This window comes from Roseibium aggregatum IAM 12614, assembly GCF_000168975.1.
GTDB classification, from domain to species: domain Bacteria; phylum Pseudomonadota; class Alphaproteobacteria; order Rhizobiales; family Stappiaceae; genus Roseibium; species Roseibium aggregatum.
Genome location: NZ_AAUW01000014.1, coordinates 1 through 110,000, shown reverse-complemented (window position 1 = coordinate 110,000; position 110,000 = coordinate 1). Strand labels below are relative to the sequence as shown.

At 61.2% G+C, this 110,000-nt stretch carries 98 protein-coding genes (1 of these 98 running past the window's edge); 42 read left to right on the top strand and 56 right to left on the bottom strand.

Going from position 1 to position 110,000, the window contains the following annotated elements; translation table 11 throughout:
* From SIAM614_RS19030 to SIAM614_RS19005, 6 genes are all read right to left on the bottom strand, one after another.
* On the bottom strand, window positions 1–382 hold the beginning of the coding sequence (locus SIAM614_RS19030) for a thiolase family protein (RefSeq protein ID WP_006937037.1). Its footprint begins 806 nt before the window's first position; only the first 382 of its 1,188 coding nucleotides appear in the window; it begins with the start codon at window positions 380–382; its stop codon lies beyond the left edge, outside the window.
* A complete protein-coding gene (locus SIAM614_RS19025; RefSeq protein ID WP_006937036.1) occupies window positions 379–1,821 on the bottom strand; it encodes an AMP-binding protein in 1,443 nt (480 codons plus the stop codon). The genes SIAM614_RS19030 and SIAM614_RS19025 overlap by 4 nt, the downstream gene beginning before the upstream one ends.
* 26 nt (window positions 1,822–1,847) lie before the next feature.
* Window positions 1,848–2,402 carry a biotin transporter BioY gene (locus SIAM614_RS19020; protein WP_040440615.1) on the bottom strand — a complete coding sequence of 185 codons (555 nt, stop codon included), beginning with the start codon at window positions 2,400–2,402 and terminating at the stop codon, window positions 1,848–1,850.
* A 145-nt stretch (window positions 2,403–2,547) separates the two neighbouring features.
* A complete protein-coding gene (locus SIAM614_RS19015; RefSeq protein ID WP_229597982.1) occupies window positions 2,548–3,153 on the bottom strand; it encodes an energy-coupling factor transporter transmembrane component T family protein in 606 nt (201 codons plus the stop codon).
* Window positions 3,153–3,932, bottom strand: coding sequence for an energy-coupling factor ABC transporter ATP-binding protein (locus SIAM614_RS19010; RefSeq protein ID WP_006937033.1), 780 nt, complete (start codon window positions 3,930–3,932; stop codon window positions 3,153–3,155). Before SIAM614_RS19010 ends, SIAM614_RS19015 begins: the two co-directional genes overlap by 1 nt.
* A gap of 127 nt (window positions 3,933–4,059) precedes the next feature.
* Window positions 4,060–5,469: an aminotransferase-like domain-containing protein gene (locus tag SIAM614_RS19005; protein WP_208984041.1), complete on the bottom strand. Its 1,410-nt coding sequence runs from the start codon at window positions 5,467–5,469 to the stop codon at window positions 4,060–4,062.
* Window positions 5,470–5,575: 106 nt separating this feature from the next.
* Between SIAM614_RS19005 and SIAM614_RS19000 the strand changes: the two genes are divergently transcribed.
* Complete coding sequence (locus SIAM614_RS19000) at window positions 5,576–6,172, top strand: LysE family translocator (protein ID WP_006937031.1); 597 nt, start codon at window positions 5,576–5,578, stop codon at window positions 6,170–6,172.
* A gap of 31 nt (window positions 6,173–6,203) precedes the next feature.
* Here SIAM614_RS19000 and SIAM614_RS18995 read toward each other — a convergent pair whose 3' ends face one another.
* Window positions 6,204–6,917: a methyltransferase family protein gene (locus SIAM614_RS18995; protein ID WP_006937030.1), complete on the bottom strand. Its 714-nt coding sequence runs from the start codon at window positions 6,915–6,917 to the stop codon at window positions 6,204–6,206.
* Between the two features lie 135 nt (window positions 6,918–7,052).
* Here SIAM614_RS18995 and SIAM614_RS18990 point away from each other — a divergent pair, with 135 nt between their 5' ends.
* On the top strand, window positions 7,053–7,610 hold the full coding sequence (locus SIAM614_RS18990; protein WP_040440613.1) for a TetR/AcrR family transcriptional regulator: 558 nt from the start codon (window positions 7,053–7,055) through the stop codon (window positions 7,608–7,610).
* Between the two features lie 305 nt (window positions 7,611–7,915).
* On the opposite strand, the gene SIAM614_RS18985 is transcribed toward SIAM614_RS18990, so the two are convergent.
* Window positions 7,916–8,152, bottom strand: coding sequence for a hypothetical protein (locus SIAM614_RS18985; RefSeq protein WP_157139954.1), 237 nt, complete (start codon window positions 8,150–8,152; stop codon window positions 7,916–7,918).
* 95 nt (window positions 8,153–8,247) lie between these two features.
* On the opposite strand from SIAM614_RS18985, the gene SIAM614_RS18980 reads away from it, so the two are divergent.
* Entirely contained in the window at window positions 8,248–9,174 is a 927-nt protein-coding gene (locus SIAM614_RS18980) for a LysR family transcriptional regulator (protein WP_040440595.1), read from the top strand.
* 98 nt (window positions 9,175–9,272) lie between these two features.
* On the opposite strand, the gene purU is transcribed toward SIAM614_RS18980, so the two are convergent.
* From purU to SIAM614_RS18965, 3 genes are all read right to left on the bottom strand, one after another.
* Complete coding sequence (purU, locus tag SIAM614_RS18975; RefSeq protein ID WP_006937026.1) at window positions 9,273–10,130, bottom strand: formyltetrahydrofolate deformylase; 858 nt, start codon at window positions 10,128–10,130, stop codon at window positions 9,273–9,275.
* A 72-nt stretch (window positions 10,131–10,202) separates the two neighbouring features.
* A complete protein-coding gene (locus SIAM614_RS18970; protein WP_006937025.1) occupies window positions 10,203–11,012 on the bottom strand; it encodes a BKACE family enzyme in 810 nt (269 codons plus the stop codon).
* A gap of 2 nt (window positions 11,013–11,014) precedes the next feature.
* Entirely contained in the window at window positions 11,015–12,331 is a 1,317-nt protein-coding gene (locus tag SIAM614_RS18965; protein ID WP_006937023.1) for an aspartate aminotransferase family protein, read from the bottom strand.
* Between the two features lie 189 nt (window positions 12,332–12,520).
* Here SIAM614_RS18965 and SIAM614_RS18960 point away from each other — a divergent pair, with 189 nt between their 5' ends.
* Complete coding sequence (locus tag SIAM614_RS18960) at window positions 12,521–12,937, top strand: YcbK family protein (RefSeq protein ID WP_006937021.1); 417 nt, start codon at window positions 12,521–12,523, stop codon at window positions 12,935–12,937.
* Window positions 12,938–13,067: 130 nt separating this feature from the next.
* Here the strand turns inward: SIAM614_RS18960 and SIAM614_RS18955 are convergent, their stop codons facing one another.
* On the bottom strand, window positions 13,068–13,427 hold the full coding sequence (locus SIAM614_RS18955; protein ID WP_006937020.1) for an ArsC family reductase: 360 nt from the start codon (window positions 13,425–13,427) through the stop codon (window positions 13,068–13,070).
* A gap of 390 nt (window positions 13,428–13,817) precedes the next feature.
* Here SIAM614_RS18955 and SIAM614_RS18950 point away from each other — a divergent pair, with 390 nt between their 5' ends.
* The 9 genes from SIAM614_RS18950 to SIAM614_RS18910 all read left to right on the top strand — a co-directional run bounded on the left by SIAM614_RS18950 (window position 13,818) and on the right by SIAM614_RS18910 (window position 26,816).
* Window positions 13,818–15,485, top strand: a complete 1,668-nt coding sequence (locus SIAM614_RS18950; RefSeq protein WP_157139953.1) for an adenylate/guanylate cyclase domain-containing protein — start codon at window positions 13,818–13,820, stop codon at window positions 15,483–15,485.
* A gap of 38 nt (window positions 15,486–15,523) precedes the next feature.
* Entirely contained in the window at window positions 15,524–16,693 is a 1,170-nt protein-coding gene (gene argE / locus SIAM614_RS18945; RefSeq protein WP_157139952.1) for an acetylornithine deacetylase, read from the top strand.
* A 113-nt stretch (window positions 16,694–16,806) separates the two neighbouring features.
* A complete protein-coding gene (locus tag SIAM614_RS18940) occupies window positions 16,807–18,390 on the top strand; it encodes an ABC transporter substrate-binding protein (protein WP_050789427.1) in 1,584 nt (527 codons plus the stop codon).
* Between the two features lie 77 nt (window positions 18,391–18,467).
* Window positions 18,468–19,442 (top strand): ABC transporter permease, encoded by a 975-nt coding sequence (locus SIAM614_RS18935; protein ID WP_006937012.1) that lies wholly within the window; start codon window positions 18,468–18,470, stop codon window positions 19,440–19,442.
* 14 nt (window positions 19,443–19,456) lie between these two features.
* Window positions 19,457–20,434 (top strand): ABC transporter permease, encoded by a 978-nt coding sequence (locus SIAM614_RS18930; RefSeq protein WP_006937011.1) that lies wholly within the window; start codon window positions 19,457–19,459, stop codon window positions 20,432–20,434.
* A gap of 7 nt (window positions 20,435–20,441) precedes the next feature.
* Window positions 20,442–22,163, top strand: coding sequence for an ABC transporter ATP-binding protein (locus tag SIAM614_RS18925; RefSeq protein ID WP_006937010.1), 1,722 nt, complete (start codon window positions 20,442–20,444; stop codon window positions 22,161–22,163).
* Between the two features lie 773 nt (window positions 22,164–22,936).
* Entirely contained in the window at window positions 22,937–24,340 is a 1,404-nt protein-coding gene (locus SIAM614_RS18920) for an HAD family hydrolase (protein WP_006937009.1), read from the top strand.
* 115 nt (window positions 24,341–24,455) lie between these two features.
* Window positions 24,456–26,255 carry an IlvD/Edd family dehydratase gene (locus tag SIAM614_RS18915; protein WP_006937007.1) on the top strand — a complete coding sequence of 600 codons (1,800 nt, stop codon included), beginning with the start codon at window positions 24,456–24,458 and terminating at the stop codon, window positions 26,253–26,255.
* Window positions 26,256–26,534: 279 nt separating this feature from the next.
* Window positions 26,535–26,816 (top strand): SCP2 sterol-binding domain-containing protein, encoded by a 282-nt coding sequence (locus tag SIAM614_RS18910; RefSeq protein WP_006937005.1) that lies wholly within the window; start codon window positions 26,535–26,537, stop codon window positions 26,814–26,816.
* Window positions 26,817–27,059: 243 nt separating this feature from the next.
* On the opposite strand, the gene SIAM614_RS18905 is transcribed toward SIAM614_RS18910, so the two are convergent.
* From SIAM614_RS18905 to modB, 9 genes are all read right to left on the bottom strand, one after another.
* On the bottom strand, window positions 27,060–28,664 hold the full coding sequence (locus tag SIAM614_RS18905; protein ID WP_006937003.1) for a TRAP transporter large permease: 1,605 nt from the start codon (window positions 28,662–28,664) through the stop codon (window positions 27,060–27,062).
* A gap of 10 nt (window positions 28,665–28,674) precedes the next feature.
* Complete coding sequence (locus tag SIAM614_RS18900; protein WP_006937001.1) at window positions 28,675–29,295, bottom strand: TRAP transporter small permease; 621 nt, start codon at window positions 29,293–29,295, stop codon at window positions 28,675–28,677.
* Window positions 29,296–29,420: 125 nt separating this feature from the next.
* Complete coding sequence (locus tag SIAM614_RS18895) at window positions 29,421–30,428, bottom strand: DctP family TRAP transporter solute-binding subunit (protein WP_006936999.1); 1,008 nt, start codon at window positions 30,426–30,428, stop codon at window positions 29,421–29,423.
* Between the two features lie 272 nt (window positions 30,429–30,700).
* A complete protein-coding gene (sigJ, locus tag SIAM614_RS18890; protein ID WP_006936997.1) occupies window positions 30,701–31,615 on the bottom strand; it encodes an RNA polymerase sigma factor SigJ in 915 nt (304 codons plus the stop codon).
* 1 nt (window position 31,616) lies between these two features.
* Window positions 31,617–32,048: a carboxymuconolactone decarboxylase family protein gene (locus SIAM614_RS18885; protein ID WP_006936995.1), complete on the bottom strand. Its 432-nt coding sequence runs from the start codon at window positions 32,046–32,048 to the stop codon at window positions 31,617–31,619.
* Between the two features lie 167 nt (window positions 32,049–32,215).
* Window positions 32,216–33,550: a sigma-54-dependent transcriptional regulator gene (locus SIAM614_RS18880; protein ID WP_006936994.1), complete on the bottom strand. Its 1,335-nt coding sequence runs from the start codon at window positions 33,548–33,550 to the stop codon at window positions 32,216–32,218.
* A gap of 16 nt (window positions 33,551–33,566) precedes the next feature.
* The gene (locus SIAM614_RS18875; protein ID WP_006936993.1) at window positions 33,567–35,363 is read right to left on the bottom strand and encodes a sensor histidine kinase; all 1,797 of its coding nucleotides are present in this window, start codon (window positions 35,361–35,363) and stop codon (window positions 33,567–33,569) included.
* A gap of 43 nt (window positions 35,364–35,406) precedes the next feature.
* Window positions 35,407–36,528: a molybdenum ABC transporter ATP-binding protein gene (gene modC, locus SIAM614_RS18870; RefSeq protein ID WP_006936992.1), complete on the bottom strand. Its 1,122-nt coding sequence runs from the start codon at window positions 36,526–36,528 to the stop codon at window positions 35,407–35,409.
* Window positions 36,521–37,228, bottom strand: coding sequence for a molybdate ABC transporter permease subunit (gene modB / locus SIAM614_RS18865; protein WP_006936991.1), 708 nt, complete (start codon window positions 37,226–37,228; stop codon window positions 36,521–36,523). Before modB ends, modC begins: the two co-directional genes overlap by 8 nt.
* A 235-nt stretch (window positions 37,229–37,463) precedes the next feature.
* On the opposite strand from modB, the gene SIAM614_RS18860 reads away from it, so the two are divergent.
* Both SIAM614_RS18860 and SIAM614_RS18855 read left to right on the top strand, forming a co-directional pair.
* On the top strand, window positions 37,464–37,886 hold the full coding sequence (locus SIAM614_RS18860) for a GNAT family N-acetyltransferase (protein ID WP_006936990.1): 423 nt from the start codon (window positions 37,464–37,466) through the stop codon (window positions 37,884–37,886).
* Window positions 37,887–37,984: 98 nt separating this feature from the next.
* Window positions 37,985–38,452 carry a DUF1203 domain-containing protein gene (locus tag SIAM614_RS18855; RefSeq protein ID WP_006936989.1) on the top strand — a complete coding sequence of 156 codons (468 nt, stop codon included), beginning with the start codon at window positions 37,985–37,987 and terminating at the stop codon, window positions 38,450–38,452.
* On the opposite strand, the gene SIAM614_RS18850 is transcribed toward SIAM614_RS18855, so the two are convergent.
* On the bottom strand, window positions 38,453–39,100 hold the full coding sequence (locus SIAM614_RS18850) for a pyridoxamine 5'-phosphate oxidase family protein (RefSeq protein ID WP_040440594.1): 648 nt from the start codon (window positions 39,098–39,100) through the stop codon (window positions 38,453–38,455).
* Window positions 39,101–39,326: 226 nt separating this feature from the next.
* On the opposite strand from SIAM614_RS18850, the gene SIAM614_RS18845 reads away from it, so the two are divergent.
* Together SIAM614_RS18845 and SIAM614_RS18840 are read left to right on the top strand one after the other, a co-directional pair.
* Window positions 39,327–40,172, top strand: a complete 846-nt coding sequence (locus SIAM614_RS18845; protein ID WP_006936987.1) for an isocitrate lyase/PEP mutase family protein — start codon at window positions 39,327–39,329, stop codon at window positions 40,170–40,172.
* Window positions 40,173–40,238: 66 nt separating this feature from the next.
* A complete protein-coding gene (locus SIAM614_RS18840) occupies window positions 40,239–40,643 on the top strand; it encodes a GNAT family N-acetyltransferase (RefSeq protein WP_157139951.1) in 405 nt (134 codons plus the stop codon).
* A 106-nt stretch (window positions 40,644–40,749) separates the two neighbouring features.
* On the opposite strand, the gene rsgA is transcribed toward SIAM614_RS18840, so the two are convergent.
* Together rsgA and SIAM614_RS18830 are read right to left on the bottom strand one after the other, a co-directional pair.
* Window positions 40,750–41,844, bottom strand: a complete 1,095-nt coding sequence (rsgA, locus tag SIAM614_RS18835; protein ID WP_006936985.1) for a ribosome small subunit-dependent GTPase A — start codon at window positions 41,842–41,844, stop codon at window positions 40,750–40,752.
* Between the two features lie 201 nt (window positions 41,845–42,045).
* Window positions 42,046–43,215 (bottom strand): citrate/2-methylcitrate synthase, encoded by a 1,170-nt coding sequence (locus tag SIAM614_RS18830; protein WP_006936984.1) that lies wholly within the window; start codon window positions 43,213–43,215, stop codon window positions 42,046–42,048.
* A 76-nt stretch (window positions 43,216–43,291) separates the two neighbouring features.
* Between SIAM614_RS18830 and SIAM614_RS18825 the strand changes: the two genes are divergently transcribed.
* On the top strand, window positions 43,292–44,395 hold the full coding sequence (locus tag SIAM614_RS18825) for a citrate synthase/methylcitrate synthase (protein WP_040440609.1): 1,104 nt from the start codon (window positions 43,292–43,294) through the stop codon (window positions 44,393–44,395).
* 21 nt (window positions 44,396–44,416) lie between these two features.
* Here the strand turns inward: SIAM614_RS18825 and SIAM614_RS18820 are convergent, their stop codons facing one another.
* Window positions 44,417–45,355 carry a LysR family transcriptional regulator gene (locus tag SIAM614_RS18820; protein WP_006936982.1) on the bottom strand — a complete coding sequence of 313 codons (939 nt, stop codon included), beginning with the start codon at window positions 45,353–45,355 and terminating at the stop codon, window positions 44,417–44,419.
* Between the two features lie 145 nt (window positions 45,356–45,500).
* Between SIAM614_RS18820 and SIAM614_RS18815 the strand changes: the two genes are divergently transcribed.
* Genes SIAM614_RS18815 through SIAM614_RS18805 form a run of 3 tightly spaced genes read left to right on the top strand, consistent with a single transcriptional unit; the run spans window position 45,501 to window position 48,147 of the window.
* Window positions 45,501–46,676: a cytochrome P450 gene (locus SIAM614_RS18815; RefSeq protein WP_006936981.1), complete on the top strand. Its 1,176-nt coding sequence runs from the start codon at window positions 45,501–45,503 to the stop codon at window positions 46,674–46,676.
* A 50-nt stretch (window positions 46,677–46,726) separates the two neighbouring features.
* A complete protein-coding gene (locus SIAM614_RS18810) occupies window positions 46,727–47,050 on the top strand; it encodes a 2Fe-2S iron-sulfur cluster-binding protein (RefSeq protein WP_006936979.1) in 324 nt (107 codons plus the stop codon).
* A 29-nt stretch (window positions 47,051–47,079) separates the two neighbouring features.
* The gene (locus tag SIAM614_RS18805; protein ID WP_157139950.1) at window positions 47,080–48,147 is read left to right on the top strand and encodes a TRAP transporter substrate-binding protein; all 1,068 of its coding nucleotides are present in this window, start codon (window positions 47,080–47,082) and stop codon (window positions 48,145–48,147) included.
* Window positions 48,148–48,306: 159 nt separating this feature from the next.
* Here SIAM614_RS18805 and SIAM614_RS18800 read toward each other — a convergent pair whose 3' ends face one another.
* A complete protein-coding gene (locus tag SIAM614_RS18800; protein ID WP_006936975.1) occupies window positions 48,307–49,050 on the bottom strand; it encodes a tellurite resistance TerB family protein in 744 nt (247 codons plus the stop codon).
* 226 nt (window positions 49,051–49,276) lie between these two features.
* Between SIAM614_RS18800 and SIAM614_RS18795 the strand changes: the two genes are divergently transcribed.
* The gene (locus SIAM614_RS18795) at window positions 49,277–49,741 is read left to right on the top strand and encodes a hypothetical protein (RefSeq protein WP_157139949.1); all 465 of its coding nucleotides are present in this window, start codon (window positions 49,277–49,279) and stop codon (window positions 49,739–49,741) included.
* Between the two features lie 4 nt (window positions 49,742–49,745).
* On the opposite strand, the gene SIAM614_RS18790 is transcribed toward SIAM614_RS18795, so the two are convergent.
* Window positions 49,746–50,213: an Lrp/AsnC family transcriptional regulator gene (locus SIAM614_RS18790; protein ID WP_006936973.1), complete on the bottom strand. Its 468-nt coding sequence runs from the start codon at window positions 50,211–50,213 to the stop codon at window positions 49,746–49,748.
* A 127-nt stretch (window positions 50,214–50,340) separates the two neighbouring features.
* On the opposite strand from SIAM614_RS18790, the gene hppD reads away from it, so the two are divergent.
* Window positions 50,341–51,453: a 4-hydroxyphenylpyruvate dioxygenase gene (gene hppD / locus SIAM614_RS18785; protein ID WP_006936972.1), complete on the top strand. Its 1,113-nt coding sequence runs from the start codon at window positions 50,341–50,343 to the stop codon at window positions 51,451–51,453.
* A gap of 533 nt (window positions 51,454–51,986) precedes the next feature.
* On the opposite strand, the gene SIAM614_RS18780 is transcribed toward hppD, so the two are convergent.
* From SIAM614_RS18780 to rsmI, 4 genes are all read right to left on the bottom strand, one after another.
* Window positions 51,987–52,316, bottom strand: coding sequence for an antibiotic biosynthesis monooxygenase family protein (locus SIAM614_RS18780; RefSeq protein WP_006936965.1), 330 nt, complete (start codon window positions 52,314–52,316; stop codon window positions 51,987–51,989).
* Between the two features lie 99 nt (window positions 52,317–52,415).
* The gene (gene gshB / locus SIAM614_RS18775; RefSeq protein WP_006936964.1) at window positions 52,416–53,360 is read right to left on the bottom strand and encodes a glutathione synthase; all 945 of its coding nucleotides are present in this window, start codon (window positions 53,358–53,360) and stop codon (window positions 52,416–52,418) included.
* Between the two features lie 400 nt (window positions 53,361–53,760).
* Window positions 53,761–54,165, bottom strand: a complete 405-nt coding sequence (locus tag SIAM614_RS18770) for a YraN family protein (protein ID WP_006936962.1) — start codon at window positions 54,163–54,165, stop codon at window positions 53,761–53,763.
* Entirely contained in the window at window positions 54,165–55,079 is a 915-nt protein-coding gene (gene rsmI, locus SIAM614_RS18765) for a 16S rRNA (cytidine(1402)-2'-O)-methyltransferase (RefSeq protein WP_006936960.1), read from the bottom strand. The genes SIAM614_RS18770 and rsmI overlap by 1 nt, the downstream gene beginning before the upstream one ends.
* A 189-nt stretch (window positions 55,080–55,268) precedes the next feature.
* Between rsmI and SIAM614_RS18760 the strand changes: the two genes are divergently transcribed.
* Both SIAM614_RS18760 and coaBC read left to right on the top strand, forming a co-directional pair.
* Window positions 55,269–56,492, top strand: a complete 1,224-nt coding sequence (locus SIAM614_RS18760) for a penicillin-binding protein activator (protein WP_006936958.1) — start codon at window positions 55,269–55,271, stop codon at window positions 56,490–56,492.
* 306 nt (window positions 56,493–56,798) lie between these two features.
* Window positions 56,799–58,025 carry a bifunctional phosphopantothenoylcysteine decarboxylase/phosphopantothenate--cysteine ligase CoaBC gene (gene coaBC, locus SIAM614_RS18755; protein WP_006936957.1) on the top strand — a complete coding sequence of 409 codons (1,227 nt, stop codon included), beginning with the start codon at window positions 56,799–56,801 and terminating at the stop codon, window positions 58,023–58,025.
* 135 nt (window positions 58,026–58,160) lie between these two features.
* Here the strand turns inward: coaBC and SIAM614_RS18750 are convergent, their stop codons facing one another.
* The 3 genes from SIAM614_RS18750 to SIAM614_RS18740 form a co-directional block, all read right to left on the bottom strand.
* Entirely contained in the window at window positions 58,161–58,949 is a 789-nt protein-coding gene (locus tag SIAM614_RS18750) for a DODA-type extradiol aromatic ring-opening family dioxygenase (protein WP_006936956.1), read from the bottom strand.
* A gap of 237 nt (window positions 58,950–59,186) precedes the next feature.
* A complete protein-coding gene (locus SIAM614_RS18745) occupies window positions 59,187–59,768 on the bottom strand; it encodes an OmpA family protein (protein WP_006936955.1) in 582 nt (193 codons plus the stop codon).
* A 22-nt stretch (window positions 59,769–59,790) separates the two neighbouring features.
* Window positions 59,791–60,210, bottom strand: a complete 420-nt coding sequence (locus SIAM614_RS18740; RefSeq protein ID WP_208984037.1) for a hypothetical protein — start codon at window positions 60,208–60,210, stop codon at window positions 59,791–59,793.
* A 175-nt stretch (window positions 60,211–60,385) separates the two neighbouring features.
* Between SIAM614_RS18740 and dut the strand changes: the two genes are divergently transcribed.
* From dut to cysK, 3 genes are all read left to right on the top strand, one after another.
* Window positions 60,386–60,835: a dUTP diphosphatase gene (gene dut, locus SIAM614_RS18735; RefSeq protein WP_006936953.1), complete on the top strand. Its 450-nt coding sequence runs from the start codon at window positions 60,386–60,388 to the stop codon at window positions 60,833–60,835.
* Complete coding sequence (locus SIAM614_RS18730; RefSeq protein ID WP_006936952.1) at window positions 60,832–61,491, top strand: HAD family hydrolase; 660 nt, start codon at window positions 60,832–60,834, stop codon at window positions 61,489–61,491. Before dut ends, SIAM614_RS18730 begins: the two co-directional genes overlap by 4 nt.
* Window positions 61,492–61,635: 144 nt before the next feature.
* Complete coding sequence (gene cysK / locus SIAM614_RS18725; RefSeq protein ID WP_006936951.1) at window positions 61,636–62,595, top strand: cysteine synthase A; 960 nt, start codon at window positions 61,636–61,638, stop codon at window positions 62,593–62,595.
* Window positions 62,596–62,652: 57 nt separating this feature from the next.
* Here cysK and speB read toward each other — a convergent pair whose 3' ends face one another.
* The 14 genes from speB to SIAM614_RS18655 all read right to left on the bottom strand — a co-directional run bounded on the left by speB (window position 62,653) and on the right by SIAM614_RS18655 (window position 81,445).
* Window positions 62,653–63,612, bottom strand: coding sequence for an agmatinase (gene speB, locus SIAM614_RS18720; protein ID WP_040440593.1), 960 nt, complete (start codon window positions 63,610–63,612; stop codon window positions 62,653–62,655).
* A gap of 309 nt (window positions 63,613–63,921) precedes the next feature.
* Complete coding sequence (locus SIAM614_RS18715; protein ID WP_006936949.1) at window positions 63,922–64,512, bottom strand: GNAT family N-acetyltransferase; 591 nt, start codon at window positions 64,510–64,512, stop codon at window positions 63,922–63,924.
* A gap of 7 nt (window positions 64,513–64,519) precedes the next feature.
* Entirely contained in the window at window positions 64,520–64,837 is a 318-nt protein-coding gene (locus tag SIAM614_RS18710) for a heavy metal-binding domain-containing protein (RefSeq protein WP_006936948.1), read from the bottom strand.
* A gap of 81 nt (window positions 64,838–64,918) precedes the next feature.
* Window positions 64,919–65,980: a histidinol-phosphate transaminase gene (hisC, locus tag SIAM614_RS18705; protein WP_006936947.1), complete on the bottom strand. Its 1,062-nt coding sequence runs from the start codon at window positions 65,978–65,980 to the stop codon at window positions 64,919–64,921.
* A 494-nt stretch (window positions 65,981–66,474) separates the two neighbouring features.
* Window positions 66,475–68,274 (bottom strand): NAD(P)/FAD-dependent oxidoreductase, encoded by a 1,800-nt coding sequence (locus SIAM614_RS18700; protein ID WP_006936946.1) that lies wholly within the window; start codon window positions 68,272–68,274, stop codon window positions 66,475–66,477.
* A gap of 135 nt (window positions 68,275–68,409) precedes the next feature.
* Window positions 68,410–70,170, bottom strand: coding sequence for a sigma-54-dependent Fis family transcriptional regulator (locus tag SIAM614_RS18695; RefSeq protein ID WP_040440592.1), 1,761 nt, complete (start codon window positions 70,168–70,170; stop codon window positions 68,410–68,412).
* A gap of 114 nt (window positions 70,171–70,284) precedes the next feature.
* Complete coding sequence (locus SIAM614_RS18690; protein WP_006936944.1) at window positions 70,285–72,369, bottom strand: peroxidase family protein; 2,085 nt, start codon at window positions 72,367–72,369, stop codon at window positions 70,285–70,287.
* Window positions 72,366–74,825, bottom strand: a complete 2,460-nt coding sequence (locus SIAM614_RS30695; protein WP_006936943.1) for a c-type cytochrome — start codon at window positions 74,823–74,825, stop codon at window positions 72,366–72,368. The genes SIAM614_RS18690 and SIAM614_RS30695 overlap by 4 nt, the downstream gene beginning before the upstream one ends.
* A 279-nt stretch (window positions 74,826–75,104) precedes the next feature.
* Window positions 75,105–76,028, bottom strand: a complete 924-nt coding sequence (locus SIAM614_RS18680; protein WP_198137351.1) for an ABC transporter substrate-binding protein — start codon at window positions 76,026–76,028, stop codon at window positions 75,105–75,107.
* Between the two features lie 98 nt (window positions 76,029–76,126).
* On the bottom strand, window positions 76,127–77,251 hold the full coding sequence (locus tag SIAM614_RS18675; RefSeq protein ID WP_006936941.1) for an NAD(P)/FAD-dependent oxidoreductase: 1,125 nt from the start codon (window positions 77,249–77,251) through the stop codon (window positions 76,127–76,129).
* A 39-nt stretch (window positions 77,252–77,290) separates the two neighbouring features.
* Complete coding sequence (locus SIAM614_RS18670; RefSeq protein ID WP_006936940.1) at window positions 77,291–78,817, bottom strand: YifB family Mg chelatase-like AAA ATPase; 1,527 nt, start codon at window positions 78,815–78,817, stop codon at window positions 77,291–77,293.
* Window positions 78,818–78,905: 88 nt separating this feature from the next.
* Entirely contained in the window at window positions 78,906–79,136 is a 231-nt protein-coding gene (locus tag SIAM614_RS18665) for a hypothetical protein (protein WP_157139948.1), read from the bottom strand.
* A 112-nt stretch (window positions 79,137–79,248) separates the two neighbouring features.
* Window positions 79,249–80,397, bottom strand: coding sequence for an MFS transporter (locus SIAM614_RS18660; protein ID WP_157139947.1), 1,149 nt, complete (start codon window positions 80,395–80,397; stop codon window positions 79,249–79,251).
* A gap of 7 nt (window positions 80,398–80,404) precedes the next feature.
* Window positions 80,405–81,445, bottom strand: coding sequence for a hypothetical protein (locus tag SIAM614_RS18655; RefSeq protein ID WP_006936937.1), 1,041 nt, complete (start codon window positions 81,443–81,445; stop codon window positions 80,405–80,407).
* A gap of 162 nt (window positions 81,446–81,607) precedes the next feature.
* On the opposite strand from SIAM614_RS18655, the gene SIAM614_RS18650 reads away from it, so the two are divergent.
* Window positions 81,608–82,516 (top strand): LysR family transcriptional regulator, encoded by a 909-nt coding sequence (locus tag SIAM614_RS18650; RefSeq protein WP_006936936.1) that lies wholly within the window; start codon window positions 81,608–81,610, stop codon window positions 82,514–82,516.
* Between the two features lie 12 nt (window positions 82,517–82,528).
* Here SIAM614_RS18650 and SIAM614_RS18645 read toward each other — a convergent pair whose 3' ends face one another.
* Window positions 82,529–83,353: a LysR family transcriptional regulator gene (locus tag SIAM614_RS18645; protein WP_198137350.1), complete on the bottom strand. Its 825-nt coding sequence runs from the start codon at window positions 83,351–83,353 to the stop codon at window positions 82,529–82,531.
* Between the two features lie 90 nt (window positions 83,354–83,443).
* Between SIAM614_RS18645 and SIAM614_RS18640 the strand changes: the two genes are divergently transcribed.
* Together SIAM614_RS18640 and SIAM614_RS18635 are read left to right on the top strand one after the other, a co-directional pair.
* Window positions 83,444–84,415, top strand: a complete 972-nt coding sequence (locus SIAM614_RS18640; protein ID WP_006936934.1) for an NAD(P)H-dependent flavin oxidoreductase — start codon at window positions 83,444–83,446, stop codon at window positions 84,413–84,415.
* 345 nt (window positions 84,416–84,760) lie between these two features.
* Window positions 84,761–85,900, top strand: a complete 1,140-nt coding sequence (locus SIAM614_RS18635; RefSeq protein ID WP_006936933.1) for a PepSY-associated TM helix domain-containing protein — start codon at window positions 84,761–84,763, stop codon at window positions 85,898–85,900.
* A gap of 130 nt (window positions 85,901–86,030) precedes the next feature.
* Here SIAM614_RS18635 and polA read toward each other — a convergent pair whose 3' ends face one another.
* The 3 genes from polA to SIAM614_RS18620 all read right to left on the bottom strand — a co-directional run bounded on the left by polA (window position 86,031) and on the right by SIAM614_RS18620 (window position 90,763).
* Complete coding sequence (gene polA, locus SIAM614_RS18630; protein ID WP_006936932.1) at window positions 86,031–89,021, bottom strand: DNA polymerase I; 2,991 nt, start codon at window positions 89,019–89,021, stop codon at window positions 86,031–86,033.
* Window positions 89,022–89,076: 55 nt separating this feature from the next.
* The gene (locus tag SIAM614_RS18625) at window positions 89,077–90,108 is read right to left on the bottom strand and encodes an acyltransferase family protein (RefSeq protein WP_040440590.1); all 1,032 of its coding nucleotides are present in this window, start codon (window positions 90,106–90,108) and stop codon (window positions 89,077–89,079) included.
* 142 nt (window positions 90,109–90,250) lie between these two features.
* Window positions 90,251–90,763 carry an FxsA family protein gene (locus SIAM614_RS18620; protein WP_006936930.1) on the bottom strand — a complete coding sequence of 171 codons (513 nt, stop codon included), beginning with the start codon at window positions 90,761–90,763 and terminating at the stop codon, window positions 90,251–90,253.
* 238 nt (window positions 90,764–91,001) lie between these two features.
* Between SIAM614_RS18620 and SIAM614_RS18615 the strand changes: the two genes are divergently transcribed.
* The 7 genes from SIAM614_RS18615 to trpS all read left to right on the top strand — a co-directional run bounded on the left by SIAM614_RS18615 (window position 91,002) and on the right by trpS (window position 99,780).
* Entirely contained in the window at window positions 91,002–91,730 is a 729-nt protein-coding gene (locus SIAM614_RS18615; protein ID WP_050789426.1) for a Tim44/TimA family putative adaptor protein, read from the top strand.
* Between the two features lie 113 nt (window positions 91,731–91,843).
* Window positions 91,844–92,962, top strand: coding sequence for a murein transglycosylase A (gene mltA / locus SIAM614_RS18610; RefSeq protein WP_157139946.1), 1,119 nt, complete (start codon window positions 91,844–91,846; stop codon window positions 92,960–92,962).
* A 3-nt stretch (window positions 92,963–92,965) separates the two neighbouring features.
* The gene (locus tag SIAM614_RS18605; protein ID WP_006936927.1) at window positions 92,966–93,535 is read left to right on the top strand and encodes a Smr/MutS family protein; all 570 of its coding nucleotides are present in this window, start codon (window positions 92,966–92,968) and stop codon (window positions 93,533–93,535) included.
* A gap of 4 nt (window positions 93,536–93,539) precedes the next feature.
* Window positions 93,540–93,911 (top strand): helix-turn-helix domain-containing protein, encoded by a 372-nt coding sequence (locus SIAM614_RS18600; protein WP_006936926.1) that lies wholly within the window; start codon window positions 93,540–93,542, stop codon window positions 93,909–93,911.
* 239 nt (window positions 93,912–94,150) lie between these two features.
* Window positions 94,151–96,985 (top strand): [protein-PII] uridylyltransferase, encoded by a 2,835-nt coding sequence (locus tag SIAM614_RS18595; protein ID WP_006936925.1) that lies wholly within the window; start codon window positions 94,151–94,153, stop codon window positions 96,983–96,985.
* 32 nt (window positions 96,986–97,017) lie between these two features.
* The gene (gene murJ / locus SIAM614_RS18590) at window positions 97,018–98,580 is read left to right on the top strand and encodes a murein biosynthesis integral membrane protein MurJ (RefSeq protein ID WP_006936924.1); all 1,563 of its coding nucleotides are present in this window, start codon (window positions 97,018–97,020) and stop codon (window positions 98,578–98,580) included.
* A gap of 120 nt (window positions 98,581–98,700) precedes the next feature.
* Window positions 98,701–99,780: a tryptophan--tRNA ligase gene (gene trpS, locus SIAM614_RS18585; RefSeq protein WP_006936923.1), complete on the top strand. Its 1,080-nt coding sequence runs from the start codon at window positions 98,701–98,703 to the stop codon at window positions 99,778–99,780.
* Between the two features lie 966 nt (window positions 99,781–100,746).
* Here trpS and SIAM614_RS18580 read toward each other — a convergent pair.
* Window positions 100,747–101,061: an AraC family ligand binding domain-containing protein gene (locus SIAM614_RS18580; protein ID WP_006936922.1), complete on the bottom strand. Its 315-nt coding sequence runs from the start codon at window positions 101,059–101,061 to the stop codon at window positions 100,747–100,749.
* 138 nt (window positions 101,062–101,199) lie between these two features.
* Between SIAM614_RS18580 and SIAM614_RS18575 the strand changes: the two genes are divergently transcribed.
* From SIAM614_RS18575 to SIAM614_RS18560, 4 genes are all read left to right on the top strand, one after another.
* Window positions 101,200–101,616, top strand: coding sequence for an Lrp/AsnC family transcriptional regulator (locus SIAM614_RS18575; RefSeq protein WP_006936921.1), 417 nt, complete (start codon window positions 101,200–101,202; stop codon window positions 101,614–101,616).
* Window positions 101,617–101,721: 105 nt separating this feature from the next.
* Complete coding sequence (locus SIAM614_RS18570) at window positions 101,722–104,148, top strand: hybrid sensor histidine kinase/response regulator (RefSeq protein ID WP_006936920.1); 2,427 nt, start codon at window positions 101,722–101,724, stop codon at window positions 104,146–104,148.
* Window positions 104,149–104,439: 291 nt separating this feature from the next.
* Window positions 104,440–105,378 carry a GNAT family N-acetyltransferase gene (locus SIAM614_RS18565; protein WP_006936919.1) on the top strand — a complete coding sequence of 313 codons (939 nt, stop codon included), beginning with the start codon at window positions 104,440–104,442 and terminating at the stop codon, window positions 105,376–105,378.
* Between the two features lie 279 nt (window positions 105,379–105,657).
* A complete protein-coding gene (locus SIAM614_RS18560; RefSeq protein WP_006936918.1) occupies window positions 105,658–107,916 on the top strand; it encodes a transglycosylase domain-containing protein in 2,259 nt (752 codons plus the stop codon).
* 543 nt (window positions 107,917–108,459) lie between these two features.
* On the opposite strand, the gene SIAM614_RS18555 is transcribed toward SIAM614_RS18560, so the two are convergent.
* The 3 genes from SIAM614_RS18555 to SIAM614_RS32770 form a co-directional block, all read right to left on the bottom strand.
* The gene (locus SIAM614_RS18555; RefSeq protein ID WP_006936916.1) at window positions 108,460–108,897 is read right to left on the bottom strand and encodes a hypothetical protein; all 438 of its coding nucleotides are present in this window, start codon (window positions 108,895–108,897) and stop codon (window positions 108,460–108,462) included.
* Window positions 108,898–109,021: 124 nt separating this feature from the next.
* Window positions 109,022–109,759, bottom strand: coding sequence for a M48 family metallopeptidase (locus SIAM614_RS18550; protein ID WP_006936915.1), 738 nt, complete (start codon window positions 109,757–109,759; stop codon window positions 109,022–109,024).
* Window positions 109,759–110,000, bottom strand: a 242-nt coding sequence (locus tag SIAM614_RS32770) for a hypothetical protein (protein WP_006936914.1), incomplete at its 5' end; no start/stop codon positions are given. The genes SIAM614_RS18550 and SIAM614_RS32770, both read right to left, overlap by 1 nt.

The following is a 110,000-nucleotide window of genomic DNA, read 5'->3' as shown; positions in this document are numbered from 1 at the left end:
TGGTCATCCGGATCGGTGACCGGCTGAAGCTCTCCGTGCCGCCCGCCAGAACGATCTCGGCCGCACCGGCTTCAATCATGCGTGCGCCCATGAGGATCGCATCAAGGCCTGAGCAGCATTGTGTGTCTATGGTCAGAGCGGGGACCGTTTGCGACAACCCTGCCCGAAGCGCCGCGAGACGGGCCGGATTGCCGCCACCGTAAAGGGCGTTGCCCAGAAAGACGAAATCGACGTCTCCCGGTTCAATACCGGCATCGACAATAAGCTGCGCGAGAACGGGTGCGGCAAGCTCGTCAGCCTGAAACTTGGCAAGTGCACCGCCGCGCGGGCAAACCGCCGTGCGCCGCGCTGCTGCAATCACTGCCTTGCATCCGTGTTTCACCCGCTGCCTCCCTCTTTCGCCAAATCGGCCATGACTTTCTGAATATCCGGCTTGCCCCCCGGCGTCAGCGGCATCTTTGCCCGGATGTGAATATGCTTCGGCACCTTGCCAGCTATGAGCCGGGCACGGCAATGGCGCAGCAATATCTGTTTTGCGTCTGCCAACGGCGCCTTCAGTTCAACCACCGCCTCCAGCCGGTGACCGCGCACATGGTCGGGCACCCCCGCGACGACGGCCAGAGCGACAGACGGATGCTCGATCAGTACGGCCTCAACCTCTTCCGGGTAGACATTCAGACCGGAGGTGACGACCATCCGGTTTTCACGGCCGGTCAGAAACAGGAACCCCCGATCATCAAGAAAACCGTGATCGCCAACGGTGAGCCAGCCGTCCTGCCAGAGCGTTTCCGGAGCAGTGCCGCAGATATAGTGCGAAAACAGCAGCCCACTCCGAACCCAGATGAGGCCAGCTTGGCCAGGGCTGGCAGGTGCCGACGGATCCCCAATCACGATCTCCACCCCATCAGGGGCCTTTCCGACCGACCCCGAGGGGATATTGTCTTCAGGTAAGGCCAGCGTGATGAAGCTGGTTTCCGAAGCCCCATAGAATTCGAAAAGGCATGCTTCGGGGAAAACCGACTTCAATGCCTGCCGGTCCGCCTCGCGCCATTTGGCGCCGCTGGCCAGAACCTGTTTCACCGCCGCAACGGACCCGTTGCGCCGGGCTGTTTCCGCCAGATAGTGCAACTGGGTTGGTGTTGCATAAAGGACCGAGCCGCCAGTAGCTCTGCCAAGTTCTCTCAGCACCACGCGTGGATCGAACCGCGGCAAAAGCACCACGTGCTGGCCGCAGGCAAGTCCGCAGACTGCGCCATAAAGATGAAGCGAATGGGTGAGTTGACCCGGCAGGACGACGCGGCTGTCTTCCGAAATTCCGAAGGCACGAGCGGACAGTCTGAAGCTTTCGAGCCACGATCCATGGGACCGGACATAGCCCTTGGGAACACCGCTGGAACCGGACGTGAAACCTGCATAGAAAAGGTCGCCTTCATCCGGCGGCGTTTCCGGCGCAATCAGCTCCGCCGAGAGTTCGGGGCTGTCTGCACGCAGGGTCGGAAAGACTTCATCATCGATGACGAGATCCGGTGCAATCTCTTGAAGAACCGTTGCGGCCTGTGCTGCGGGCCAATCCGGATCCATGATTGTGGCAATGCGGCCGGTGCGGGCGCAGGCCAGGAAACAGGCAATCAGCGCTGCCGGATCCCGGAGCCGCAAAACCACGTATCCCCCGCGGCCGGAACGCGTTGAAAGCGCGTTCTCGATTTGGCCAACACTCCCAGCCAGTTCCTGCCAGGAAAACGAATGCGCACCGCAGGTCAGTGCGGGCGCAGACGCTTTTTGACTGGCAAACCGGCCGAGACTGTCGCCGACGAAAGCCATGAGGCGGCTTCGCTCGATATTCGCGATTACGACCGGGACAGAACGGCGCCCGGCAGACCGCGTGCGACGGTCTGAACGATGATTGCCGTCAGCGCGACCTTGAGCAGATCTCCGGGAACGAAAACGGCACTGCCGAGCGCGGCTTTCGGTAGCGACAGACCGGCCATGATGGCAACGCATGGAATGCCGATGGCATAGACCACCAGAATGCCGCCAACCGCAGCGGAGATTGCGGCGGCAAGCAGGATGTTCAGCTCTCGGGTCGACTGCATGATCCAGCCGGCCACAAGCGCTCCGACCGGCCAGCCGATCAGGAAGCCGACAGAGGGGCCCATGAAGACGCCCAGGCCACCGCGGCCGCCGGACAGGAACGGCAAACCGAGCGCGACGAGAAACAGGAACAGCAGCACAGCGAGCGCGCCCCGGATCGGACCAAGCATGACGCCGGCCAACATGACGCCGAGGGTCTGTGCCGTGATCGGCACGCCGCCGAGGAACGCAATCGCAACCGGCGGAACGAGCCCCAGGGCCGCGATCAGCGCGGCATAGAAAGCAACATGCACAAGCGATCTGTCAGCCATGATGAATTCGACCTTCTTTTCAAGAACAACAGGACGGCCACTCACCCACGGACCGAACGGATCCGTTGAGGGGTGGAAATCGTCATCTGTGGGCGGGATAGCCCAGTTTTCTGCCGAAAGCCAGTCATCACCGGCTTCTTTTCGGTCATCTTGACAGGCCTTGCGACCCGCCGCGCGCCTTGAGCGCTTCGGCAACATGGTCCGACATGCTCAAGGACTGAATGGCGAAAGGTGCCAGCAGACGCCACGAATTGCGTGTGCCGGTTCGCGCCTGCCAGGCTTCGCGAAGCTGAGCGAAGACAACAAGCATATAGGGCGCAAACCGCAGCACCAGCGCAACGCCCAGCGCCGGCTTACGTGGAGAAAACCCGAAAATCTCAAGCGGTTTGAACAGCGGCTGAACTGCGTTCAGCATATCGTCCATGCGGGTGGTCACCGAAACGAAATTTGCAGCCAGGATCATGATTGCGAGCCGCAGAATGATCGTCACGCCCTCCAGAAGACTTCCGGAGATCCAGTGCAGCGCCAGCAACGCGGCAAGCAGAAGCGACATTGCCCGCAAAAGCTTCAGTTGCGCCAGGCCATCGCGCCCGAGGGAGGCATAACACAGGAGAACAGCGGCAAGAGCGGGAAGCAGGACCCGGAAGGACGTGTACTGCAGCAACAGCAGGCTGGCGACGGCGATAGCCAGAAGCTTCAGCCCGGCGGGCAGGCGGTGGGCCCAGCTATTGCCCTGGAGATAGACCGACATCATAGCTCGGCAATCTCCACATCTAAGCCCTTTCGCGTAAGAACGTCTTCCTGAAAGGCGGTGCGCACGGCATCGGGCGCACCATCCATGCGCAAACGCCCATCCTCCAGCCAAAGCAGTCTGTCGAAGCCGTCGAACTGGCCGAGATCATGGCTGACCAGAACGATCTTCTGCGGCAGAGATAGGATCTTGCGACGAATACGAGCCGTGGTGAGGGCATCGAGGCTGGACATGGGCTCATCCAGCACCAGAAGGCGGGGCTCCATCACCAGAACCGCCAGGATGCAGATGAGCTGTTTTTGCCCGCCGGAAAGTTCGGTGATCGGCTTGCCGGCCAGACCCTCACAGCCATGCAGGGCAAGGAACGCACGCGCACGGCTGCGGCTTTCTTCCTTGCCGGCCCCAAGCTGTGTGAGGCCAAAGGCGATCTCTTCCTCGACGGTCGGGAAAATGGCCTGATGATCCGGGTTCTGAAACACGAAGCCGACATGGCGCGGCAATTCCAGTTCCGCCTTGTCCGAGGGAGCTTCAAAAAGGGTGAGATTGCCGCTCGTCGGCGCGCGCAAGCCGTTCAGCAGGCGCACAAAGGAACTCTTTCCCGATCCGTTCAGGCCGATTATCCCGATCCGGTCCTCTACAAGCTGCAAAGTGAGATCTTCCAGAATAGGCGTGCCGCCAGCGTTCAGGCCAACCCTGTCAAACACAGCATAGGGACTGGCATCGGGATTGCAGACCCGCTGCTCCGCGCTGGGTTTTCTGATTTTGGGCCAGAATGCCATGTCACCTCGTCGCGGGCGGCGCTTCCTGCAACGGCCGGTCCCTGTTTGCGCGCAGCTTATCGGTTGGATCTGCCGCCTTGTCAAAGACTGTCGGTCTTCCGGCAAAATCATTCATTGCCGCAAAGCTTTACCCTACCGGGCGTGTCAGATCCGGCAATTCGGCCAATTGGCCAATGGTCGATCTGATGCGCTCCAGCGCCCAGCGGAAGCGGTCGTCGGACTGTTCGGACCCGAAGGTCAGGCGCAGATACGGCGCGGGCCGATGGTCTTTCGCCTGGAAATATCGGGACGACAGCACGGAGATGCCCTGATGGCCGAGCGCGTTCTGCAGGGTGTCTGGATCGACGGTTTCCGGCAAACGCAGCCAACCGAACACCTTGTTGACGTCGCTTTGCAGGAAATGAGGAGCGAGCAGTTCACGGGCGGCCAGGAATCTCGTGCGGTTTGCCTTGCGTTTCAGACGCAGGGTCTTGAAGAGATGCCCCTCGCGCACCCAACCAGCGATCAGTTCCGCCGTGATGGGCGAGGCCATCCAGGTGCTTTCGCCGATCTTGTTGCGGATGCTGTCGCCAAAAGGCCCGGGCACATGGACAAAGCCGATCCGGCTGCCGGGCGAGCAGACCTTGGAGATACTGGCGATGGAGGCCGTGCGCTCGGGCGCCAGTGCGCCGAAGGCGGGCAGGGCCTCTGGCAGAAAGGGCGTATAGGGATCATCCTCGACGATCTTCAGGCCGTATTGCCGAGCCACCGCAACCAGATCCTGCCGCTCTTCGACGGACATTGTGTGGGTGGTCGGGTTCTGCATGTTCGGCATCAGAAAGACGCCTTTGACACCATGCGTCTTGGCGGCCTGGGCGAGGGCCGCAGGGTCCATGGCGCCGAAACCGCCGTCGGCGCGCGTCAGCGCGGGCAGGGGCACCGGCTTCAGACCGATGCTGGCGAAGGAACTGAAGATCGAGGGATAGGTGAACCGGTCGACGGCAACCGCGTCGCCCTGGCGGAACAGCGCCTGACAGGTGACCTGAATTCCGTGCTGCGCCCCACAGGTCACCGCCACCCTGTCCGGGTCGGCTTCCAGACCGTAGTCCTTGAAGACGAGCGCACCGGTTTCGCGATGGGCCTTGAGGCCTTCCGAGGGCACGAAGCCGTTCAGCCGGTCGATCCCCACCGTATGCGCCATCCGCGTCAGCCCGTCGGACAGACTGGGGTTGAGATGCGGATAGGCGAAATTGCGTGCCAGGTCGCAGGTTTCCGGCTCGTCTTCCTTTGGAATGAGAGGTGAAACCTTCTGGGTTTCGGACGCAATATAGGTGCCTCGACCGGTTTCTCCCTTCACCAGCCTGCGCCGCTCCGCTTCGCCATAGGCCCGTGTGATCGTGCCGAGGGTCACGCCAAGCTGATAGGCGAGCTCGCGCTGCGGCGGCAGCCTGTCTCCCTGGGCCAGCGCACCGGTCTTGATGTCGGCTTCCAGCGCATCGGCGATCGCCAGATAGATCGGACCGGAGGCCGCTTCAATGTTCGGAATCCACATTGTCATGAGAACAATGTTATCATTGACTGATACAATACCTCAAGACAATTAGTATCTCCGCTGCTTTGTATCGATTGTATCGAAGCACTCGATGCCATCTCTGGAGATACTCATGGATTACGCAACGTTTCTGGCCTTCGCGGTGTTCGTCATCGTCATGACCGGCACGCCCGGCCCAGGCAATCTGACCTTTCTGGCCATCGGCGCGTCCGCCGGGTACCGCACTGCCTTTCCCGTGATTGTCGCATCGCAGATCGGTTCCCTGCCGCTCAAGCTGAGTGTTGCCTATGGCCTTGGTCATGTGATGGCCGGCGGCGGTCCGGTGGTGACCGTCTTCAAGGTGCTGAGCATGGCCTATATGACGTATCTTGCCTGGCGGATCGTTTGCCTCAGCGTCAAACCGAAAGGCGAAGTCGCCCTGCCCAGTTTTTGGGAAGGGCTGCTGATACATCCGCTCAGCCCAAAGACCTGGGCAATGAACCTCGTCGCCTTTTCAACCTTTCTGGCCGGCAACGGTCTCGGCATCCACGAAAACGCAATGATTCTTGTGGCGGGCTTCACCCTTGGCGGGATGGTGTTCCATTCCCTCTGGGCTCTGGCCGGTGTCTCCATTCTTGCCCTGATCGGGGACGGCCCCGAAATGCGGGTCATCACGGTTTCCATGGCAATTGCCATGCTCGCGGCAACGGTCTGGGCGCTGCTTATATGATGCCGGAAAAGGGTGGGCGGCAGAGTGCCGTTTAATAAATGAAAGGGATGAATTTGCGTGTCCGCGCCGCGTAGGCATCGAATTGCGCGCCATATTTCTGCGAAAGATAGGCATCGAGCGCCGGGATATGAAAGGCGACGAAAGAAACGGCCATGAACGCGGGCACCGAAAGCGCCACAAGGCTGTGTGTCAGCAGGGCCCAACCGGTGAACAGCACGGTGTCGCCGAAATAGTTGATGTGCATGGAATAAGAGAACAGGCCACCGGTGTAGCACTGGCCGCGGTTTGCCGGGTCGCGCTTCCACCATTTGCGCTGCAGTTCCGACCAACTGTTGAGAAACGATCCGGCCAACACCATCGCCAGCGCCGCACCGTCGATGAGCGAGAACGGAGCCGCGGTCTGCCGGAACGCGCCGCTGCCTAGCACGAGAAAGCCGATTTCGAAGAAAGCGATGAAAGCGCCCAGTCCGAACACTTCCGAAAACGCCACCCTCCGGGCGAGCAGATAGAACAGCGTCAGCAGGTGACGGGCAAAATAAAGCAGGGTGCAGGCAAGCAGAAGCAACCCGCGCTGCGGATCGGTCACAACCACCTCCTGGCCAAACCAGGACGCGACCAACTCCAATCCGCCGCCCAGAAGCAGCCAGAGGCTGACGAGAACACTCGTCAGATGAAGAGCCACGAAGACAAATTTCTGACCGAGCGACGTATCGTGCTGGCGGCGGACGCCTCCGGACTGTGCCATGACTTCTCCTTCGCCCCAATGACGGGACCGGTCCCATCAAACCGCAGCTTCTTTTTCGACCGACTGGACGAAAAAGAGATCTAGACGGAGCGCTGCGAACTGGTCAATGTGTTTATCGACCACCTGGACGAAAAAATGCCGAAACAGATCGACCACGCAGCCTACCGGCTTGAACTTGCCCGAAAGGCAGCGCCGCTATTTTCCGAACGGGGGTATTCTGGCCTCGGCATGCGGCAGATTGCCGACGCCCTGGGCCTGTCGAAAAGCGCGCTCTATCACTACTTCCCGACCAAGAAGAGCCTGTTCCTGGCCTGCACGGAAACAGTGATGAGCGAGATGACGGCGGGCGGCGAGACGGGCCCCAGTTCACAGGCCCCCAAATCAAAGGATTCCACGTTACAGGATCCAGCTACGGCCCTGATCGATTTCGCCAAAAGCCTGGAACCGGGCTTTGCCAGCGAAATGTCGCTTCTGTTCGACTATCTGCGGGGAAAGACCGCCACGGAGATCGCCGCCGATCCGGCCATGCAACTGGCCAATGACCATCTTCGACGGCACGTGGAGAGCCTTGTGGGGAACGAGTCTGCCGACAGCACCCTGTGCCTTTTGATGGGCACCTTGCTGATGCGCCATTTTACCGGTGGCACGCTGGACTATGAAACCATTCGCCCGGCCCTCAGGAAACGGAGCTGAGGGAACAGTATTCGGGAAAGAGACAGATCCGGCAGCAGACATCCGCCGGATCTGTCGAACCGGCTACAGGGGAGACCGCAGCCGGAAACAGGGTCGGCCTCGGTCAGCCCCCTAGGGTGTGAACTTATAAATGAAGACGAAATGGCATGAGAAATGGCGAAACCGCGTCAGGAAGGGTGCGCGGAGCGGGCTTTCTGCCCGGTCAAGCACGCTGACGACACGCGGTGAAGCCATTTTCATGTCCTTCGGATTTGACCGGATTGGTCCGCCTCAAACCATTTCACCTTCATTTATAAGTTCACACCCTAGCGCTGCAGGTCCTTCAATTCCTTCTGCCAGCGCGCTTCGAAGGACGATTCCTGCCGGTCTGAGCCAAAGCCAATGTCCCGGCGCAGATCATCCGGCAGATCAGCCACGTTGATACGTTTGCGGCGAGGCATCGCCGCTCGTGTGAACAGGGAACCGATCAGATTTCTGAATGAGAAGCCCAAGTCTTGTTGATGAGTCACACAACCGGATTTCGTTGGGATGCGCCTGAACATGTCGAAAACTCCTGATATCTGAGAGCTACATATCGAGACGTCCACCTTGTCTTACCAACGAAATCTCAATAGATATGCATAAGGGAGATTTATGCATGTCATCACATTTGCCACCGTTGTCCGCGATCCGGGCCTTCGAAGCTGCAAGCCGGCACCTGAGTTTCACCAAGGCCGGCGACGAACTGGGCATGACCCAGGCAGCCGTCAGCTATCAGATCAAGATCCTGGAAGACCGCCTCGGCTTTCAGTTGTTCACGCGCAAGACCCGCAAGATCGAGCTGACCGATGCCGGGGGACAGTTGGCGACGCGGGTGGTTGATGCGTTCTCGTCGCTTCGCAGCGCTTTCGAGGATATTTCCGAAAAGAACGCCAGTCAGCTTGTCGTCTCCAGCAACACCACCTTTGCGGTCAACTGGCTGGCCTATCGCCTGTTCGAATTCCAGATGAAGAACCCGGATGTCGGTGTTCGCATTGTGCCCTATGGCCCGAATGCGGAGCCGGATTTCAACGAGTCCGACATCGTGATTTCAGCCTGCAAGGCACCGCCAAAAAACTGGCTCTCCCATGAAGTCGTGCGTGCAGACTTCACGCCGATGCTGAGCCCGAAGCTTGCCGAAAGAATCGGCGGCATCAGCAAACCCGAAGACCTCCTCAAATTGCCGCTGGTCGATCCGCAGGACCCCTGGTGGCAGATGTGGTTCGAGGCGGCAGGACTGCCGAATGTCGACCTGAGTGGCCATCCGAGTTCGCGCATGGGGTCACAGGCGCTCGAGGCAAACCGGGCCATCGCAGGCCAGGGCGTTGCCATCCTGACACCCTACTTCTGCAGAGCGGCTCTTGAGAGCGGCCAACTGATCCAGCCCTTCGAAATGACCTGCCGGGCGGACGACGAAAGCTGGTATCTGAGCTACCCGCCAGCCCTGCGCTCCAGCCGCAAGGTCCGGCTGTTCCGCGACTGGGTTCACGCGGAACTGAAATGCGACGGCATGCCCATCTCCGCCCCGATGGCTGTGGCGAGCTGACGCCATCGCGGCACCAGCCAGACCTTACAGTCCATGCGAAAACCCCGGCCGTCCATCAGACGACCGGGGTCAGATCTTTTCCGGCAATAAGCCTTGCCTTACGGCGTGAACACGATCGTCTTGTTGCCGACGATCATGACCCGGTTTTCCAGGTGGTATTTGACGGCGCGGGCGAGGACGCGGGATTCGATGTCGCGGCCGCGGGCGACGAAGTCGTCGGCGGAAAGCGCATGGCTTACGCGTTCGGCGTCCTGCTCGATGATCGGACCTTCGTCGAGATCCGGCGTCACGTAGTGAGCGGTGGCACCGATCATCTTGACGCCGCGGGTGTGCGCCTGGTGATAGGGTTTTGCACCCTTGAAGCTCGGCAGGAAGGAGTGGTGGATGTTGATGATCTTGCCGAAAAGCCGCTTGGAAAGGTTGTCGGACAGGACTTGCATATAACGGGCCAGCACCACCAGATCGGCTCCGGTTTCCTTGACCAGTTTCAGCAGCTTTTCTTCCTGCTCGGCCTTGTTTTCCTTGTTCACCGGCCAGTGGTGATAGGCAATGCCCTCATGCTCGGCCGTGCGCTGGCTGTCGGTGTGGTTGGAAACGATGGCCACAACTTCGGCATCCATCCAGCCAACCCGGATCTGGTAGAGAAGGTGCAGCATGGCGTGGTCGAACTTGGACACCATGACGATGACCTTCGGCCGTTTGGCCGTGTCGACCAGTTTCGCCTTCATGTCGAAGCGGCTGATGACCGGGTCGAGCGCCTTCTGGACGCTTTCCAGGGTCACCCCTTCGGGGGCCAGCATGGCAATGCGTAGGAAGAACTGGTTGGTCACCCGGTCCCAGAACTGGTCGCTTTCGGCAATATTGGCGCCGAAATCCGCCAGTTCCGTCGTGACCGCCGCCACAATGCCAGGCTTGTCCGCGCAGGACAGCGTCAGAACGTAAAGGCTATCCGCCATAGTATTCCAGTCTCCAACCTTGAGGGCCGCAGCCCGCTGATTTTGGTTCGTGCCGAACGCCGGCCCGAACGATCAGGCAGGCATCAGACTGTGTTCCGTCAGGGCCGATACCAGATCGCGGACCCGGTCGGCATTGTCTTTCGCGCGTTCTCCGGACCTGTTCCACAGGCCGTTCTCAAACCCGATCCTGGTCTTGCCGCCCCGCCGGACCGCCTCGACCAGACAGTCCGTCTCCCGGTGCCCGAAGGCGCAGACCGCCCAGTCCAGCACTTGTCCGCCGCCGCGTTCCGCGAGCTTCTCCAGAAACGGCACCAGATCTTCCGGTGCGCTTTCCTGGCCGGCCGCATAGCGCCCCAGAACGAACAGCAACTGATGACTGTCCCCTGTCAGGGTGCCGGCTGCCGCCAGATTGAAAAACCGGTCCAGATCGTCTGCGCTGTAGACGATGTGCTGGACCGCACATTCATGGCTGAAAGCCCATTCGTAAAAAGCCTTTGCCTGATTCTCGCCGCCATCGGGAACCATTTCCCGAACCGCGACGGAGACCAATGCCGGCTGTACGTTATAGACCAGTTCGCGTTGCTGTTCCGGGGTGTATTTTCCAACAGCTTCTGTCGTGATTTGAACCTGCATTTGCGGCACCGCAACACGCATTTCCGACAAGAGCTCCCGATAAAGCCCCGCATCGAGCACATGGGCACCGGAGGGATCGCGCACATGGGCATGAAGTGCGCCAGCGCCGGCATGGAAACAGGCCTTTGCCGCCGCGACCGTCTCACTGATGGTCATCGGCAGGCAGGGGTGGTCGGATTTGGTCCGGCGCGCGCCATTCGGGGCCGCCATGATCAGTGGCAGCGGCGGAGGAGCGAAGAGGGCGGCCATGGTCAGAAGACCGCCTTGAAAGCTTTAGCGAGCTTGTCGGTGATCTCGCCGATGTGGCTGTCTTCCAGAATGAACGGCGGCGCCAGCAGGATGTGGTCGCCCTGCACGCCATCGATTGTCCCGCCCATCGGGTAACAGATGAGCCCTGCCTCGAAGGCCGCTTTCTTGAAGGCCTTGCTGATGCCCCTCTTGGGATCGAACGAGGCCTTGGACGCCCGGTCTTCCACCAGTTCGATACCCCGGAAAAGCCCGCGTCCGCGAATGTCGCCGACATGGGGATGCTGGCCGAAGGCATCGGTGAGGGCAGCGTTAAGTTTTTCGCCCATCGGCATTACCCGGTCGGCGACGCCGCCGGTCAGCTTTTTGAACACGGCCAGCGCCGCGGCGCAGGCGACGGGATGGCCGATGTAGGTATGGCCGTGCTGAAAAAAGCCCGAGCCGGTCTCGATGGCTTCATAAATGGCAGCGGTACACAACATGGCGCCGACAGGCTGATAGCCAGCGCCAAGGCCTTTCGCGATGCAGAGAATATCCGGGGCGACGCCATCCTGCTCGCAGGCGAACAGCGTTCCGGTGCGGCCCATGCCGCACATCACCTCATCCAGGATCAGAAGCACGCCATAGCTGTCGCAGATCTCGCGGATCCGCTTGAAATAGCCCTCGACCGGCGGCAAGGCGCCCGCCGTCGCGCCGACAACCGGTTCGGCGACGAAAGCCATGACATTTTCCGGCCCGAGCCGCAGGATCTCCGCTTCCAGTTCGTTGGCGACCCGCTGGCCGTAGTCGAAGGCGGTTTCCCCCTCGCGGCGGTCCCGGTACTCGTAACAGGGGGCGATGTGGGTGGTGTCGATCATCAGCGGCGCGAAGGGCTCCCGCCGCCACTGGTTGCCGCCGACCGCCAGCGCGCCCAGCGTGTTGCCGTGATAACTCTGCCGGCGGGCGATCACCCTGTGCCGGGACGCTTCGCCCTTTTCCAGAAAATACTGCCGCGCCAGCTTCAGCGCCGCTTCCATGGCTTCCGATCCGCCTGAGACGAAATAGACGCGGTCCAGATTGCCGGGTGCCTTTTCGATCAGCAGATCCGCCAGCTCCTCGGCCGGTTCGCTGGTGAAGAAGCCTGTGTGGGCAAAGGCGATCCTGTCGACCTGGGCCTTGATGGCGGCGGTCACATCCGGGTCGCTGTGGCCGAGACAGGAGACCGCGGCACCGCCGGACCCGTCGAAATACCTCTTTCCGGACCGGTCGAGGATGTAGCACCCGTCGCCGGTTACTGCGACGGGAAGTTCGGCTTTGGTGTGGCGGGGAAATACGTGAGACATGGCAGATTTTCCGGCAACTGACGGCTGTGCCCGGACTGGGCTGGCGCATTTGTATCAGAAAATATCCATTCCTGAAACATTTGTTTCGATCGATCGTTAACCATGTTTTTCATTAGAATTTTAATAAAATTCAATCAGCCTGCGCACGGGGGACGAGATTGTAATTAAGTAACCAAAAGGCTGCCCGTCATGCGTCAGCGCCTCATCGCCTGGATCGTATTCCTAGGATTGACCGCCACACTTGCCGGCTGCGGAACCGTCGCCGGTGTCACCGGCATGGGCTGGATGACGGCGTCCCACAATTCCATCGACTATAACGACAGCTCGTGGTGCGTCCCGCGTAAACTGAAAAAGGTCCTGAACCGGGTTGCGTCCCGGTATGGCAAGGTGACCGTCAGTTCCACCAAGCGCTGGTGGCTTGAAAACTGGTGGAAGGGCGGCGCGAAGGATTCCTACCATCTCAACTGCCGCGCGGTCGATTTCTCCGTTCGCGGCAACCCGTCGTCGGTCATCGCCTTTTTGAAGGCGCAGCCGGAAGTGGGCGGATACAAGCACTATTCTTCCGGCCATTACCACATCGACATCGGCCCGCGTCGAACCTGGTAGGAACTGGCCCCGGTCTACGCTGGCCCCGGTCTACGCTGGCCCCGGTCTACGCTGGCCCCGGTCTACGCTGGCACTGGTGAACACTGGCACTCGTATGTGGCGGAGCCCGCTCACCCGGCAAGGGCGTGCGTTATTTCAGCTCGCCCAGCTCCAGAGCCATTTCCCAGGCGACAGGGTCAAAGCCGACAAAATTCTTGGTTTCGCCTGCCACGATCGGCCGTTTGATCACCGACGGGTTCTCGATCATCACATCGAGCGCACTTTTCGCGTCGACGACACTGTCCTGGGTCGCCTCGTCGAGGCGCCGCCACGTGGTGCCGCGTTTGTTCAGGATCGTTTCCCAGCCGAATTCGCCGACGAAGCCGGCCAGCCGGTCGGCATCGACACCGTCCTTCTTGTAATCGTGGAACTCATACGGCACGCCAGCCTCCTCCAGAAACTTCCGCGCCTTCTTGACGGTGTCGCAATTCTTGATGCCGTAGACCTTCATCGCCTCTTCCCGGTTGCTGATTAGTGATTGTTTGGCCGGAATGTGCCGACTGGAGCCGGGGATGCAAGGCCGCAGTCGGAGAAAACCCGGAAATTCGAAAAAAATGACCGCACAAGGGCTTTCCAATCCAGAGTTTTCCACGTTGCGGCCACCTTCACGGGCAGTTCAGCGCATTTTCCTTTTGTCTTCTTGACCTCGGCTTCCGCCCGCGCTTGAAGTGACACTTGAAACGGCGGACCGGCAGCAGACCGGTGCAGCAAGACCGGAGACAGGAAATTAATGCAGGAAGAGGACCCCGGCACAGTCCGGCCCCAACCGTCCGGGACGGCCGCCAAATCTTCTGAAAGAGCCGGCCCGGCTCTCAAAAAGGGCAAAAGATCCGGCGATATCATGGTTGGACGTGGCAACTGGCGTCAGCGGCTTCGGCTGTGGAGCGGCCTGATCCTGTTCACATTCTGCCTCAGCCATTTTTCGAACCACGCTCTCGGCATCATTTCCTTTGAGGCCATGGACCGGGCTTCGATCTGGCACTACTGGGTCTGGCGTAGTCCGCTCGGAGAGACTGTGCTGATCCTTGCCGCGCTGACCCATGTGCTGCTGGCCCTGTGGCGGACAAGCAAACGCCGGACGTTGAAGATCTCCCGCTGGGAGTTTCTGCAGCTTGCCCTTGGTCTCTACATTCCCTGGCTTTTGATCCCGCATGTCACCACGACCATGGGCGTCGCCAAGGAGTTCGGCTTTCTGCCGGTCTACGAGCAGATGCTCACGCTGCTGTGGCCGAATGCGGCGGTCAACCAGTCGATTCTGCTGCTGGTGGTGTGGACCCATGCCATGATCGGCCTGCATTTCTTCCTGCGTCTTTATCCGGCGTATCAGCGGCTGAAACCACTGGCGGCGGGGTTTGCCTTCGCCATGCCCGTTCTGGCGATCTGGGGCTGGATCGAAGGGGCGCGCAGGCTCGCCCTCAGCCGGGAGGTCACCCTCCGGATCACCCCGGAGCAGCAATTGTGGGCAAGCGACGTCGTCGTCCAGTTCCGTGCGGTGGTGTTCGGCTTCATTGCCGTCAGTCTCCTGGCGATTTTGATCCGGTATCTGCTTGGCCTGAAAGCGCGCAGCCTCACCGTTGTCTATCCGGGCGGACTGACGGTGAAGGCGCACCCGGGGGCAACCCTTCTGGAAATCAGCCGCATGAATGACGTACCTGTTGCATCGGTCTGCGGTGGGCGCGCCAGATGCTCGACCTGCCGCGTGAAGATGATTTCCGGCGGCGAAAGCTTGCCGAAACCCGGCCCTGCCGAATCCGCCGTGCTGACACGGATCGGTGCGGGCCAAAACATTCGCCTGGCCTGTCAGGTGCGGCCGGAAAACAATGTGGAAGTGCAGCCTCTGGTGCCGGTAAAGGCCAGCGCCATTCTCAGTGAGCACCTGAAAGACGCCTATTACTGGGGTGTCGAGCAGGATGTGGTGGTCATGTTCGTGGATCTGCGCAACTTCACCGGCATTACCGAAAGCCAACTCGCCTATGACGTCGTCTACCTGCTCAACAGCTATCTGGACCAGGCCTCAACAGCGATCGCGGACGAGGGCGGCTATGTCGACAAGTTCATCGGCGATGGCATCATGGCCATATTCGGCATGGAGAGCAGCGTGGAAATCGGTGCCCGGCAGGCGCTTGCCGCCTGCCGCCGAATCGAAATGGTGATGAAGACGCTCGACAAGGAAAAAGGTCCGCAGTTCCGGGATCCGATTCGCCTCGGCATCGGCCTGCATCTCGGGCCGGCCATCCTCGGCCGGATCGGTGCTGCCGGCGCACAGGGCAAGCGCGACAGCCTGACCGCGCTTGGCGACGTGGTCAACACCGCCAGCCGACTGGAAACCGAAAACAAGAACCACGGCAGTTTCCTTGTCGTTTCCAAGGAAGTAGTCGCTGCGGCAGGCGCCCGGATTGACGGCGCGGAAGAAGCCGAAATCAAGGTTCGCGGCAAGGAAATCCCCTTGCAAATCCTGGCAGTGAAAAGCTTAGATGGCCTTCACCTGGGCGATGCCGTTTCCGCCTGAGGCAAATTCCTCCGTTCAAACATAACCCTGGAGAGCACGTGAGCCGGATATATACGCCCCGGGAAATGCTGGAGAAACTGATCTCCTTCAACACCGTTTCGGACCAAAGCAACCTCGACCTCATCGCCTTCGTCGAAGACTATCTCGGCCAGTGGGGAGTCGCTTCAGGGCGGGCGATGGATGAAACAGGCCAGAAGGCCGCGCTTTATGCCCGTATCGGCCCGGAGGTCGATGGCGGGACGGTTCTGTCCGCCCACACCGATGTGGTTCCGGTCGCGGGCCAGAGCTGGTCGCGCGATCCGTTTTCAGCGTGGGCAGAAAACGGCCGCCTTTACGGACGCGGCGCGGCGGATATGAAAGGCTTTGCGGCGACGGTGCTTGCCAAGGTGCCGGACTTCGTCAAGGCACCGCTCAGACGGCCGATCCACATCGCGCTCTCCTATGACGAGGAAACCGGCTGCGACGGGGCCAGGGTGCTGATCCCTGAAATGCTGGCCAATGGCCCGCTCCCTTCGGTCGTGATCGTCGGTGAACCGACCAGCATGAAGGTCGTCACCGGCCACAAGGGCATCACGGTGCTGAAAACGCGCATCCAGGGGCACCCGGTCCATTCCAGCCAGTTGCACCGGGGTGTGTCGGCGATCTCGGTCGCCGCCAGGCTGATCGGATGGCTGGATGCCAGAACCGCGGAAAACCGGGCCAAGGCTGATCCGGACAGTCCGTTCGAGCCGCCTTACACCACCTTGCATTGCGGCACCATTTCCGGTGGCCAGGCGCATAACATCACCGCCCAGCACTGCGAATTCGTGACCGACATCCGGCTGCTGCCCGGCGAACACGCGCAAGACTGGGTCGCAGCCTACAGGGCCTTTATCGAAAACGAGGTTTTGCCGGGCATGCAGGCCGTCTCGCCGGACTGCCGCGTCGAGGTGAGTGAACTGGCCTATGTGCCGGGACTTTCCGAAGAACCGGACGGACTGGCGGAGACGACCGCAAGACGTCTGACAGGCGACAACAGCCGCAACGTCGTGGTCTATGCCACCGAGGGCGGGATCTTCCAGGACCACGGCCTTTCCACCGTGGTCTGCGGCCCCGGATCCATCGATCAGGCCCATCAGCCGGACGAATTTATTGCCCTGTCCGAACTCGACCGATGCGCCGCCTTCCTGGACAAACTGATTGATAGAATGTCGCAATTTGACAGCTAAACAGGTTTGAACACAGAAGTTTACAGTGTCATAGTTGTTTTAGACAAGGTTGGCGCGTGGTCCTGGCAGGGTGTGCGTCACGACATATGCCGAAACCGGAAAACGAGGGGATTATGAACAAGAGAACAATTATCATCGCCGCAGCGATGCTTGCGGCGGGAACGGGGTCTGCTGTTCAGGCAGAAACACTGAAATTTGCGTTTCAAGGCGCGCTGAACGCACTTGATCCGTACAGTCTCAACGAGACCTTCACCTTGTCGTCGCTTGGCAACACCTACGAAGGCCTGACCCGGCGCGGCGCGGATCTGGCAATCGAGCCGGCCCTGGCCGAGAGCTGGGAAATCGTCGAGCCGAATCGCTGGCGTTTCCACCTGCGCAAGGACGTGAAGTTCCATAACGGCAACGACTTCACCGCCGAGGACGTTGCCTTTTCCGTTGACCGTGTCCGCTCGGAAGGCTCCGACCTGACCACCCGCGTCCCGGCCGATGCCAAGGTCGAGATCGTTGACGACTACACGGTCGATTTCGTTCTGACCGGTCCGAACCCGATCCTGCATTACGAGTGGGATACGTTCTACATCATGGACAAGGAGTGGACGACGGAGAACGACGCGGTGAAAGTCACCTCCGCCTCCGATACCTCCGCGAATTATGCCGCCTTGCACGCCAATGGCACCGGGCCGTTCAAGATCGCCAGCCACGAAGCCGGCGTGAAGACCGTCTATGAAAAATTCGACGGCTGGTGGGATGAAGCCAAGCACAATCTCGATACGGTGGAATTCACGCCGATCGGTTCGGATGCAACGCGCGTTGCCGCGCTTCTGTCCGGCGAGATGGACATGGTTTACCCGATCCCGGTGCAGGACATCAAACGCATCAACGACAATGCGGGAACCGTCGCGCTGACCGGTCCGGAACTGCGCACGATCTTCCTGGGCATGGACCAGATGCGCGACGAGCTGCTCTATTCCGACGTCAAGGGCAAGAACCCGCTCAAGGATGCCCGTGTGCGCAAGGCGTTCTACCAGGCGATCGATATCGAGGGCATCAAGAAGAAGGTCATGCGCGACCTCTCCAACCCGTCTGCCCTCATGATTTCTCCGTTGCTGTTTTCCAAGTCGGACGAGTTCGAGCGTTACCCCTATGACCCGGAAGCCGCCAAGGCGCTGCTGGCCGAAGCCGGCTACGCGGACGGATTTTCCATCGGCATGGACTGCCCGAACGATCGCTATGTCAACGACGAGGCGATCTGCCAGGCCGTTGCATCCATGCTGGCCCGCATCGGCGTGAAGGTGAACCTCAACGCTCAGCCGAAGGCAAAATACTTCGCCAAGATCCTGGCTTCCGGCGGTTTCGACACATCGTTCTATCTGCTCGGCTGGACCCCGGGTTCCTTCGACAGCTGGAACGTTCTGGACAACCTGATGAACTGCCGCGATGAATCCGGCAAGGGTTCGCCGTTCAACAACGGCGGCTTCTGCGACGAGAAGATCGACCAGCTGAGCGACGAAATTCTGGTCGAGATCGATCCGGAAAAGCGTGACAACCTGATCGCCGAAGCGTTCCGCATCAGCCACGAAAACGCCTATTACATCCCGCTGCACCAGCAGAGCCTGGCTTGGGGTGTTTCCGAGAAGCTGGACCTCGTCCAGCGCGCCGACAACCAGTTCCAGTTCCGTTTTGTGACCAAGAACTGATCCTGAGGCACCGCAATTGACGCTCCCGGCAACCGCCGGGGGCGTATTTTCATGACGAAAGCATTCAAAGAGCCGAAATGATTGGATTTGCAACGCGCCGCATCGTGCAGGCGATGATTGTCATGCTGGTGGTCGCCCTCCTCGCGTTTACAATGTTCCGCTTTGTCGGCGATCCCATCAACCAGATGGTCGGCATTGAAACCTCGATCGAGGACCGGGAAGCCCTGCGTGATCGCCTTGGCCTCAACGACCCGGTGCCCGTCCAGTTCTTCCGCTTCATCACCAAGGCCGCGCAGTTCGACTTCGGCACGTCCTATCAGTTCCGCCAGCCGGTGTCCGAGCTCTTCGCCAAGCGCATACCGGCGACTTTGGAACTCAGTTTCGCCTCGGCCGTGTTTGCGCTGGTTGTCGGCATTCCCATGGGGATCTATGCCGGGCTCAACCGCGAATCGCCCATTTCCAAGCTGTTTCTGTCGGTTTCGCTGATCGGTATTTCGCTGCCGACGTTCTTCATCGGCATCCTGCTGATCTTCCTGTTTTCCGTCACGCTGCAATGGCTGCCCAGCTTCGGCCGCGGCGAGACCGTGCAGATCGGCTCCTGGTGGACGACCGGCTTTCTGACGATTTCCGGATTGAAAGCACTGATCCTGCCTTCGATCACGCTCGGTCTCTATCAGATGACGCTGATCATGCGCCTGATCCGCGCGGAGATGCTGGAGGTGATCCGGACCGACTACATCAAGTTCGCGCGGGCCCGAGGTCTGCCGGACCGGCTGGTGAACTTCCGGCACGCCCTGAAGAACACGCTGGTTCCGGTTATCACCATCACCGGCCTGCAGCTTGGCGCGATCATCGCTTTCGCGACCATCACAGAGACCGTCTTTCAGTGGCCCGGAATGGGGCTGATGTTCCTGCAGGCCGTGCAGAACGTCGATATTCCCATCATGTCCGCCTACCTGATGCTGACGGCCTTCCTGTTCGTGACGATCAATTTCATCGTCGACATCCTTTACTTCTTCATCGACCCGCGCCTGCGCGTCGGCCGGCCATAAGGGAGACCGACGTCATGCCTTTCATCACCAACGAAGACCCAAAATCCGCCGTCCAGGACAGCGCGGCACCCGTGAAGGAACCGGGACGGATGGCCCGGTTCCTCGACAGCGATCTCTTTCACTCGTTCCTGAAATCGAAGGTCACCGTTGTTGCTGCCACCGGTACGGCAATCCTGTTTCTGCTGGCGTTCCTGGCTCCCTGGATCGCGCCGCATAATCCGTTCGATCTGGCGTCAATCTCGATCATGGATGCCCGCGTTCCTCCGTTCTGGATGGAATATGCCGACCCCCGCTTCCTGCTGGGCACGGACGATCAGGGCCGCGACATGCTCTCGGCCATCTTCTACGGTATGCGGATTTCGCTGATCGTCGGCTTCTGTTCCGTTGTCGCCGCCGCCTTCATAGGCATCTCGCTGGGGCTGGTCGCGGGGTATATGGGCGGTCGCGTGGACGCCATCATCATGCGGATCGCCGACGTTCAACTCACCTTCCCGGCTATCCTGATTGCCCTTTTGATCGACGGCATCGCCCATGGCATCTTCGGTGCGATCGACCGGGAGGTCTTCGCCTTCTACATCCTGATTGTTTCCCTGGCCCTGTCCTTCTGGGTGCAATATGCGCGCACGGTGCGCGGCTCCACAATGGTGGAGAAGAACAAGGAATATGTGCAGGCCGCGCGCGTGATCGGCATTCCCTCGGTCATCATCATGGTGCGCCACATCCTGCCGAACGTCACCGGACCGGTGCTGGTGATTGCGACCATCAACCTGGCGCTCGCGATCGTCACGGAAGCAACGCTCTCGTTCCTGGGGGTTGGCATGCCGCCTACCCAGCCGTCCCTCGGCACGCTGATCGCCATCGGCAACGATTTCCTCTACTCGGGGGAATGGTGGATCGCGATTTTCCCGGGTCTCGCGCTGGCGCTGCTGGTGCTGAACGTCAACCTTCTGGGCGACTGGCTGCGCGACGCCCTCAACCCGAAACTCAGGTGAGGCCGGTATGAGCGTTCTCGATATCAAGGATCTGAGGGTCGAGTTTCCGGGCCGCAAATCCGTCTTTGTCGCCGTTGACGACGTCACTTTGAGCGTCGATGCCGGCAAGGTGCTTGGCGTAGTCGGGGAATCGGGTGCCGGCAAGTCGACCGTCGGCAACGCGGTGATCGGCCTGTTGCAGGAGCCGGGCCACATTGCGGGCGGTGAGGTCTACCTGCACGGCAAGCGCATCGACCAGTTGCCCTACAAGGAAAAGCGTCGTTTGCGTGGCCGCAAGATCGGCATGATCTTTCAGGATCCACTGACGTCTCTCGACCCGCTGCAAACGGTGGAAAGCCAGCTTGTGGAGACAATCCGCACCCATCTGCCGCTTTCCAGATCGCAGGCCCGCCAGCGGGCGATCGACCTGATCGAAGCCGTGGGCATTCCCGACGCATCGGAACGTATCAAGCAGTATCCGCATCAGTTCTCCGGCGGAATGCGCCAGCGGGTGGTGATCGCGCTTGCGCTGTGCGCGGAACCGGAACTGGTGATCGCGGACGAGCCGACAACGGCGCTCGATGTATCGATCCAGGCGCAGATTCTGGAACTGATGAAGGAGCTGTGCCGCGAGCGGAACGTCGCGATGCTGGTGATCACTCACGACATGGGCGTGATTGCCGACATTACCGACCATGTGGCGGTGATGTATCACGGTGAACTGGTGGAGTATGGCGAGACCATCCAGGTGCTGGGTGCCCCGGAACATCCCTATACCCAGAGCCTGATTTCGGCCGTGCCGCGCCCGGATATCAAGGTGGAGCGGTTTCCGGTGGTCAACTACATCGAGAAGGCCGGAACCCCGCAAAAGCAGATCGACATCGCCACGCACTGGCTCGGCAAGGCGCGGGACTACGAGAAAGTGACCGGCCCGCTGGTCCAGATCAAGGATCTCGACATGCAGTTCGAGACCCGTGGTTCGATTTTCCCGTCCAAGCGCAAATATTTCAAGGCCGTCAAGAAGGTCAGTTTCGATATCAATGAAGGCGAGACCTTCGGTCTGGTCGGCGAAAGCGGGTCCGGCAAGTCGACCATCGCACGGCTGATCACCGGCCTTTATCAGCCGACCGGGGGCTCGATCCTGTTCGGCAAGACCGAGCTGACGTCGCTGAAGAACCGCAAGGACGTTCTGGCGATGCGCCGCCAGATGCAGATGATCTTTCAGGATCCCTATTCCTCGCTGAACGCCCGCATGCGCGTCAGCGACATCATCGCGGAGCCAATCAAGTTCCACCGTCTGGCTTCAAGCAATGCAGAGGTGCGCCAGATCGTCGATGATCTGCTGGACCATGTCGGCCTTGGCGCGGCTGCCGGCAAGAAATTTCCGCATGAGTTTTCCGGCGGTCAGCGTCAGCGCATCTCCATTGCGCGGGCGCTCGCGACGCGGCCGCGGTTCCTGATCTGCGATGAGCCGACCTCGGCACTCGACGTGTCGATCCAGGCGCAGATCCTGAACCTGCTGAAAGATCTTCAGCAGGAACTTGGCCTGACAATGCTGTTCATCAGCCACGACCTGGCCGTGATCCGGCAGATGTGCAACCGCATCGGCGTCATGCGCCATGGCGAACTGTGCGAGGTGGCCGACTGCGACCAGCTTTTTGAAGCCCCGCAGCACCCCTATACGCGCGAACTCTTAAACCTGATGCCTTCGCTGGAGTTGCTGTCGCGGGCCAACCTCGCGACGGCCTGACGGGTCCGGCGGCACTGCCGCCGGCCTCTCCAAGCCTTTGAAGGTGAGTCTATTTTCAGATTCGTCCGAGTCGCCGACTTGACTCGCAGGCGTTCCCCGATTCTCCGGGAGCGGCAGAGCGATAACCACAATCCAGTGCGGACTGGGCAGTTTTTGCCGCCCCGGCCTACATAGCTACCGCCGCTCAAATAGAACCTTCCTGATTAACGCCAGGACCCGTTCGTTAACGAATATTAACCATGTTTTTCCAAGACCCTCAAACGTAAAAGGGAGGACCTTTCGGCCCTCCCGTTAATATACCACACCCCGAAATAATTTTTGTCCAAAGGACTATCAAATACTGGCCATCAATACTTGCAGGCCGTTTAAAAAATTACTCCCTAATACTACCCGCAATTCAGGTTCGCTCAAGTTCCAGCCTGCACAAATGGTCGGCACCCCTGCCGGTGCGCTGCGTCCGGGACAGGCACAAGGCCTGTTGCGATGCCTCCACGGCATTGCCTGTCTGCCGCTGCTCCCGCATTTTCGAACTGTCCCCAGGGCGTGCCGAAAATGTCTCCAGTTGGCTCACGACCCGGTTCCAGCACAAGAATCACAGACAAGAGAGCCGACCGGCGATGCCGAAAACGTCATTTATTTCAGTTCTTTGGTCCTTCTTTCTTGCACTCGCGGTGGTGTGCCTTGTGCTCGCTCTGGCAACGGCAGGCGGTGAACTGGCTGACGCCGCTACGTCAGTTAAGGTTTTCGGCTCCCGCAGCGCCTTAATTTTCAGCATGTTCTCTGCAATTTTTTCGCTTCTTGGCCTCTCGTTTTCGCTGAACACATCTGTTGGCCGGCCCTTGTCGCTGGTCACGACGCTGGCCGGCACCGGACTGCTCGCCGTTTCCACCGTATTGCTCCTGTCCGGCCCGGCTTCCCCCGAGACCAATGCCCCTGCGCTCGCTGCTGCCTTCCTGATGGTGCTGCGGGCGTTCGGTGTGGTTCTGCTGCCGCCCAGGGGCGATCACAGCGGCGTGCCGCAAGCGGGCTGGTCTGTCCTGCTGGCGCTTCTGGCAGCAGGTGCATGGTGGTGGATCTTCGACAGAGCTCAGGCTCCGGTGGCGCTGGCCGCTGCGCTGCTGCTCTCCTGGCCCCAGCTCATCGACGGCATCAACGCCTTCGCCGACAAGGTCTTTCACAAGGCCGCGCTCGCGGCAGGCGCGCGCGATATCGCACCTGGCACCTTCACCAAGGTCGCCCAGGCGCGCGATATCCTGATCGACAAGGCCGCCGTGATGTCCGGACCGAACCTGATGGTCACCAATGTCATGGCGTTCAACAACGAACCCAAAACACTTCTGGCGGTCGCCGCCTCGGCAGAAGCCGGATCCTCCCATCCGGTGGCCCTTGCATTGCGTGAACTTGCCAGCCAGTGGCAGGTTGCCCTGAAGATGCCGGACAGGTTCGAACCGACACCGGGGCTCGGCGTTGTCGCGTTACTTGGCGGACAGACAGTGGTGATCGGCACGACCGATCTCCTGAAGCGGCTCAAGATCGACAGTTTCACCGCAGATGCCATCGCCCGCTCGCTGGAAGCGGATGGCAAGACGGTGCTGCGTGTCGCCGTCGGAGGGCGCGTCGTCGGTGTGCTGGGTCTGGAAGGCACTTTGCGTCAGGACGCGGGCGTCGCCGGCATGGCTCTGCGCAAGGAAGGCCTCGTGCCGTGGCTGTTCAGCGGTGACAACCCCAACACTCGAAGCGCGCTGGCCGGCATGCTTGGGCTTGAGCTGACCGAGGATCCGAAACCGGGAGAAACAGCCCAGGAAGCGGCCTTCCGCTGCTTTCCGGATACGGCTCCTCTGGTCCTGACTCTCTCCCAGGACCGCATGGCGCTGGAACTCCGCCAGGCGGTCGCGCCCGAAGCAGACCGCCCCGATGCCGGAAACACGCCCCTTGCGGTCAGCAACACGGATGACATCGGCGCCTTTCCCGCCTTGAAGGCCCTGGCCATGCGCCGGAACCTTCTGGCTGTCCATGCCCGCCAGGTGCTGTCGGGCCTCTGGCTTTGTGCCGGCCTCAGCGGTGCATCCACCCTTCTTCCCCTGTCCGCTGCACCCGTTCTGTTCGGAATCTGCCTGCTGGTGCTGTGGACGTTTGCCCGGTTTTCCGTTGCAGATACGCTGCACCGGAACGAGTGACCGAGGCATTCTCGAAATGTGGAACCGAAATCGCGATTGAGCGCCTTTACAGCCTTTTGGAGCTGGTGTTTATCGGCTTTTGACACTTTGTGAGTGCATTGAGGGATGAGGCGACATGAGCGACACCAAAACACCGAAACTGCGGTCCACCGCCTGGTTCGACAATCCCGACAATCCGGGCATGACGGCACTCTATATCGAGCGTTACCTGAACTTCGGCCTCACACGTGAAGAACTGCAGTCCGGCAAGCCGATCATCGGCATCGCCCAGACCGGCTCCGACCTTTCGCCCTGCAACCGCCACCATCTGGAGCTTGCCAAGCGCGTACGCGAGGGTATTCGCGACGCCGGCGGCATCGCCTTTGAATTTCCGGTGCACCCGATCCAGGAAACCGGCAAGCGACCGACCGCGATGCTCGACCGGAACCTGGCCTATCTCGGTCTCGTCGAACTGCTGTACGGCTATCCCATTGACGGCGTCGTGCTGACCACCGGCTGCGACAAGACCACCCCTGCCTGCCTGATGGCCGCGGCGACGGTGAACATTCCAGCCATTGCACTGTCCGTCGGGCCGATGCTCAACGGCTGGTACAAGGGCGAGCGCACGGGCTCCGGCACCATCGTCTGGAAGGCCCGCCAGATGCTTGCCGCGGGCGAGATCGACTACAAGGGCTTCATGGACCTTGTCGCCTCCTCTGCCCCCTCTGTCGGCTATTGCAACACCATGGGCACGGCGACGACCATGAATTCGCTGGCCGAGGCCCTTGGCATGCAGCTTCCGGGTGCAGCCGCCATTCCGGCGCCTTATCGGGAGCGCGGTGCAATTTCCTATGAGACCGGCAAGCGTATTGTCGACATGGTGCGCGAGGACCTGAAACCCTCCGACATCATGACCCGCGAAGCTTTCGAGAATGCGATTGTCGTCAACTCGGCCATCGGCGGCTCGACCAACGCCCCGATCCACCTGAACGGCATCGCTCGCCATCTGGGTGTTGAGCTGGACAACGACGACTGGCAGGAAATCGGTCATGACGTTCCGCTGCTGGTGAACCTGCAGCCGGCCGGAGAATATCTCGGCGAGGATTACTTCCATGCCGGCGGCGTGCCCGCTGTCGTGGCCGAGCTGATGCGAAACGGCAAGCTGCCACATCCCGGCGCGCTGACTGTCAACGGCAAGGGCATCGGCGCCAATTGCGAGGGCGTCGTTACCGATCTGCCGGACGTCATCAAGCCGTTCAACACACCGATGAAGGAAAAGGCAGGCTTCATCAACCTGAAGGGCAATCTGTTCGACAGCGCCATTATGAAGACCAGCGTGATCTCGGAAGAGTTCCGCGACCGGTATCTGTCCAATCCGGACGATCCGGAAGCGTTTGAAGGCCGCGCCATCGTTTTCGAAGGGCCAGAGGATTACCACGACAATATCGACAATCCGGACCTTCAGATCGACGAGCACTGCATGCTGTTCATCCGCGGCACCGGCCCGATCGGCTATCCCGGTGGTGCGGAAGTGGTCAACATGCAGCCGCCCACAGCCCTGATCAAAAGGGGGATCACATCCCTGCCCTGCATCGGCGACGGCCGCCAGTCGGGGACTTCCGGCTCACCCTCGATCCTGAACGCTTCCCCGGAGGCTGCCGCCATGGGTGGGCTTGCTCTCCTGAAAACCGGTGACCAGGTGCGGATCGACCTGAGAAAAGGCACCGCCGACATTCTCATATCCGATGAAGACCTCGCACAGCGCCGTGCGGATCTGGAAGCGGCCGGCGGTTTCAAGGTTGCCGAAAGCCAGACCCCCTGGCAGGAAATCCAGCGCGCCATGATCGGGCAGTTCGACAAGGGCATGGTGCTGGAACCGGCAGTCAAATACCAGGACGTCGCGCACACCAGGGGCCTGCCGCGGGACAACCACTGATCTGACAATCTTGTCAGGTGCATTGCTCCTGGCACCTTGAAATGTAGATATTTGCCGGACTTGATCCGGCAATCCATCCCATGACCTGACCACGGCGGCCGCGCTACAGGCGAACCGGCATGGATCCCATGGTCAAGCCATTGGATGACGGATCGTGTGGCGAAACGTTCCTGGCGGCGCATCTCTTGCGACACAGATTTATGCTTGACGGTTACGTAAGCGTCATGCTTCAAGGAGTCAAAGACGGGTAAGGACCCACCTCATAGGGGAGAAAACGACATGTCCTTGGAACAGCTTACTGAAGGTGTCCGTGCGAAAGTTGCCGATGGCGGCATTGAAGAGTCGGTCAAGTTCGATCTCGGTGAGACCGGCATCATCTTCCTGCAGGGCTCGACTGTTTCCAACGAAGACGCCGAAGCAGACTGCACCATCAAGATGTCGGCAGAAGACCTCGGCGATCTTCTCTCGGGCGACCTGAACCCGACAGCGGCCTTCATGGGCGGCAAGATGCAGGTGGAAGGCGACATGAGCGTCGCCATGAAGCTCGGCAGCATCGTCTAAGCGTTTTTTGCAGCAGACCCTTTCAAGCCGGCCCATCGGGGCCGGCTTTTTTATTCAGCGATTAGCACTCCCACCTCCCCATTCCCATCAGCCTCATCCTGAGGAGCCCGGTACAACCGGGCTCCTCAGGATGAGGTGGTGAAGAGGAGGACGGGGCAGGGACATGTGGGTTGGTCATCTAATCGGCAAACAAAAAAACGGCGGGCACTGCCCGCCGTTGGAGTGTCAGGATGGTCCGGGTCGCTACCGGTTTGTGATGATTTCCGGTCCCATCAGGCTGTAGGGCAGCCAGGTGGACAGGGCCGGGACGTAGGTGACGAGGATGAGGAACAGGAGCAGGATGAGCACGAACGGCGCTGCCGCCTTGACCACCTGCACCAGACTCATTCCCGTTATCCCCGATGTGACGAACAGATTGAGCCCGATTGGCGGCGTGATCATGCCGATTTCCATGTTCACGACCATGATGATGCCGAGGTGAACCGGATCGACGCCCAGTTCCATGCCGATGGGGAACACCACCGGCGCCACGATCAGGAGCAGGCCGGACGGTTCCATGAACTGGCCACCCAGCAGCAGCAGCAGGTTGACCGCGATCAGGAAGGTGAACCAGTTGAAGCCGGCTCCGACCATCCAGTCGGTGATCGCCTGCGGAATCCGCTCCGATGTCAGGACATGGGCAAACAACAGGGCGTTGACGATGATGAACATCAGCATGATGGTCGTCTTCGCCGCATCCACCATTACCTTCTTGGTGTCCTTGTGGAACATGGCCGGGAGGAACTTCCAGATGATCAATCCGATGTTCCGGCCCCAGATCTTCGCACCCACACCATAGATCGACGGCAGTTCGGCAGGGCTGACACGGCCGCGCAGAAGCGGATAGCCGATCAGTGCAGCCAGCAGGACGATGGCACTGTCGATGCCGTAGAAGCCCTGTCTGTCCGTAACCATGCCGGCGATGCTCGACCAGGCGAACATTGCGGCAAACCCGTAGGTGATGGTCTTGAAACCGGCCAGCCCCAGCGGACCGTCCTCTTCCTGCACCCAGCGGATACCGCTGAGCGGGCCCATGTCGCGATAGACGAAGAGCGCCACAAGGCAGGCGTAGACGGCCGCAACGGCCGCAGCTTCCGTCGGGGTGAAGATACCGCCGTAGATGCCGCCCAGAATGATGACCATCAGGAACAGGCCGACGGCCGCTTCCATCATGGCGTGCCAGATTTCCTTGAAGCCCGGCCACGGCTGTGCTGGCAGGTTCTTGACGCGCGCCATCACGTAGATGGCGATCATCAGCATCAGACCGGCAATCAGGCCGGGCACGACACCGGCCAGGAACATGCGGCCGACGGAAACGTTGGTCGCGGCCGCATAGACCACCATGACGATGGACGGCGGGATCAGGATGCCGAGCGTGCCGGCATTGGCGATGACGCCCGCGGCAAACTCTTTCGTGTAGCCTGCCTGCCGCATGCCGGCGATGGCGATGGTGCCGATGGCGACCACGGTTGCAGGCGAGGAGCCTGACAGCGCGGCGAACAGCATGCAGGCAAAGACGCCCGCGATCGCCAGCCCGCCCCGGATCGCCCCGACGGATGCGATCGAGAAACGGATGATGCGCTTGGCAACGCCGCCCGTCGACATGAAGGCCGAGGCCAGAATGAAGAAGGGAATCGCCAGGAGCGTGTAGTTCTGTGACGCCGTGAACAGCTGCAAAGCCACCGACGAGATGGAATCGTTGGAGAAGATGGCAATCGCCAGAACGCTGGACAGGCCAAGCGAAATGGAGATTGGAACGCCCAGGAACAAGAATCCGAGGACGAGAATGAAGAGAATTGCTGCTTCCATTGCCCCGGCCTCAGTCTTTCAAGACGTCTTTGTTTTCAGCGACGAGGTCTTCCGCCTCATGCGCGGCGATCATCATCTCGCGCTCGCCGGTGATGATCTGCCAGGCCGCCTGAATGCAGCGGAACATGAACAGGAACAGGCCGATGGGCAGGATCAGATAGGCGATCCAGCGCTGTACGCGCTCTTTCGTGCCGAAGGTTTCTATGATGACGTCGGGATAGCGCAGGTCATCGAGGCCGATGCCGATCTTGTACATCTTCGACCAGTAGTCGATGGCGCCGCCCCGGGTATCCAGACCGAAGATATGCAGCCATTCCGACCAGAGCAGGGTCAGCGCATAGACAACGCCGCAAAGCGCGCCGAACACGGCAACGGCCCGGAACACAGGCTTCGGAAACAGGCGAATGACCGCATCGACGCCCAGATGCGAGCCGATTTTGACGCCGTAGCTCATGCCGAACAGGATCAGCCAGGCGAACAGGATACGTGTGAATTCCAGTGCACCGGTCCAGCCGGAATTAAAGCCGTATCGCGCCACCACCTGGGTGAAGGATACGATGGTCATGGCGGCCAGAAGAAAGGCGAGTACACCTTCCTCGAAGCGCGTGACCCAATTGTCGACGCGTTGCATGCGTTTCCCCCGAATTGGCCTCTTGGTTATCAGCGTGGCCGCCGGCATGGTTGCGCGGCCGGTCGCAGGACCTTGGCAGAAGGGCCGGACAGTCCGGCCCTTCCAGGTGTCAGGTCAGGTCAGCCTTAGCTGGCGTTGTTGGACGCGACGGCGGCGTCGATCAGGTCCTTGCCGATATCGCCTTCAAACTTTTCCCAAACCGGCTTCATGGCATCGACCCAGGCCTTGCGCTGTTCCGGGGTCAGCTCACGAATGGTGGAACCGGCGTCCAGGATGTTCTGGCGGTTCTTGGCTTCTGCGGCTGCAACGTTGCCGTTTGCAGTTGCGGTGACTTCTTCCACGATGGTCAGGAACTGGTCACGGACTTCCGGATCAAGGCTGTTCAGCCACTCGTCGGAGGTGACGAGCAGGTAGGCCAGAAGCTGGTGGTTGGTTTCGGTGATACCGTCCTGCACTTCGAAGAACTTCTGGGTGTAGATGTTGGACCAGGAGTTTTCCTGACCGTCCACAACACCGGTCTGCAGTGCGCCGTAGACTTCCTTGAAGGCCAGCTTCTGGGCGTTGGCGCCCATGGCTTCGATCATGGCAACGGCCACGTCGGAGGTCTGTACGCGGAACTTCAAGCCCTTTGCATCGTCCGGAACCAGCAGCGGCTTGTTGGCGGAGAACTGCTTCAGGCCGGAGCTCCAGTAGCCGAGGCCCTGGAAACCGTAATCGGTCATGGAGTTCAGCAGCATCTTGCCGTTTTCACCGGTGCTGAAGCGCTCGACAGCGTCCAGGTCCTGGAACAGGAACGGCAGGTCGAACAGGCGGAATTTCAGCGTGTAGGCTTCGAACTTGGAAAGCGACGGAGCAGCAAGCTGAACATCGCCGAGCAGCAGAGCCTCCATGACCTTGTCGTCGTCAAAGAGCTGAGAGTTCGGGAACACCTGCATGCAGGCCTTGCCGTTCATCTCATCGTTGACGCGTTCCGCCAGCAGCGTGGCAGCGTCGCCTTTCGGGTGGCCGGTCGCGGCAACCACATGGCTGAACTTGATGACGATTTCACCGTCATCGCAAGCATCGGCCGCATAGGCGTTTGCGGACAGGGCCAGGGACGCCGCAGTTGCTGCGGCGAGAGCGAATTTTTTCATCGGATGTCCTCCCAGACATTTCAATATGACGGCCATTCGGGCCGGACAGCGCGGTGGCTGGTCGGCTCCCTATCAGCAATCTCCGTGCCAACCGCTGCCAACGCCTCAATAAGCGCCGGTTTCTGCCGGTTATCAAATTTTCAGGAATTAAACCGACCCAGCGAAAGACTCGAGTATGGGTCGAGTCAGACACATGGCATCGAAGCGGATGTGTCGAAATCGACACATTTTCCGCCCGCTACATCATATTTTGAGATCTTGAGCGCCGAGAATCAGTGCCAGATGGCCCCCGAGGACCGGTCATGACGCAGCTTTACCTTCAGGCGCGACAGCTTGTCCGGATTGCGCATGTTGTAGATGTGCTCCAGCCGGCCATCGGCGTCATAACCGAACATGACAGCCGTCACGATCTCTTCGCCGTGGAACAGGACGAGGCCGCGCGTGCCGTTCAGATCCAGAATCTCGATCTGGCACGGCTCCCAAAGACGGCCGAGAATGAGAACGACATAGCGGGCGACCTCGTCGGCTCCAACCAGAATGCGGCTCATGGCCGTTGCCTTGCCGCCGCCGTCGGACTGAAGCTGTACGGTTTCGGCGAGAAGTCCTGTCAGGCGATCGGTTGAGCCCGTCTCAAGCGCCGTCAGAAAGGCGGACAGGATCCGGTCCTGATGATCGGCCGAGGGAACGAAACGGGAGGCAGGTCCCTGCACGTGCCGGCTCGCCCGGGAGACGAGCTGGCGGCAGGCCTGTTCGGTAACCCCCAGTGTCTGGGCAACTTCGTCATACGGCTGTGCGAAGATCTCGCGCAGCAGGTAGGCCGCGCGCTCCTTCGGGCTCAGGCGTTCCAGCAGCAGGAGGAAGGCCGTCGTCAGGGATTGCGCCCGGTCAAGGTCGGTCTCCGGATCCGAGCCGCTGTCGAACTGCAGCGGCTCGGGGATCCACGGACCGACATAGTCGACCCGTTTGCGGTGAGCGGCCTTGAGCGTGTCCAGGCAACAATTGGTGCAGACCGTGGTGAGGAATGCCTCAGGATTCAGGATGTCGGCGCGGTCCGTGGTTTGCCACTTCAGGTATGTGTCCTGAACCGCATCCTCGGCATCCGCCATGGAGCCGAGCATGCGGTAGGCCAGCCCCATCAGCTTCGGGCGGACCGTCTCGAAAACATCGATGCCTGGGGCGTCACTCATCTCAGTGGTTCGATACCTGCACCCGGTTCCACAGATTGATCATCGCGACCGCAGCGGTGATCGCGCTGATTTCGGCATCCTCGAAATGACGGCGTAATTCGCGGCGCAGGGCCTCATAGTTCGTGTCGACGTTGAGGCTGGTCAAGGCTTCCGTCCAGGCAAAGGCCGCCTTTTCCGCCGGCGAATAGTCATCGACATGCCGCCAGACCGTAAGACGCTGCAGGCGCTCCTGGGTTTCGCCTGCATCGAGCGCTTCCTGTGTGTGCATCTTGACGCAATAAGCGCACTGGTTGATCTGCGAGGCGCGCAGGTCGATCAGATGGCGCAGTTTCGGTTCCAGCCCCGCCTTGCCGATCTCGCCGCTGGCGGCGACAAAACGCTTCACGATACCGGGGACATTTTCATAGTGATTGATGGCAGTCGAGGTCGTCATTGACGTGTCTTCCATTCAAGTTTCAGGGTGTGACACTGGGTTGACGATCGTTTGCTCCGGTTTGTGACACGGGCATGGAATTTTTTTTCCGCAGTCACGCCGTTTCCCGGGTCCCCGCTTTCGCAGGCATGACATCGAGGCAACCAGAAACTCTCAGACTGCAAATCTCAGCCCAGAGCCGCCTCTTCCTTGCCGAGACCGTATTTGCGCATCTTCTCGTAGAGCGCTTTCCGGGAAAGCCCGAGGTTCTCGTAAGTCGGCTTGATAGCGCCGTCGTTGCGCTTGAGTTCGGCGACGATCAGCGCACGCTCATAGGCCGCGACCTGATCGAACAAGGTGGATCCGGCACCACTGCTGGGCGCTTTGACCAGTTCGACACCGAGCACGAACCGGTCAGCGACATTGCGCAATTCGCGGACATTGCCCGGCCAGTCCCGTGCCATCAATTCGGCAAGATACTCCTCGTTGATGTCCGGAATCTCACGCCGGTAGCGTGCCCGGGCTTCCACCGCCAGATGACGGAACAAGAGGGGGATATCCTCCAGCCGGTCCCGGAGCGGCGGTATGGCAACATTGACGACGTTGAGCCGGTAGAACAGGTCCAGCCGGAACCGGCCTTCCTTGCCAGCGGCCTCCAGATCCTCCTTGGTGGCGGCTATGAAGCGCACATCCAGTTCGATCGCCTTGTTGGAGCCGAGCCGCTCGATGGTGCGGGTCTCGATCACGCGCAGGAGCTTGACCTGCAGCTCCAGCGGCATGGATTCGATTTCGTCCAGAAACACGGTGCCGCCGTGGGCATGTTCCAGCTTGCCGATGCGCTGTCCGCTGGCGCCTGTAAAGGCACCTTTCTCGTGGCCGAAGAGTTCCGATTCGATGATTTCGGCAGGAAGTGCGCCGCAATTGAGCGCAACGAAAGGCTTTTCCTTGCGGGGGCCTTCATCGTGCAGAGCGCGGGCCACCACTTCCTTGCCGGAGCCGGTTTCGCCCAGGATCAGCACATCGGCATCGGTTGCCGCCAGGGCCGTGACATTGCGGCGAAGCAGCTCCATGGCCGAGGTGCGCCCCACAAGACGGCTTTCCAGGCCTGTCCGGTCTGCCAGTTCCTCGCGCAGCTTGCGGTTTTCCAGAACCAGCCGGCGCTTGTCGAGCGCGCGTTCCACCACGGAGGCGAGGCGCGAGACGGAGAAGGGTTTTTCCATGAAATCGTAAGCACCGGCGCGCATGGCCTCGACCGCCAGCGGCACGTCGCCATGGCCGGTGATCAGGACCACGGGCAAGGCGGGATCGATCTCGAACGCCCGTTTCATGACCTGGAACCCGTCCGTGCCGGGCATGCGGATGTCGGTGACAAGGACGCCGTAGAAGCCGCGGTTGATCCGCTCCAGAGCTTCGTCCGGCTCGCCGGTTGCAAACACTGCCTGGCCGGACAATTCCAGCCCCTGGCTCAGGGAGCCGCGCAGGTCCGCTTCATCGTCAATCAGTAGGACGGTCGCCTGATCCATAAACGTCTATCTCGTTTCATTCCGCTGCAAGAACATGCTCGTCGGCCACCGGCAGGCGCATGGTGAAAACCGCGCCGCCACCGTCGCGATTCGCTGCCTTCAGCGATCCGGAAAAGTCATGAACGATCTTGTAGGCAATCGACAAGCCCAGCCCGAGCCCGGCGCCGACATCCTTGGTGGTAAAGAACGGGTCGAAGATCTGCGGCAGGACCTCGGCATCTATGCCCGGACCGTTGTCGCTGACCGTCAGCACCGCTTCTCCGCCCTCCTGCCGCAGTTCCAGCCGAACTTCTGGCCCGGCGAGCGAGAGAGCGTTGCCGCTGACAGCGTCCAGTGCGTTGGACAGGAGATTGATGACCACCTGCTCAAGGCGGATGCGCCCGCCCTTGACGATGATATCCTCTGCCGGCAAAGCCAGCTCGAGGCGCACCTTGCTCTGCTTGATGTGCGGCTGGAGCAGCAGCGTTGCCTCGTCGATCACCTGGCGCAGAGAGACCGGCTTGATGTCAGTGCCGGATTTGCGCGTGAAGCCCTTCAGCGTCTTGGCGATTTCGGCCATGCGGCTGACCATGCCTTCGATCCGCGAAAGATTGCCGAGGGCCTCGTCCGCCCGTCCCCGCTCGATCAGCATGCCGGCCACTTCCGCATCGGAGCGGATGGCCGCCAGAGGCTGATTGTATTCGTGACTGAGCGCCGCCGACATCCGGCCGAGCGTTGCCAGCTTGGCGGCCTGCACGAGTTCGGCCTGGGCGAGGCGTAAATCGGCTTCGGCCTGCTCACGCTCGCGCACTTCCTGTTCCAGCAGGACATTGGTGCGGCGCAGATCCGCTGTCCGCGATTGCACCCGGCGTTCCAGACGCAGCGCGCTTGCCCGGTTGCGCCGTTCCTGGCGCACGAATTCTTCCCGGCGGACGATCAGGATGGCGAGACCGCCGGCGGCGATCACGCAGACCAGCAGCGCGACAAGCATGGCCCAGCCGGATCGCAGGCGCGCCTCCTCAACCGTCACCAGGGTTCTGACCTGCCAGCCCAGAACGGCAAGGTTCTCGGTCAGTTGCAGATAATAGTCCGGGGTGTGGGTGGCGGGCAGCAGCACCTCGATGCGCTCTGCCACCGACATGTCGGCAATATCCCGGCCGAACGAGAGTTCGTTCATCCGCTTGCCGCGCCATGCCGGAACATTGGTGACGACGATCCGGCCGCTGCCATCCAGCGCGACCAGCGGTTCCTTGCTGAGGGCCCAGGCCTGCTCAACGTCTTCCAGAGAGACCCGAACCGCGAGCACGCCGACAATGGAGCCATTCTTGCGCAAAGGCGACGCGAACACGTAGTTCGAGACCGCCTCGGGCGTGCCGGGGATCAGCTGCCGGCCAAGCTGGCCTTGCAGGGCCTGTTCGAAAGCCTGTCCGATCCGTTCAGCCCCGCCGAACGACCCGGCCGGGACCCCGTCCTGGCTGGAGACCACGACATTGCCCTGCCGGTCCATCAGCCAGATCTCTTCCGCACCCGACATGCCGGCAGCAATCGCGGCGATACCTGGGTCTTCCGGCGTGCCGGTTTTCATCAGCAACTGGCCGATGTCCGGGCCTCGCGCCAACAACGGCGAGAGCAGGCGGAACTTGTCGAGAAGTCTTTCCAGAACGGCCGTCTGTACCGCAAGATTGGCCCGTGCGCCGGTTTCCACTTCCGCAAGCGTGATCCGCAAGCTGGCAAGCCCTGTCAGCCACATCAAGGCGACCGTCGACAGGATTGCCGCCGCCGCGATACCGATCTTCAGCCTGCGCCAGGTCCGGCGCTTGGTCTTGCGCAACATCGCGTCAGTATAAACAAGCCGTGCGCCGCGTGAAGCGGGGGCCTTATCCAGCGGAGTTCCCCCCAGTGTCGGCATCTGCCAGAGCCGGGGCACGCTGGCGCCGGTCGATGGCAACGCTCTTGATCAGAACCGTCACGTCCTTGCCCGTGTGGAGATCCAGATCGGCGACGGAGGCGCGGGTAATGCGGGCACGCAGCACCTGTCCTCTGACGGAACACAGGATTTCCGCATAAGGGCCGTTTTCGCTGGAGATACTGCGGATCGTCGCCCCAAAGGCATTGCGGATGGACAGGCCTTCCGGTGGCACCACAGCCAGGGCGACATCCCTGGCCCGGATGCGCAGGCGCACCGCATCGCCAGGCTCCGCGGCCATATCCGGGATCTGAAGGATGGCTCCGCCGATATCGACATCGGTCAGCCCCCAGTCCGGGTCGCATCTGGTGACCGTGCCTTCGAGCAGCGCACTGGCCTCATGACGGCCGGTGGCCCGGCCAAGGTCGGTTCTGGCGAGCATGTCGGCCACCGGTCCGAAGGCGGGCGTGCGGCCGTCCGACAGGATCACGAGCGTGTTGGACAGGCGTGCCACTTCCTCGATGGAATGGCTGACATAAAGGATCGGGATCCCCGCCTCCACGCACAGGCGGTCCAGATAGGGCAGAATGTCGTTCCGCCGCGCCTGATCGAGATTGGCCAGCGGCTCGTCCATGATCAGCAGCCGCGGGTCCGACAGGAGCGCCCGGCCGATGGCAACCCGCTGCTTCTCACCCCCGGAAAGGGTTCCTGGTTTGCGCTCCAAAAGGTTGCCGAGCCCCAGCAGGTCGACCACTTCGGCCATGTCCCGGGTGCCTGGCCTGCGGCCGGCCCAGCGGGCATAGGTCAGGTTCGAGGCGACGCTCAGATGCGGAAACAGCCGGGCATCCTGAAAGACATGACCGATCCTGCGTGCCTGAACCGACAGGTTGATGCCCTTTTGTGCGTCGAACAGCGTCGTCCCATTGACGGCGATATGACCGCTGATCGGCTTGATCAGCCCTGCGATCATGTTGGTCAGGGTCGTCTTGCCGGCGCCCGACTGGCCGAAAAGCGATGTCACCCCGCCGCCGCTTGCGAAACGGGCTTCAAGATCCAACTGGCCGACACGGCCTTTAATGTCGACATCAAGCATGACCGCCCCCCATACGCGCCCGCAGCCGCCGCGCGAGCGCTTCGGAGGCAATCAGCGCTGCGAAGGCGACGAAGGCGGCGATCAATGTCAGGCGGAAAGCGGCGAGGTCTCCACCCGGGGTCTGGGTGGCGGTGTAGAGCGCCAGCGACAGGGTTCTTGTTTCCCCCGGGATGTTGGAAACAAAGGTGATGGTCGCGCCGAATTCTCCCATGGCCTTGGCGAAGCCCAGAATGGCGCCGCCGAGAATGCCCGGCAGCGCAAGAGGCAGGGTGACCGTAAGAAAGGCCGTCAGGCGATGAGCACCGAGCGATTTGGCCGCCTCTTCCAGTTTCGGGTCCACGGCTTCAAAGGAAAGGCGGATCGGCCGAACCATCAGCGGGAAGGCCATGACACCGGCGGCGAGCGCCGCGCCGGTCCAGTTGAAGGCGAAGGTGACACCGAAGACACTGTCCAGAAACGAGCCGACCGGCCCCTTGCGGCCAAAGGTCAGCAGCAGCACGTAGCCCGTGACCACCGGGGGCAAAACCAACGGCAAATGCACCAGCGCGTTGACAGCCCCATGGCCGGTGAACCTGTAGCGGGCAAGCACGAAGGCCATCAGAACGGCAAGCGGCAGCGCAACGGCAAGAGCGGCAGAAGCGACCTTGAGGGTCAAGAGAAGGGCCTGCCATTCCGCTGGCTCAAGATTGAAAAAATCCACGGCTGCTCAGTCTGTTCGTTCCGGTACGCGGCCGAATGTCTTCAGCCTTCTGCCGTTATCGGTTAGAACACCGCAGGAACGCAAGAAATCCTTTGTTTCCAAGTATGGATGCAAAGCTGAGGACTCGGGGTCACTCGTCTCGTCCGGCTTCGGTATCAGCATTCAGGTGGCGAGCCGTGATGCGATCGGCTAGGGTCACCTTCCCGCCTTTTTGCAGCCGATTCCAGGACCCTGCATGACAATCACGCTGAAGATCCAGACCCCTGATGTCGATACCTATCTGCGCCTGCGGGTCGAGTCCGGACTGAGCGGCTACGGCCGGGAAGCCGCGGAAATCGGGCTGAAGAACAGTCTTTATTGCGTGATGCTCTATGATGGTGATGAAGCGATCGGCATGGGCCGTCTCATCGGTGACGGTGGCTGTTTTGTCCAGGTGACCGATATCGCCGTCTTGCCGGCCTATCAGGGGCAGGGCCTCGGCAAGCGCATCATGGCAGCCTTGACCGCCCATATCGAAAGCGCGTTTCCGCCGTCGACCTATGTCAGCCTGATCGCCGATGTACCGGCAAATGCGCTTTACGCCCAGTTCGGCTTTGAGGAAACCGCACCGCGATCCCTCGGTATGGCGCGCCGGGCGGGGCGTAAAGGCATCGCCTGACAGAGTGTGGCCAATAATTTTTCTGCGCTCGCAAATCGGGTCGTTTCAGATTTTCCGGATGCCTAGGGTCTTCTCACAACAGTTGAGGAGACAACACCATGTTTCAGATCGAGCCGCTTCCTGCTTCCGAATTCACACACTTGAGCAGCCTGAGCGACGCAGAGCTCGCGCAGAAAGGCATTCAGGTGCACGTTTCGGACGGCGCATTTCCCTGCCGGGTGTCGCTTGCCGACGCCGCTGAAGGCACACGGGTTTATCTTCTGAATTTCGAACATCAGCCGGGTGATACGCCCTACCGTTCCCGGCACGCGATCTTTGTTGCCGAGGGCGCAAGAGAATACCGTCCGGAGCCGGACACGGTTCCGGATGCCGTGGCAAATCGCCTGCTTTCCGTGCGTGCCTTCAACCAGGCCCACGAGATCATTGACGCCGAAGTCGTCGAAGGCCGCGCGCTGGAAGGTGTCATCGCGTCCTTCTTCGACAATCCGGATGTGGACTACATTCACCTGCATTTTGCCCGCCGCGGCTGTTACGCGGCAAAGGTCACACGCACTGCGTGGACCTGATCAATAGAGCCTGAGCAAGCCTTCGGAGGTGGCTTCTTCCAGAAGCGCTTCCGGAGTTTGTTTCAGCTTGCCATGCCGGATCATCGCATCGCCGATGTCGCCGAGATTGTCGGCATTCCGCCAGCTTTCCGATTGCCAGATCTTCGACCGGATCATCGCCTTCGGGCAATGCATGAATGCCCGGGTGACTTGCACTGCCAGCGCCATCGAGGGTCGTTTGCCCTCCACCTTCATCCGCTCCAGGAGCCAGGCATCGCGAACGATGCGAGCCTCCCCGGAAACCCTCAAGGTCTCGCCCTTGCCCGGGATCAGAAAAATCAGCCCGACGCGCGGGTCCTTCAGAAGATTGTGGTAGCTGTCGAGGCGGCGATTTCCCGGTCGGTCGGGGATGGCCAGCAGCGTGTCGCTCAAGACAGTGACAAAACCGGCCGGATCTCCCTTGGGGCTGACATCGATCACGCCCTGCGGATCGACTGTCGCGATCAGGCAGAAAGGGGATCGCGCGATGAACTGCCGGCAGAGGTCGTCCAGTGCCGTGATCTCCTTTACCTTCACCTTCTCGGGTGCGGTTCCGGCATGGGCCTCAAGCTGGCCGACCGTTGTTATCAGGTCGTCAAAATCTGCAAGTGTCGTGGGATCTTCCGGCATGGCAACCTCCCTGGATCTGCCTGCTGGCGTGCTCACCATCAAACGGCGTGGCTGATGCAAAGGCAAGGCGCTTCGCTGGAATCATCCTTTTTCCAAACTGGCGCCCCGATTCCGGCTAAACTGGATCTTACCTGCCAAGTATAGCACCCATCATAAAGGGATCGCATTGCCGATTTAAACTTAAACGGCAATCTGATCAATTTCGCTACCTAAGGGAGATCCGGCCATGCCGACCGCAGCCAAACGCCGTGCCGCCTTCAAAGCTCTTCACGAAAAAGGGCGGGCCTTCCTGATGCCGAACCCCTTCGACATCGGCACGGCCCGCATCCTGGATGGCTTGCGGTTCGACGCGTTGGCCACCTCCAGCGCCGGGTATGCCTGGACGCAAGGAGTGAAGGACGCCGAAGGGCTGATCACGCGAGACGATGCGCTCGGTCATGCGGCCGATATCATTGCCGCTACCAGCGTTCCAATAAACGGTGACCTGGAAAACGGGTTTGGCGACAGTCCGGACGATGTGGTGGCAACGGTCAAGGGCGCGATCGAAGTTGGCCTTGCAGGTTGCTCCATCGAGGATTACTCCACCGATCCCAAGCATCCCTACTACGATCTGGAACTGGCGGTGGAGCGGATCAAGGCGGCCGTGGATGTGAAGAACCGGCTGGCGCCGGATTTCGTTCTGACAGCCCGAAGCGAAGGGCCCGTGCAGACCCCATATGAGCTTGACGAGACGATCAAGCGGCTCAACGCTTTTGCACAAGCGGGCGCTGATTGCGTCTATGCACCGGAGCTGAAGGACAAGGAACAGATCACCGCGGTTCTGGCCAAGGTCAGTGCGCCGATGAACATCCTGGCCGGCCGCAAGAACTTTCACCTGACCCGCAAGGAACTGGGCGACATGGGCGTTGCGCGTGTCTCCATCGGGTCGGGCCTCGCGCGTCGTGCCTATCGCGCCTTCATTGCTGCAGCCGAGGACATGAAAGACGGAGGAACGTTCGGCTGTTTCGACAGGACCGAAACCATGCCGGAGGGAATTCCCGATTTCGAATCCTTCATGAAGGCAAGGCCCTGATCCTTCATGAACGTTCCACGCCTTTCCGAAGTTTTTGATCGGGCTACGCCTGGTGATGCGGAAGCCATGGCAGAGCTCGCTCGGCGGGCCTATGCGCATTACATCCCGGTCATCAACGCCGTGCCTGTGCCGATGACCGCCGATTATGCCGCGCACATCCGCGATGACGACGTTTGGGTGCTCCGCTCCGGCACTGGTCTTGCCGCGAGCCTCGTCCTGATCCGGCGCCCCGGCCATCTCCTGATCGAAAGCATCGCCGTCGATCCGCAAGAGCAGGGCAATGGCCGAGGCAGGCAACTGCTCGACTGGACGCGGCAGCGGGCAACAGATTTCGGACTGAGCGAAATCCGGCTCTATACCAACGTTCTGATGACGAAGAACCGGGCCTGGTATCAGCGGGCAGGGTTCACGGAAACCCATGAGGAACAGCGCGGCGACAAGCGGATCGTCCATATGCGGCGGCGGCTGTGACCGAGCCGCTCTGCCATTTCAGTCGCGCAGAAAGATATTGATCCAGGGCCGGGCGGACCCGGCCCTGAATTTCATCATGTTGCCTGTGCGGCGCTTTCCCGACCGGCTATTCCGGGCCCCAGGTTTTCTGCTTTTTCTGCTTCATGACACCGCGCACCATCTTGCCGAAGGCCCGGTCTTTTGACCTGCGCTCAGCCAGGCTGGCGGAGTTGAAAGCCTCTTCGGCCTTCAGCTTGCGCCATCTCGCCAGCCTTCCAGCCTCCAGGGTGCCTTCCTCGAGTGCCGCTTGAACCGCACAGCCGGGCTCCGTTTCGTGGCGGCAGTCCGAAAAACGGCACAGGGACGCAAGGCCGGACACATCGGAAAACAGATCATCGATCCCCGCAGCCGCATCGGTGAGCTGAAGTTCCCGCATACCCGGTGTATCCAGCACCAGACAGCCACCCGGCACGGCATGAAGCTGCCGGTGGGTCGTCGTGTGACGGCCCTTGGCGTCGTCTTCGCGAATCGCCTGGGTGGCGATGTCTTCCGAGCCGGAAAGGGCATTTGTCAGCGTCGACTTTCCGACGCCGGACGAGCCCAGGAAGGCGACTGTCTTGCCCGGTTTGCACCAGTCCGCCAGTTTCTCGCCCGGCTCTTCTCCGCGCGCGTCCAGGGTCACAACCGGAACCGCACTCGAAATCGCCTGAGCCTGGCCGACATAGCTTTCCGGATCGGTTGCCAGATCGGATTTGGTCAGGACGATCACCGGGGCAATGCCCGCTTCGAAGGCAAGCGCGATGTAGCGCTCGAGACGGGCGATGTTGAAATCCTGATTGCAGGAGGACACGACAAAAACCGTATCGATGTTGGCGGCGATGAGCTGGATCTGGCGATCCGTTCCAGGTGCGCGGCGCTTGAGCAGGCTAAGCCGTTCCTGCACCCGGCTCGATGCCGGATGGGTTTGGTCCAGCAGAAGCCAGTCGCCCACCGTCGCGTCCCTTACGGGCAGGATCGTTTCGTCGATGCCCTCTCCAACCACGTGAAACGCGTTGCGATGAACTTCGACCACTCGCACGGGCGGTGTTGCCGTCAGCTCGTCGGAGCTTATCTGCTGTGCGAAAAAGGGTTGCCAGCCAAGCGACTGCAGCCGTGTAGGGATTTTGTCCGGCCCGCTGGTCGTCGGGCGCGAAGGAAAGAAGGCGGAATAGTTCCGTGCCATGAGATTGTCTCGTGAATTAAACACACGTCATCGGGCGCCCGTTGGGGCACCGGTTCATGTATTCAAGGCTCTCTGATCTTCAGAGAGCCTGCTCACGCAATCTCTGACATCCAATCTCCATGGGTCGCGCCTTGTGAGGCGCTCTTTCCAGATAAGCGCATACGCGGGTCGATACAAGCATCCCGCCACCAGAAAGCTGGCTTATTCCGGGCGTTCGCCGACGTAGGCGGCCCGTGGCCGGATCTGCTCCGGCGCTGCGTATTGCTCCAGCGCATGGGCGATCCAGCCGGTCATGCGGGCCGCACAGAAAATGATCTTTCCGGCGTCCTTCGGCAGGCCATAGGTCTTTTGAGTGGCTGCAAGGGCAAGGTCGATGTTCGGCGCTTCGCCGAACAGATCATGGGCAACCGTGATCAGGCCCGGCAGCCGCTGGACGAAGGGATGCGCGGGCTCGCTGCGATAAAGGACGTCAAGCAGGCACGCTGCCCGCGGGTCAGGTCCCCGGTAGATGGTGTGACCGAAGCCGGGCAGGGGTTCGCCCCGGCTCAACCGGTCCGAGAGCATGGTTTCGATGTCGGTGTCAGGGCCGACATCAGAGAGCCAGGCTGTTGTCCTGTCGGAGGCCGCGCCGTGACGCGGACCGGCGAAGGCCCCGAGGCCCGAAATCAGGGCTGCGTGAAGAGGCGCGCGGGTGGAGGCGGCGCAGCGGGTTGCAAAGGCACTGGTGTTGAGTTCGTGGTCGGCGCACAGGATCAGCGCTGCCCGGATCACGTTCTTTGCCGAAGACGATACGCCAAAGGCATTGGCGATCTGCGTGTGGATCGGGACGTCGACCGGATCTGCATTGAGAAGTGCGGCGACCGCATAGCGCAGCAGGGCCGCGCCCTTGACCTGCAAAAGCTTGGGCGCCTGGGTGTAGGCGGCCTTGTCCTGCAGCGGCCAGGCGGCCAGCGCAACCATCAACCTGTCCAGCGGTGCGAGACCTTCCGGCAGATCCGGCGGGGGCAGCGGCGCGCTTTCGGCAAACGGATCTTCCTGCGACGCCCAGAGCAGGGTTGCCACGGTTTCCAGCGTCGAGGTTTGCGCCAGATCGACCGCCGGTCGGCCGCGATAGACCGGACCGGTCTCCGAAATCAGTGTCAATTCGGTTTCCAGCACCGGGTCGCCGGTCAGGGGCCTCGCGCCGGAATAGTCATCTGCGGCCTTGCGGCCTTTCATGCGGCGCACATCAGCCGCGTCGTAGCGGCGCTGCTTGCCCGGACCGGCAACGGAGGCGATCAGCCCCCGGCTGACATAGGCGTAGAGCGTGGCGGGCTGAACACCGAGTTCGGCGGCAGCTTCACGGGCGGACAGATAAATGGGTTTGGACATGCATTGATTTTAATTATCAACATTGATCAATGCAATCGGTTCTTTCTATCTGACTGACATAGATAAGGAGATAGCCATGACAGAAGCGCCAAATCCCGCCCGGATGACACCGGACCCGATTGCCGGTCTGGAGGGCGTTGTTGCCGCCACCACGATGCTCAGCCATGTCGACGGCCAAGAGGGCGTCCTCGTCCTCTATGGCCGCCATATCGAAGATCTGGCCGGAAAGCTGAGCTTCGAAGATGCCGTCCGGCACCTGTGGCAGGATTTCGACCTGCCTGAGGCCTCTGGCCTGCGTGAAGCCTTCGGCAAAGCCCGGCGGGCCGCCTTTGCCGTCATGCCGGTTCTGGAAGCCGCCCCGTCCAGCCTCAGCGTTTATGAACGCATGCAGCTTGGTCTGGCGGCTCTGCCCCTGTCCACCGGCCTGCCCGATGCAATTGCCATCAGCGGTGCGTTGCCCGTCTTCCTGGCGGCCTCTCACCGGATTGCCACGGGCCAGAGCCCGATTGCACCGGACAGCACGCTGGAAACCGCAACGGACCTCCTGCGCATGTTGAGCGGAGAATTGCCGCCTGCCGCCCACGCCGCCGCCTTGAACCGCTATCTGGTGACCATCCTTGATCACGGGCTGAATGCCTCCACCTTCACGGCCCGCGTGATCGGGTCGACGCAGGCAAACCTGAAACAGGCCGTACTGGGCGCGATGGGCGCCCTCAGCGGGCCGCTGCATGGCGGTGCGCCTGGCCCCGTCCTGGACATGATAGATGCCATCGGACGCCCGGAGAACGCCGCCGCCTGGATCGGCGGGGCGCTGGCGCGCGGGGAGCGGCTGATGGGGTTCGGCCACCGGATCTACAGGACACGAGACCCGCGCGCAGACGTTCTGAAGGCGGGACTGCGCCTGCTTGGGGCTGACAATCCGAAGGTGCGCCTTGCGGAGGAAATCGAGCAGGCGGCCCTCGCCGCTCTGAAAGCCGCCAAGCCAGACCGTCCGCTGGAAACCAATGTGGAGTTCTACACTGCGGTTCTGCTGGATGCGATCGGCATCGATCGCATCCTGTTCACGCCGCTGTTTGCCGTTGGCCGAACCCCGGGCTGGTGTGCCCATGTCCTTGAACAGCAGGAAACCGGCAAGTTGATCCGGCCGTCGTCGCATTATGTCGGGCCAATGCCTGCCTGATCGACAGCGGCGGAGTGTCTGTCATCGCGAAGCCCCGGGCCCGGAAGACGGATCGGCTGTCTTCCGGGCGCGTGCATTCAGCCGATACACCATCTCGCGCACCCACAGATGCAGCGGCGCGCGGTGGTTGAGCGTCGTCCAGACGAGGCTGATCGTCACCGAGGTATGCACCGGGCAGGGAACCACCCGAAGCCCTTCCGCCACGGACATGGACAGCCGTTCCGGCACCGTGGCGACGAGGTTCGACCCGGCCACCAGACGCTCAAGTCCTGCCGGGCTCGGCACGCGCAGGGCGACTTTCAGGTCCTTGTTCATGCGCTCAAGCTCGATGATGTAGCGCGACCGCCACTGACCGCCGTAGGTGACCAGCACGTGATCGAGATCCAGATAATCCTCCAGGCTCAGCGATGACCCGGCCTTCGGGTGTTCCGGATCGAGGAGGCAGACGTAGCGGTCCTGATAGAGGTCGCGCCTGTAGAAATGCGGGTCCGAGCGCTCGAACGGACCGATCAGGAGATCCGCCTCGTTGCGCAGCAGACGCTCATGGCCGATGCCCGACGCGTCGATGATTTCCAGATCCAGGTTCGGCGCTTCGCGTTTCAGAAAATGGACGATCTCCGGAATGATCAGCACGCGTTCATAGAAATTGCAGGCAATGGTGAAGGTCTGCGAAGCTGTCAGCGGATCGAAGTCTGGCGGAGCGGCCAGTTGCCGGAACTCCGACGTCAACCGCTTGGCCTGAAGAACGATGTCCTCGCAGCGCTGCGTCGGGTGCAGCCGGCGCGCCTGACGGACGAACAGCGGATCCTGAAAAACGTCCCGCAGCTTGTTGATGGTATAGCTGACGGCCGACTGGTTGACGCCGAGCTCTTCCGCGGCCCGGGTGAACGAGCGGAGCTGGTGCACCCAGACCAGAACCTGCAGGGCCCGAAAATCGACATCCAACGGATCGGCCGGCATCTGCAACGTCTCCCAAGTCCTGCGATGGCATTTCAAATCGAGTAAAATCAAAAAATTCGATGACAACTATAAAGTCAATCGTATTGCTTGATTTTAAGCCGCCCGATTAACTTGGGGAATTGCCGGATTTGGGAGGAGATGGCAGATGGCGGTCGCACCTGTCGACGAAACGCTTACGCTTGCCGAACTGACACGCGATCCATATCCGATCTACAAGCGGATGCGGGCGGAAACGCCGATCGTGCAGGTTCCGGCGGCAAACCGTATTTTTCTGACCAAGGCGAAACACACCAAGATGGTGAAGGACGATCCCGAGCTTTACAGTTCGGACGATCCTGTGACACCGATGCGGCGTGCCTTTCTTGCCCATACGCTGATGCGCAAGGACGGCGAGGAGCACCGGCGTGAGCGCATGGCCATGCAGCCGGCTTTCTCGCCGAAGGTCATCAAGACCGATTGGGCCGATCTTTATAGAAAGATTGCCGCCGAGTATCTCGACCGGCTGCCAAGGGGCGAAACGGTGGACCTTTTCACCGGCCTGTGCGGACCGGTGGCGGCCCGCATCCTGGCCCATATTCTGGGCCTTGATGAAGTCAGCGACGCCGACATGCAGCGCTGGTCGCAAGTGCTTATCGATGGTGCCGGAAACTTCGGCTTCGCCGACGAGCCCTTTGCCCGGTCCGATGCGGCCAATGCCGAAATGGATGCGGTCTTCGACAGCCTGATCCCCCGGCACATGGCGGAACCCAACAATTCCGCCTTCTCCGTCATGCTGAACGCCAAGGATCCGATCCCCAGGAGCCAGATCTACGCCAACATCAAGATTGCCATCGGCGGCGGGATCAACGAGCCGCGCGACGCGCTGGCGACCATCATCTATGGGCTTTTGACCAATCCGGACCAGTTGGAAGAGGTAAAGCGGCAGGAAGCCTGGGCGGATGCTTTCGAAGAGGGCGTTCGCTGGGTAGCGCCCATTCAGGCGTCGTCCCGCCGGGCAACGCGGGACCTGCAGATTGACGGCATCGACATTCCCGAAGGCGTCACGCTGATGACCATTCAGGCCTCCGCCAACCGCGACGAGGACCTGTACGAAGACGGCGAGGCGTTCAACGTGTTCCGCAAGAAGGCCCCACACCAGGCCTTCGGCAGCGGTCCGCATCACTGTGCAGGTGCCCATATCTCGCGCAGGACCGTTGGTGAAATCATGCTGCCGATGCTGTTCGAGCGCTTTCCGGGCATCAAGCTGGACCGGCCCGAAGACGTGGTCTGGAGCGGCTTCGGTTTTCGCGGCCCCCTGAACCTGCCCGTCAAATTGACCTGAGCGAACGAAACAAACCGAGCGGGACAGAACCCGCCGAAAGGGAGAACCGCATGGTGCAGATCACCTTCGTCCAGCCAGACGGCAGCCGGACGACCATTGATGCCAACGAAGGCGCCAGCGTGATGGAAGCGGCCGTCAGCAACGGGATCGACGGCATTTTTGCCGAGTGCGGCGGCGCCATGATGTGCGCCACCTGCCATTGCTACGTGGACGACGATTGGCGGGACAAGACAGGCGAACGTGCGGACGGCGAAGAAATCATGCTTGAATGCGCGGCGGCCGAATTGCGCGAAACGTCGCGCCTGTCCTGCCAGATCAGGCTTACCGGTGCCCTCGACGGGCTGGTGGTGCATCTGCCGGACGAGCAGGCCTGAGGGAACCATTTCGATCAAGGGAGGAAGTCATGTCGAAATACCGAACCATAAGGTCGATGGCCGCAGGAGCGGTCACCGTGGGGGCACTTGCCGTCACGGCGCTGTCGCTGACTGTCAGTGCTGGCCCCGCCGCGGCGGCGGAGGTCACGCTGCGGCTGCACCAGATGCTGCCGGCGCAAGCCAGCGTGCCGAAGAACATTCTCGAACCGTGGATGGCCAAGATCGAGGAAGAATCGAACGGGCGGATCGAGTTCCAGCATTTCCCGGCCATGCAGCTTGGCGGAAAGCCCCCGGAGCTGGTCGATCAGGCCATCGACGGCATTGCGGACATCGTCTGGACCTTGCCGGGGTATACGCCGGGCCGCTTTCCGAGAACGGAAGTCTTCGAGCTTCCCTTCGTCATGACCAATGCCGAAGCCGTGTCGCGCGCCTTCTGGCAACTGGCGGAAGAAACCATGCTGGACCAGGACTTCAAGGACATGAAGGTTCTGGGGCTCTGGGTGCATGGGCCCGGACTGATCCATTCCAAGGATCCGATCGATTCCCTCGATGATCTGAACGGCGTGAAGTTGCGGGCACCGACGCGCGTGACAAACGAAATGTTCAGCTCACTCGGCGCGACGCCTGTCGGCATGCCGGTTCCGGCAGTTCCCGAAGCACTGTCGAAGGGTGTTATCGACGCCACCGTGGTGCCGTGGGAAGTCACCGGCGCGCTCAAGATCAACGAGCTGGTCAACAACCACACGGACTTCGGTGATGACTCGCTTTACACGGCAACCTTCGTGCTGGGCATGAACAAAGCTGCCTACGACGGGCTTCCCGACGACCTGAAGGCGATCATCGACAACAACTCCGGTCTGGAACTCTCCGGCTTTGCCGGCGGTCAGATGCAGCGGGACGACGCCAAGCCGCGTGATGACGCCATCGAGAAGGGGGCGAACATCATCGTGCTTCCTCCGGAGGAAGTGGCCCGCTGGAAGGAAGCCTCTGCGCCGACAATTGAAAAATGGATTGCCGAGATGGACGAAAAAGGCATGGACGGCACCGGCCTTTACAATCGCGCCGTCGAGCTGATCGAGGAAAATACAGGAAAATAGCCGGTCCGGGAGGCGCGCGGCCTCCCCACAAGGCTGCGTGGTTTCTGGCTCGTACCGTCTATGCATCCTCAAGGGCTGCAAGGTATTTGCCGGTTATTCAGGGCGTCCCGTGACCAAAGATCACGGGGCGCCCTATTTTATTATCCACCGTGGTGCCGGTCAGCCCGCCATCTGGGCTTCGCGGACGGCATATTCGATTTCCTCAACAAGGCCGTCTTCCAGGTTGAGCCGGGCCGCCAGCATCTGCAGATAGGCCTTTTCCGCCGCATGATCCGGATCGATGGCCAGGCGCGAGGCGGCATAGATTTCAGCCGCGGTCTCCGGGCAGGTTGCGCCGGCAACCACCTTGTCCAGATCAAGCGGCGAGCGCAGCTCGTCCATCAGAAAGGCTTTCGCCTCGCTGTCCAGTCCGGCCTCGTCGATCTTGTCGAATATCCGGTCCTGTTCGTCCCGGTCGATATGACCGTCAGCCTTTGCGGCGGAGATCATTGCCGTCAGGAGTGTTACAGCCGCCTGATTTTCGCCGCCCGGCTGCTCGCGCGGATCGAAAGCCGTACCGCGCGGCGCCTCCACCGGGATCGGCTCGTCGGCCGGATACTGCGGGCGCGGCGCGTTCTGCTGATTGGCCTTGTGGCCCTGGTAGGCCTTGTAGGCAAGGCCGGCAACCAGGGCGAGACCACCATAGGTCACGGCCTTCTTGCCCAGTTTGCGGCCGCTCTTGCTGCCGAGCATGAGGCCGGCCAGGCTGCCGAGCGCCAGTCCGCCTCCCTGGGACGACAGAAAATCCTTGCCCTGGGAGAGTAGGTCACCGGACCCGCCTTTCCCTGCGGCCCCGCGTTGGCCGGACTGACCACCGCCCTGGGTGCCCAGAAACTGATCCAGCAAGGATTTAGCATCGAACATTTTCGGCTCCTTAAAATTGCCGCGTGGAGCGGCTTAAATCACATTCGCATTATCAAATGGGATTTTCTGCAAGGGACGCAAGTTTGCGTTACACTCCGTCACACTTCTCCAATCCGCAACGCCTTTCATCCTGGCAACAGCGAGGAAAATCTTGAACTTCCTCACCTCAATCCGCGGTCTTTCCCTGCTATGCTGCTTCATCGCCGGGACACTGGGGAGCGGCGCCGTGCACGCCCTGTCGCTGAATGACGAGGCCGATACCTACCGCAAGATCTGGCAGGAGGATCTGCTGAAGGCTTATTCGCGCGCACTCGGCGATGCAGGAGAAAGCACGACCGGCAATCTTTATGCCTTCAACATCAAGGGTTGTTCGCGCGAGGAAACTCCCGGAACGTTGCTTTATATCCACGCCGTCCAGGACCGCGGCCAGCCGCGCGGCAACGAGTTTCCAACCTATGTCTTCACGTCCGGAACACGTCAGGACAAACCGGACCTGGCATTCAAGACCTATGCCGGCAAGCGCATTTACCTGTCCGACACGATCACCTGCGAGCCCGAACAATGCCTGTTGTCCGGCAAGACCAGGTTTTCCGACGTCTGCCTGGCGGACCCTTACGGCAACCCGGCACCGGACCTCAAAGGCCTGCGCAAGGATTTCTGGACCGATCTCATGGGCTGGCTCGGGCTTTAGCCTGTCACTTCAGCGGCAGCAGATTGTCGTCCTTCAGCGTTTCCATGGCGATTGAAGAGCGCACATGATGGACCGCCTCCTGGGGCAACAGTTCGTCGTTGATGATGTGACTGAGCGCTTTCAGGTCCGGTACCACGATCTTCAGCATGTAATCGACGTCGCCGGTCAGCGTGTGGGCCTCCTGCACTTCCGGCATGGCTGTCACCATGTTGCGGAACTTGCGGGCGTTTTCCCTGGAATGCGCGCCTAGCGTCACGCCGACATAGGCCGTCACCATCAGCCCCAGAGCTTCCGGATCCAGTGCCGCCCGGTAGCGGCGGATGATCCCCGCTTCTTCCAGCTTCTGCCGGCGCCGTGAGACCTGGCTTGCGGACAGGCCAATCACCTCACCCAGCTCGGCATTGGTCAGGGCGGCGTTGTTCTGCAAAGCGGCGAGCAGCTTCACATCAAAGCCATCCAGTGCATTCGTCATGCGCCTCTCCAAATTATCTCGCATGTTTCGTGCATCATCTTACGCGAAAACACGTGGTTTGCACACACACTGCGCGAGCTCCACGGCATTCTGAAGGCAATGACCCGTTCAACCGAGGAGGACATTCATGGGACCGTTCCCGCACGACGCGCCACCTGCACAGATCACGTCTGACAACCCCGCTGGCACCGATGGCTTCGAATTTGTCGAATTCGCCCATCCGGAGCCGGAAAAGCTGGACGAATTGTTCCGCAGAATGGGCTACCTCCCGGTCGCAAAGCACAAGAGCAAGAACATCACGCTCTATCGCCAGGGCGATGTCACCTATGTGCTGAATGCCGAACCGGGCAGCTTTGGCATGAAGTTCGTCGATACGCATGGCCCGTGCGCTCCGGCCATGGCCTGGCGCGTTGTCGACGCGCAAAAGGCGTTCGACCATGCGGTTGCCAAGGGGGTAACTCCCTATGAAGGCGACGACAAGACCCTGAATGTTCCTGCAATCGTCGGCATCGGCGGCTCGCTGCTTTACTTCGTCGACACCTATGGGGACAAAGGCTCGGCCTATTCGGACGAGTTCAACTGGCTGGGCGAGGTCGATCCGAAGCCGCAGGGCGTCGGGTTCTATTATCTCGACCACCTGACCCACAACGTCTATCGCGGCAACATGGACAAGTGGTGGGATTTCTACCGCGACCTGTTCAACTTCAAGCAGATCCACTTCTTCGACATCGACGGTCGGATCACCGGCCTTGTCAGCCGCGCGATCACCAGCCCCTGCGGCAAGATCCGCATTCCGCTGAACGAGTCCAAGGACGACACCAGCCAGATCGAGGAATATCTGAAGAAGTACAACGGCGAAGGCATCCAGCACATCGCGGTCGGCACCGACAATATCTACGAGAGCACGGATCTTCTGGCGGACAACGGTCTGAAGTTCATGCCCGGCCCGCCGGAGACCTATTACGAGATGTCCTACGACCGGGTGAACGGCCACGACGAACCGATCGAACGGATGAAGCGTCACGGTATCCTGATCGACGGGGAAGGTGTCATCGACGGCGGCATGACCAAGATCCTGCTGCAGATTTTCTCGAAGACCGTCATCGGTCCGATCTTTTTCGAATTCATCCAGCGCAAGGGTGACGAAGGCTTTGGCGAAGGCAACTTCCGGGCCCTGTTCGAGTCGATTGAGGAAGACCAGATCCGCCGCGGAGTCATCAAGACCGAAGCTGCAGAATAGCCTCCCTTTCAGGTTGCACTAGACTGGCCGCTGTCTTTCTGGAGAGCGGCCTTTTTCTTGCGCGATTGCCGTTGGGTCACCTGCCTGAACCACCCCATTTGGGCCCGGTTCCGGCCTTGCCATTGCCGTGCAATTGAACGCGGTCGCCAGTCTATGGAAAGATATCTCCTTGAACGGGCTCAAAAATTCGTCTCGTGGAATCTGGCGTTGGCTCGCGAAAAATATCGATCCTTCCAATATTTTTTCGAAAAAATTTTAAGGCCACCAACCGGAATTAACTATTTTATTTCAAAGCGATAACGACACCCTAAAGTAGAAGCTCAAAAAATATTCAAGCAAAATGCATTTTCTGCAGGAACGATTCTATAGGGGACGGGTTCTACTTACAGAGGCTGCCGAGTAGGCCCTCTGTTGCATTGTCTAAGCACGAACTCTTTATACCTCCGCACCCCCATGCGGAGGTTTTTTTTGCCCGCTCGCAGGCAACAGGCGCGTGCTCCGCCCATTGGTTTCCCGTTCGTGCCTGTCCGGCATCAGACTGCGTTCATGTTCGCCATGTCGGCTTTCGCACCGATCTGCTGCAGGAAGGCCTGCGGGTCGAATGCCGACTTGCGATATTCATCCGCTATCCGGGCCTTTGCTGCCAGAAAAACCTCTTCGTTCTGCCATTCGACAAAGGTGACGAATGTTGCCGTGCCCTCGCGGGTAGGCTGTTCAAGTACGAGGTTCTGGCGGCAGCCTTCGATGTTCTGCAACAGACCACGAATGACATTGAGCCGTTCCAGCAGAACGTCCCGCGCCTCAAGCGGCACTTCAAACCGGTCAACGCGGTATATGGGCCGGGATTCCGTGTCTGATGTCATGCTGTATCTCCTTGGGATCTGAAAGGAGATATAGCTCTACAACCTCAACTTAAATTGAGGTCAAGCGGATATTCGGACAAAGCTTGTGGCAAGGGCTGCTCAGCCCTTCACCTTCGCTTCCAGCACGTCCCAGACCATGCCTGCCACGTCAGGGCCGCCGAGATTGCGGATGGCGCGGATGCCGGTGGGGGCGGTGACGTTGATTTCCGTCAGGTTGCCGTCAATGACGTCGATCCCGACCAGGATCAGGCCCTTTTCCTTCAGCGACGGTCCGAGACGGGCGCAGATTTCGCGTTCGCGCTCGGTCAGCTCACTGTCGGTCGGCGCGCCGCCGCGCACCATGTTGGAACGCAGGTCGCCAGCGGCCGGAACACGGTTGACCGCACCGGCGAACTGGCCGTCGACCAGCAGGATGCGCTTGTCGCCATGTTTCACATTGGGCAGGAACTGCTGAATGACCCAGGGCTCGCGGAACGTCGCGGCAAAGAAATCATACAGCGAACCGTAGTTGAGGTCGTCCTGGGTGACGCGGAAGACGGCCGCGCCGCCATGGCCGAACAACGGCTTCATGACGATGTCGCCGTACTCCTTCCGGAACAGATCGATTTCCGACTTGTCCTTGGTGATCAGGGTCGGCGGCATCAGATCGGCGAATTCGGTCACGAACAGCTTTTCCGGCGCGTTGCGCACGGCTGCCGGATCATTGACCACCAGCGTGTCGGGATGGATCTTTTCCAGAATGTGGGTCGCGGCAATGTAGGAGAGGTCGAACGGCGGATCCTGGCGCATCAGCACCACGTCCATCTCGCGCATGTTGAACCGGCTCTTTTCGCCCAGCGAGAAGTGATCGCCCTTCACATCGCGCACTTCAATCGGCTCCAGCGCACAGAATACTTCGTCGCCGCGCATTGCAAGGCGGTCGGGCGTATAGTGATAGAGTTCATGTCCGCGAGACTGCGCTTCCAGCATCATTGCGAAGGCGCTGTCGCCGGCAATGTTGATGGACGAAACATGGTCCATCTGGACCGCAACTTTCAAAGCCATGAGGCAACTCCCGGCGGGCGGCGCTGCTCCAGCGCCTTTGGGATTTCAGAACGATTGGTCCAGATATGCGGTGCGAGGTCGGCTTTGTCCAGAGGGGGAGGGCAGAAGGGCCCGAGTTCGTTTCACCTTCATTCCGTGGACCGAGAAAAATGGTGAAGTCTCTCACCCATATTCGGCGTCACCTCGGGCGAGCGAAGGGAGACCCGGGGCCGTCTCGTTTCCTGTGTGCTCGCAGGGCGCAGCAAATATCCGGGACAAAGACAACTTCGTGCGCAAGCGGGGCTGCGAGTGGGCCCCGGATCTGCGCTGCGCTCGTCCGGGGGTGACGCCGATGCTAAATTTTCTCGTATGCGATAGCCCTGCCACCTTTCAGACGCAGCCGAAAAACTGGCGCTCCAAACTATTCCCAGGCGTGAAACGCGTTTACGATGCGCTCCGGCAAGGCGCGGGGCCGGACGACGATGATATCGAAGCGCAGGGTGTAAAAGCCAGCCTTGGGGTGTTCCGCAACGAAGATCTTCGCGGCGCGTGTAATGCGTTTCTGGCTGGCGGGCGTTACGGCTTCCAGCGCGGCCTGCCGCGACTTGCGGGCCTTCACCTCGATGAAGGCAACCGTCTTGCGGCGTTTGGCGATGAGGTCGATTTCGCCGGCCTTTGTCTTGTAGCGGCGCTTGAGGATGCGCCAGCCCGTGAGGCGCAGGTACCAGGCGGCCAGGGTTTCGGCGGAAAGACCCAGCGCGTGCGCCCGGCGGCGCCGGTCCGTTTCTGCAGGCAGCTTTCCGGAACCGCCCGGGGCGCGTGCCATCAGGCTTCTTCCGCTTTCAGTTCGAGCGCGCGCTTGTAAACCTCGTTGCGGTCAAGCCCCGTGGCCTTGGACACTTTTTTCGCGGCGGCACTGACCGGCATCTCGGTGAGGGCCTCGCTCAACAAGGCATCGAGATCGTCCGCTTCGGCTTCGGGCTTGTCTTCCGGCGGGCCGACCAGAATGACGATCTCGCCCTTGATCTGCTGGCCGTCAAAGCGTGCGCTCAGCTCTTCCAGGGTGCCGCGCTCGAAGGTCTCAAAACGCTTGGTCAGCTCTCGCGCGACGACGGCTTCCCGGCTGGCTCCGAGCAGCTCGGCCATCAGCGCCAAGGTGGCGGCGGTGCGGTGGGGAGATTCAAAGAAAACCAGTGTTGCCGGCACCTTTGCCAGGTCTTGCAGCCGCCGGGACTTCGGCCCGCCCTTTTGCGGCAGAAAGCCCGCAAAGAGCACCGTGTCGCTCGGCAGACCTGCCGCGACGAGTCCGGCCAGCGGTGCGGAAGCGCCGGGGATCGGGATGACTTTATGGCCTTCTGCGACCACATCACGCACCAGCCGGTAGCCCGGGTCGGAGACCAGCGGCGTTCCTGCATCGGATACCAGCGCCACGGCACGGCCATCGGCCAGGGCTTCCAGGATCTTCGGCCGCTGCTTGTCGGCATTGTGCTCGTGATAGGGAAGAAGCGGTGTTTTCAACGAGAACCGCTGAGTGAGCGTTGCCGTGACCCGTGTATCCTCGCAGGCGATCACGCTTGCCGCCGCTAGGGTTTCCAGCGCCCGGACAGTGATATCGCCGAGATTGCCGATCGGGGTGGAAACGATATAAAGCGCGGGTTCCAGATTGGGCGCGGTGAACACGTGTTCGGAGAGGCTGTAGCGGTTCCTGTCCGCAGCCGGCCCGGCTGTTTCCTTGACCATGTCGCCTTCCCTCTTGTCTGCCGCGAATTGCCGTTTCGGTCCCGTTTGCGCCCTTGCGCTAGCCTTTCAGTACAACCGATGCAAGGCAAATCCACCGTTGATCGGGCCGATATGCCATTGAAAGGCCACTAAATCTTTACAGGCATGCAGCGAATACGTAAGTCTTTCCCAAAGGGTGAACCAACAAATATGGCAAGTGCAAGACGGGGCGACATCGTGCAACAGCACAGACGTGTTTTCTTGAAAACGGCGCTGGCTGGAGCCAGCACGATGCTGCTGGGCGGCTGCATGGGGTCCACACTCGGTTCGCTGCCGGGTGACCAGATCCAGCCCACGCCCCAGCCGCAACCGACCGGCGAAATCATCGGCACGGGCGGGGTCCGCATCGGACTGCTGCTGCCGCTGGCAAGCTCCGGCGGCAATGCCTCTATCGGCACGGTTTTCAAGAATTCCGCCGCACTGGCCCTGCAGAACTTCCCGAGCGCGGATGTGCAGTTGCTGGTGAGGGATACCGGCGGCACGGCCGAAGGCGGTCGCGCGGCAGCGCAGGCCGCCATTTCGGAAGGCGCGGAACTGATCCTGGGTCCGGTGTTCTCCCCCGCAGTCTCCGGCGCGGCCCAGGCCGCGCGGGCCACCGGCGTTCCGGTCATCGCGTTTTCGACAGACACGTCCGTTGCGTCGCGGGGCGTTTACCTGCTCAGCTTCCTGCCGGAAAGCGACGTGAAACGGGTTGTCGGCTATGCCAACAGCCAGAAGAGACATTCCTACACCGCGCTGATCCCCGAAGGCTCCTACGGTGCCATCGTCGAGGCCGCGTTCCGCCAGGAAGTCGGCCGGGGCGGCGGCCGGATTGCGTCGATCCAGCGTTATTCCATGAACGGATCGGACACGTCCGATCTCGTCGCCAAGACAGCCGCACTCAAATCTGTGCTGAACAATGCCGACGCCCTGTTCGTACCGGCGGGCGGCGCCGTGCCTGCGGCGGTCGTGCAGACCCTGGTCAGTCAGGGCGCCAACATGGGCAATGTGAAACTGCTTGGCACCGGACAGTGGGACTCACCCCAGGTGAAGAACAACCCGGTGCTTGCCGGTGCCTGGTTTGCCGGGCCGGAAGACAAGGGCTTTCTGGCGTTCGCCCAGCGGTACCAGAGCACGTACGGCGCGGTGCCGCCGCGCAACGCCAGCCTGGTCTACGACGGTGTCACCCTGGCCGCCGGCCTGATCCGTTCCGCCGGGCAGCAGCGGTTCCAGCAGAGCATCATCACCAATCGTGACGGCTTCATCGGCATTGACGGATTGTTCCGCTTCCAATCCAATGGCCTCAACCAGCGGGGCCTTGCCGTCTATCAGATTACCGGGCAGGGCACACAGGTGATTTCTCCGGCGCCGCGGGATTTCCGCACCGGATTCTGATCTTTACCGCCGACATCGACAGACCTAGGGTGTGGCCCCATAAATGAAGACGAAATGGCATGAGAAATGGCGAAACTGCGTCAGGAAGTGTGCGCGTAGCGGGTTTTCTAGGTCGAGCACGCTGACGACACGCGTTGAAGCCATTTTCATGTCCTTCGGATTTGACCGGATTGGTCCTCCTCTGCGTTGCGAAAGCTTGAAAATGAGCCACATTTCCTGCGCTTCCGCGCCTTGACGATGACCAATCCGCCTCAAACCATTTCATCCTCATTTATGGGGCCACACCCTTGGGAGTGCTGAGTTAAGATGCTGAGCGGCAAACAGATCGTCCTGATCATCAGCGGCGGCATCGCCGCCTACAAGTCTCTTGACCTGATCCGGAGGCTGAAGGAACGCGGCGCAAGGGTGATCCCGGTGATGACCAAGGGCGCGCAGGAGTTCATCACGCCGCTGGCCGCGGGAGCCCTGGCGGCGGAAACCGTCTTCACCGACCTGTTCGACCGGCAGGCCGAACACGATGTCGGCCACATCCGCCTGGCCCGCGATCACGACCTGATCCTGATTGCCCCCGCCACCGCCGATCTGATGGCCAAGATGGCCCACGGCATTGCCGACGACCTGGCAACCGCCGTGCTTCTGGCAACCGACAAACCCGTGCTGATTGCCCCGGCCATGAACCCGAAGATGTGGCAGCACGAGGCCACGAAGCGCAACCGGACAATCCTCAAGGCGCGCGGCATTGCCTTTTGCGGCCCGGCCGCCGGCGAGATGGCGGAAAAGGGCGAAGCCGGTACCGGCCGGATGAGCGAACCGCTGGAGATCGTTGCCGCCGCCGCGGCGCTGCTGCGGGATGAGGCGATCAAGGCGGGCAGCCTGCCGCTTGCCGGAAAGCATGTTCTGATCACCTCCGGCCCGACCCATGAGCCGATTGACCCCGTCCGCTATATCGCCAACCGGTCTTCCGGCAAGCAGGGCCATGCGCTGGCACGGGCCGCCTATGAGGCCGGGGCGCGCGTGACGCTGGTGTCCGGCCCGGTGACCCTGCCGGACCCGGCCAATGTCACCGTCATCCACGTCGAGTCAGCGTCCGCGATGCTGAAGGCGGTGGAAAGCAACCTGCCGGCGGATATCGCCATCATGGCGGCGGCTGTCGCCGACTGGCGCGTTGCCAGCGAAGGCGCCCAGAAGATCAAGAAAGACGGCAGCGGCAAGCCGCCCGCCCTGGAGCTGACGGAAAACCCGGACATTCTGTCAACCGTCGGCCATCACGCAGAGCTGAGACCGACGTTGCTGATCGGCTTTGCCGCCGAAACGCAGAACCTGATCGACAATGCCCGTGGCAAGCTGGAACGCAAGAAGGCGGACTGGATCATCGCGAACGACGTCAGTCCGCAGACCGGGATCATGGGCGGCGATGCCAACACCATCCGCGTCGTCAGCCGCGATGGCGTCGAGGACTGGCCGGAAATGGACAAGGGCGAGGTTGCCCGCCGGATCATTGCCCGCGCGGCCGAGGCGCTCGGTTCGGACTGATCCAACCCAACCAGTTCTCCGAAAGAGCCAGGGTGAAAGACCGGTGCTTATGCCCGGCAAACATTCTGCCCTGTTTCACCGAAACGGGCCGGAAAGCCTTGGCCCCTGCCAGAGCAGGGGCAGTCGGTGAGGTTGTCAGGCCGCGAAGCGGAAGTAGCTCATGCTGAGGGAGCCATACTCGTAGCTTCGATGGAGAAGCTGGGCTTTTGCGTCCATTCCACCGGCTCCAAAGGCAAAGAACAGCGGCAGAAGGTGCTCGTCCGTCGGGTGGTTGCGGCGGAAATTGGGAGCGCTCCTGATATCGTTGAAATAACCGATCGACCCGGCCTCCAGTCCGGTGTCCAGCCAGCGGTCGAAATCCACGGCCCAATCCGGCGTTCCCGAGCCCTGCGGTCCGATTTCACGCAGGTTATGCGTGGTGCTGCCGGAGCCTGCCAGCAACACGCCCTTGTCCTTGAGCGGCGCAAGCGCCTGACCGAGGGCATAAACGGATGCAGGTGTGCTGCCATCGGGAAGCGACAAGGCGACCACCGGAATGTCGGCATCCGGATAGGCGAGCGATAGTGGTACCCAGGCACCATGATCGAGCCCCCAGTGGCTGTCGAGTTCCACATCGTATCCGGCCGCTTCCAGAAGGCGTGCGGCTTCGTCGACATGGTCCACATTGGCCTTCGCGGGGTAGGAGATCTCGTAGAGCGGACGCGGGAAGCCGCGGAAGTCATGATAGGTCCGCAGCGGTCCGGGCGCCGAGAGTTTCAGACCGTCGGTTTCCCAATGCGCGGAGAGGATCAGGATTGCCTTCGGGCGCGGCTGGCTGGCGGCAAAACTTTTCAAAAACCGGCTGGCAGCCGTGTCTTCCAGTGCCAGGGTCGGCGCACCATGGGCGAAGAAGACAGGCGAGATGCTGCGTGGCGTAGCCGTCATGGGAGCACTCCTCGGTAGGATTGGTTGTACCTCAGAGGATAAGCCATTCGGCCAGAAGGATTAGACCAGAAACAAAAGAAGGCTCGTTCAACTCAGGTAAACAATCCGCCGTTCCGGCTCTCACTGTTCAGACATGCCGCTTCCGAAAAAGGAAGCGGCATGTCTTTTGCCGGATCGGTTTTCAGGCAGGTTTCAAGCACGCTTTGTGGACATTGCCGAACCCGCCCGAGGGGCCGGTTATCTGTAACCCAGGTTGATGAGCTGGACGCGGCGGTTGACGGCAGCATCCGGATTGGCCGGGTCACGCAGTTGCTCTTCCCCCAGACCGACAGCGAAAAGATATTCACCCGGAACGCGGAAGGTGGTCACCAGCGCCTCACGCACGGCCTGTGCCCGCTTCAGCGAGAGTTCCAGATTGTATTCGCGCGCGCCCTTGGCATCCGTATGACCGACGATGAAGAAGGTCTGGCCCTGCAGATAAGGGGTGTGCAGGGCGTCCGCGATCAGGCCGACGGTCTCAAAGGATTCCGGACGAATGCGGGCGCTGTCGAAATCGAAGGTGATTTCGACGTTGAACTGGCGCAGGGAGGCCAGCTTGTCGGCAAGCGGCAGCGTGTTGGGTGCATTTGCACCCGGATATTTCTGGATGTTTTCCAGGGCGGCCTGCTGCAGTTCATCGGCCGTCAGGTCAACCTTCTGCTGCGCCCCTTGCAGGGAGTTGATGATTTCATTGCGGCTCAGCTTGGTCTGGGCGGTAAGGCCTGACGCGGACACGGCAAGAAAAGCGGCCGATAAACCGGCCAGAAGCAACTTGTTCATGAAAATATCTCCCGGTGCCGAGTTAGCGGTATCCGGCCAGGTCAATGGCCGTGTTGCATTTTTCGCTGACGGACGGTTGGGCCTTGAGCAGGCAGCGCAGCACGTGACCGGCCCCGGCCTTGACGCCCTTGCAATATTGCGCAGCGTCCCGCTGGCACAGTTTGGGGGCTTCCGCCTGGGCCGCCAGCCGTGCCTGGATCAGCGAAATCACGACCAGACGGTCCGCGTTGCATTTTGCCGAGAGCTTGGACTGGTTCTTTTCAAGACACTGGGTGATGCCGTTGTTCGCGAGTGTCGCGGACTTGCAATAGGATTCGATGTCCTTGCCGCAGCTTGCAGCCAGGATCTTGATGGCGTCGGCATAGCCGACCGTCTGTGCGAAGGTTGCCGGTGCCGTAATCAGCATCAGCCCGGTGGTAAATGCAAAAATCAATCGTCTCATGTTGCCAATCTCCCAATCGCTGGCAAGTTACGATGCGTTAGAGTGTTTCAGGTGCCGATTGTGACTGCAAGTAGATATCTGATTTTTATGCGAAGTTTCGCGTCCGCCCGCCAGCCTTGACAGGGACCGGCGAATATCGTCACTCGCCAGCAACACTCACTGCCGGACATTTTCGATGCCTGTTACCCTGGAACTGAAGCGACTGGAGCATGGTCGCGATCTGCCACTGCCCGCCTATCAGTCGGTCCTGGCCGCCGGACTTGATCTTCTGGCTGCCGTCGACGGCACGATAACCCTCGCACCCGGTGCACGCGCCCTGGTGCCGACAGGGCTCGCCATGGCCCTGCCCGCTGGCTATGAAGCCCAGGTTCGCCCCCGGTCTGGCCTTGCCGCCAAACACGGTGTCACCGTTCTGAACACGCCCGGCACAATCGATGCGGACTACCGGGGTGAGGTGAAGGTGATCCTGATCAACCTCGGCGAGGTCCCTTTCGAGATTTCACGCGGAGACCGTATTGCCCAGATGGTGATCGCGCCCGTGCTGCAGGCGGACATCGTTGAAGTTGAGGTTCTCTCGGAAACCGAACGCGGCGCCGGTGGCTTCGGTTCGACGGGCCGCTCATGATGACGAGCCTCGTCATATTCGATTGCGACGGCGTGCTTGTCGACACCGAACGCATGGCCAATGCCAACATGGCTGCCATCATCACCGAGCTTGGCGTTCCGATGACCGGGCCGGACTGCCAGCGCCGGTTCATGGGCCGGACACTGGAAGATGTCCAGTCCATGATCGAGGACCTGACCGGCAAGGTGCTGCCCGCCGACTGGCCGGACCAGGTGCGGCTGCGCGACCTGGAGAGCTTCAAGGCCGGTGTTCCGGCGATCGAAGGCGTTGCCGGTGTGCTGGATGACCTCGACCGGCGCGGCGTTGCCTATTGCGTCGGCTCTTCCGGCAAATACGAAAAGATGCGCACGACACTGGGCAGCTCCGGTCTGCTGCCCCGGCTGGAAGGACGCCTCTTTTCCGCGCAGGACTGCGAACGTGGCAAACCTGCGCCGGACGTGTTTCTGCTGGCGGCGCGCACCATGGGCCACGCACCGGAAACCTGTACGGTGATCGAAGACAGCCTGCCCGGCGTTCTGGCGGCCCGGGCGGCCGGCATGCGCGTTTATGCCTTTGTCGAAGATCCGGCCTGCGACCGCAAGGCGATGCAGGACGCGGGGGCTATCCTGTTCGAGGCAATGGCGGATCTGCCGGACATGCTCTTTTCCAAGAGCTGAAGCTTTTCTGGAAAAAGGTTTTACCGGCAGGTTCGGAAAGGCGTGTTCGGCCCCTTATAACTTGCCGGAACCCGTACTATCTTATCGCTCCGATAGTCGAACGATGCCGGCGGAAGAAGATCCGGCCAACCTGGGAGACCTGCCATGACGATCAAGACCAGTGGTCGCGGAAAAATCTATTCCTCCATCACCGAGACCATCGGCGATACACCGATCGTCCGGCTGGACCGGCTGGCGAAGGCGCACGGGGTCAAGGGCAATCTCCTGGCGAAGCTTGAATTCTTCAACCCGATTTCCAGCGTCAAGGACCGGATCGGCGTTGCCATGATCGAGGCGATGGAGCAGGCCGGGCAGATCGTGCCGGGCAAGACCACGCTTGTTGAGCCGACCTCCGGCAACACCGGCATTGCGCTGGCGTTCGTCGCCGCCGCCAAGGGCTACCGGCTTATTCTGGTGATGCCGGAAACCATGTCCGTGGAGCGCCGCAAGATGTTCAAGATCCTGGGTGCGGAACTGGAACTGACCGAAGGGCCGAAGGGCATGAAGGGCGCCATCGCCCGTGCCGAGGAACTGATCGGCGAAATCGACGGTGCGGTGATGCCGCAGCAGTTCGAAAACGCCGCCAACCCGGAAATCCACCGCAACACCACCGCGGAAGAAATCTGGAACGACACCGATGGCGGCGTGGACGTGTTCGTCTCCGGCATCGGCACCGGCGGCACCATCACCGGTGTTTCCCAGGTGCTGAAAGAGCGCAAGCCGGGCCTTCATGTGGTTGCCGTGGAACCGGCCGACAGCCCGATCCTGTCTGGCGGAGAGCCTGGCCCGCACAAGATCCAGGGCATTGGCGCGGGTTTCGTGCCGGGCGTGCTCGACACCTCCGTCTACGATGAAGTCCAGACGGTCGCCAATGAAGACGCCTTCGCCATGGCGCGCGAAGTGGCCAAGACGGAAGGCGTGCCGGTGGGCATTTCCTCCGGTGCCGCGCTGACGGCCGCCATCCGCGTCGGTCAGCGCGAAGGTATGGAAGGCAAGAACATCGTGGTGATCATCCCGTCCTTTGCTGAACGCTACCTCTCCACGGCGCTGTTCGAAGGCCTCTGAGACCCCGGTCCCGCATTTTCACCCCGCCGGCCGGAGCAACCCCGCCGGCGGGGTTTTTCATGTCTTGCGGTGATGCAGAACCCTGCCGATGGTGTTCATCAGGACCTGAGCGGCGAGGATGCTCGTCGAGCCCGTCGGATCGTAGTCCGGTGCAACCTCCACCAGATCGATGCCGACGATGTCCCCCTGTTTTGCCAGGCCGTCGAGCAACTCCAGCACCTCGTAATAGAGAAATCCGCCGTGACTGGGCGTGCCCGTGCCAGGTGCGATGGACGGGTCGAAAGCGTCGATATCAAGTGTCAGGTAGTAGCGCTTGCCGGCCGGTATCCGCGCCAGAAGCGCCTCGGTGCCAAGCTTGCGGGCGTGGCGCACAGAAAGAATGTCCGAGCCCATCCTGCGAGCGTCTTCATAGCCATCGCGCGAGGTTGAGGACACGTTGCGGATGCCGATCTGGGTCAGACCGGTGACATAAGGCTTTTCCGCCGCACGGCGCATCGGGTTGCCATGGCCGTAGCGAACGCCGTGACGTTCATCGACGAAATCCAGATGTGCATCGATCTGCACGACATGGATCGGGTCCTGGCCGTCAAAGGCGTTGATGCAGGGAATGTTGACCGAATGATCCCCGCCCAGCACCACGGGCAAGGCGCCAGCCGCCAGGATCTTGCGCACGCCGTATTCGATTCGCTTATGGCTTTCGATCGTATCCGTATGCACGATGTCGGCATCACCGAGGTCGACAATGCGGGTCGTTTCCGCCGGCAGGTAGGTGATGTCGTCCTCGAAATCATAGGCACCCGCATGACCGAAGGAAAACAGCGTCGAGGCCTCCCGGATCGCGCGCGGTCCCATGCGTGCACCCGACCGCCACTGGGTGCCGAAATCGAACGGAGCCCCCAGAACAGCGACATCCGCATCGATGGCATCCCAATCCGGCTGATAGGGAGACTTGCCGAACGTGCAGATACCGACAAAGGGCAGGTTCAACCGCCCGCTTTCATAACCGTGTGAGGACATTCAAAGGCTCCTGTTGAGGTCTGGTCGACTAGAGCATCAATGTGGGAGAGGGGAAAGAGCCCGGCGCCGTGTGGTGGGCAGACATCAGCCTCTTTTTGCAAGAAACCGGGCGGGCTTATCTCTGAGTCACCCCGGACAAGCAGAGCGCAGATCCGGGGCCTACTCGCAACACCACTTGCAGAAGAGGTGGAGTTTCCGGCAAGACGCCCACCTGAACATCAGCGTTCTGGAAGTGAGTGGGCTCCGGGTCTCACTGCGTCCGCCCGGGGCGACACCGTGCGGATCTGGCTCTGAACCTGGCTGAACTCCCTAAACCTGTTTCTCCATGCGTGTCGCGGAGGAAAAGCCGAACAGGAGTTCAAGAAACCCGGTCTTTTCCTCCCCGACGGCCTTGAACCCTGAACGCTCGTAAAGAGCCTTCGCCCTGGGGTTGGTATCTATCACGTCCAGTCGCACGCGGGAGAGCGACCGCCGGCGCGCTTCTTCGGCGATGGCGTTCAGCAAGGTGCCGCCGATGCCCCGGCCGCGGGCGCTTTCGGCAACAAAGATGCCGTCCATCAGCAGGCAGTCCGGCTCTATACTGCGTTCCAGAACCTCCAGAAAGACACCGCGCAGCAGACCGCCGAACTGGCCGTAGACCGCTGTCATGTCGTCGAGATTGCCGGCGGCAAACGAACCGTCGGCAGTCTTGTAGCCGGCAAGACCCAGCAGTTGGCCTTCCCGGTCGAGGGCGCTGATGGAAAAGGCCGGATTGAGGATACGCTCGATCAGCCGGAGCGCCTTTTCCTCCGGGGCCAGCACCTTGCCAAGCTTGCCGGAAAAGGCTTCCCAGAACAGGCTGGCAGCAGCCGGTCGCTGGTCTTCGGGGAACCCGGGAGAGATGAGAATGTCGGGCGACATGGCAGGATCAGCGGATGAAGACTGCGGTCCCGGTGGCGCTGACCATCAGCATGGAGCCGTTCTGACCGACGGTTTCGTAGTCGAGATCGACGCCGATCACCGCATTGGCGCCCATACCCTGAGCCTGTTGGCACATTTCATCGATGGCTATCTTGCGTGCCTTGCCAAGTTCCTCCTCGTAGGCGCCGGAACGGCCACCGACAATGTCGCGGATGCCGGCAAAGAAATCCTTGAAAATGTTCGCGCCGAGGATCGCCTCGCCCGTCACCAGACCCTTGTAGTCCAGATCCCTGCCCTGAATGGTGTTGGTGGTGGTGACCAGCATGCGGTGTCTCCCTTTTGAACCGATGTTCGAGACATGGGTTCGTCCTCGTGGATTTGCAAGAAAGAGCGGAATTGGCAGAGCTTAGCCGGCAACAAGCCTTGCCATTACCCTCAGCAACGCCTCGCCTTCTTCTTCCGTGCCGACGGAAATCCGCAGCCAGTTGTCGATGCGGTCCTTGTTGAAGTGGCGGACCAGAATGCCTTCGTCCCTGAGCCCGGTCAGAAGCTCCCGCGCGGCGCGAGGTTCGTGCGACACGAACAGGAAGTTGGCCGCCGATGGCAACACCTTGAAGCCGAGAGAACGCAGGCCCTCCGCCATCCGCTGCCGTTCCGCTATCACCAGGCGCCGCGTTTCCTCGAACCAGTCCGTGTCCTGCCAGGACGCTTCGGCACCGGCAAGCGCCAGACGGTCGAGCGGGTAGGAATTGAAGCTGTCCTTGATCCGCTGCAGGGCTTCGATCAGGTGCGGCTGACCAAGAGCGAACCCGACGCGCAGCCCTGCAAGGCCACGCGATTTGGAAAAGGTCTGCACCACCAGAAGATTGTCGAATTCGGGAACCAGACCAGCGGCACTCTCAGCGCCGAAATCGACATAGGCTTCGTCGACCAGCACGACCACATCCGGGTTTTGGTCTAGAACGCCCCGCACCGCCGCGAGATCGAGGGCAATGCCGGTCGGAGCGTTCGGATTGGCAATCACGATGCCCCCACAAGGGCCGACGAGGCTGGCCGGATCGATCCGGAAATCGCCGTCTAGCGGCACAGTCCGGTGAGAAATGCCGAAAAGCTCGCAGTAGGTCTTGTAGAAACTGTAGGTGATATCGGGAAACAGCAGCTCGTCCTTGCCGCTGAAAAAGCCGTGAAAGGCATGGGCCAGGATTTCGTCCGAGCCATTCCCGGCAAAGACATGATCCGCGCTCAGGCTGAAGCTGGAGGCGATTGTTGCCCGCAACGCAGCAGCGGTGGGATCTGGATAAAGCCTCAGGCTGTCTCCTGTCGCCGCACGGATGGCCCCGAGCGCAATCGGCGAGGGGCCGAAGGGGTGCTCGTTGGTGTTCAGCTTGATAAAGCTGCGGTCCTTCGGCTGCTCGCCCGGCGTATAGGGCACCAGTTTGCTGACGATGGGGCTCCAGAACCTGCTCATGAACCGTATCCTGGCGGAAATTGCTGCGATTTTTCGCACAATAGGCGCCAGTCCTCTACGGTCAAAGGGATTTTGACATTGTTCCTGTCCGGTGTTGCAGAAGCTCTGCTACGCGCAGAAACCGGTTCGTCTCGGGGCCGGAAAGGTTCACGCCTTCGGTGTGGCAGGGAGGCGCTGTTCCGGGGCTATCCGTGCAAAGGGAACGGTGGCCGCTTTCAAAGCAATTCTGTCACCATCCTCACCAACATCACCATCCTCACCAACCTCACCGTCGTCATCCCGGACGTAGCGCAGCGAAGATCCGGGACCGGGGAACCACCAACGGGTGGCCGCAATAGGTTAGCCACCATATCGAGACGTTCGTGCCACCCCGATCCCGGCTCGCGCTTCGCTTGGCCGGGATGACGAGGGTGTGGGTGTGGTGAAGAAAGAAAGAGCCGGGGGACATTTCCCCCGGCTCTTCCATTTGGTCAGGTCCTTGTCCGCGTTGCCGGTCAGGACAGGTGATGCACCTGCTGAAGACCGTAGACCGGTGTCGGCAGACCTTCCATCCGCGCTTTCAACTGAAGCGCCAGATATTGGGAATAGTGGCGGGACTGGTGCAGGTTGCCGCCGTGGAACCAGAGCGCTTCCTGCTGGGTCGGCTTCCACATGTTGCGCTGTTCGCCTTCCCAGGGGCCCGGGTCCTTGGTGGTGTCCGAGCCAAGCCCCCAGACCTTGCCGACCTTGTCGGCCATCTCCTGACCCATCAGATCGGCGACCCAGCCGTTCATCGACCCGTAGCCGGTGGCATAGACGATCAGATCCGCTTCCAGCTTCGTGCCATCGTCCAGAATGATGCCGTCTTCAACCACTTCGGTCACCTGGCCGCGCTTCAGCTTGATCTCGCCGTCGATGATCAACTGGCTGGCTCCGATATCGATGTAGTAGCCGGACCCCCTGCGCAGATATTTCATGAACAGGCCGCTTTCATCGTCGCCCCAGTCCAGCCAGAACCCGGCTTTCTCCAGCCCTTCATAGAAGTCTGCGTCACGCTTTTTCATCTCCGCATAAGCGGGGATCTGGAACTCGTGCAGGATCCTGTAGGGCAACGAGGCGAAGATGAGATCCGCCTTTTCCGTCGTCACACCGGAGCGAACCGCCTCTTCGGAATAAAGCGCGCCGAGGCCGACGTCCATCAAGGTGTCGGAGCGCACGATATGGGTGGAGGACCGCTGCACCATGGTCACGTCGACATCGTTTTCCCAAAGCGCCGCGCAGATGTCATGCGCCGAATTGTTGGACCCCACCACGACAGCCTTCTTGCCGCGATACCTGTCCGGCCCCGGGTGTTTGGACGAATGGTGCTGATCGCCCTTGAAGGTGTCCATGCCCGGGAAGTTCGGCACATTCGCCTTGCCCGACATGCCGGTTGCCATGACAAGCTGTTTCGGCTTCAGCACCACTTCCTCGCCGTCGCGATCCACGACGACGGTCCACTCCTTCTTCGCCTCATCATAGGTGGCGGATTTGGCGACGGTGTTGGTCCAGTAGTTCAGCTCCATCACCTTCGTGTACATCTCCAGCCAGTCGCCGATCTTGTCCTTGGGGCTGAAGATGGGCCAGTTTTCCGGAAACTTGATGTAGGGCAGGTGGTCGTACCAGACGGGATCATGCAGGCAGAGGGACTTGTAGCGGTTGCGCCAGCTGTCACCGGGCCGCGCGTTCTTCTCCACGATGATGGTCGGCACGCCGAGTTGCCGCAGGCGCGCGCCAAGCGCGATGCCGCCCTGGCCGCCGCCGATGATCAGGCAATAGGGCTGGGTCTTGTAACCGAGTTCCGCAAGTTCGCGCTCACGTTCCTCCTTCCAGCTGGTGCGATGTTTGCTGGCACCGTGCTTGGCTCCCAGCGGCCGGTTGAACCCCTTCGGCTCCTCGTGGCCTTTGAGCTCCGACATGGTGGTCAGCAGGGTCCAGATCTTGCCGCCCTTCAGGCGGATCAGGCCGAAGCAGCGGGCACGTTCCGTATCGAACTGGATCCAGGCGGTGACGACATCGCCCTCCTTCGTCGGGATCTCGCCTTCCGCGATCCGCCAGTTGCTGGGCCCGGTGGACGCCAGTTGTTTCTCCAGCATGTCGCGGACCTGATCCTTGCCCTCGACGGTCTTGATGTTCCAGGTAAAGGCAATCAGATCGCGCCAGTAGCAGTCGTCCAGAAACATGTCCGTTGCGGCATCGATGTTGCCGTCTTCCAGCGCCTTGCCGAAGGTGTTGAGAAAAGTCTCGGTCTCGTGAACCAATGGTTTGTCGAGCATTCCAGTTCCTCCCTGTTTATGGAGGAAACAATGCAGAGCGGCCCTGCATTTTTCCATGGAACGCCCGTCAATTGAGCACGCGACAGGGCAGAAACTTCGTTTCCTGTTGCGCACGCAACAGAACGCAACACGTGATCATGCACGCGGCTTGGGCCGCGGCTCCAGACCGAGTGAGCGCATCCGCCGCAGCACCGTCGACCGATTGACGCCAAGCCTTCGGGCCGCCTGGGACATGTTCCAGCCACAGGCGTCCAGAAGCGCTTCCAGATCCTGTTTCGGGTCGGTTTCGACGCGTCCGGACAGCGTCGCCGGCGGCAGATCGGGAAGATCGATCACATCGGTTTCGGCAAGCGCGGTCGCGACATCCAGCAAGGTGGCAAGTTCTCGGATGTTGCCGGGCCAGTGCCGGCCGCCGAGTTCGGCCCGTGCCGCGGGCGACAGGCGAAGATCCCGCGGCGAGCGCCGCAGCAGGCGGTCGACCAGCCAATCGAAATCCTGCCGGTGCCGCAGTGGCGGGATCCGGAGGACCGAACCGGCAACTCTGAAATAGAGCTCGGGCCGCAACGCGCGGATGCCTGTAGACCCCGCCGGGTCCTGACGCGTCGTTGCCACCACGCGAAGGTCGTTGCGATGTTCCAGCAGGGCGAGCAAAGCGGCTTGGCCGGCCTTGTCGAGGTCTTCGATCCCGCGCAGAAACAAAGTCCCGGCGGCCGCATCAAAGAGCGCGCCGACCTTTTCCGGCTTCAAGGCCGAGCAGCAAAGCGCGTGGAACGGACGGTCGGCGGGGCCAAGGACGTGAATGGCCCTTGCCAGATATTCCTTTCCTGTCCCGGTTTCACCGGACAAGAGGATCGGAACCTGCGTGGGTGCGAGCCGTGCAACTTTCGACACCACCTGCAACAGCGCCGTGTCCTGTCCGCAGATACCACGCAGCGGCGTGGGCAAAGCACCGGAAGCAGGCGTGCGGGCCATGCGGGCTGCCTGTGGCGCAATGGCATGGCCATATAACCCGCCGCCGTCGCGCCGGCGCAGAACCCGGTCTTCCGCCGGGCGGCCGCGCATCAGCGACGGCAGATCATCAACATCAAGATCCAGATAACTGTCGATCCGGCTTCCGATCAGGTCGGCAGAGCCGGAAGGGGCGAGACACGCGAGCGCCCCGTGCGTCATGCCCGTTATCCGTCCGCTGTCATCCAGGGCAATGGCGGCTTCCGGATCGACCTCCAGAAACTCCGGTGACGTTGAAAACCGCAAGACCCATTCCTTGCGCGTGGTCGCCATCAGGTTGGCCATCTCGACCCGGCGAGTGGAGGCCTTCACAAGGTTCATCGCCAGATTCTGGCTCGATTTCGGGCTTGGTGAGCGCAACAGGGAAATATCCAGAACCGCCGCCAGCTTGCCGCAAGTGTCGTAGATAGGCGCTGCCGTGCAGGACAGCGGCGTGTGCGACAGCCCGAAGTGATCGCTCTGGTGGATCGTCACCGCCTCCCCCGTCACGATGCAGGAGCCAACACCGCAGGTTCCGGCCAGGTCCTCCGACCAGTCGGAGCCGAGATAAAGCCCCGCCTGCCGAAGATCGTCCTCGAACCGCGGATCGCCGAAGAAATCGACACACACGCCTTTGGCGTCGGCCAGCAGCAGCACGTAATTCTGGCCGGCAACCTGCTTGAACAGGGTGCGCAGGCCGGAGCGGGCCGTCGCGATCAACCGTTCGGATTGTTCCTGATGTTCGCGCAATTGCTGTTCGGTGACGATATGCGCCGGTTCCGGCCGGGCAGGGTCCATGCCGTAGGTCTGGACACAGCGCCGCCAGCTTTCCGAAACCAGCCCATCCCTGCCGGTCTCGTATCCCTTCAATACGCGGTCTATTTCACTCACATGTTCAAGGTCGCGCATGCCATCCTCCCTTGACATAAGCGCTTCACGATAGCCTTTCGGGCCGGCTTTGCAAATTTTGCCGGTTCAACTTTGCGCCCGGGCGCTTTCGTGAAAACGGCATCTGCTGAAACGTCAGTCTGGCCAGGCCAACAGCGTGTCCTTGTCGATGGTGAAATTCGCCTTCGGTTTCATGGCGTTGGCGGCAACGTTGAGGTCAACGATATCCTGGAACGTGGATGTCGCCGCGATTTCCGCCATGCCATAGTCGGTGAAGACCCCGGGACCGAAAACGTTCCTGGCCAGAAGCGGATTGGTGAGTGCCTGGGAGAAGGCGTCGGACCCGACCATGGCCAGAAGCAGGGGCGGCAGGGGCCGCGTCCGCATCTGGTCCTCGGCCAGAAGCCCGATGGGCAGATCCACCCGGTCGATGCCGCGCACACCGTTCCAGTCCGGATAAAGCGCTTCCAGCTCACCGGCCAGACTGGTGTCGCCGCCCGTCAGTTCCAGGAAACTGTCATAGGGGCGCAGTTTCCAGGAGGCGCGGTAGGCGTTGAAGGGTGCGAGACGGAACCTGCGGGCAAAGTCCAGCGTGCGCTCGTCCGCGCCCTGCAGGAAGAACGGCGTGTTGTGCAAGGTCAGCTTGCCGGCCCGCTGGCGTGCCGCCGCATCGATGACCGGCTCGACGCCATGTTTTTCAATGATCGTATTGTTGAAGCGGAAGTCCTCGTTTTCCAGCGGCTCGCCGTGAAACAGAAACCGGTCCGGCACCATCGGGTGCCAGCGATAGAGCAGGTCAAACTCCAGTGCGATCCTGTTGGTGCGGTACCAGAGGCGCTTGTCCGCATCGCCCGGCTCCACGAAGATCCTGAACGGCGAATTGGCGAGGTGGTTGATATAGTCCTCGATGATGACCTTGAGCAGCTTGACGATGTTGATGTTGCGGGCGGTTTCGAACACCCGGTCTGGGCCGAAATGCGGGTTCCGTTTGCCGATCTCACGCGCAAGTCGATTGTGCTCGCGCAGGAAGATCGTGTTGAGCGCGCTGTAGATGATGGTGGAATTGGCGCGTTCCAGACCGGCGGCATAGTGGCATTTCCAGCGCTCGGGCACGACGGCCCAATCACCGATGCCGGCTAAAAGGTTCCGAAGTTTTTTTGCCGTTCCCCATTCGGGATCCGGCCCGAGAAAGGTCGTCGCCCACATGGGCATGAAGTGAATTCCGGCAAACTCGCTTTTCACTTCCAGGTCCGGGCCGGCAAGCAGCGGTGGCAGCTCGCCGACCGGCGTCTGCCGCGATTTCAGAAAAGCGCCCTGCCGCAGGATAGCGGTGGTCTGCTCGCCCAGCCCATAGATCTGGCAGAGATCGATTTCGTGGTTGGAGGTGTTCATCCGCTTGTTCAACGGATGGGTGCGCAGGAAGCTGTCGGTGAACCACTGGGCGAAGAAGCAGAACAACGCACTGGTGTCGCTCTCGACCATCGTGGTGCGCTTGTAAAGCTCCGCAACCCTCGGCACCTCCGGCAGGGCGTCGACGAATGCCTGATCGACCGGGGGCAGATGACGGCCGGTGTAGCGGCGATCGACCAGACCCGGCCAGCTTGCAAAGGTGCTGGTGGTCTTTTCCGGATCCTTTGAGCCCGCAACACTCTCTACATGCGTTTCGGAATCGTAGGGCGTCCAGAGGGAAAGCGGCAGCGGGCGGCCCGGGGGAGCGCTTGATATGCCGTTGATCACGAGCCGGTTGATGGCCCGGCTGAGCGGGCCGCAGCGTTTGATCAACCGGACGAGTGCGGGAAAGGCCTCAGCCAGTTTCAGAGCCTGCGCGCCGACGAACCCGAGGATCCGCTTGTGCAGCGGCGGGTCCCGCAGGACGTCGCGTTCGGAGCGGGCCCCGAGCTGATCCAGAAACGGCACGAACACGAGGGCGTAGGCGATGTGCGGCCAGACGTGGTGATGCCAGACATCCTGCAGCACAAAGATGAAGATGACGGCCACGACCACATTGCCGCCGATGAAGATCCAGTAACCGATGCGCAATCTCCGGTACATCAGCCAGTTGGCATAGGCACCGGCCCCGAGTGCGAGCCCCAGCACCATGTGTATGGGATCGAAATCGTAGCGGAAGAATTCCTCAAAGCCGCGATAGGCCATGATCGTCCCGACAAGCAGGCAGATGATGTCGAGAAACGTTCCCTTGAAGGATGCACTGAGCCTCATGACCGCCCCGGATATTGCTTGAATTTGAGATATTCGATCAGCGCGGATTTCTCGCCGTCCGGCAGACCGGTGCCATAGAGATGCCCGCCGTTGCCGTTGCCGGTGAGCTGCGTGTCGAACAGGAAGCCGCTGTCGCAGGCAAAGCCGACGTCCACCGGATCGAAATTCGTGCAGCCGCGATAGAAGGTCGCCGGGCGGTCTTCCGGCGGTGACAGCAACGCGCGAAGGGTCGGCACGGAGCCGTTGTGCAGATACGGCCCGCGCGCCCAGATGCCGTCCAGCGGCGTGTTGGCATAGCCGTCCGTTGCCCGGTAATGCGAAAACCGCCAGGTGTACCCCTTGCCAACATCACCAAACCGGCTGACGAAGGCTTCGTCGAAGAGGTCGGCGCGCTCAGGATCTGTCTCAAGCTCTGAAAGCGGCGTGACCTGCCCGAAGCTTTCGCCTCCCGGGTCATGACATGTGCCGCAGCCTTCCCGTTGATAAATCTCGGCGCCTTCCGCCGCCATGTCCGCGTCGACTGGCAAGGGATAGGCAGGCGGCGGCAGGTCGCGCAGCCAGTCTGCCTGGGCATCGATCAGCCCGCGTTGCAGCAGCCATTCCTTGGCGCCGCCGGCAAGGGCTGCGGAATAGTTGCGTTCGATCAGCGAATTGTTGTTGCCGTCCCAATGGAACCAGCCACCTTCGCGGATGCCCTGGTTCCACACGGAAGGAAAATCGACCGTTCCGACCGCATCGTCCTTTTCCGGGCCGTAGCCCCAGCGTGCGCGCCAGCTATTGCCCGCGTCCGTGCGCCCGGGGCCGTGCTGCGGCTTGACCTTCATCCAGTTGAAGGCCGTTGCCAGACCGTCGGACTGGTCCTTGATGCCGGGCATCAGAATGGTGCGCACAAGCAGCCGGTCGATTGGGCCCAGCGGCCGTCCCGCCCGGGCCGCGCTTTCGATCACCGCATCCGCGGTCAGCTTGTCACTGGCGGCCACATACCCCAGGAAGAGGATGTAGGACTGGATATCGAGCTGTTCGGCAGGCGCGCCCAGCACAAGCCTGGTGTTGCCGCCGGCGGTGACTTCCGCGCTGTGGCAAGTAGCGCAATTGAAGCCAACCCTCGGCACACCGACCCGCCGCACGCTGAAACCGACCGGCAGCTTCTGTCCCGGCTCTTCGATGAAACCGAAGGTGCGCCAGCCGCGCGGCAGCTCGTCCTTGAAGATCGTCGGCAGTTCGCGCCAGACCATATAGGGAAAACCGTCCCATTCGGCGCCGATGGAGCCGTATTTGAATTCGGCAACCGGATTGGCGAAGGTTTTCGGCGGGCCGGGTTTGATAGTCAGCCGTTTGCCTTCCAGAACCAGACAGGTCGACAGCAGCAGTCCGGCGACAACCGCCAGCCAGAGCGGCATGCCGCTTTTTCCGGGCGAGACCGATGGTTGATGCGTCTTGTAGCTTTCCGGAATACCGGCGGTGACAGGCGGAACGACGCCATTGACCTCGTGCCGCTTGCGCGCGGCGCTCTCGTAGGTTCGGCGCCTCGCAAGGTTGATGGCGCCCACGGGCTCATGCGCCGGCAGGCTGTTCCAGGGTGAAAAGGCGATGTTTTCAGCAAGCGGCGCGTGTTGGTCGACGTCCTGCTGCAGGATCTCCAGCGTTGCCAGCGTTTCGTGCCGCGCACCGGGCGCCTTTGACCAGGCAACCGAAGGATCCTCCACCGGCTGCGCGGCCGGATCTGTCTGCACATCGACACCGAATTCAAAGGTGACCGGGCAGCGGATCAGCGTTTCCCTGAGTGCGACCGCCAACTGATCAACGCCGGGATCGGTGTCAGGCGGGTCCACAGGCACAGGCCGGGGCTTTGCCGTATATTTCACCAGCCGATTCCCCAACCGGTAGGGGGTGGTGCTGAAGTATCGGCTTAAGAGCGGAGACTTTGGCCGTTGGGACACAAAGTCGCGCATCCTGCCGTAGAGATTGAAACCGGTGAGCAGTAGCCGCGGCAGGAGCTTCAGCCGCGCAAGACCGCGCCCCAGCACGAGGGTGTTGACGTCGTCATAGTCGCCAAGGTCCCCGGTGAAAAAGGTTTCATGGTCGACAAGAACGAAGTCCTGCACCTGACCGTCCGGGTTTTCAGCCGACAGCCATTCCCTGTCGATGCCCAGCACCTTGAAGGCCATGCCGTGGGCGTCGCGCTTACGGTCATCCAGCTTGCGGCCATTGGAAAACCGGACAAGGGCATCATAGGTGCCCGGTAGCGCAAACAGACCGTGACGCAGGTCTTCAGGCACCTCGCCAACGACGAAACGGGCGTGGACACAGCCATGATGTTTGGGATGCTGCGGGCGGCGGGCCTGACCGGGAACCGTGGAAATGGACTCCACGTTGGTTCGCACAATGCTGTCGATCAGCTCCGCGTCGCTACCGCTTTCCGTTCTGCCCGGCTGTGCCGGCTCTCTCTCGGCCATTCAGCGCGCCCTCTCGCGTTGGGGGATCGAACGCGATCACCAGCCGTTCAACAGCCGGGCGCGTACGATTACCCAACGGAAGGCTAGCTCTTATTGGCAGGGAAAGAAAGGTTGGCGGCCGTTACCAGTGACGATTGTGTGACGGCATCCTTTTGAAATACAACTTGTTTTAATAACCGGGTTGTATTTTTACGTTTCAGCAATCTCGTTCAAGGCGGACAGCGCCGGAGAGGCGACCCGGCTCAATGGGATGAGCCGGATCGCAATCGGCAAGACGGATCACTCAGAGCTGAAGTCGACATCCACCCCGTAGATCCTCGCGATATCCTGAAGCATGGCACGGGCAGCGAGAATACCCTGCGACGTTGCCCACACACCATCATCGACCTTGTGGGCCTTGCCTGACCTGACGACGTCCAGATTGGCCCACAGAGGGTCTTTCAGCGTTTCGCTCTCCAGGGCCGTTCCCTCACCATTGCCGGTGTCATACGTGAGATAGAACATGCGGTCCGCTTCCATGTTCGGGATGCTTTCCTTGCCGACTGCGAGAGACAAACCGTCCTGCGCCTGAACCTCTGGCCGCTTGAAGCCGATGTCGTCCAGGACGACGCCGGAAAAGCTGTCATGGCGATAGACGTAAAGCTGGCCGGGCACGAAACGGACCACGGAAACCATGTCATCTGCGTTTTCACCCAGGGCCGAATGCAACCGGGCAACATCGGCGTCATAGGCAGAAACGAGCGCTTCGCCTTCCGCCTCCATACCAACCGACCGGGCGTAGAGCTTCATGTTTTCCTTGAAGTCCGTGGCATTGACGACAAACACCGTGGGCGCGATGGCGGAGAGCTGCGGATAGATTTCCTCCTGCCGTTTCTTGCTGCCTAGGATCAGATCCGGCTCCAGCATGGCAACCCGCTCCAGGTTGACCGCAAGCTCCGTGCCCACAACCTCGGCACCGGCCATCCGGTCGCCCAGATGCGGGTACCAGGGATCGCCGTACCAGGAAGAGGCAGCGCCGACGGGGGTCTTGCCCAGCATGAGCAGCGCTTCGGTGCCTTCATTGGTGAGAACGACGATCCGCTGCGGATTGTCCGGCACCTCGGTGGTGCCCATGACATGGGTGATTTCGGCAGCGGACAGAGCGCCGGGCAGGACGCCGGGCAACAGGGCGGCGCAGACACACAGAATGGATAGAAAACGCAAGGGGGATCTCCGGCATAACAGGTTTTCTGGCTTGCCGAACCCCGACTGGCTTGAGAGGTTTTTTCTTGGAAAACGTGTTCTTTGTCAAATGAAGAAGATCAGTCGGACAGAAGGCGCGCCGGTGCCAGTTGCTCCAGAGTAATGCCGGATGCAGAGAGATTGTCGTGCAGATCCCTGCCCTGAACCACAGCTGCCAGAGCCTGGCCCATGGCCGGAGACGTCAGAACCCCGCATCCGCCCTGACCGGCGCTGACGAAATAACCCGGACAACCAGGAACTCCGCCGCAGACCGGATTGCGGTCAGGCGCAAAGGTGCGCAAGCCTGCCCAGCTTGCGGACGGGCGCGGAACGGCAAGGTCGGTATCGATCCCGATGTGGTGGATAGCCTCCGCAAGGCGCAGGTCGTCCGCATAAACCTCTCCCGGGGAAGCAGGATCGGCCTCTGCCGGGGATGCGGTAAAGCCGTGCGGCTGCGGATGAACGTACCAGGTGTAATCGGCCGTCGTGACATGCGGCCACGCTCCTGCCTCCTGCCGGTGGAGCGGAAATGTGAAGGCCGACCGGCGAAAGGCCTTGAGGCCAAGCGCCGGGACGCCGGCAAGATCCGCAACCCGGTCTGCCCAGGCCCCAGCCGCATTGACCAGAACGGGGGCGGACACGGTCAGATCTCCGGCTGTCACCTGCCATGTGTCGGCAATCCGCCGGATGGAAGTTACATCCGCCTTGCAGATAAATCGGGCACCGTTGGCAGACGCCGCTTTGCGGTAGGCTTCCAGCAGAAGATCGACATCGATGTCCATCGCATCTGCTTCGAAAACACCCGCATGAACCCGCTCCGGCCGCAGCGCCGGAAACAGCGCCAAAGCTTCTTGCCGGTCGACAAACCGGCAGTCCGACCCCGCCTCCTGAAGCCGGGTCATCAACCTGTCCAGAACCGGCCGGTGCTCCTCCCGCCCGACTGTCAGGCAGCCCCGGGGTGCGACAAGCATCTGTTCGCAAAAGCCGGGCGGTGGTGCCTGGAAGAATGAGCGGCTCGCCGCCGCCATCGCGCGCATGGTGCCGGCGGAAATACCCGCCGTGAACTGACCTGCCGTGCGGGCAGAAGACTGCGTTGCCAGGGCAGGTTCGCGCTCCAGAAGCGTGACCTGCGCGCATTCGGACAGAAAGCAGGCCGCACTCAGCCCGGCCACGCCGCCGCCAATGATGAGGACGTCTGGTGTCATATTCTCAAAAAAATCCTTGGAATCTTGCAGTCAACGCCCTCACGCCGCCTTGCGGGACATGTCTTCGCCGCGATAGCTGAGCGCTTCGGCCAGATGAATGCGGCCGACCGTGTCCTGGCCGTCGAGATCGGCCAGCGTGCGAGCGAGCTTGAGGACACGGTGGTATCCGCGCGCGCTCAGGGCGAGACGTTCGGCAACATCACGCAGGAATGCCAGACCCTTGTCGTCCGGCCGTGTCATGGTTTCGACAATTGCCGCGGGGGCCTGAGCATTGGTGCGGCAGGCAAGGCCGAGTTCCAGGAAGCGCTCCGCCTGGATCCTGCGCGCTTCGGCAACACGCGCCGCGACGACGGCAGACGGTTCGCTGGCCGCAGGGCCGATCAGGTCGGCCGCCGTAACGGCTGGCACCTCGATCCTGACGTCGATCCGGTCCAGCAGCGGCCCGGAGACCCGGGCCTGATAATCTGTGACGCACCGCTCGCCCCGGCGGCACTGGTGGCCCGGCTCGCCCGCATGGCCGCAGCGGCAGGGGTTCATGGCGGCCACAAGCTGGATACGGGCCGGATAGGTGACCCGGTGATTGGCGCGGGCGATCACCGCCTCGCCCGATTCCAGCGGCTGGCGCAGGCTGTCGAGAACCTGCGGATTGAACTCCGGCAGTTCGTCGAGGAATAACACACCGTTATGGGCGAGCGAGACTTCGCCCGGCCGGGCGCGCATTCCGCCACCAACAAGCGCCGCCATGGAGGCGGAATGATGGGGCGCGCGGAAGGGCCGGCGGTCGGTCAATTTGCCTTCGGCAAGTTCGCCAGCAAGCGAGGCGATCATGGACACTTCCAGAAGCTCGCGCGGGGTCAGAGCGGGCAGGATCGACGGCAGGCGCTGCGCCAGCATGGATTTGCCCGAACCGGGAGGCCCGGTCATCAAAAGGTTGTGGCCGCCGGCAGCAGCGATCTCCAGCGCCCGCCGGGCGCTTTCCTGACCCTTGACCTCGGCAAGGTCGGGCAAGACACCGGCATTGCCGCGCAGCCGGGCCACCGGGCGCGAGAGAACCTGTGTTCCCTTGAAGTGATTGGCGAGCTGGATCAGCGAGCGGGGCGCGAGAATGTCCATGTCCGCATCAGCCCATGCTGCTTCGCCGCCGCTTGCATCCGGGCAGATAAGCCCCTTGCCGATGCCGTTGGCGCCCATGGCGGCCGGCAGGACACCAGCAACCGGCGCGAGTGTGCCATCGAGGCCAAGCTCGCCCAGGACAACGTATTTTTCCAGAAATTCAGCGGGAATGGCGCCAATAGCGGCCATCACGCCCAGCGCGATCGGCAGATCGTAATGCGAGCCTTCCTTGGGAAGGTCGGCAGGGGCGAGATTGACCGTGACGCGCTTGGCGGGCAGGGCCAGACCAGAGGCGGCAAGTGCCGCGCGAACACGTTCCCGGCTTTCGGCAACGGCCTTGTCCGGCAGGCCGACGATGGTGAAGGCAACCATACCCGGCCCGACGTGAACCTGCACGTCCACCGGAACTGCCTCGATGCCCCGAAACGCGACCGTCGTGATCCGGCTGACCATATTCACCTCTACTTACAGATGCAGCGCACCGAAGCATATGTCGTGAAAAGACGCAAGAACAAATATGGAACAGACAGAATAAGACCGTTCAGGACACCAGCACGCGCAGCTTGCTGCCACCTGGAACGGAGACCGTGCCACGGGTAAGAACGGCATTCAGATAGTCCGGCACCTCGAAGTCCTCACTCGGCTGCAAACCGTTGGTTTCCAGCCAGTCGGACACAAGCTTAAGAAGCCGGTCAGGGTCTTTTTCGTAAAGGGCGCGGCAAAGCTCCATATCGAGCTTGGCCCCGGCGGTGTTGGCGGCGGTAAGTCTCATCGATCCAATCGCATTTTGTTCATCAATCATAGCGTGCCGTCACCATGCTTACAATTTTCAGGAAATGCCAGCACATAGCGGTTATGCGGGCCATGCCCATCATAACCCGCTGTTATGGTCTGACGCCTTCGGTCTCTTTTCCGGCCGCAAAGCCTGCCAGCGTACAGCACAAAAGCCCGGCTGCGAAGAACAGCACAGAGTGGCCTGCCACCGGAATGAGGAAGCCGCTCAGCACCGGCCCCACTCCCTGGCCAAGGGAAATCAGGAAAAACGTGAACCCGAAGCCGATGGACGGCGCCTGCCGGAAGAGCTTCATGCTCCACATGCCGAAAAGAGCCGTCATCACGATGAAACCGACGCCGAAACAGGCGGCGGACAGATAGATCCCGAGCCTGGTTTCCACCAGCAGGGGCAGAGTGCCGACCGAGGTTCCGACCAGCAGCGCCAAACCGCGATAGGCGGTTCTCAGCCCCCAGCGGTTGACGACCCCGCCTGCGAAACAGCCGGTGACGCCGGAAATGCCAAGGACGATCCAGAACAGGATCGCATCCCGCGGATTGCCTGTCAGCATGGTCAGAAGTTCGACCGCGTAGGTCCAGTAGACCGCGGTGACGGTGCCGAAGAGAAAGGAGGCCACGAACAATCTGCGCGCCGTCCTGTCCAGGAGGATCCAGAGAGAAACCCTTGTGCGGGCCTGTTCCAGATACGCGCTGCGCTTTGGCAAGGTGGCCGCGTTCCAGACCGTCACAGCAAGGGCAATGGCCGCAAAGACCAGCCAGGCGAGGCGCCAGTCGCCACCGGCGAAGAGAGCAAGCGGTCCGGCAAAGGCGACGCCGAAGCCGGTGCCGGAGTTGATCCAGGCGTAGACACCGTTTTGCCGGCTGAGTTCCGTGTGGCGGACGATGACGTCGGAAAACGGCGGGTAGGAAAGACCGGGGCTGGCTCCCGCCACGAACACGCCCAGCGCCAGCACGAACGGCGTCTGTGCCAGGGCGATCGTTGCCATGCCCGTTGTGGCGGCAAGGCCCCCGAGCAGGATCGGCAAGCGGGGTTCAAAGACCGTCGATAGCCAGGAACCGAGGAAGGTCGCCGCGAGATATCCCAGATAGGACAGACCGGCGATCAGGCCGACGGTTTCCGGCGTCAGCGCAAATTCCTGGCGGATTTCCGGCAGGAAAAGACCGAAACAATAGCGTGCCAGTCCGTAGGTGACAGCAACGATGGCCAGACCCGCGGCAGTAAGACCGCGGGTCTGTGCCAAGGTCATCTCAAACCCGGCGGGAGAGCTGGAAGTGAAGTGTTTGGTCATCCGTGAAGCTCTCGCCGAATATTTCGAAATGGCCACCCTCCTGCCGGTACGCGCGATACTGTTCACGCGTGAGTTTCAGGCAGAAGTTGGAAACATGCAAGTTTCTTCCACTGATTGAGTGGGCGAATTCTTCGGCCAGAATGGCCACTTGCGCGCTTTGGCCATCGTCGAACACAACCGGCAGCAAAAAGAAGCGGTTCAGTGTCGGCAGACTGCGGTCAACGGCCCGCTCAAACGCGATCCGCGAAAACCGTTGCATCGCCGGATGGGCGTAAAACCCGGAGATCTTGTCGGTCTGATCGATGGTGTAGAGCTGGCTTTCCGACAGGAGCAGGTCTCCGGGCCGGGTGATGTCCCGCAGCCAGCCGTTGACGATTGCCGGATCGTCATTGCCTTCCTGAAAGCCGAGCATGGTCACAAGGGCCGGCGGGGCATTGTGCCCGATCATGTCTTCCAGGCGGCAGGCCTCGAAGGGGGCCGTGACAAACTCAAGCGGCGTTTCCGGCAGGATCGACGCAAGAGCCGCGCGCATCGGCGCGGCGGACATCGGGTTGATGTCGACGGCGATATAACGATCTATAATGACGCCCATGTTCTGCAACGTCTGGAGAATGAACCCGGTCTTGACCGGCTCTGGCCCGAGTTCGACATACACCAGCCGCTCACCCGCAAATGCGCTGGCGATCCGCCTGCAGCTTTCTTCCAGTGCGGTCCGGAAAGACCTGCCGTTCTCGTGCATCCGGCCAAGCGTATCCGACGCGATTCCCGCCTCGTTGAGCTGACGCATGAGCTGAAACACTTCGTCCAGCGGCCCTGTCGCCGTCTGCGAACTGCCTTCGTTGGTGTATTTTACCCGGTTGTCCTGGGTCAGGATGGTGTCGAGACTGAATTCGGTATGGCAGGCAATTGCCCTGTGAACTCTTTGTTGCAGCGAAAGGGGGCCGGTCGAGTGGTGATCTGGCCCATGCTCCGGCTGGCCATAGGAAAGCGCTAAAGTCATGGCGGATACCTGTTTTGACAAAAGAGACTCTCGGATTACGGGATTTTTTACTGTCTCCTAAATTTATAATTGAAGCGCCCCATAATAGAACGTTATGCTTGCGTGGCGCTGGACCCGCGGAAAACCGTGTTGGTCGTCTTGCGTTAAAACGGAGGCAGAGACATGACTATCGGCCGTTTTAATATCGAACTGCTGGAAGCCTTTGTTGCTGTCGCGGAAGCAGGCAACGTCACTCATGCGGGTTCGCGGCTGAACCGTACGCAACCCTGCGTCAGCACTCAACTGCGGCGCCTGGAGGAACGGGTCGGCAAGCCACTGATCGAACGCAGTGCGCGCACCATGAATCTCACGCCAGCGGGCCGGATTCTCTATCAGCATGCCACCGAAATCCTGAGGTCGCACGAGGAAGCCAGGTTGCGCCTGTCCGCACCTGAGCTGACCGGCACGGTGCATGTCGGCCTGCCCGAATGGTATGCCACCGGACAGTTGCAATCGATCTTCTGCAATTTTGTGCGCATTCACCCAAACGTGAAGCTTGAGATGACGGTGGCCGACAGCGCCACGCTGCACGAAATGCTGTCCAACAACGAAATCAACCTGGCGATTGCCCTCGTCTCGCAGACCAAGCAGAAGCCGGTCGAGATATTCGAGGAACCGCTGCACTGGGCCGTCGGCGACAATTGCCCGCTGACCGATCCGCTGCCACTGATCATGTTCCCGGAACCCTGCCCTTTCCGCGAAATCTCCTTCGGTTCGCTCGCCCGTGCCGGCCGGCAGTGGTACGAGCGCATCACCACCACCAGCGTCGCCGCCGCGCAGGTGGCCGTGCTCTCGGGAGCGGGCCTTTGCTGCCTGCCATCGGGAGCCATTCTGGAAGGCTTCAAGATCCTGAAAGAGCAGGATGGGTTTCCGAAGCTTCCGGCAACGCAGCTCGCGATTTACACCCAGTCGACAACACAGTCGCCCATCGTCGATTATCTGGAAGAACACCTCAACGACCTGTTGCAGAACGCCATAGCTCCGCGCTCGGCCCTTGCCGGCAAGATACAGCCGGATTTACGGGTGGTCTGACGGCCCGAGGGTTCAGGCCGGTTCCGCCAGGATTTCCAGCAGTTTTCTGTGCGCTGCGACCGGTTTGTGATCAATGCGCCAGACCAGATAGGTCAGGGCATCGCCGAAAGGCACCGGTAGTGGGGTCGTCGTCAACTGGTCGGCATTGCGGAACCCCAATACGGCGCTTTCCGGGGCAACCGTGAAGCCGAGACCGGCTTCGACGCAGCCCAGAATCCCCTCCAGCGTGCCCATTTCCGTTACTTCCCTGTCGCTCTGGCCAATGCTGCCGAGCCAGGCCTGTGCGGCCGCCCGGTAGCTGCAGCCCTGGCGGAAGGCCAACAGGGGCCCGCTCTGCGGACTGGCCGCCCCATAGGTACAGACAAGCCGCTCGCTGAAGGCACGCACGGCCCGAAAGCGGCTGGCGTCGACCGGTCCGGCGACGAAGGCCGCATCGATTTTCCGGTCCCACACTTTCGACAGCAATTCCGCGGTCGGCCCGGTCGTCAGGGACAGCGGTGCGGCGCTCACGTCTCTCAACCGTTTGAGAAGGGCGGGCAGGCGAACGGCTGCCGTCGTTTCCATGGATCCGAGCCTGAGCGGCGCGCCTGCTCCGGCGGCTTCCAGTAGGTCGCGCTCGGCCGCTGCGAATTGCTGCAACAGCACGATCGCGTGTGCATGAACCTGTTCACCGAAGTCCGTCAGCCGGGCCCCTGCCTTGCTGCGCTGGAAGACCTTTTGGCCGAATTGTTCTTCCAGACGCCGAATGCGGGAGGTGACATTCGACTGCACACAATTCAGCGCCCGAGCGGCGCTCGAAAAGGAGCCCGTTTCCTTGATTGCCACCAGTGTTTTCATAAGAACGACATCCATACTATCTAAATTAGAGATATCAAATTCCTTCTTCAATCGTTTTTCCTGCACTTATTTCCATGTCACCCTGCCTGCATGAAACAGATGCTCGACACGCCCTTCACCCGCCGCTTTGCCGTTTCCCATCCGGTGGTGCTTGCGCCGATGGACCGGATTTCAGACGGACGCCTGGCCGCCGAAGTCAGCCGGGCCGGTGGCTTCGGCATCATCGGGGCTGGATACGGCGACCCGGACTGGATCGACGCAGCCTTCGATGCCGCTGGCGGTCAGCGGGTCGGCCTTGGTGTCATCACCTGGAGCCTTCTGAAAAAACCGGCCCTTGTGGATCAGGTCCTCGACCGCAACCCGGCGGCCCTGTTTGTTTCCTTCGGAGATGCGGAACCAATCGTCAAAGCCGCCAGGGAGCGCGGAATACCAACCATCTGGCAGGTGCAGCGCCTGGATCAGGCCGAACAGGCCCTTAAGGCCGGAACCGATGTTCTGGTCGCGCAAGGGCAGGAAGGTGGTGGTCACGGTATGGACCGAGGCCTGGCAGCGCTTCTTCCGGCGGTGCGGGATGCCGCCGGCAAGGAGACGATCGTCCTGGCGGCCGGCGGTCTGGCGGACGGACGCGGCCTTGCCGCTGCCCTGATGCTCGGCGCGGACGGCATCATGATGGGCACAAGGTTCTGGGCGAGCGTGGAAGCGAATGGATCAGACAAAGCCAAGGCAGCCCTGACGAAGGCACGTGGCGACGACACAGCCCGCTCCAGTGTGTTTGATGTTGCCCGCGGGCTCGACTGGCCATCACAATTTACCGGGCGCGTGGTCCAGAATGCCTTTTCGCGCCCCTGGCTGGAAGATCCAGCCGGATTGACCGGCGCGGCTCACAAGATCCGGAAAACCTATGAGGCCGCCGACCCGGATGACTATTCCATCCGCGCCCTGATCGCCGGAGAATCCCTCGATCTTGTAAAAACCGTTCTACCGGCCGCAAGGATTGTCGAAGACACCGTTCGGGAAGCCGCTGCGCTTCTTGCCCGCGCACCGAGTTTCGTCCTCGATTGAATTCGCACCGGCCCGGCAATGCAGTAGGCTGCAGCCAGCAGCCGCCAATTCAGCAGCCCTTTCCGGACATTGGAAGGTGCGGCAAATTGTATGCAGGTTGAAATAAGTCCCGCCGGATCAAACGGCCGCCTTTCACCACAAGCCCATGACATTCCTTTATTTTTAGCCGCCGATTGCCTTTACCCCCCGCCCGCTTTGCTGCAACGGGGACATCTGGATACAATTTCCAGTTCGTACAGCCCGCAGTTGCCTTTGACGTTACGAGCACTTCGGCCTACGCCTTTAAAGGCCGGGATAGGAGGGACCGGCAACCGTCACATCCGGTCTGAAAAAGGCAGTTGTACCATGTCTTTCAAACGTATCGTTTTCTGGGCGCATCTCGTGGTCGGGGTCGCCTTCGGTCTGATTATCCTCCTGATGTCGGCAACCGGCGTGCTGCTGACCTACGAGCGCCAGATCATCTCCTTTGCTGAAAGCCGCGCGGTCGAACGGCCCGCCGACGGGCAGTTGATGACGGCCGACGAACTGGCAAGCGCGGCGCTGGCAAATGGCGCCCAACCCGGCAATTCGCTGGTCCTGCCCAGGCAGGAAGGCGCGCCGGTGACGCTTTCGGTAAGCCGCCGCGAAAACCACCTGCTCAATCCCTACACCGGCGAGCGGATCGACACGGCCGCCGAAGGCACGAAGTCCTTTTTCGGCACGGTGACCGCGCTGCACCGCTGGTTTGCCCTTTCCGGCGACAATCGCACTATCGGCCGCGCCGTGACGGGCGCTGCCAATCTCGGCTTCCTGTTCATTCTGGTTTCCGGATTTTATCTGTGGTGGCCGAAGAAATGGACCTGGCGGATCGTCAAACAGAACCTCCTCTTCCGCAGGAACCTGCCGACAGCCAAGGCGCGCGACTACAACTGGCACCATGTCTTCGGCATCTGGGCACTGGTGCCGCTGTTCGCGGTGGTCGTCTCCGGCGTCGTCATTTCCTATCCCTGGGCCAGCGACATGGTGGCCGCCGTCTTCGGACCGGTTTCGCCCGCAGCAACCGGTCAGGCGGCAAGCGCAGCGCCGCAAGGGCAGAACCGGGCGCAGGGCGAGCCTGTCAGCCTGCAGGCAATTGCAGACGAACTGAAACAGGCAGAACCCGACTGGCGGACCCTTTCGATCAAGTTGCCGAACGGACGGGCTGCGCGTGTGATGGTGACGGTGGATACCGGCAACGGCATTCAGCTTTCCCGCCAGACGACCTACACGGTCTCCAGGGTTTCGGGAGACGTGCTGGGCGTCAGCGGCGCAGAAGACCAGCCCGCAGGCCGGCGCGCCCGGATATTTCTGAGGTTCCTGCACACCGGCGAGGTCTACGGCTTTGTCGGCCAGACCCTCGCCGGGCTGGCCTCGCTGGCGTCGGTGTTTCTTTTCTACACGGGCTTTGCACTCGCCTACCGCCGACTGATCCAGCCGTTGTTCCGGCGCCGTGCCCAGCAGGCCTGAGGCCTGCTCCCCTGAAGCGATCGAGGCGCCTGGAGCAAATCGCGTTTATCGGAAGCGCTTTTCGCTGTCTGACATCAGTGATTTCGACTCAAAAGCGATGCATGATTTTTCCGGTTAAACGCGACACACTCTAGTGCGCCTCGTCCCAATTGTTGGCGGCGCGGGCGTCGACCTGAAGCGGCACGGAGAGTTTCAGCGCCGGATCGCAGGCGTTTTCCATCACGTCCTTGATCACCGGAATGGTGGTTTCCACCTGGGCATCCGGCACTTCGAAGATCAGTTCGTCGTGCACCTGCAGCAGCATCTGCGCATCCAGCTTTGAGCCTTCCAGCCGATTTTCCATGCGCACCATCGCCCGGCGCAGGATATCTGCGGCAGACCCCTGGATCGGCGCGTTGATGGCGGCGCGCTCATAGAAGGCGCGCATGTTCGGGTTCTTGGTGTTCACTTCAGGATAATGCGCCTTGCGGCCGAAGATCGTGGTCACGTAGCCGTTCGCATGAACCTGCTTCTTGATCGCTTCCATGTAGTCCTTGATGCCCGGGAAACGCTCAAAATAGGTCTTGATGTAATCCCCCGCTTCACCTCGGGAAATGCCGAGCTGATTGGCAAGGCCGAACGCGGAAATGCCGTAGATGATGCCGAAGTTGATCGCCTTGGCCCGGCGGCGCACCATCGGGTCCATGCCTTCGATTGGCGTGCCGAACATTTCACTTGCCGTCATGGCGTGAATGTCCAGCCCGTCGTCGAACGCCTTCTTCAATTGCGGAATATCAGCCATATGCGCCAGGACACGAAGCTCGATCTGGCTGTAGTCGGCCGAGATCAGCTTGTGACCCTTTTCGGCGATGAAGGCCTTGCGGATCTTGCGGCCTTCCTCGGTCCGGACCGGAATGTTCTGCAGGTTCGGCTCTGACGAGGACAGGCGCCCCGTGGTGGTGGCTGCCAGCGCGTAGGACGTGTGCACGCGGCCCGTTTCCGGATTGATGTAACCGGGCAGGGCGTCGGTGTAGGTTGATTTCAGCTTGGAGAGCTGGCGCCAGGAGACGATCCGCGAAGGCAGTTCGTGCCCTTCCGCGGCCAGATCCTCCAGAACCTGCGCCGAGGTCGACCAGGCGCCGGTCTTTGTCTTCTTGCCGCCGGGTAGCCCCATCTTGCCGAACAGGATATCGCCAAGCTGCTTGGGCGAGCCGATATTGAAGTTTTCGCCGGCCAGCTCGTAAATCTCGGATTCCTTGCCTGCCATCCCTTGCGCAAATTCGCCCGACAGGCGCGACAGCATCTGCCGGTCGACCGAAATGCCGCGCTTTTCCATGCGCGCCAGCACCGGCACCATCGGCCGTTCCAGCGTCTCGTAGACGGTCGCCATGCGCTCGGATGCCAGGCGCGGCTTCAGGATCAGCCAGAGGCGCAGCGTGACATCGGCATCTTCCGCCGCATAGGCTGTCGCCTTGTCGATGGCCACCTTGTCGAAGGTGATCATCGACTTGCCGGAGCCACAGATTTCCTTGAACGGGATCGGCTTGTGGTCGAGCCAGCGCTCGGACAATTCGTCCATGCCGTTGCCGCCCTTGCCGGCATCGACCGTGTAGGACAGCAGCATCGTGTCGTCGAAAGGCGTGATGTCGATGCCGTAGCGGGTCATCACCAGCCAGTCGTACTTGAGGTTCTGCGCAATCTTGAGGACCGAACGGTCCTCCAGCATCGGCTTCAGCACGTCCAGCGCATCTTTCAGCGGGATCTGGCCTTCGACAAGGCCGCCGCCCCCCAGAAGATCGCCCTCGCCGTCGACATGGCCAAGCGGCACATAACACGCCTTGCCGGGTTCGGTGGACAGCGAGACGCCGACAAGCTCGGCCTGCATGGCGTCCAGTGACGTGGTTTCGGTATCGAAGGAGACGTAGCCCTTTTCAAAGGCCGCGTCGCACCATTCCTTCAGCCGCTCGAGGCTGGTGACTGTCTCATAGGCGCTGCTGTCGACCGGGATCGCCCGGATCGATTGGGCACGGGCATCGGCAACCGTCTGGGGCACCAGCAGGCCGGAAGTGTCCGGATCCGCGTCGTCCGGGCTTTTTTCAGCTTCCGCAGCGACACTGTCGCCGCCGCCCGGGCGCTCCATGATGCGGCCCTTGTGGTCCGGAACGTCCCAGCCCGGGACTTTCAGGTCTGCCGCGTCGACCGCGTCCATGTCGGCCCCCGTCACATCGGCAACACGCCGGGTGAGGGTGGTAAAGCCCATGGCCTTCAGGAAACCGAGGGCCTTGGGGCCGTCGATACCGGTCACCGAGAGTTCGCCCACCGGCACTTCAACCGGCACATCCTGCTTCAGGGTCACAAGCTGCCTGGAAATCCGGGCCTGATCGGCGAATTCGATCAGGTTTTCCCGGCGCTTGTTCTGCTTGATCGTGTCTGCCTTGGCGAGCAGTGTTTCCAGATCGCCGAATTCGTTGATCAAAAGGGCCGCGGTCTTCAGGCCGATGCCCGGTACGCCAGGCACGTTGTCAACGCTGTCGCCGGCCAGCGACTGCACCTCGATGACCTTGTCGGGGCCGACGCCGAATTTCTCGAACACCTCGGCTTCGCCGAAGGTCTTGTTCTTCATGGTGTCGATCATGCCGACCTTCGGACCGATCAACTGCATCAGGTCCTTGTCGCCCGAAACAATGGTGACGCGCGCACCCTGTTCGGCAGCTTCGCGCGCATAGGTCGCAATCAGATCGTCAGCCTCGAAGCCTTCCTGCTCGATGCAATGGACCGAAAAGGCCCGGGTCGCCTCGCGGATCAGGCCGAACTGCGGCACCAGGTCTTCCGGCGGATCCGGCCGGTGGGCCTTGTACTCCGGGTAGATCTCGTTCCGGAACGTCTGGGCGGAATGGTCGAAGATCACCGCGAAATGGGTGGGCTCGTCGCCTTCTTCCGGTGTCAGCCCTTCCTGCAGCAGCTTCCACAGCATGTTGCAGAAGCCCGAAACCGCCCCGACCGGCAGTCCGTCCGGCTTGCGCGTCAGCGGCGGCAGCGCGTGATAGGCGCGAAAAATGAACGTGGACCCGTCGACCAGGATGAGATGGTCATCGGCGGTGAGGGCGGGAGAGGTGCTTTGCGTCGACATGGCGCGGATCATGCCCGCAGGCCGTTCTGGAGAAAAGTCCTAAAGTTAAAATTTCCAAGCTCGCCGATCACTCAGCCGCCTGTGCCTGACGTTTCCCGCTGAAAGTACCGCTGAGATAGGCCCAGGCAGGCCTGCGGAACAGGAACCAGCCGATGTTCGTGCGGCGGATCAGCCAGAACAGGATCATCGGGCTGACCGACGCCACCAGCGTCACGATCAGCGACGTGGTGCCGATGTCGAAAATGCCCAGCTTCAGCAGAATCACCCGCGTCACGGCCATGGGGAAGAAGAAGGCGAGATAGATGACAATCGAGTTCTCGCCGAAATGCTGCAGAAGCCCGAGCCGGCCCCATTTCACGATCAACGCGCTGGTGAGGATGATGGCGCCCGCACCGGCCGCGCCCAGAGCAAGCGCAATGCCCGGCAGATGCGACCAGCCGACATAAACCAGTGTGCCGTTCACAAGGCCCCAGACCAGCAGATAGCCGAGACTGACGCCGATTCGCTCCCGTGCCCAGCCGGCCAGGGCGAAGATCTGCGGTGCAAAGACAAAGCCTGCATAGAAAAAGACAAAGCGGGCCGCGAATTCATCCACCAGGAGCCAGCCGGTGTGGATGGGGGCGATCTGCAGAAGCGCACCTACGGCCAGAACCAGTTGCCAGGGCACGCCCTTGTCATGCGCCGCTTTCGACACGACGAAGAAGATCGGCAGCATGTAGATGAACCACAGGGTGCCGAAAGGCTCGATGAAGCTCAGGAAATAAAGCTCAACGGTAGCCCTGAGGCTGGTTTCCTCGATGAAGACAGGCGCTTTGACCAGAAACTGGATCGTCATCCACAAAACGTAGAAATAGGCAAAGTGGACGACCTTGCGGTCCAGATAGAGTTTCCAGTCACGGGTAATGACGTTGGACAGGAACAGACCGGAAATCAGAAAGAAATCCGGCATGCGGAAGGGCGCCGCAAAGGCAACGACGACGTGCATCCAGCCGGTCTGGCCGGCAGCGGCTTCGACACCGAGCACCGAATGCATCATCACGACGAAGATGATGCAGATGCCCTTTGCGGTATCCACCCAATCTACGCGCCTTGCGCTCATTCTTCGGCTGCGAGCTCCGCTTTAGTCTGGCTTAGGGCCGGCGCAGGGCCGGTTTCACGACAAATTTGAAGCCAGACTTGACCATGACTGGTAAATTTTACGCATACACCAACGGTCACGTTTTAGTGACCGCTTCTCGCAATCAGGGCTTGGCGTTGTCCGACCCGTCCTGCCACGGGCTGAGCTTCGGCTGGCCGGAACCGCTGCCGGTGCCGCTGCTTTTTTCGCTCCAGTCGGCTTCATCCAGATCGACGACGCCGTCATCGGGACGGCGCATGCCGCTGCCGCCCTCGACGATGACCACGTTCGAGCGCGCGATAATGAACCGCGCCAACGCTTCGCGGACCGGAGGAATGAACAGCAGCAAACCGATGGCATCGGTCACAAAGCCCGGTATCAGCAGAAGAATGCTGGCCAGAACAATCATTGCGCCCTGCATCACTTCGTTTCCGGGTGTGCGGCCTGCATCCAGTTCCTTCTGCATGCGCATCAGCAACGACAGACCCTGCTGGCGCAGCATCAATGTCCCGGCCAGGGCGGTGATCACCGTCAGCAGGATTGTCGGAAAAACGCCGATCATGCCTCCCACCCAGATGAACATCGCAATTTCGATCAGGGGCAGAAGAAGGATTGCGGCAATGATATAAAGTCCCACGGGAGCTCCAACGTCTGATAAGCTATTCTGACCTAAGGTAGACATTCACTCGCGAAAATGCGAGCAGGCAGTCACGAAATGCCTATGAATGGAAAGATTCAGTCTTGCTCTTGGGTCTGGATGCTGGTTCAAGGACCCCCTAAATAGGAAGCAGACAGGCCTTGTGTACGAGGCTGCTCTCACCTGGCAGTTAGAGCGGGCGGCTCTAGGGCCTCAAAAAGGGTAACCGGAAGTTACGATGAACGAGATTTTTGACCCGTTGAACCTCCTCCTGATGGGACTTGCGGTTTTCATTCTGTTCAGACTGCGATCCGTGCTGGGCAAACGCACCGGCAATGAACGCCCGCCATTCGACCCCTATTCCAAACCCGATCAGCAGCGCGATCGCAAAAACGGCAACGATCAGGATAATGTCATCCCGTTGCCGAACCAGCCGATGCAGGACGCCGAGACTGTCGAAGACACCGGCCGTGGCGGCGACGTCGTGATCGACAAGGTTGCTCCGGCAGGCTCCGCTTTAAACAGTGCTTTGAAGCAAATCCTCTCCGTCGACCGCAGCTTCGAGCCGGAACCTTTCCTGGAAGGTGCGCGGGCCGCCTATGAGATGATCGTGATGGCCTTTGCGGACGGTGACAAGAAGGCCCTGAAAAACCTTCTGTCGCGTGAGGTCTACGAAGGTTTTGTTGCGGCCATCGACGAGCGCGAAAAACGCGGTGAAACCATCGAATCGACCTTTGTCGGCATCGACAAGGCCGAAATCGTGGAAGCCGCGCTGAAGAACTCGACCGCCCAGGTGACCGTGAAAATCCACAGCCAGCTTATTTCCGCCACGCGCGACAAGAACGGCGAAGTGGTCGACGGCGACCCGGCCAAGGTGAGCGAAGTGATCGACATCTGGACGTTTGCCCGGGACACCACGTCCCGCGATCCGAACTGGAAGCTGGTCGCGACCGAATCCGCAGAGTAATCACGATGCAGGGCAAGCGGAACACGCGGCCCTGGCCGGGCTTCCGGCTTGTCTCACTGCTAAAGGGCGCGGTTCTGGCCGCGCCGCTTTTCTTTTCAGGAGCAGCCTCCGCCATGGTACCAGGCCAACAGATCCCGGACCGGTTCGAGGAAATCTCCTTTTCCAGTCTGCCGGGGTGGCAGGACGACGACCATGCCGCCGCCCTTGCCGGCTTTCTGCGCCTGTGCCGCAAACCGGATATCCTCACCCAAGACAAAGTGTTTCCTCCGATTTCCGCGTCGGACCTGCAAAAGCTGTGTCGCGACGCCGAGAAGGCAGCCGGAGCGGGCGGCGACGCGCCGCGGACATTTTTAGAAAGCCGGTTCACCCCGTTGCGGATCGTCCAGAGCGGTTTCGTCACCGGCTATTTCGAACCGGAGCTGGCTGCGTCCCGCGTCAGGACCGACGAATTCCGGTATCCCTTGTTGAAAAAACCGGACGGGCTGGAGGCGATCACGCCGGAAAACTGGCCGCAAGACTGGCCCGGCACGCTCAGCCACGGACGGCGGATCAACGGGCGCCTGACCGAAATGCCGGACCGGGGCGCCATCATGGACGGCAAGCTCGATACGGAAAGTCTCGAACTCGTCTGGCTTGCCGATCCGATCGACGCCTATTTCGTGCATGTTCAGGGCTCGGCTCGCCTTCGCCTTGCGGACGGCACCGCGATGCGCGTCGGCTACGCCGGCAAGACCGGCCATCCCTACACAGGCATTGCCCGGCTGCTGGTGACCCGGGGAGAAGGCACGCCGGAGGATTTCACGGCCGCAGGCCTGCGTGCCTGGCTGGAAGCCCATCCCGATGAACGCGATGAGTTGTTCCGGCAAAACCGGTCCTTCATCTTCTTCCGGGAAGTTGACGAAATCGGGCTGAGCGACGGACCGGTTGGGGCTGCGGGCCTTCCGCTTGTCGCGGGCCGCAGCCTTGCGGTCGATCCGCATTTCATTCCCTACGGCACGATGGTGTTTGTGGCCTCCACGCTGGAAGATCATGACAGCGGCAACGCGCCCTTCCGGAGGCTGATGGTGGCCGACGACACAGGCTCGGCAATCAAGGGTCCGGCGCGGGGTGACATTTTCGTCGGCTCCGGACAGACGGCCGGCGCCATTGCCGGAGAAATTCGGCACAAGGCGGTTTTCACCATCCTGGTGCCCACCATCCGCCTTGTCCCTTCCAGCGTGGCGACGGACTGAACCATGGCAAGACGGGGCAAAAAAGGGTCGCTGTCACCGGAAGACAGGGAGTTGTGGGGCAAGGTTGCAAAAACGCTGACGCCGCTGCATCCTGACAGGGCAATGGAACTCAAGGCCGACCTTGAGAAAATCACTGCGGACGAACCGACAGCCCCCGCAAAGCCGCCGAAAACCGCAACCGCGATCAAGGCCCCAGCAGCCGACAAGGCACCGCCCACACCGCTGCCGCTGCATCAGCTTGAACACCGTTACCGCCGCAAACTTGTGCGTGGTGTCAAAGCCATCGATGCGCGGATCGACCTGCACGGACTGACCCAGCATCAGGCCCATGACCGGCTGCGGGGCTTTCTTCATCAGGCCCAGGCAAGAAGCCACAAGGTGGTGCTGGTGATCACGGGCAAAGGCAGCGGCGATGCGCGTGCCTATATGGACGAGCGCGGCGTTTTGCGCAGAATGGTACCCCAGTGGTTGTCGATGCCCGACATGCGCGCCGTGGTGCTTGGCTACGAGGAAGCCCACGCGAACCATGGCGGCGCCGGCGCCCTGTACGTTCGCATTCGAAAAAGAAGGTAGGGCCGTGACCCCACTTGGCGCAAAAATCCGGGAACTGAGGACGAAACGGGATGTGTCGCTGAAGGAAATGGCAGCGGCCTTGTCGGTTTCCAGTGCCTATCTGTCCGCGCTGGAACACGGCAAACGCGGCAAGCCGACCTGGTTTCTCGTCCAGCGAATCATCACCTATTTCAACGTCATCTGGGATGAGGCGGAAGAAATCCAGCGCCTGGCCGAACTGTCCGATCCACGCGTGACCATCGACACGGCCGGCATGGACCCGAAGGCCACCGAACTTGCCAACCAGCTTGCTCTGAAGATCGGAGGTCTTTCCGAAGAGTCTCTCGCCGCCCTCCTGCACCAGCTCCGTGTCGCTGCCGCCAAGGACGGGGTGTAAGAACCCCGCTGTTGCCACATTTGTCCTCCTGGCCGAAACGCCGTGGAGATCGGCGAACCTCGGCTTCAGGGCAGACGTTGGTACCGATGAGATCTCTCTTGTCACCGCCTGCACTGAGAAAACACGCGCATGGTGGCAGAGCCCGAGACGGGTCAGATCAGGATTTACGTGTCCTTCAACCCCATCCCCTATATAAGCTGCAGCAAACCCGCGCCTGCTGAACTGAACACTGGACCAGTATGAAACTCTCCCAGGAAGACCTTGCCGGACTGATCGATGCGGATGACCTGAGACATCGCCTGACCGCGCTGACTGCCGGCAACGATGGCGACGGTTCGGACATGAAGACCCGTTCGGCCGTGCTTTCCATGCTGAAGAAGGTGGTGAAAGAGGCGCGTGGCAAGGCCCAGGAAATGCTGGACGAGGACGGCGGCGGTCTGCTGTGTGCCGGGCGGCTGTCCTATATCCAGGACGAGTTGATCCGCGTGATCTACGATTTCGCCCTGCACCACGTCTACCGGATCAAGAACCCGTCCGCCGCGGAGCGCATGTCCGTTGCCGCCGTCGGCGGTTATGGCCGGGGCACGCTGGCGCCGGGATCCGATATCGATCTTCTGTTCGTGCTGCCCTACAAGCAGACCCCCTGGGGCGAGCAAGTGGTGGAATATATCCTCTACATGCTGTGGGATCTCGGCTTCAAGGTGGGCCACGCGACCCGCAATATCGACGAGTGTATCCGCCTGTCCAAGTCGGACATGACCATCCGCACCGCCATTCTGGAAGCCCGCTTCATCTGGGGTGATGAAGCCCTGTTCGAGGAACTCGTAGAGCGTTTTGACAAGGAAGTGGTCGAGAGCACCAGCTCCGAATTCATCGCCGCCAAGCTTCAGGAACGCGACGACCGCCACAAGCGCCAGGGTGCTTCGCGCTATCTGGTCGAACCGAACATCAAGGAAGGCAAGGGCGGCCTGCGCGATCTCAACACCCTGTTCTGGATCGCCAAGTACCATTACCGCGTCAAAAGACAATCGGAACTGGTCAAGAAGGGCGTTCTGACCCGTTCGGAATATACAAGGTTCAAGAAATCGGACGACTTCCTGTGGGCGGTTCGCTGCCACCTGCATTTCCTGACGGGCCGGCCGGAAGAGCGCCTGTCCTTCGATGTCCAGCGCGAAATCGCTATCCGGCTCGGCTACACCCAGCATCCGGGCATGAAGGATGTCGAGCGCTTCATGAAACACTACTTCCTGGTGGCCAAGGATGTGGGCGATCTGACCCGCATCATCTGCGCCGCGCTGGAGGAAGAACACGTCAAGGAACCTCGCGGCAAGGGCCTGACCGGCATGATGCGCCGCCTGCGGGCGGGCCGAGGTTCCAGCGCGGCCAAACCCGTGGAAGGGGCTGCCGGTTTCGTGGTGGAAAACAACCGCCTGAATGCGGTGTCCGACACTGTGTTTGAAACCGACCCGACCAACCTGTTGCGGGTGTTCCAGGTCGCGGACAAGCATGACTACAACATGCATCCGCACCTGACCCGCCTGATCCGGCATTCGCTGAAACTGGTCGATGCCAGCCTGCGCGCCGACCCGGAAGCGAACCGGCTGTTCCTGTCGATCCTGACCTCGCGCCACGCGCCGGAAAAGACCTTGCGCAAGATGAACGAAACCGGCGTGCTCGGCCGCTTCGTCCCCGAGTTCGGCAAGGTCGTGGCGATGATGCAGTTCAACATGTATCACCACTATACGGTCGACGAGCATCTGATCCGTTCCATTGGCGTGCTGGCCGATATCGAACGCGGCAATTCCGGCGACGACCATCCGCTGGCGACCGACCTGATCCTGACGCTGCAGAACCGCAAGGTGCTGTTTGTCGCCATGTTCCTGCACGACATCGCCAAGGGCAGGCCGGAAGACCATTCCATTGCCGGTGCCCGGGTTGCCCGCAAGCTGTGCCCGCGTTTCGGACTGAACGACGCGGAAACCGAAACCGTTGCCTGGCTGATCGAACGTCACCTGGACATGAGCACCATTGCCCAGTCGCGCGACCTGTCCGACCGCAAGACGATCACGGATTTCGCCAACACCGTGCAGTCGCTTGAACGGCTGAAATTGCTCCTGATCCTGACGGTGGCCGATATCCGCGCCGTCGGCCCGGGTGTCTTCAACGGCTGGAAGGGCCAGTTGCTGCGCACGCTCTACTATGCCACCGAACCGCATCTGTCCGGCGGCCACACGAAAATGTCGCATCGCCAGACCATCGACAAGGCCAAGGAAGAGCTCGCCAGCCATTTGGGGCACTGGTCCGCCAAGGACCGGAACGCCTATCTGAACCGGCATTATCCCGCCTATTGGCTGCGAACGGAGCCGGAGCGGCTGGTCTCCCATGCCGAACTTCTGCACAAGGCCGACAGGGAAAAGAAGCAGCTCGCCTTTCAGGTCATTCCACGCGCCTTTGAAGGCGTGACCGAACTGACGATCAAGGCGCCGGACCATCCGCGCCTGCTGTCGATCATTGCCGGGGCCTGTTACGCGACCGGCGCCAATATCGTCGATGCGCAGATCGACACCACCACGGACGGCTACGCTCTGGACACGATTTTCATCGGCCGGGAACTGCCCGACGATGAAGACGAAAAACGCCGGGGCGAGCGGATTACCGCATTGATCGAGACGACACTGCGCGGTGAGGAACGGCTTCCCGAGCCCGTGTCCAAGAAGACCGGCGTCAAGGGTCGCATGAAAGCCTTCAAGGTGGCCAGCGAGGTTCTGGTGAACAACGCCCTGTCGGACGATTACACGGTGCTGGAGATTTCCGGCCTCGACCGTCCGGGCCTGCTCTACGATCTGACGCGGTCCATTGCGACGCTTAACCTGAACATCGGCTCGGCCCATATTTCGACCTTCGGCGAGAAGGTTGTCGACGTATTCTACGTAACCGACCTCACCGGACAGAAAATTGCCAATATCGGACGGCAGGAGATCATCCGTGAGCGCCTGGCAGATGCGGTTGAAGGCCATGTGGAACTCGACCCGGCAGCTCCCGTAGCCCGCAAGGTCCAGCGGCAGGCTTCATAAGTGCATTCCTCTGTCTTCGGAGCCCTTCCGGCATGAGTCTCGTCCGCAATTTTGCAACCGTCGGCAGCGCGACGCTGTTGAGTCGCCTGCTCGGTTTCGTCCGCGATGTGCTGCTGGCCGCCGTCGTCGGGGCCGGGCCGGTTGCCGATGCCTTCGTGGTGGCCTTCCGCCTGCCCAACCTGTTCCGGCGGCTGTTTGCGGAAGGGGCCTTCAACTCTGCCTTCATCCCGCTGTTCGGGCGAACGGTCGAGGAGGAGGGCGATGCAGGCGCAAAGCGATTTGCCGGTGAAATCGGGGCTGCCCTGCTGTTCTGCCTGCTCGTGCTGACGGCCTTTGCCCAGATCTTCATGCCGTTGGTCGTCTGGGCGCTGGCGCCCGGCTTTGTGGAAGACCCCACCAAATACGATCTGACGGTGCTGATGTCGCGGATCGCGTTTCCCTATCTGATCTTCATGTCGATGCTTGCCTTCATCGGCGGTATTCTCAACACCTACCAGCGTTTTGCCGCCGCCGCATTTGCACCCGTGATGCTGAATGTGGTGATGAGCGCCGTACTGGGCACCGTGCTTTATCTCGGCATCAAGGACGAGACCGCGCTCGGGGTCATTCTGGCTGTCGGCGTCACTGTCGGCGGTATCGTGCAGCTTGCTGTCGTTCTCATCGACCTGAAGCGCCTCGGCTTCAAGATCCCCGTCTTCCGGCCACGCTACACCAAATCGGCCAAACGCCTGCTGATGCTCGGCATTCCGGGTGTGGTTGCAGGTGGGGTCACCCAGATCAACATTGCCGTCGGCCAGATAATCGCCTCGATGCAGGAAGGTGCCAACGCGCTGCTCTATTTCGCCGACCGTCTCTACCAGTTGCCGCTCGGGGTGATCGGCATCGCCATCGGCGTGGTGCTGCTGCCGAGCCTCACCCGGCAGCTACGCGCCGGTCACATGGGCGCTTACCAGCACAGTCTCAACCGTGCGCTGGAGTTCTCGCTGGTGCTGACGCTGCCGGCTGCCGTCGCGCTGGCGGTGGTGCCGCAGGAAATCGTCTCGGTGCTGTTTCAGCGGGTGCGCTTCGATGCCGCCGCCGTGGAAGGCACAGCCGCGGCGCTGACGGCGTTTTCCTTCGGTCTACCCGCCTTCGTGCTCAACAAGGTGTTTTCGCCCGGCTATTTCGCCCGGGAAGACACCAAGACACCGATGATCTTCGCCGTTATCGGCATGATCGTGAATGTCGGACTGTCGGTGGCGCTGTTTCCGATGCTCCAGCATGTCGGCATCGCGCTGGCCACCACGCTGGCAGGCTGGGTGAACACCGGGCTTCTGATCATCGTTCTGTGGCGTCGCGGCCATTTCCAGCCAGATTTCAAGCTGCTCCGGCGCCTGTCGCTGGTGGTGCTGGCCAGCCTGCTGATGGGGGTCGCGGTGCATTTTGCCGCCGTCTACATGGCGCCCTGGCTGTCGGCACCGTGGCTGGCCGTGCGCGCGGGCAGTCTGGTTCTGCTCGTGCTCGTCGGCATGGTCACCTTTGCCGTCTTCACCCAGGTCAGCGGCGGGTCCGACCTCATCGGCATGCTGAAAGCGTTGAGACGGCGCAACACCTGAACGCGAAACGCCGGAGCGCACCGTTTCCGGCTTGCATGGATCACGGACCGGGCTTAAACCCGGCCCGCCCAAACATTCATAGCGCCCTTCCAACCGGCCGCACCATCAAAGGGATCTGAAATGGCGGAGTTCCAGCCCCGTGTCTTTTCCGGCGTCCAGCCGACAGGCAATCTGCATCTTGGCAACTATCTGGGCGCCGTTTCGCGCTGGGTTCCGTTGCAGGACCAAATGCCGACGATCTTCTGCGTCGTCGACAGCCACGCCATCACCGCAGGGTTTCCGGATCCGCACGAGCTTGCCCAGGCAACCCGTGAAGTGACCGCTGCCTATATGGCCGCCGGCATCGATCCGAAGAAATCGATCATCTTCAACCAGAGCCAGGTTCGCGAACACACCGAACTTGCCTGGATCTTCAATTGCGTGGCACGCATGGGCTGGCTCAACCGCATGACCCAGTTCAAGGAAAAGGCCGGCAAGAACAAGGAAAACGCTTCCGTTGGCCTGTTCGCCTATCCGAACCTGATGGCTGCCGACATTCTGGCCTACCGCGCGACCCACGTTCCGGTCGGCGATGACCAGAAGCAGCACCTGGAACTGACCCGCGACATCGCCGCCAAGTTCAACAATGACTTTGCAGAGCGGATCAAGGAACTGGATATCGGCATTGCGAACCCGACACCGTCGCCGGAACTGCCGGAATATCTCTATTTCCCGATGACCGAACCGATGATCGCAGGACCGGCCACCCGGATCATGTCGCTGCGCGACGGCACCAAGAAGATGTCGAAGTCCGACCCGTCGGACCTGTCGCGCATCAACCTGACGGACGACGCGGACTCGATCTCCAAGAAGATCAAGAAAGCCAAGACCGATCCGGACGCCCTGCCGAGCGAGACCGACGGCTTGGAAGGCCGCCCGGAAGCGGACAATCTTGTCGGCATCTATGCCGCCCTCAGTGGCGCGACCAAGGCCGATGTGCTGAAGGAATACGGCGGCCAGCAGTTCTCCACCTTCAAGCCGGCCCTGTCCGACCTGGCGGTGGCGAAACTCTCGCCGATGACCGACGAAATGCGTCGCCTGATAGACGACAAGGCCCAGATCGACGCCATCCTGAAGGAAGGCGCCGAAAAGGCCTCCACCATCGCCGAACCAGTCCTGAAGGATGTCCGCAAGATCATCGGTTTCCTCGACGTCCGTTAAGACGCTGCGGCACCAACCAGAGCCTGAAAACCCGGCAGGTTTCTGCCGGGTTTTTGTTTGGATGGGATGGCGGACGAACAGGATGCCTGGACGTTGGGCCCAGACCTGGCCTCATCTCCGTCTTCCCATGGCTCGACCATGGGAACCATGCCATTGCGCCGCAAAGAGAAAAGGCCTTGCCGTGAGCAATGGTCACGGCACGGCGACTTGTCATCCCCGGACAGGCAGCGATCCAGTATCCAGCTGAATGTGCGATTATTCGTCTCGGACGACACGGCGTACAGGATCCCGGTCTTGCCGCGTTGCGTCAAACCGGGATGACAAATCATGGCAGCGCGTGGGAGCCGGTACTGACGACAGCAAATGCTGAATCCCAGGCTTCGCTACGCATTGCCTGGGATTAAAAGGCAGGCCTCTTTTCCCCTTCCTCAGTCCCGTCATCCCATGGCTCGACCATGGGATCCATGCCGATACGCCCCAAAGAGAAAAGGACTTGCCGTGAGCAAAGGTCACAGCAAGGCGACTGGTCATCCCTGCACAGGCAGGGATCCAGTATCCAGCTGAATGTACGATTATTCGTCTCCGACGACACGGCGTACTGGATCCCGGTCTTGCCGCTTTGCGTCAAACCGGGATGACAATTCATGGCAGCGCGTGGGAGCCGGTACTGACGACAGCAAATGCTGAATCCCAGGCTTCGCTACGCATTGCCTGGAATGAAAAGGCAGGCCTCTTTTCCCCTTCCTCAGCTCCATCATCCCATGGCTCGACCATGGGATCCATGCCGACACGCCCCAAATCGGCAAAGCTTTGCCGTGGGCGAAGGTCAGGGGATGGATTGCAGGGTCGAGCCCTGCAATGACGGGGTGGGTTGAGAGGTTGGGATTTTCATCCGGCCGACTGGGCTAACCTGCCGGTTTGTACATTGCCACTGCATCCGCCGCAGCCGCCCCGCGACCTGCCCCGTCAAACGCTATCCTTGCGCTCGACAACAAGCACTCTTGCCTCGCCGACCGGATGGGCCACATGGGCATCGCCGTCGTTGGCGAAGAAGATCTGTCCTTCGGTCAGGCGCTGAACCTTTTCGGCTCCGGCCTCGCGGTAATGCATGTCGACAGTGCCGGAGAGAACGACGAAGACTTCCGGGCCATCGTTGACGTGCCACTTATAGGGCGTGTCCGTCCAGTGCAGACGCACCGTGATACCGTCCAGTTCGCCGATCAGGCGTGACCCCCAGGCTCTTTCCGCCGTAAAGCTGCTTGTATCGAGATGGAAATCCATGGAACTCTCCCGCTGCAAAATCACTCAAGTGTGCTATCGCGGGCAGGCTGCCGTTTCTTCCGGCAATTTGACCGGTTCAGCCGGTCATTTGCCGGCGGGCGGCGGTAGCTTCCCACTCAGAACAACGACAGAAAACCCATGGATTCTATCGACCGGACCTTGCTGCAACTGTTGGAAGCCGACAGCCGGACACCCGTGAAAACGCTGGCCGCCCATGTTGGCCTCGCCCGATCGAGTGTTCAGGCCCGGGTCCGGAAGCTGGAAGAAAGTGGCGTCATCCGCGCCTATACAATCCGGATCAGCGATCCCGACCCGGCAGAAATCGAAGCCTATCTCTGGATACGGACCGGATCGGCGACCTGCGCCGCCATTGCCCCGATGGTTTCAAAATTCGAGGAGGTTCAACAGTGCCGCTCGATTTCCGGCGACCGGGACATGGTGCTGCTGGTTCGGGCCCGGACGCTGGAAAACCTTGCCGAGCTTCGCAACCGTATTGCTGCCCTTGACGGAATTGCCAATGTCGAGACCCATCCGGTGCTGAAGGACTGGATATGAATGCGGCCGAAACCACCGAATTACTTTTTTATCGGCCGATGAAACGGTTTCTCAAAGTTTACATCGCACTCTCAAGGCAACAGGATCTTGTAGAGAGTAGTTATCTTGGTCAGTCAAAACAGCGAACGCGCGGCCAAAGCCGCGCCAGAAGCCGATGACGCGCAGGAGAAATTCTTCGTCGAAGAGCAAAAGCTTTCTTCAGCGGACACCTTAACTACCGACGATTATCTAAACACCGTAAAAACCCGCCGCGACGATGACGCCAGGTCCGATACCGGGCCAGAAGTCGGACCGGGTCGCCGGGTGACCGATGCTCCCGTATCAGCGCCGGCCAAATCGCTGCAGCATCTTGCCGTGGCCGGCATGATTGTCGGCCTTGCCGCTGGTTTTGTCATGGTTTACGGCGAGGGCCTGAACCGGTTTTTGGGCCTTGGCCTGACCTTCTTTGCAGGTGGATTGGCCGTCTGGCGTCTATTTGCAGACGACATGCAGCGGTCTGTCCAGGCGCTTCAGGTGAAAGACGACAAGATCCGCCGTCTGATGGCCCGCTGCGAGGAACTGGAAGACCGCGCCTGGGAACTGGGCGAATCCGACGAACGTCATGCCAGCATTCTGGCAACGCTTGGCGACGTCGTGGTGCGACGGGACCAGGACGGCATCATCACCTATGTCAATTCGGCTGCGGACGATGTGTTCGGGCTCGGGCATGCCTTGCAGCCGGGTGCGACCCTGCATCTGCCGCTGCTTGAGGAAGTGGGCTTTGAGAGCGCCGTCACGCAGGCGCTGGACAAGACGACGCCGGGCATGGGGTTCCAGGATCTCCACATCGACACCGCACAGGGCCCGCGCTGGTTCTCGCGCATCGATATTCCGGTGCGCGACACGACAACGGATCGCCAGCTCGTGCAGACCGTTCTGCGCGATGTCACCGAACGGCGCCTGATCGAAGAAGAACTGCTGGCCGCCCGCCATTCGGCGGAAAGCTCAAACGAGGCGAAGTCGCGGTTTCTGGCGACTGTCAGCCACGAAATCCGCACCCCGCTCAACGGTGTGCTGGGCATGGCCGCACTCCTGCGCGACACAAGGCTGACCAAGGAACAGAGCGCCTATATCGAGGCGCTGGAAACTTCCGGCGAAACGCTGCTGCTGCTGATCGATGAAGTGCTCGACTTTTCCAAGGTGGAAGCCGGCAAGCTCGATATTCAGGCGGCCCCGGTCCGGGTCGGCGCGCTGGTGGAAAGCGTCGTTGAACTGCTTGCGCCGAAGGCCCACGCCAAGTCGCTCGAAATCGGCTCGATGCTCGATCCCAACCTGCCGGAAGAGGTGACGCTGGACGCTACCCGCGTTCGCCAGATCCTCTACAATCTCATCGGCAACGGCATCAAGTTCACCGATGAGGGCGGTGTCGCCGTGGAGCTGACCGGGCGTTCCAATCCGGACGGCGGTGGTTTTCTCGATATCGATGTGCGCGACAGCGGCATCGGCTTCGATGAACAGGAAGCCGAACGATTGTTCCAGGAATTCGAACAGGTCGACCATGGCCCGGCGCGCAAATTTGGTGGAACCGGCCTTGGCCTGGCCATCGCCCAGAGACTTGCCGGACTGATGGGCGGCGAAATCGCGGCGCAGCCCGCCGGGGACGGCGGCGCGCAGTTCCGCGTGTCCCTGCCGATCCCTGAGTCCCTTGTTGCCGACACGGACCCGCGTCTGGCGAAGCTCGAAGGCCGCAGGATCGTATTCGTCAGCGCCAGCCAGATCGAATGCCCGCTGCTGGCCAGACGGCTGAGATATCATGCGGCCAATGTGAGCGTGCATGCGCCGGGCAGTTCGGATCTCGATGCCGCATTGGCCGAAGCCGACCTTCTGGTTGTCGATAACGGCGCCCTGTCCGACAGCGGCGGCTGGCTGGCCTCCGCCCGCCTGACCGGCTGCAAGGCCCCTGCCGTCGTGATGATTGCCCCGCCGGAGCGCGAGCGCCTGGAGCATCTGCGGGAAGCCGGGTACGCCGCCTACCTCATCCGCCCGGTGCGGATAGAGACCCTTGTGCAGATCTTTTCCGGCCTTCTGGAAGACGAGGGTATGGAACATGCCTGGGACGCGAGCGCGGAACCTGTCAGCAACGGCTTTCTGCCGAACCGCTACCAGGTGCCGGCCCGACCGTTGCGCCTGCTTGTGGCGGAAGACAACGACATCAACCGGCTTTTGAGCGAAGCCATGCTGCGCAAGCTCGGCCATGTGCCGGTAATGGTGATCGACGGTGAAAAGGCCGTCGAGGAAGCCGCCAGCGGCGCTTATGACGCGATCCTGATGGATCTGCACATGCCCGGTCTCGACGGGTTTCAGGCGATCCGCCAGATCCGCGCGGACGAACAGGCCGCCGGCCGGCCCAATGTGCCGGTGCTGATCGTGACCGCCGACGTGATGAAGGACGCACGGGACAAGGCCACCGAAGTGGGGGCCGCCGGCTATCTGACCAAGCCGCTTTCCGTTGAAGCGATTTCCGACGCTCTGGCCGAAGTCAGCCGCAGCTGAAGACGTTTTCCGGTCCGGCAAGCACAAGCTGCAAACGGAAGCCTTGCCACCGGCGCTCGTGAAAATTCACAAAGCTGCAAGAGTGGGCTAAGCTTGCGCCTGGAAAACACAGCGCAAAAAACCGAGTGTCATCCAGCTGTCGGAATAGTATGTTCTACGGCAAGCTTGAAGCACACTGACCGGGTTCGGACTTCCTGTTCCGGCAAAGGTAATTCGGCTGGTGAAACAGACAACAACCTGTGAAACCTGTAAGGTGCGCCAAAAGGAATACACGAGGGTGGAATGTCCATAATGCGGCAAGGGCTTTTTTCTCCCAGGAAACTGGTCAGGAAATTCACACCGGCACTGCGTCCGGACTCCAACCTTCCCACCACTCCGCGCATCGGGCCTGCCCTGCAAACACCGGTCAAGACCGGTGAAACACTCGGCCGGATCGGCTCTCTGGAAGTGCGGATGGCCCGTAACTTCAAGGAAGTGAAAAAAGCGCAGCGCCTGCGCTATGAGGTTTTCTACGAGGAAATGTCGGCCATTGCCGACGCGCATACGCTGGCGACGCGCCGCGATGCAGACCCTTTCGATGCCTATTGCGATCACCTGCTCGTGGTCGACCATGATTCGCTGAAGCGCAACAAGCTGGGCCGATTGAAGCCCGAGATCGTCGGCACCTACCGGATCCTGCGCCAGGAAATCGCCGATCAGCACACCGGTTTCTATACCGCCGCCGAATACGACATCCAGTCACTGATCGACGCCAACCCCGGCAAGCGCTTCATGGAACTCGGCCGCTCGTGCGTGCTGAAGCCCTACCGCAACAAGAAGACCGTCGAGCTGCTGTGGCACGGCATCTGGGCCTATGTGCTGCGCCACAATATCGATGTCATGCTTGGCTGTGCCTCGATTGAAAGCACAAATCCGGATGCCATTGCCGGCCAGCTTGCCTTCCTGCATCACAATGCCCGCGCCCCGGAAGAATGGCGCGTGTGTGCGGTGGAGGACAGATATGTCGAAATGAACCGCATGCCGGCCGAGGAACTCAACGCCAAGGAAGCACTGCGAGCGCTGCCGCCTCTGGTGAAGGGCTATCTGCGCCTTGGCGCGTTCATCGGCGACGGGGCGGTGATCGATCACCAGTTCGGCACCACGGACGTTCTGATCATCATGCCGGTGTCCGAACTCAACACGCGCTACGTCAATTATTACGGCGCCGACGCAAGCCGCTATTCCAGCTAAATCCGGCTGTAGCTGCCAAGCTTTCCCTTGTTATCCCGGCCAGGCAAGGCGCGAGCCGGGATCGGGGGAGATGTGATCCTTTCCACTGCGCTCTGACAGGGTTCCCGTCGAGCCAGGGCCTGATTGCGTCCCCTGAACAGGACGCTGCCGTCTCCTTGCAAAAACCCGTAGCCTTAACGCCCCCTTAAATCGCCGCAATTTAAGCTCATCTCCGGGGAAACCGGTGCTTGCCGGATAACGCCAACCCTGGTTGGTACGGAGTTAGGGGACGGAGGATCAATGGCGCCTCGGGCGAAACGCCAGCCGCGTGTTGAACCGACATTCGGAAATTCAGGCAGCAGCCTGCTCGACCTGCGCTTGAGCCCGCAGGACCGCCCGGCCGCGCCTTCTTCCAAGTCGTCCGGCAAAGGCAAGACGCGCAAGGCTCCGGCCAAGAAAAAACCCGCTTCCTCCCCCCGCAAGACCGCCAAGAACGGCAACGGCAATGGCCGTGGCAACGGAAGGGGCGGTGGCCGCTCCGGTGCCAAGCGGCGCAAGGCCAGGCGCAAGAACAGGTTTCAGGCGCCGACCGCACTCGGCCGTTTTCTCAAGCGTGGCTTCTACTGGAGCATGGTGCTCGGTATCTGGGGTACCATCGCCGTCGTCTGCCTGGTCGGCTATTACGCCGCCTTTCTGCCGCCGACCTCCGAATGGCAGGTTCCGGCGCGCCCGCCCAACGTCAAGATCGTCGCCGCCAATGGCGAATTGCTGGCAAACCGTGGCGACACCGGCGGTGAAGCCGTGCGCCTGGAGCAGTTGCCGCCCTATCTGCCCAATGCCGTCATCGCCATCGAGGACCGGCGCTTCCGTTCCCATTTTGGTGTCGACCCGGTCGGCCTCGCCCGCGCCGTCTACACCAACTTCACCTCCGGCCGCCTGCAGCAGGGTGGCTCGACGCTGACCCAGCAGCTTGCCAAGAACCTGTTCCTGGAACAGGACCGGACGATCAAGCGCAAGATCCAGGAACTGGTGCTCGCCTTCTGGCTGGAGGCCGAATATTCCAAGGACGAGATCCTGGAAATGTATCTGAACCGGGTCTATCTCGGTTCCGGCGCCTATGGCGTGGATGCCGCCGCCCGCCGCTATTTCGGCAAATCCGCACGACTGTTGACGATACCGGAAGCAGCTACCATCGCAGGCCTGCTCAAGGCGCCCTCGCGCTATTCGCCCGCCCGCAACCCGGACCTTGCAGAGGACCGTGCGCAGCTCGTGCTCGCCGCCATGAACGAGGAAGGCTACATCACCGGCGACGAAGCCAAGAATGCCCTGGCCGCGCCCGCCAAGGTGGTGCGCCGCTACACAACCGCCAGCGAGAACTATGCCGCCGACTGGGTGATGGACGTGCTGCCGCATTTCATTGGCTCGATTGAGACCGACATCGTTGTCGACACCACCATCGACCCCAAAATGCAGCGCGCCGCCGAACAGGCGCTGCGCGGCGCATTGAAGGAAAATCGCGAGAAATACGGCGTTTCCCAGGGCGCTGTCGTTACGCTGGATACCGCAGGCGCCGTGAAGGCGCTGGTCGGCGGGGCCGATTATTCCAAGAGCCAGTACAACCGCGCGGTCTATGCCAAGCGGCAGCCGGGCTCTTCGTTCAAGCCGTTCGTTTATCTGGCCGCATTGGAAAACGGCCTTTCGCCCCAGTCCATCCGCCAGGATCAGCCGTTGCGGTTCGGCAACTGGTCGCCGAAAAACTATTCCAAGGACTATTACGGCCCGGTGACGCTGACACGGGCGCTCAGCCTGTCGCTCAACACCGTGGCCGCGCAGCTGACCTATGAGGTCGGCGCGGGAACCGTTGCCGACACAGCCAAACGGCTGGGTGTCACTTCGGACATGAAGAACAACCTGTCGATCGCGCTCGGAACCTCAGAAGTCACGCCGCTGGAAATCGCCGGCGCTTATGTGCCGTTTTCCAACGGCGGCTACGGGGTGTTGCCGCATGTGATCCGGCGAATCCAGACTGTGGATGGCAAGACGCTCTACTCCCGCGCGGGCGATGGCCGCGGCCGGGTGATCGACCGCCGGCTGGTCGGGGAAATGAACATGATGATGTCGGAAACCCTGTTGACCGGCACAGGCCGCAAGGCACGGCTGGACAGCGGCCGCCCTGCTGGCGGCAAGACCGGCACCAGCCAGGATTTCCGCGATGCCTGGTTCATCGGCTACACGGGCAATCTGACCACCGCCGTCTGGCTGGGCAATGACGACAACTCCCCCACCCGCAAGGCAACCGGGGGCGGATTGCCTGCAACCGTCTGGAAAGAGGTGATGGACGCCGCTCATGAAGGCCTGCCGGTGGCGGACCTGCCCGGCGTGCCGGATGTGCCGGCAACCGTCTCCGCCCCGCGCAAACCGGGACCGGTGGAAACCGTCGGCTCCGGCAGCGAACCGATCCCGCCAGCCCCCATTGGCGGCGGCGAAGGCAACGGCGAAGGCAACGGCGAACGCCGCGGCCCGCTGAACCTCTTGCGCAATCTGTTTGGTGGTGGGTAAGTCGGAAGAAAATCGTTTACGGCTCACATGGCCGTATTCGAAGTCATTTGGGGTGGTTTTGGGGTCCTGATCGAGTGTGCAGCCCTTCCTTCGAGACAGGCCTTTGGCCTTCCTCAGGATGAGGTTGAATATGTTGACCTTCAGCAGCTTTCCTCAAACATCGACCTCATCCTGAAAGTCTAGCTGGAAAGTGTCAAAGGACGCAGTTGTCGTGGTTCCTGTCATGAACTTGCGCTCTTCTCAGGCGTCATCCCCGCGAAAGCGGGGACCCAGGACTCCGTCAGGTAAGAATTAAGTCTATAAAGCTAGCTCATGAGGTCACTGGATCCCCGCTTTCGCGGGGATGACAATGTGGTTGAAGCCGTCACCCCGGGCACCACTTTCGAACCAGACACTCACAGGTGAGGTTCAATATATTCAGTCGCAGCGGCTTGCAGCACCCGTCAGCCTCATCTTGAGGAAGCCCGTGAGCGCTGTCTCGAAGGATGGGCCACTTGCTCCACACACCAGAAAATCTTGCGGCAAATGTCCGGAAGTTCCGCCTCAACACTGATGGCTGTAGGTGAACACCAGCGTGTCGGTGGTGTAGCGGCCGGTTGGGCGGCACTTGTTGAAGACTTCGCGGGTTCCGGTGACCGTGACCTGAAGCTGGTCGCCGCGCACCGGGCCTTCGACGAAATATTCCAGCGGCGATCCCGGGCAGTATTTGGAAAACACCCGGGCGGTGCCGGAATACCAGTTGCCGTTCTTGGAACCGCTGAAAAGCAGCGTGCCACGCTGGACGCCGGCATTGCGCAGAACGGGTTTCGGCACTTCGTAAGACAGCCAGCGCTGATTGCCCTGCGCCTGCAGGCGCATGAGCGAACCGTTGTGGTTCCAGCAGCTATCGGCCATCGCCTGACCGGTGAGGGCCAGACCCGGCAAGACAAGGCCCAGCAAGACGAGCGTGACCGCCCGGATCGGATATTTCCAGTTTATCATGTCGCCTCTCCCAGCTCCCACAGGGAGATCGAAGCATATTCTCGCGTGTTTGCAACAGGTTTTGCCGGACCATCTTTATTCGTTCCGGATGGTCTGGTGGCATGAGCGCGAGGGTAGGTCTGGGTCAGCCGTATCCGTGCAGGCGGACGCCGTTCTGCTTCAGCCAGACGCGAGCCCGCGGCGTTTGCGGGGCGAGTTGTTCGCACAAGCGCCAGAACCGCGCCGAATGGTTCATTTCCTTCAGATGCGCCACTTCGTGGGCTGCGACGTAGTCGAGGATCTCCGGTGGCGCCAGAATGAGCCGCCAGGAAAAAGACAGCCGCCCATTGGAGGCGCAGGAACCCCAGCGGCTGGTGGTGTCGCGGATGCTGATAGCGGCAATCTTCTTGCCGATGGTGGCTGCATGAACGGCGGTGCGGGCCGAAAGGTCCGCGCGGGCCTGTTCCTTCAGCCAGGTGGTGACCTTGCGCGGAATGTGATCGTCCGCGCCCGGCACGAACAGCGCCGGGAGTTCCATCTCGTCGTGACCCAGAGTGATCAGCCCGCGCAGCTTTCCGGTCGGTACGATGATGTGATCCTCGCCGCGCAATGGCACGGTTTCACCGGGCAGAAAGGTGACATGGTCCGGCCTGTCCTGCAGTCGCTCGATCAGCCAGTCGATATGCTGGCGGGCGAACCGCTCGGCACGGGCAAGGTCGCCGCCCTTAGGCACGGTCAGCACAGGACCGGAGCGATCTGCCGGCAGACGCAGAAGATACCGCTGCGCGCGCGGATTGGCCTTGAGACGGATGCGCACGGCGCTGGCACCGGTCTGGATCTCGATATGATCGGGCAGCGTTTTCTTGCCGGCGCGGAGAAACATCAAGGGCGAAGGTCCAACGAATCAGTTGTCTCGATTTTAGCGAACTTGCGCGCGATTTTGCGGCAATTCTGAAGGCGGAGATCTTTTGAATTTCCAGCATCCGGTGGGATAGCCGCAATTTTGGTTGCCACGGAACGGACAAAAGCGGCGCCTTTGCGGGCGCCGCTTTTGGTCTGGCCTTCGGGGACCGTCCGGGAGGAGGTGACTTTACAACGGTGCGGCTTCGCTGCCGTTGCTGCGG

Bases quoted from the DNA above. Each gene is read 5' to 3' on its own strand.
- SIAM614_RS18895 (WP_006936999.1), bottom strand. From the start codon at position 30,428: ATGAAAAAATTCGCTCTCGCCGCAGCAACTGCGGCGTCCCTGGCCCTG.
- SIAM614_RS18655 (WP_006936937.1), bottom strand. From the start codon at position 81,445: ATGACTTTAGCGCTTTCCTATGGCCAGCCGGAGCATGGGCCAGATCAC.
- SIAM614_RS18670 (WP_006936940.1), bottom strand. From the start codon at position 78,817: ATGGTCAGCCGGATCACGACGGTCGCGTTTCGGGGCATCGAGGCAGTT.
- SIAM614_RS18950 (WP_157139953.1), top strand. From the start codon at position 13,818: ATGGTTGGACGTGGCAACTGGCGTCAGCGGCTTCGGCTGTGGAGCGGC.
- gshB (WP_006936964.1), bottom strand. From the start codon at position 53,360: ATGGCTTTGAAAGTTGCGGTCCAGATGGACCATGTTTCGTCCATCAAC.
- SIAM614_RS18635 (WP_006936933.1), top strand. From the start codon at position 84,761: ATGTCTTTCAAACGTATCGTTTTCTGGGCGCATCTCGTGGTCGGGGTC.
- SIAM614_RS18960 (WP_006937021.1), top strand. From the start codon at position 12,521: ATGCGTCAGCGCCTCATCGCCTGGATCGTATTCCTAGGATTGACCGCC.
- SIAM614_RS18595 (WP_006936925.1), top strand. From the start codon at position 94,151: ATGAAACTCTCCCAGGAAGACCTTGCCGGACTGATCGATGCGGATGAC.
- hisC (WP_006936947.1), bottom strand. From the start codon at position 65,980: ATGAGCAGGTTCTGGAGCCCCATCGTCAGCAAACTGGTGCCCTATACG.
- SIAM614_RS18970 (WP_006937025.1), bottom strand. From the start codon at position 11,012: ATGGCCGCCCTCTTCGCTCCTCCGCCGCTGCCACTGATCATGGCGGCC.
- SIAM614_RS18955 (WP_006937020.1), bottom strand. From the start codon at position 13,427: ATGAAGGTCTACGGCATCAAGAATTGCGACACCGTCAAGAAGGCGCGG.
- SIAM614_RS18575 (WP_006936921.1), top strand. From the start codon at position 101,200: ATGGATTCTATCGACCGGACCTTGCTGCAACTGTTGGAAGCCGACAGC.
- SIAM614_RS19025 (WP_006937036.1), bottom strand. From the start codon at position 1,821: ATGGCTTTCGTCGGCGACAGTCTCGGCCGGTTTGCCAGTCAAAAAGCG.
- SIAM614_RS18820 (WP_006936982.1), bottom strand. From the start codon at position 45,355: ATGCCGGCCGATCCGTTGGATGTCGATTTTCGGGCCCTGCAGGTTCTG.
- SIAM614_RS18910 (WP_006937005.1), top strand. From the start codon at position 26,535: ATGTCCTTGGAACAGCTTACTGAAGGTGTCCGTGCGAAAGTTGCCGAT.
- SIAM614_RS18560 (WP_006936918.1), top strand. From the start codon at position 105,658: ATGGCGCCTCGGGCGAAACGCCAGCCGCGTGTTGAACCGACATTCGGA.
- SIAM614_RS18580 (WP_006936922.1), bottom strand. From the start codon at position 101,061: ATGGATTTCCATCTCGATACAAGCAGCTTTACGGCGGAAAGAGCCTGG.
- SIAM614_RS18615 (WP_050789426.1), top strand. From the start codon at position 91,002: ATGAACGAGATTTTTGACCCGTTGAACCTCCTCCTGATGGGACTTGCG.
- SIAM614_RS18935 (WP_006937012.1), top strand. From the start codon at position 18,468: ATGATTGGATTTGCAACGCGCCGCATCGTGCAGGCGATGATTGTCATG.
- SIAM614_RS18745 (WP_006936955.1), bottom strand. From the start codon at position 59,768: ATGAACAAGTTGCTTCTGGCCGGTTTATCGGCCGCTTTTCTTGCCGTG.
- mltA (WP_157139946.1), top strand. From the start codon at position 91,844: ATGGTACCAGGCCAACAGATCCCGGACCGGTTCGAGGAAATCTCCTTT.
- SIAM614_RS18800 (WP_006936975.1), bottom strand. From the start codon at position 49,050: ATGTTCGATGCTAAATCCTTGCTGGATCAGTTTCTGGGCACCCAGGGC.
- SIAM614_RS18830 (WP_006936984.1), bottom strand. From the start codon at position 43,215: ATGTCCAAACCCATTTATCTGTCCGCCCGTGAAGCTGCCGCCGAACTC.
- SIAM614_RS19020 (WP_040440615.1), bottom strand. From the start codon at position 2,402: ATGGCTGACAGATCGCTTGTGCATGTTGCTTTCTATGCCGCGCTGATC.
- SIAM614_RS18860 (WP_006936990.1), top strand. From the start codon at position 37,464: ATGACAATCACGCTGAAGATCCAGACCCCTGATGTCGATACCTATCTG.
- SIAM614_RS18715 (WP_006936949.1), bottom strand. From the start codon at position 64,512: ATGTCGCCCGACATTCTCATCTCTCCCGGGTTCCCCGAAGACCAGCGA.
- speB (WP_040440593.1), bottom strand. From the start codon at position 63,612: ATGTCCTCACACGGTTATGAAAGCGGGCGGTTGAACCTGCCCTTTGTC.
- SIAM614_RS18770 (WP_006936962.1), bottom strand. From the start codon at position 54,165: ATGGCACGCGCCCCGGGCGGTTCCGGAAAGCTGCCTGCAGAAACGGAC.
- SIAM614_RS18565 (WP_006936919.1), top strand. From the start codon at position 104,440: ATGCGGCAAGGGCTTTTTTCTCCCAGGAAACTGGTCAGGAAATTCACA.
- SIAM614_RS18995 (WP_006937030.1), bottom strand. From the start codon at position 6,917: ATGGCACAGTCCGGAGGCGTCCGCCGCCAGCACGATACGTCGCTCGGT.
- SIAM614_RS18940 (WP_050789427.1), top strand. From the start codon at position 16,807: ATGAACAAGAGAACAATTATCATCGCCGCAGCGATGCTTGCGGCGGGA.
- dut (WP_006936953.1), top strand. From the start codon at position 60,386: ATGCCTGTTACCCTGGAACTGAAGCGACTGGAGCATGGTCGCGATCTG.
- SIAM614_RS18740 (WP_208984037.1), bottom strand. From the start codon at position 60,210: ATGAGACGATTGATTTTTGCATTTACCACCGGGCTGATGCTGATTACG.
- SIAM614_RS18550 (WP_006936915.1), bottom strand. From the start codon at position 109,759: ATGTTTCTCCGCGCCGGCAAGAAAACGCTGCCCGATCATATCGAGATC.
- SIAM614_RS18760 (WP_006936958.1), top strand. From the start codon at position 55,269: ATGGCAAGTGCAAGACGGGGCGACATCGTGCAACAGCACAGACGTGTT.
- SIAM614_RS18650 (WP_006936936.1), top strand. From the start codon at position 81,608: ATGACTATCGGCCGTTTTAATATCGAACTGCTGGAAGCCTTTGTTGCT.
- SIAM614_RS18675 (WP_006936941.1), bottom strand. From the start codon at position 77,251: ATGACACCAGACGTCCTCATCATTGGCGGCGGCGTGGCCGGGCTGAGT.
- hppD (WP_006936972.1), top strand. From the start codon at position 50,341: ATGGGACCGTTCCCGCACGACGCGCCACCTGCACAGATCACGTCTGAC.
- SIAM614_RS18980 (WP_040440595.1), top strand. From the start codon at position 8,248: ATGTCATCACATTTGCCACCGTTGTCCGCGATCCGGGCCTTCGAAGCT.
- SIAM614_RS18645 (WP_198137350.1), bottom strand. From the start codon at position 83,353: ATGAAAACACTGGTGGCAATCAAGGAAACGGGCTCCTTTTCGAGCGCC.
- SIAM614_RS30695 (WP_006936943.1), bottom strand. From the start codon at position 74,825: ATGGCCGAGAGAGAGCCGGCACAGCCGGGCAGAACGGAAAGCGGTAGC.
- SIAM614_RS18700 (WP_006936946.1), bottom strand. From the start codon at position 68,274: ATGCTCGACAAACCATTGGTTCACGAGACCGAGACTTTTCTCAACACC.
- SIAM614_RS18710 (WP_006936948.1), bottom strand. From the start codon at position 64,837: ATGCTGGTCACCACCACCAACACCATTCAGGGCAGGGATCTGGACTAC.
- SIAM614_RS18625 (WP_040440590.1), bottom strand. From the start codon at position 90,108: ATGAGCGCAAGGCGCGTAGATTGGGTGGATACCGCAAAGGGCATCTGC.
- SIAM614_RS18845 (WP_006936987.1), top strand. From the start codon at position 39,327: ATGCCGACCGCAGCCAAACGCCGTGCCGCCTTCAAAGCTCTTCACGAA.
- rsgA (WP_006936985.1), bottom strand. From the start codon at position 41,844: ATGGCACGGAACTATTCCGCCTTCTTTCCTTCGCGCCCGACGACCAGC.
- SIAM614_RS18965 (WP_006937023.1), bottom strand. From the start codon at position 12,331: ATGTCTCACGTATTTCCCCGCCACACCAAAGCCGAACTTCCCGTCGCA.
- SIAM614_RS18730 (WP_006936952.1), top strand. From the start codon at position 60,832: ATGATGACGAGCCTCGTCATATTCGATTGCGACGGCGTGCTTGTCGAC.
- polA (WP_006936932.1), bottom strand. From the start codon at position 89,021: ATGATCCGCGCCATGTCGACGCAAAGCACCTCTCCCGCCCTCACCGCC.
- SIAM614_RS19000 (WP_006937031.1), top strand. From the start codon at position 5,576: ATGGATTACGCAACGTTTCTGGCCTTCGCGGTGTTCGTCATCGTCATG.
- SIAM614_RS18665 (WP_157139948.1), bottom strand. From the start codon at position 79,136: ATGAGACTTACCGCCGCCAACACCGCCGGGGCCAAGCTCGATATGGAG.
- SIAM614_RS18555 (WP_006936916.1), bottom strand. From the start codon at position 108,897: ATGATAAACTGGAAATATCCGATCCGGGCGGTCACGCTCGTCTTGCTG.
- cysK (WP_006936951.1), top strand. From the start codon at position 61,636: ATGACGATCAAGACCAGTGGTCGCGGAAAAATCTATTCCTCCATCACC.
- rsmI (WP_006936960.1), bottom strand. From the start codon at position 55,079: ATGGTCAAGGAAACAGCCGGGCCGGCTGCGGACAGGAACCGCTACAGC.
- SIAM614_RS18840 (WP_157139951.1), top strand. From the start codon at position 40,239: ATGGCAGAGCTCGCTCGGCGGGCCTATGCGCATTACATCCCGGTCATC.
- SIAM614_RS18900 (WP_006937001.1), bottom strand. From the start codon at position 29,295: ATGCAACGCGTCGACAATTGGGTCACGCGCTTCGAGGAAGGTGTACTC.
- SIAM614_RS18915 (WP_006937007.1), top strand. From the start codon at position 24,456: ATGAGCGACACCAAAACACCGAAACTGCGGTCCACCGCCTGGTTCGAC.
- SIAM614_RS18855 (WP_006936989.1), top strand. From the start codon at position 37,985: ATGTTTCAGATCGAGCCGCTTCCTGCTTCCGAATTCACACACTTGAGC.
- SIAM614_RS18920 (WP_006937009.1), top strand. From the start codon at position 22,937: ATGTTCTCTGCAATTTTTTCGCTTCTTGGCCTCTCGTTTTCGCTGAAC.
- SIAM614_RS19015 (WP_229597982.1), bottom strand. From the start codon at position 3,153: ATGTCGGTCTATCTCCAGGGCAATAGCTGGGCCCACCGCCTGCCCGCC.
- SIAM614_RS18790 (WP_006936973.1), bottom strand. From the start codon at position 50,213: ATGACGAATGCACTGGATGGCTTTGATGTGAAGCTGCTCGCCGCTTTG.
- sigJ (WP_006936997.1), bottom strand. From the start codon at position 31,615: ATGAGTGACGCCCCAGGCATCGATGTTTTCGAGACGGTCCGCCCGAAG.
- coaBC (WP_006936957.1), top strand. From the start codon at position 56,799: ATGCTGAGCGGCAAACAGATCGTCCTGATCATCAGCGGCGGCATCGCC.
- SIAM614_RS18850 (WP_040440594.1), bottom strand. From the start codon at position 39,100: ATGCCGGAAGATCCCACGACACTTGCAGATTTTGACGACCTGATAACA.
- purU (WP_006937026.1), bottom strand. From the start codon at position 10,130: ATGGCGGATAGCCTTTACGTTCTGACGCTGTCCTGCGCGGACAAGCCT.
- SIAM614_RS18825 (WP_040440609.1), top strand. From the start codon at position 43,292: ATGACAGAAGCGCCAAATCCCGCCCGGATGACACCGGACCCGATTGCC.
- SIAM614_RS18690 (WP_006936944.1), bottom strand. From the start codon at position 72,369: ATGAGGCTCAGTGCATCCTTCAAGGGAACGTTTCTCGACATCATCTGC.
- SIAM614_RS18750 (WP_006936956.1), bottom strand. From the start codon at position 58,949: ATGACGGCTACGCCACGCAGCATCTCGCCTGTCTTCTTCGCCCATGGT.
- SIAM614_RS18805 (WP_157139950.1), top strand. From the start codon at position 47,080: ATGTCGAAATACCGAACCATAAGGTCGATGGCCGCAGGAGCGGTCACC.
- SIAM614_RS18810 (WP_006936979.1), top strand. From the start codon at position 46,727: ATGGTGCAGATCACCTTCGTCCAGCCAGACGGCAGCCGGACGACCATT.
- SIAM614_RS18930 (WP_006937011.1), top strand. From the start codon at position 19,457: ATGCCTTTCATCACCAACGAAGACCCAAAATCCGCCGTCCAGGACAGC.
- SIAM614_RS19005 (WP_208984041.1), bottom strand. From the start codon at position 5,469: ATGACAATGTGGATTCCGAACATTGAAGCGGCCTCCGGTCCGATCTAT.
- trpS (WP_006936923.1), top strand. From the start codon at position 98,701: ATGGCGGAGTTCCAGCCCCGTGTCTTTTCCGGCGTCCAGCCGACAGGC.
- SIAM614_RS18695 (WP_040440592.1), bottom strand. From the start codon at position 70,170: ATGCGCGACCTTGAACATGTGAGTGAAATAGACCGCGTATTGAAGGGA.
- SIAM614_RS18605 (WP_006936927.1), top strand. From the start codon at position 92,966: ATGGCAAGACGGGGCAAAAAAGGGTCGCTGTCACCGGAAGACAGGGAG.
- SIAM614_RS19010 (WP_006937033.1), bottom strand. From the start codon at position 3,932: ATGGCATTCTGGCCCAAAATCAGAAAACCCAGCGCGGAGCAGCGGGTC.
- SIAM614_RS18640 (WP_006936934.1), top strand. From the start codon at position 83,444: ATGAAACAGATGCTCGACACGCCCTTCACCCGCCGCTTTGCCGTTTCC.
- SIAM614_RS18780 (WP_006936965.1), bottom strand. From the start codon at position 52,316: ATGACATCAGACACGGAATCCCGGCCCATATACCGCGTTGACCGGTTT.
- SIAM614_RS18875 (WP_006936993.1), bottom strand. From the start codon at position 35,363: ATGTTGCGCAAGACCAAGCGCCGGACCTGGCGCAGGCTGAAGATCGGT.
- SIAM614_RS18815 (WP_006936981.1), top strand. From the start codon at position 45,501: ATGGCGGTCGCACCTGTCGACGAAACGCTTACGCTTGCCGAACTGACA.
- SIAM614_RS18885 (WP_006936995.1), bottom strand. From the start codon at position 32,048: ATGACGACCTCGACTGCCATCAATCACTATGAAAATGTCCCCGGTATC.
- SIAM614_RS18925 (WP_006937010.1), top strand. From the start codon at position 20,442: ATGAGCGTTCTCGATATCAAGGATCTGAGGGTCGAGTTTCCGGGCCGC.
- murJ (WP_006936924.1), top strand. From the start codon at position 97,018: ATGAGTCTCGTCCGCAATTTTGCAACCGTCGGCAGCGCGACGCTGTTG.
- SIAM614_RS18985 (WP_157139954.1), bottom strand. From the start codon at position 8,152: ATGTTCAGGCGCATCCCAACGAAATCCGGTTGTGTGACTCATCAACAA.
- SIAM614_RS18905 (WP_006937003.1), bottom strand. From the start codon at position 28,664: ATGGAAGCAGCAATTCTCTTCATTCTCGTCCTCGGATTCTTGTTCCTG.
- SIAM614_RS18990 (WP_040440613.1), top strand. From the start codon at position 7,053: ATGCCGAAACAGATCGACCACGCAGCCTACCGGCTTGAACTTGCCCGA.
- SIAM614_RS18880 (WP_006936994.1), bottom strand. From the start codon at position 33,550: ATGGATCAGGCGACCGTCCTACTGATTGACGATGAAGCGGACCTGCGC.
- modC (WP_006936992.1), bottom strand. From the start codon at position 36,528: ATGCTTGATGTCGACATTAAAGGCCGTGTCGGCCAGTTGGATCTTGAA.